The organism is Streptomyces sp. CB02009 (assembly GCF_001905825.1).
GTDB lineage: Bacteria > Actinomycetota > Actinomycetes > Streptomycetales > Streptomycetaceae > Streptomyces.
Genome location: NZ_LIVV01000006.1, coordinates 168,263 through 283,605 on the forward strand (window position 1 = coordinate 168,263; position 115,343 = coordinate 283,605).

The window sequence follows — 115,343 nt, forward strand, 5'->3', positions numbered from 1 at the left end:
GGCCTGCGCCGGGTCCTGGACGCCGCCGGCATCGACCCCCCGCTGCTCCACGGCGACTACCACACGGCCGCCTCCCTCATCGTCCTCGGCGAGGCCGTCGCCCCCTGCCAGCCGACCTCCGTCCCGCGCGAGGACATGGCCGTCCGCCCGCTGCGCGGCGACCCGCTGGCCGTCCGGCTCCTGCTGTACGGGCGTCCCGGGGCGCCCCTGGACACGCTGTACGCGGAACTCGCGGCGGCCTACCGGGAGGTGGCCCTCAGGGCCGCCCCGTACCGCGAGTGGCTGCGGCGGCAGGGGACGGCGGCGGGGCTGTCGGTGGGACCGTGCATGATGACGGCATGAGCGCACACCCGGCACCGGCACAGGTCCGACCCGCACGCCCCGAGGACCTGCCGCGGGTCGTGGAACTCATCGCCGAGCACGCGGCGTACGAGAAGGCGGCGCCCCCGGCCCCCGGCCTCGCGGACCGGCTCGCCGGCCTCCTCTTCGGCACCGAACCGCCCCGCCTGCGCTGCCTGGTCGCGGCCCTCCCCGACGGCACCCTCGCGGGCTACGCGAGCTGCGCCCCGGAGCTCTCCACCTGGGACGGCACGGAGTACCTCCACATGGACTGCCTGTACCTCACGGAGGCCTCCCGGGGCCACGGCCTGGGCCCGCTCCTGATGGCGGCGGTCCGCGCGGAGGCGGGCCGGCTCGGGCTCGCGGAGATCCAGTGGCAGACCCCCGCGTGGAACGAGGGCGCGATCCGCTTCTACGACCGGCTGGGCGCCACCTCGAAGGAGAAGCACCGCTACAGCCTCCGCGCGGAGGCGTAGGCGGTCCGCGGGGCTCGGACCGCAGGGCTCGGCAGGATCGCAGGGCTCGGCAGGTCCGCGGGGCTCGGCAGGATCGCGGGGCTCGGCAGGTCCGCGGGGCTCGGCAGGTCCGCGGGGCTCAGCCGCGGGGCGGCGGCTCCCTAGGCGGCCACGGTCCGGCGAGCAGCCGCTCGGACTCGGCGACGATCGCCGCGACGAGCCGCTCGCGCGTGCCCTCCCGGGCGGCCGCCCAGTCGTAGGAGGCATCCGTCGCGTCGACCAGCGGCCGCAGCGCCGACGGCCGGCCCAGGGCGTGCCAGCCCTCGTACGTGACGAGGTCGCCCCCGGCCCCGGGGGCCAGACTCCCGTTCACGATCAGCCGCAGCCACCAGCGCACCAGCTCCCAGCGGGCGGCCTCCCACGGCAGACCGGAGTCGTCCGGGGGCAGGGTGTCGACGAGGCCCAGCTCGCCGAGGACCCGCTCGAAGAGCTCTTCGGCGCGTTCGTGCTCGTGCCGGGCCAGACCGGCGAGCAGCGGAAGGGACTCCGCCTCGACGTCGAGCAGCAGCGCGCCGAGGCCCGCCTCGATCAGCTGCTCCGGCGAGGGCCGGCGTCCGACGAGCCGCTCGACCGCCAGCATCCGGAGGCACTCGACGGCCTCCCGCGGGGTGTCGGCGTAGGGGGCGTACGGGGTGGGGGCGGTGACGTCGATGCCGGGACCGCCGCTGACGAAGTACGCCCAGAAGTCGGTGGTCGTCCGGGCGGGCGCGCTGCTCGCCCGGCCGGTGAACTCGTGCCGGAGGTAGTCGGCGAGGTCGTTCCCGTAGACGATGATGTCGGTCTGGACGACGGACAGCACGGGGTGCCCCCAGTCGCCCGGTGTGCCGGGCAGGTAGCGGTGGCTGTAGAGGGGGACCAGCGGGGGGACGCTCGCCAGCTCGGCCCGCGCGAGGCGCAGTGCCTCGGCGACCCGGGAGGGCCTGGGGCCCCAGGCGGGATGCCAGAAGCCGTTGTGCTCCACGTCGAAGAGAAGGCCGTCCGCGGGCCGGGCGAGCCGGTCGGCCAGGTCGTCGGGGTCGCCGCCGCGCCAGTCGGGCCAGTGCGGCGACCCGAGGGGCAGCCCTGCGGCGAGGAACACCCGGTGGTCCGCCGCGAACCGGCACCCGAACCGCTCCTCGACCGCGTCGAGTTCCGCCTCGCCGAGACCGGGCGCGATCTCGGCCGGGACCAGGCGCAGGAGGGCCCGGGCGTCCTCGGCGGTCAGCCGCGGGGGCGGGGCGGCCGGAGCGGACGGCGGGCCCGGAGCGGACGCGGAGGACGGCAGGTGGGGCGTGGTCATGCCGGGAAGCCTAGTGACGCACACTCGTCGGGTGATCGAACTGCATCCCGTCCTGGAGATCCTCGGCCCGCGCGACTTCGACCTCTGGCCGGTCGCGGATCCGGGGACGTACGCCTTCCTGCCGCTCAGCGGCCGGCTCCGTACGGAGGAGGTCGGTACGGCGGTGATGCGCGTCGCCGAGTGCAACGACGTCGATCCGGCGGACGAGGACCACCCGCGGCGCCCGGCCGATCCGCTGGGCGGCTTCCTCCACGGACTGCTGACCATGCAGGACCTCTTCGCGCCCGGGGGGCTGCGGGTCACCGACACCGCGACCGGTGTCGCGTTCGTGCCCGGCTGCTGCAACGGGCTGGACGAGCGGCTCGACTGGTTCGAGGTCCTGGACGGGGACGGGTGGGCCGGCTTCGGCCACGGCCCCTCGCCGCTCGCGGAGCGCGTCGGCGACGCGGTGCGGCTGACCGTCGACGTGGACCGGGCCGACAGCCCGGTGATCGAGCTCCCCGCCACCGACCTGCGGCGCCTGCTGGCCGAGGCGGAGCGCGACCTGGCCGACTTCCACAGGCTGGCCACCGGGTGGACGACCCGGTACGTCCCCGGCCACGCGCCCGCGGTGGCCGACGCGCTGGCCAGGGCCCTGGGGCTGCCGGCGACTACGAAGCGGCGTTAGGCCCTACTCCGTGACGTCCTGCGGGTACCAGCGCAGCTCGACCGTGTTGCCGTCCGGGTCCCTGACGTAGACCGACTGGGCCGAACCGCGGGCGCCCCAGCGGGGGACGGGGCCCTCGATGACGTCGAACGTCCCGGCGTCGAGGACCTCCTGCCAGTCGAGCGGGTCCACGACGAGACATATGTGGTCGACGTTGGACTCGCCGCGCGGGCGCGAGAACAGGTCGATGACGGTGCTCTCGTCGATCCGCACGGACGGGAACGACACCTTCCCGGCCCGCCATTCCTCGACCCGCTCGCCCGCGAGCCCGAGGGGCCCGGTGTAGAAAGCGAGGGCCTTGTCGACGTCGGTCACGTTGAGTACCAGGTGGTCGAATGCCTTGACGCGCATGGTGCATCACCCTTCTGTAGGAACGTCGGAATTGCGGCGGAAAAGTCCGAAGGGGTACGACCGCCAGGCGGTCGTACCCCTTCGGAAGGGAAGAAAGAGGGTCAGGCCTTCTTCGTCTCCCAGAAAATGCGGTCGATCTCGGCGATGAGCTCCAGCGCCTTCTCGCCCGTCTTCGGGTCCGTCGACGCCTTGGCGGCCGAAAGGGCCTTCAGGGTGTCGTTGACCAGCTGGTTGAGCTCGGGGTACTTCTCGAAGTGCGGGGCCTTGAAGTAGTCGCTCCAGAGCACCGAGACGTGGTGCTTGGCGAGCTCCGCGCGCTGCTCCTTGATGACCGTGGCGCGGGCGCGGAAGTGCGCGTCCTCGTTCGCCAGGTACTTCTCCTGGACAGCCTTGACAGACTCGGCCTCGATGCGGGCCTGGGCCGGGTCGTACACGCCGCACGGGAGGTCGCAGTGGGCGCTGACCTTCACCTTGGGGGCAAACAGGCGGGAGAGCATTGAGCCGTCCTTCCTCGTGATCGTCTTCTCAGGTGGGACATTACTCGGTGAGAAGGGCGATTTCGCGGGCGCCCCCTGGGGCTTAGGTCAAAAGTCCAGGGTCGGCATGGGACTCGTGTACGAGTGAACGAGCGGATGTGTGGGTCGATGCGGGTGTGGAGCGGCGGGCGGAGCGGGCGGTGTCGATGAGCGGGTCGGGGCGGGAGCGAGGGGCGGAGGCCGGGGCTCCGTTCGGTGTCGCCGAGGTGACGGGGGTGTCCATGGTGCCCACGCTGCTGCACGGCGATCAGCTGCTCGTGCACTACGGCGGCCGTCTGCGGCCGGGGTGCGTGGCCGTGGTGCGGCATCCGCTCCAGCAGGATCTGCTCATCGTGAAGCGGCTGATCGAGCGACGTGACGGCGGCTGGTGGGTGCTCGGCGACAACCCGGACGCCGAGGGCGACAGCCGGGTCTTCGGGGCCGTACCGCCCGAGCTGGTCCTCGGGCGGGTGCGGGCGCGCTACCGGCCGGTGACGCCGGGGCGTCAGCGGTCGCTGGGGGTGACGCTCTCCTGGCTGTTCTCGGCGGTGAGGCCCGTCCGGCCGGGCCGGTCGGCCTCCAGGCGCTTGCGGGCGCGGTAGGCGGCCACGTTGGCGCGGGTCGCGCAGCGGTCGGAGCAGTAGCGCCGGGAGCGGTTGGTGGAGGTGTCCAGGTAGGCGTTGCGGCAGGGCGGTGCCTGGCAGAGGCCGAGCCGGTCGGCGCCGAACTCGGTCAGGTGGAAGGCCAGACCCATCGCGCAGATCGCGGCGTATCCCGTGGTCGCGTTCGAGGAGTGGTCGGCGAGGTGCATGTGCCACCGGGGGCGGCCGTTCTCGTCGAGGATGTCGTGGCCGGAGATCTGGGGGCTGACCGGGAACTCCAGGAGGAGCGAGTTCAGGAGGTCGACGGCCCCCATGTGGTCGCCCTCGTCGGCCAGCGTGAAGACCGCCCGCAGCCGGGTCCGTACCGCGCGGAAGCGGGGCAGGTCCGCCTCCGTGACCCGCCGGGCCATCTGCGAGGCCGGGCCGAAGAGCTCCTTGATCACCTCGACGGAGGCGAGGGAGTCCTTGCCGCGCGCCGGCTCCTCGGTGTTGACCAGACGTACGGCGAAATCCGAGTAATGGGCCAGTTCCACTTGTAGTCCTTACTGCGGCGGGCTAGTGTCTCGGTCGGAAGGGGTAATAACTGTTTACCCTTAGAGGGTATTACAAAGAGGGGCAGGGGTGGCGATGACCGGAACCGACTGGGCGGCCTGGCAGCAGAGCTGGGACCGTCAGCAGGAGTGGTACATGCCGGACCGTGAGGAGCGCTTCCGGGTCATGCTCGACATGGTCGAGGCCTTGGTGGGGCCGAAGCCCCGCGTCCTCGACCTCGCGTGCGGTACGGGAAGTATCACGGATCGGCTCCTCAAGAGGTTCCCGGAAGCGACGAGTACCGGTGTCGATCTCGACCCGGCCCTGCTCGCCATCGCCGAGGGCCACTTCGCCGACGACGACCGCGTCACCTTCGTCACCGCCGACCTCAAGGACCCCGACTGGGCCGCCGGGCTGCCCCACGACTCGTACGACGCCGTCCTCACCGCCACCGCGCTCCACTGGCTCCACAGCGAGCCCCTGGCAGGCCTCTACGGCAGGCTCGCCGGTCTCGTCCGCGACGGCGGCGTCTTCATGAACGCCGACCACATGATCGACACGACCACCCCCCGGATCAACGCCGCCGAGCGCGCCCAGCGCCACGCCGTCATGGACCGCGCGAAGGCCGGCGGCGCCCTGGACTGGGCCGAGTGGTGGGCGCTCGCCGCCGAGGACCCCGTCCTCGCCGGGCCCACGGCCCGCCGCTTCGAGATCTACGGCGAGCACGCCGACGGCGACATGCCCTCCCCGCGCTGGCACGCCGACACCCTGCTCGCCGCCGGATTCGGCGAGGCCAGGGCCGTCTGGGCCTCGCCCTCCGACACCCTGCTCCTCGCCGTGAAGTAGCCCGCGCGGACGCGGAAGGGGCGGTACGGGTGCTCCCGTACCGCCCCTTCCGGTGCCTCTGCCTCAGCTGTCTCCGGCTACAGCACCTTCGACAGGAACGCCTTCGTCCGGTCGTGCTGCGGGTTGCCCAGGACGTCGCGCGGGTTGCCCGACTCGACGACCACGCCGCCGTCCATGAAGACCAGCGAGTCGCCGACCTCGCGGGCGAAGCCCATCTCGTGCGTGACGACGATCATCGTCATGCCCGACTCGGCGAGGTCCCGCATGACGTCGAGGACGTCACCGACCAGCTCCGGGTCGAGCGCGGAGGTCGGCTCGTCGAAGAGCATCAGCTTCGGCTCCATCGCCAGCGCGCGGGCGATGGCGACGCGCTGCTGCTGACCGCCGGAGAGCTGCGAGGGGTAGTTCCCCATCTTGTCCCGCAGGCCCACCCGGTCGAGCAGGCGCTCGGCACGCTCGCGCGCCACCGCCTTGGACTCGCCCTTCACCTGGATGGGGGCCTCCATGACATTGCCCAGGGCCGTCATGTGGGGGAAGAGGTTGAAGCGCTGGAAGACCATGCCGATGTCACGGCGCTGGACCGCGACCTCGCTGTCCTTCAGCTCGTAGAGCTTGCCGTTCTTCTCCCGGTAGCCGACCAGCTGGCCGTCGACCGAGAGCCGGCCGCCGTCGACCCGCTCCAGGTGGTTGATGCACCGGAGGAACGTCGACTTGCCGGAGCCGGAGGGGCCGACCAGGCAGAAGACCTCTCCGTTCTGGACCTCCAGGTCGATGCCCCGGAGGATGTGGGCGGCGCCGTAGGACTTGTGGACGCCCTCCGCCTTGACCATGGGCTGACCGGTCATGCCGATGCCTCCGGGGAACGCTTGAACGTGGTGAGGTTCGTCTTGACCCGCTGCCACGGGGTGGGCGGCAGGTTGCGCGTCGAACCGCGGGCGAAACGGCGCTCCAGGTAGTACTGGCCGACGCTGAACACGCTGGTCAGCGCGAGGTACCAGATGGAGGCGACGAAGAGCATCTCCATCACGGCGCCGGCCGTGCTGCCGATGTTCGACGAGGCCCGCAGGAGTTCTGTGTACTGCACGGCCGAGACGAGTGACGAGGTCTTCAGCATGTTGATGAACTCGTTGCCCGTCGGCGGCACGATGACCCGCATGGCCTGCGGGAGGACGACCCGGCCCATGGTCTTGGTCTGGGACATGCCGAGCGCGTGCGCGGCCTCGGTCTGCCCCTCGTCGACGGACTGGATGCCCGCGCGGACGATCTCCGCCATGTAGGCGCCCTCGTTGAGGCCGAGGCCGAGCAGCGCGACCATGAACGGCGTCATGACGTCGACGGTCTCGTTCTTGTAGATCGGCCCGAGGTTGATGTACTCGAAGATCAGCGACAGGTTGAACCAGACGAGCAGCTGCACGTACACCGGGGTGCCGCGGAAGAACCAGATGTAGAGCCAGGCGACGGCGCCGGTCACGGGGTTCTTGGACAGCCGCATCACCGCGAAGACGACGCCGAGGACGAGGCCGAGGGCCATCGAGGCGACGCTGATGATCACGGTGTTCGCCAGGCCGTCGAGGACCGACGGGTCGAACAGTTTGTCCCACACCGTGTCCCAGATGATGTTGCCCTGGGAGAAGGCGTAGACGAGCCATCCGAGCAGGGCGACGACCACGACGCCGCTGACCCAGCGGCCGTAGTGCCGCACGGGGATGGCCTTGATCGCCTCGTACGGGGAACCCGAGGCGCCGGACCCGGCCGGAGCGGCGGCCGGGTCCTTGGAGATCTTGTCAGTCATGACGACTGCCCTTCAGTGGAGCGGGGAGGTCACTTGCCGGCTTCGGGGCAGGTCACTGGCCGGCGTTGACGGTGGCCGTCTTGACGGCGCTGTCCGAGACGTCCCACTTCTTCAGGGCATCGGCGTACGTGCCGTCCTTGATGGCCGCGTCGAGCGCTTCCTTGATGGCGTCGCGCAGCTGGGTGTTGTCCTTCGAGACGCCGATGCCGAAGAGGCCGACGTCGCTCTGGTTGCCGACGACCTCGAAGTCGTTGCCGCCGCCCGAGGTCTTCGCGATGTACGCGGCCACCGGGTAGTCGTTGAGGTCGGCCACGGCGCCGCCGGCCTTGACGCGGGTCTGCGCCTCGGCGTCGGTGTCGAAGGCCTGGATCGTCAGCTTGTTCGCGCCGCACTTCGTGGCCTGGGCCTTGAAGGTGTCCTCGTAGATCGTGCCGCGCTGGACGGCCACGGTCTTGCCGCAGAGGTCGTCGAGCGAGTTGATGTTCTGCGGGTTGCCCTTCTTGACCAGGAGGGAGACGCCGGAGCTGAAGTAGTCGACGAAGTCGATGCCCTTGCCGATCTTCTTCCCGTTGTCGTCCAGGCCCTCCTGGCGCTTCTTGTTGTCCGTCATCGAGGACATGATCACGTCCTGGCGGCCGGTGTAGATCGAGGTGATCAGACCGTCGAAGGTGCCCGAGGTGAACTTGAACTCGACACCGAGCTGCTTGCTCAGGGCCGCGGCGATGTCGGGGTCGACACCGACGATCTTGCCGCCCTCGGTGAACTCCATCGGGGCGTACGAGGCGTCGGTGCCGACCTTGATGACACCGGCCTTCTGGATGTCCGCGGGGAGCTTCGAGAAGAGCGGGGCGGCGTTGGCGGAGCCGCCGTCCTTCGTCGGGGTGGCCGAGGAGCCGCCCTCGGTCTGGTCGCCACAGGCGGTCAGCAGCACGGAGCCGACGACCGCGGTGGCGGCGACCGCGGCAAGACGGGAGGTGCGGGTCTTGGCGGTCGTACAGCGCGTGGAGCGTGCGGTCATGATCGGGTTCCTCCGGCGTGTGAGGGAGTTGCCAGTGGTCACGTACGTCTCTTCGAGTGTCGTGACCTCGTGTGATTACGGCATCTTGCCATTCGGACCGCCTCAAACCGACGGCCACGGATGTCAAAATCGGATAACGGGTGACCCGCGAATGCCAACAGGCCGGTACATCAGGGCCGGATCTTCTACTGGATGCCTTCCACGCCACCGAAGAATTTCCTGTTGATCTCGCCATTCGGACGACACGAAGGCCGCCAATCGGGTGCTTGAAGCACCTATATGGACATGGGGTGACGTGTCGTCCTCCGTCCGTGTCCGGCTGCGCTCGGTATGAGTCGCGTCACCGAGCGGATATGGACTCGTCTGCGGTGCCGTCCGTCCGGTAAGAAGGATCCTTACACCCCTCATCCGGGGCTCAGGGCGCGTTGTGCGGCGCGCCCGCGCGGCTACCAGACACGGCGGCCGCGGGACCCGCCCACCGCTCCACACCAGGAGCGGCCAACCCTCAATGAAGCAGACTTAAGGGGTCAACCCAATGGCAGCGGAGATCGTCAATCCTCGCAATGACAGTGGTACGGAAGGAGCTCCGGAGGAGCCCTTCGATCCTGTCTTCGCCCTCCACCGGGGCGGCAAGATGGCCATTCAGGCCACCGTTCCCGTCCGTGACCGGGACGACCTGTCCCTCGCGTACACGCCCGGCGTCGCCAAGGTGTGCACCGCGATCGCGGAGCAGCCCGACCTGGTCAACGACTACACCTGGAAGTCCCAGGTCGTCGCGGTCGTGACCGACGGTACGGCGGTGCTCGGCCTCGGTGACATCGGCCCGGAGGCCTCCCTCCCGGTCATGGAGGGGAAGGCCATCCTCTTCAAGCAGTTCGGCGGCGTGGACGCGGTCCCGATCGCCCTCGCCACCACGGACACCGACGAGATCGTCGAGACCGTCGTCCGTCTGGCCCCGTCCTTCGGCGGCGTCAACCTGGAGGACATCTCGGCCCCGCGGTGCTTCGAGATCGAGCGCAAGCTCCAGGAGCGCCTCGACATCCCCGTCTTCCACGACGACCAGCACGGCACAGCCATCGTCACCCTCGCCGCCCTCCGCAACGCGGCGAAGCTGACCGGCCGCACCCTCGGCGAGCTGCGCGCGGTCATCTCCGGCGCCGGCGCGGCCGGTGTCGCCATCGCCAAGTTCCTCCTGGAGGCCGGGCTCGGCGACGTCGCCGTCGCCGACCGCAAGGGCGTCGTCAGCCGCGACCGGGACGACCTCAACCCGGTCAAGCGCGAGATCGCCGACCTCACCAACAAGGCGGGCCTCAGCGGCTCCCTGGAGGCCGCCCTCGCCGGCGCCGACGTCTTCATCGGCGTCTCCGGCGGTACGGTCCCCGAGGCGGCCGTCGCCTCCATGGCCCCGAACGCCTTCGTGTTCGCCATGGCCAACCCGAACCCCGAGGTCCACCCCGACGTCGCGCACAAGTACGCGGCCGTCGTGGCGACCGGGCGTTCGGACTACCCGAACCAGATCAACAACGTCCTCGCGTTCCCCGGCATCTTCGCCGGCGCGCTCCAGGTCCGGGCCTCCCGGATCACCGAGGGCATGAAGATCGCCGCGGCCAACGCGATCGCGGACGTCGTCGGCGACCAGCTCGCCGCCGACTGCGTGATCCCCTCGCCGTTCGACGAGCGGGTCGCCCCGGCCGTCGCGGCCGCGGTCGCCGCCGCCGCCCGCGCGGAGGGCGTCGCCCGCCGCTGACGCGTCGCACCCCGTGAAGGGCCCCGTCCTGCTGTGCAGGCCGGGGCCCTTTCGCGTACGGGAGCCGCCGGGAGGGGCCGCCGGGGCGAAGCGGTCGTGGCAGGCGGGCGAGGGACGCGCGTCACACGGGTCTGCGGTTCCGTGGGTCGGTCGCGGCGGCCTAGGGTCGGGGCCATGTTCGCTGCCTACGCTGCCCGAATCGACCGCGACCAGCCCCTGAACGGCCTCGAATTGGGTGAACGCCCCGAGCCCGAGGTGCGGCCGGGATGGACCACCGTCACCGTCAAGGCCGCCTCGCTCAACCACCACGACCTGTGGTCGCTGCGCGGGGTCGGGCTGCCCGAGGGGAAGCTGCCGATGATCCTCGGCTGCGACGCCGCCGGGATCGACGAGGACGGCAACGAGGTCGTCCTGCACTCCGTGATCGGCCAGACCGGCCACGGCGTCGGACCCGACGAGCCCCGGTCCATCCTCACCGAGCACTACCAGGGCACCTTCGCCGAGCGGGTGACCGTGCCCCGCTGGAACGTGCTGCCCAAGCCGAAGGAGCTCTCCTTCGAGGAGGCCGCCTGTCTGCCCACCGCCTGGCTGACCGCCTACCGCATGCTCTTCACCAACGCCGGTGTACGGCCCGGGGACTCGGTGCTCGTGCAGGGCGCCGGCGGCGGTGTGGCCACCGCGGCCATCGCCCTCGGCAAGGCCGCCGGCCTGCGGGTCTTCGCCACCAGCCGTGACGAGGAGAAGCGCAAGCGGGCCGTCGAGCTCGGCGCCGTCGAGGCGTTCGAGCCGGGCGCGCGGCTCCCGCGGCGGGTCGACGCGGTCATCGAGACCGTCGGCGCCGCCACCTGGTCCCACTCCGTGAAGTCGCTGCGGCCCGGGGGCACGCTCGTCATCTCGGGCGCCACGAGCGGCGACCGGCCCGCGCACGCCGAGCTGACCCGGATCTTCTTCCTCGAACTGAAGGTCGTCGGCTCGACCATGGGCTCCAAGGACGAGCTGGAGGACCTGCTGTCCTTCTGCGCGGCGACCGGGCTCCGGCCGGTCGTGGACGAGGTCCTGCCGCTGGACCGGGCGCGGGAGGGCTTCGAGCGGCTGGCCGCCGGCGATCTCTTCGGAAAGATCGTCCTGAAGACCTCGTGACGACCTCTTGATGACCCGTCGGTAGGACTGATGGGATCTCCGGCACGTGAAACGTGAACAACGCTCACTTCCTCGTGCCGGAGGTCTACCTTGTCGCGAACCACCCACGCGTGGCGAACCACCCTGGTCACGGGCGCCCTCGCCGCCGCCCTGATCGCCCCCGCCGTCCCCGTCGCCGCAGCCCCCGAACGCCCGGGGACCGGCGGGGACACGATCCCCGCCCTCACCGACGAGCACGGCCGCGCCCTCACCCTGCGCGGCTGGAACGTCGGGGACAAGGCGCACGGCGGGGACGCCGCCCTCTCCGGGATCACCGAGAAGCACTTCCGCGACATGCGGGCCAAGGGCTTCAACTTCGCCCGGGTCCTGGTCTTCTGGGACGACCTGGAGCCACGGCCCGGCCAGTACAGCCAGTCCTATCTGCGGAAGGTCGAACGGATCCTGGACTGGGCCGAGAAACACGACGTCAAGGTCCTCATCGACGCCCACCAGGACGTCTTCGGGCCCGCCTTCGGCCACCGGGGCATACCCGCCTGGGCGACCAGGACCGACGGACTGCCGTTCACCCCGCACCCCGACGACTGGTTCGCCGAGTACTTCGAGCCCGCCGTGCAGCGCGCCTTCACCCACCTGTACGAGGACGAGGACCTGCGGCGCGCCCAGGCCCGGATGTGGCGGGTGCTCGCCGACCGCTTCGAGGACCACCCCGCGGTGCTCGGCTACGACCCGATCAACGAGCCGATGGGCGAGCTGCGCGAGGGCGAGGACCTGGCGACCGCCGCCCGCCGCATCGAGCGGGACCAGATCACCCCGATGTACAACCGCGTCGCGGACGCGATCCGCTCGGTCGACCAGGACAACTGGATCTTCGTCGAGCCGACCCCCATCGTGGGCGAGGGCGTGCCCACCGGACTCGGCCGGATCGACGACCCGAAGATCGTCTACGCCCCGCACTTCTACAACGGAGCCATGGAGGCCGGCGGGGACTACGACCCGGGAGCCCGCTGGATCGAGAACTACGAGCAGGCCGTCACCCTGTACCCGAAGGAGTACAAGGTCCCCGTGGTGGTGGGGGAGTGGGGGCCGCTCGACAACGCGCAGCCGAACATGAACCGCTTCTACCGCGAGGCCATGGCCTCGCTCGGCCGCTACAGCTCCGGCTGGGCGGGCTGGGAGTGGTGCTACGGCGGCGGCTACTGCGCCGTGGACGGCACCGGGGCGTTCCGTACGAACAAGGAGCTGACCGCCGAGCCGTACGCGGAGGCGGTCGCGGGCACGGTGCGCTCCGCCGCCTACGACCCGGCGGCCGGGGTCTACCGCCTCTCGTACGACTCCGCGGGGCGCCGCGGCTCCCGGGTCACCGAACTCGCCCTGCCGCCCGGCGACTGGCGGGTGACGGCCCGGGGCGCCGCGCTGGTGCTCCGGCCGGCCCCCGGCCGTGCCCTGGTCCTCGCGCTCCCGGGCACCCGGGTGACGGTGACCGCCACCCGCCGCTGAGGCTTTGCCGGGGGCGCGCGCCCGGGACCGGTCTCCTGGGGCCCGAGTCCAGGGGTCCGGCTCCCCGGGCTCGCCTCCCAGGGCTTCGGCCGTCACGGTCCCGTCGGCCCGGCGGTCATGCCTTCGGGCGGGAGCGCAGCAGGCCGGTGATCCGGACCGCCGCCGTCGACAGCTGGGCGCGGGTCTCGGCCAGCTGCTCCTGGCTCACCCCGTGGTCGCGGGCCGCGTCCCTGATCTCGTCTCGGAAGCGGTCGAGGAGCCGGTCCAGGTCGCGGGCCGGGTCGCCCGAGCCCTCCGTGTCCCGCGCCCACTCCGGCACCTCGTCGGCCGGGGCCGCCGCGAACGGCGGCTCCTGGCCGGCGGCCTTGGGGTGGGTGGTGCCCGCCACCAGGCCGCCGAGCTGGGCCGTGATGTCCGAGAGGCCCTCCCAGACGCCCTTGGGCCAGTCGCCGCGCGAGAAGCGGTCCTGGACCTCCTCCTGCACCTGCTGGGCGATCCGCTGGAACTCCTTCGCCTGGTGGCGCGCGGACTTGGCCTCGGCGCGGGCCTGGCGGGCCTGCTCCTTCCACTCCTGCCCGACCCGGCGCAGCTCCTCCTTGGCCTCGGTGAACGAGGAGGAATCCGCCGCCCGGGTGCGGCCCGCCGCCGCGCGCATCTCGCTGCGCACCCGGCCCGCCGCACCGCGCACGTCGTCCCGGATCTCAGCCGCGAGCTCCGACACCGACTCGCGGATCTCCCGCTCCAGGTCGTCCAGTTCGGCGCCGCGCCCGGCCAGCTCGGCACGGCCGGCGTCGGTGATCGAGTAGACCTTGCGGCCGCCCTCGCTCGCGTGGGTGACGAGGCCCTCGGCCTCCAGCTTGGCCAGGCGCGGGTAGACCGTGCCCGCCGAGGGCGCGTACAGGCCCTGGAAGCGCTCCTCCAGGAGGCGGATCACCTCGTAGCCGTGGCGGGGCGCTTCGTCGAGCAGCTTCAGCAGATAGAGACGCAGGCGGCCGTGCGCGAAGACGGGCGGCATGTCAGAGCACCTTTCCGGTCGCGGAGGGGGTGGGGGAGGAGGTGGCGCCGCCGTCCTCTTCGGACTCGGGGCGGCGGAGCAGCGCGATGGAGCCGGAGACGGTGGTCGCCTTGAGCGTCCCCCGACCCGAACCGAGGGTGCCGGTGACGGACTTGGTGCCCCACTGCCCGGCCACCCGCAGGTCCTCGAAGGCGTTCGACACGGAGCCCGTCGTCGTGTTGGCCTCGACGCGGGCGTCGGCCGGGTGGGGGAGGCGGATGGCGACCTCGCCGGAGAGGCTGGAGAGCCGGATGTCGGCGGGCGGGCCGTCGAGCTCGGCCGGGTCGAGGTCGATGGCCATGTCGCCGCTGACGGTCTCGGCCCGCACGGAGGCGCCCGCGCCCTCGATCACCGTCACGTCGCCGGTCACCGAGTTGATCCGGAGCGCGCCGGTGACCGACTGCGCCTCCAGGCTGCCCGAGACGCTCTCGGCGCGGACCGGGCCGGAGAGCCGGAGGAGGGTGGTGTCGCCGGAGACGCCGCGCACCTCCGTACGTCCCGTGATGCCGGTGACGACGGCCTCGGCACCGACCACGGCCAGCTCGACGTCGACGCCCGCGGGGACGGCGACGGAGACCACGGCCCGGCGGCGGAACTCCTTGCGGTCGAGCCACTTGAGGGCGCTCTTCCACTGGAGGTCCTCGTAGCCCACGGTGAGGGTGGAGCCGTCCTGGGACACGAGCAGCGGCGGTCCCTCGACCTCGGAGACCTCCACGCGGGCGGAACCCTCGTCGGTCCCCACCACGTTCACCGCGCCGTTGACGATGCGGACCCGCAGGCGGGTCACGGGGTCGGCAGGGGCCAGCTTCGTCGGCTCGGTGACGGACCACTCTGTCATGGTGCTGACCTCCCGTATCGGCAACGCAACATATCGTGTTTCTCGATAGACACGATATATCGCGGTGAAGGGAAGTCAACCCTGACTCTCCCCTGACAGGGTGGGGACAAGTGACTCCGCATGCGGACAAATTGGCCTAGCGTAGAGCCCATGAACGCGACATCCGGACCGCATCCCGTCGGGGCGCTGCTCCTCTGCCGTGCCGACCCCGAGACGGTGCGGCCGCCCGCCCAGCTGCTCCGCGAGCACCTGCTGCTCGCCCCCGCGGGCGACGGCTGGAGCGTGCTCGTACCGGAGGGGAAGCCCTGGCTCCACGGCGGGGAGCCGGTCGAACAGGTCGTCACCGGCTGGGACACCGCCCTCGCCGTCTCGGCCGCCGGCTGGCCCGTCGTCGCGTTCTGGTGGGACCGCGACCGGGCCGGTCTCACCCTCGCCGCCGGCTTCCGCCGCACGGTCGGCTACACCTGGCTCGCCGACGGCACCCCCGTCGGCGAGGACGAGGCCATGCGCACCTTCGCCGCCCGGCTCGCCCTCGACCCCGTCCTGGACGTCCAGGCCCTGGAACCGCTCACCGAGCCCGACCCGGACGCCGACGCCGCCACCCGGCTCCTCGGCGTCGTCGCCGTCCTCGGCCGCCTCGGGCTCGCCCTGCCGACCGGACTCCACCCCGGCGGGAGCGCCGACCGGCTCCGCTCAGCGGCCCTGGCCCAGGGCGCCGAACAGCTCGAATGGTCGGGCTGGAGGGAAGCTGTGCGCGCCGAACTCGACGTGGTGGAGGGCGGTCCCCTCGGCCCGTACCTGCGCGGCCCGAAGGCACGCGTCCTGGGCGCGGCGCAGCTCGCCGCGGGAGTGCCGCTGCTGATCTGGGGCCTCGGCCGGCGCAGCGGCGGCTGGGCGACGGCCGGGGCGCTGCTCGTCGCCCACGGCGCGCTCGGCCTCGTCTACGACCGACTGCGGGAGGGGTGACCCCGCGCGCGGAGTCACCCCTTCACCGCTCGGAGCGGCCGTTCCTGCGAGCGGGCCCTACTCGTCCTCGTCGTCCTCGTCGTCGAGACGGGCCAGCCAGGTCGCGAGGCGCTCGACCGGCACCTCGAAGTCGGGATTGAGATCGACGAACGTCCGCAGCTGCTCGGCGAGCCACTCGAAGGTGACCTCCTCCTCGCCGCGCCGCTTCTCCAGTTCCTCGATGCCACGGTCGGTGAAATACATGCGTTCAGGATAGGCCGAACCCCTCGGGTCCCCTGTCGCCCGTCAGTCCCGGCGACTAGCCTTCCTCATCATCGTTTCGGGGAGCGGGGGCGCTGTGACGCACGGGATCGCGCGTATTCGGCTGGACGACGGCACGCCCGTGTGGGCCCGGGTCAGTGACGTGCAGGAACTCGGCAGAGGCGGTGGGTTCCAGGACACCGCCATCAAGGACCGGGTGGTCTCGATGGCCGGCGGGCTCACGGACGTGGTGCGCGGGGTGGTCGGCTCGCTGCGGGCGGGGCTCGACCCGCAGGGCTCCGTGGAGGTCGCCGTCAGCTTCGGCATCGAACTCTCCGCACAGTCCGGCAAGGTGATCGGAGTCCTCGCCGACGGTTCGGGCAAGGCCTCCGTGAACGTCTCCCTGACCTGGACCGAACCGGGCCGGGCCGCCGCTCCCGAAGCAGGCCCCGAAGCAGGTTCCGGAGCAGGCCCCGAAGCAGGCCCCGGGCCGGAGTCCGCCGCGGACCCCGTGGCCGTTCCCGCGCCCCGGCCGCCCGCGCCCGATCCCGCGACACCGGACCCGGCGGCCGACGAGCGCGCATGAGCGCCTTCGACGCTCTCGTGCGCCCCGCGCTCGTACGCATCGCCGCTCCCGACGGCGGGTATGACCCGCACGGCGACCGGTACTGGGGCACCGGCTTCTTCATCGCCCCCGGCTGGGTGCTGACCTGCGCCCATGTCGTGGCCGAGGGGGGAAGCGCGGTGTGGAGGAGCGAGCCCGCCGTCGGCATCACCTGGGAGGACGGCAAGACCTCCCGGGAGACCACCGGCACCGTCGTGCTCGCCCTGCCGCGCCCCGACCGGCCCGACGACCCGCCGGACCGGTGGGCCTTCCCCGACATCGCGCTCGTCCGCGTGCCCGGCGCACTGAAGGCCTCCTGCGTGCGCCTCGGCGAGCGCCCGCCCGTCCCGCCGGCCTCCGTCGGACTCCACGGCTGGTCGCGGGAGACCGGCGAGCTCGGCATCCGGCACGTCCACGGCACCCTGATCGGCACGGACGGCAAGGCGCTCATCACCGACTGGGTCATGCCCGTCGAAGGCTGCTCCGGGGGCCCCGTCGTCGACCACCAGCAGGGCGCCGTCGTCGGCCTCAACAAGGGACGCGGCCGCGACGGCGGCGCCGTCGTGCCCGTCACCGCGCTCCGCCGGCTGCACGACCTCCCCGGCGGCGAGGCGATGGGCGAGGCGCTGCGCGCCCACGACCGCTACCACCTCGCCCGCTACCGCTCCCTGGACGACCGGCCCGACTGGACGCGCACCCAGGGACGACTCGCCGGCGCCGCGGGCGTCGGCCCGGGACTGCGCACCCAGCTGTACGGGCACTTCGCCGAACTGCCCGCGCCCACCGCGCCCGGCGAGATCATGGACCTCGTCGACCAGGTCAAGGCCTGGATCAGGGACGACGAACTGCCGGACGCCCTGGAGGACGACCCCCGCACCTGGAGCGAGGGCGCCGGACTCCTGCGCCGTCTGCGGGCGCCCCGCAGGGACGGCGTCCGCGACCTCGAACTGGACGCGGTGCTCCTGTACGCCGCCCACGTCGCCCGGCACGTGCGCGGGCGGTACGGCGAGCGGATCGACACCGCGGACCTCACCCACTGGATCGTCGACGAGTCGGGCGACGCCGACCGGCACCTCCGGCGCGAGATCGACCGCCTGGTCAGCCCCGGCCGGCCGGCGCCCCTCTCCGTACGCGAACCCCGCGCGCGTGCCGACGTTCTCCTGGAGATCGACCCCCCGGTCTACGACCCCGGACGGTACCCGTGGCGGGTCAAGCTCCTCCTCGACGGGCACACGGTCAGCCCGCTCCACTTCGACGAGCGGGGCGCCACGCGGGCCCAGCTCAGGGAGACCCTGCGCGAACCGCTCGCGGACGCCCTGCGGCGCGGCGACAGCGGACGGCACCTGGCCGCCGTGGAGGCGGTGCTCCCGCGCGAACTCTTCGACGAACCTCTCGACACCTGGCGGCTCGAACCGCCCCGGGGCCCCGACGACGCCTGGCTGCCCACCCTCGGCCAGCGCCGGTTCGTCGTCATCCGCGACGCCCGCCGCAACGACCGGGAGCCGACGCCCGAATGGCGCGAGCGCTGGGCGGCGGCGGAGCACGGGCCGCTCCACGCGACCCCGCTGCGCGCGGAGGTGCCCGGCGCGGGCCGGGACGCCCACACCCCGCGCGTGCGCCGGGAGACCTGGCCGGAGGCGTACGACCGGCTCCGCGAGGCGCCCGGCGGCGCCGTCCCGGTCCACTGCGGCCACGTCGGCGGCGGCGACGGGTTCATGGCGATGAACGCGGCGCTCGAAGCCGGCCATCCGCTCGCCGTCTGGCGGACCGGCGCCCACGACCACACCGACTGCGCGGAGTTCCACGAGCGGGCCGGCCGGCTGCTCTCCGCCGTCCGCGACGCCTGGGACGTGCGCGGCCCCGTCCGGTCGCTGCGCACCCGCGCGGACCGGGCCGCCGGGCCCGAGGCGCCGTACGCGTGGGCCGAGAGCATCGCCCTGCTCCTGGACCCGCCCGACCGGCCCCCGTACGGCGGCAGCCTGGAGCCCCCGCCGCTGCTCGGCGAGGGGGAGCAGTGACCCGAGTGCCCACCGGGACGAAGGCCCCGCGATCCGTCCGATTAAGCCGTCGGCAGGCCCCGCTCCCGGGCGGTACGGTCGACGGACCCGGCAGCGACACCACAGCCAGGAGGAGTCCATCGTGAACGATTGGCGGATCTACCGTGGTGCCGGTCTTCCGCACGACGAGATACAGCGGCTGCCCGCCCCGCCGCCCTGGCGCGACTTCTCCGCGGGCAGCGCCGACGACACCCTGGCGGGCTCCGACCGGCGGCTCGGCGTCAAGCGCAGGCTCGTCCAGAACCACCACCCCAGGCCCGCCGAGACCGATGCCGTCAACGCCGCGCTGTACCTGCGGCGGCCGCTCCTCGTCACCGGCAACCCCGGCACCGGCAAGTCCACCCTCGCCCACGCCGTCGCCCACGAACTGCGCCTCGGCCGGGTGCTCCGGTGGCCGATCGTCAGCCGGACCACCCTCCAGGACGGGCTGTACCGGTACGACGCCATCGGCCGGCTCCAGGACGTCCAGCTGGAGCGCGCCCAGGCAGGATCGCCCGGCTCCGCGGCCGCGGCACCGGCCGGCATCGGCTCGTACATCCGGCTCGGCCCGCTCGGCACCGCGCTGCTCCCCTCCGAGCAGCCCCGGGTGCTGCTCATCGACGAGCTCGACAAGAGCGACCTGGATCTGCCGAACGACCTCCTGAACGCCCTGGAGGAGGGCGAGTTCGCCATTCCCGAGCTGGAGCGGCTCGCCGACCGGGAGCCCGTCGTGGAGGTGCTCAGCGACGACGGCCGCAAGGTGGCGGTGCTCGGCGGCCGGGTCCGCTGCACCACCTTCCCGTTCATCGTGCTCACCTCCAACGGCGAACGGGACTTCCCCGCCGCCCTGTTGCGCCGCTGCATCCGCCTGGAGCTCGAAGCACCCGGCGAGGACCAGCTCCGCGCCATGATCGAGGCGCACCTCGGCGGCGAGGCCGCCGCGGGCGACGGCGAACAGGGCCTCGTCCAGCGCTTCCTCAACCGCGAGCCCGGCGAGGTCATCGCCACCGACCAGCTCCTCAACGCCCTCTATCTGACCCAGCACGCCTCCCGCGCCGAACGGGTCACCAGGGAACGCATCGCCGACATGCTCATGCAACCGCTCGATCAGCCGAGGTGACGATCGGATGCACCGGATGCATCTGGAGGAACTCACCCGCAGACTGCGGGCCGGTGGCCAGGACCCCACCGCGGAGGACGTCGCGGACGCCCTCTGGCTGTCCCAGTGGCTCCCCGGCCCGCCGCCCGGGGACCAGGAGGGGCCGGAGGGCGCGGACGGACCGCCGGGCGGCCCCCGGCGGGAGACGGCCGGGGACGGTTCCTCCGACGGCCGGGACCCGGGCGGCCGCGCGGCCGGCGCCGGGGGCGGGGGAGCGGCCGGGCCCGGCGGCCCCCGTGAGTCCGTCTCCCTCCACATGGCCACGGGCGGCACGGGACCGGCCGGGGGAGCAGGGGGAGTCGGCGTCACGGACGGGGCCGGGACCGTCGACACCCCCGACGCACCGGGCACCACGGGTGCCACAGGCACCACCGGGGGAGACCGGCGTACGGACCGGCGTACGGACCGGGGCGCGACCCTGCCCGTCCGCGCCCCCGGCGCCAACGCCCTCCCCGGACTCCTGGGACTCCAGAAGGCCCTCCGCCCCCTGCGCGCCTACGCCCTCGCACCCCACCGCCCCGGCGAGGGCGTCCTCGACGAGGAGGCCACCGCCGAACGCAGCGCCGCCGCAGGCATCCTCACCCCCGTGATGCGCCCGGCGGCCGGCCGGCGCCCCGACATCCAGCTCCTCATGGACACCGGACCCGCCATGGTCGTCTGGACCCGTATGGTCGAGGAACTCCGCCAGGCCTGCCAGCAGTCCGGCGCCTTCCGGGACGTCCAGGTCCACCGCCTGTACGACACCGGCGACGGCCCCCCGCTCGCCACCACCACCTCCGGCGCCGACGGCCGCCCCCGGCTGCGCCCCGTCGACCAGCTCCACGACCCCACCGGCCGCCGGTTCACGCTGGTCGTCAGCGACTGCGTCGGACCCCTCTGGCAGCGCGGCGCCGCCCAGCGCTTCCTCCGCCAGTGGCCCCGCAACTCCCCGCTCGCCCTCGTCCAGCCGCTGCCCCCGCGCCTCTGGCCCCGCACCGCGCTCCCCGCCGAGCCCGGCACCTTCCAGCGCTCCGCCACCCCCGGCGGCCACACCGCGTTCCGCTCCGACGACGAGCCCTGGGGGCCCGCGGCCCCCGGCCGGCGGGCCGTCCCCGTGCTCACCCCGACCCCCGAGGCCTTCGCCTCCTGGACCCGGCTCCACACCGGCCACGGCGGCAACTCCGTACGCGGCTGGGCCGCCTGGCTCGCCCCCGAGGCCGTGGAGCCGCGCGCACCCAGGACCCCCCGGGCCGCACGGAGCGACGACGACCTCCTGCGGGCCTTCCGGGCCGCCGCCTCACCCGGCGCGCTCCGGCTCGCCGTCCACCTCGCGGCGGCCCCGCTGGCCCTGCCCGTGATGCAGCTCGTGCAGCGCGCCATGCTTCCCGACACCGGCCCCATGGAGCTGGCCGAGGTGCTCCTCAGCGGCCTTCTGCGACGCCTGCCCGGGCCCACCCCGTACCCCTGCTTCAGCTATCCGCCCGGCATCCAGCAGCACTTCCTCGGCTCGCTCGACCCGAGCGCCGCCGCCCTCGTCCTCAAGCACTGCTCCGCCTACGTGGAACGCAATTTCGGCCAGGGCATGCGCAACTTCCCGGCGCTCGCCGCCGCGCGCCTCGCCGGCACCGACCCCGAGGCCGACCCCGGGAGCGGGGACGGCACCGGGACCGGGGACGGCACGCGGTCCCGCCGGACCCGAGGCCGGGTCACCGACCTCGCCGAGGAGTCCGAGGAGGCCGAGGCGACCGACGAGCCCCTGGGGCCCGACGGCCCCGAGACCGAGCTCTTCGCCCGCATCCCCGCGCGCGTACTCCGCTTCTACCACCCCGACCTCGTCACCCCCGACCCCCTCACCGAGGCCCGCCGCCTCCTCGCGCAGGGCCGCGCCCAGTCCGACCCGGCCCTGCTCGCCGGGGCACGCGAGCGCGCCGAGGCGGCGCTCCCGGCCGAACCGGTCGAGGCTCGGATCGTCCTCGCCCGCGCCCTGTACGCCGAGGCCGGCACCGCCGCCGCCCGCCGCACCGGCCGCCGCCCCGAGCTCCTCGGCGACGCCGCCGGCACGCTCGTACGGGCCGGGGAGCTCGCCAGGGACGGCGGGGAGGCATGGGCCGAGGCCCGGCTCGAACTGGCCGTCGTCCACCACGCGTTATGGCGGGACAGCGACGAGACCGGCCATCTCGACGCGGCCCTCACCGCCCTCGCCGAGGACGCCGACCACTGGCCGGAAACCGCCCGCCACACCCTCCATCTGCGGCGCGGCCGGCTGCTCCTCGCGCGCGGTGACGGCGAGGAGGCGGCCACCGAACTCACCGCCGCCCTCACCCTGCACGAGAGCGCCGCCGTCCTCCTCGACCTCGCGGACGCCCTCCACCTCGCCGGGGCCGACCCCGGCCGCATCAAACCCGTGCTCGACCGCGCCGAGCCCCTCCTCGGCGACGCGCGCGCCCTGCGGCTGCGCCTCACCACCGCACGCGCCCGGCTGTACGACACGGAGGGCGACGGCGCCGCCGCCGACGCGGCGTACGAGGAGGCCACCCTGCTGGCCCCCGCCGACAGCGAGCAGCGCGGACCGCTCCTGCTCACCTGGGGCGGATCGCTGCTGCGCCGGGCCGCGGCGGCCACGGGCACGGCACCGGTCGACCGGGCCGAGGGCGTCCTGCGCGAGGCCCTCACCCGCCTGCCCGCCGGAGCACCGGAGCGCGCGCGGGCGCGCGCCCTGATCGGCAGCGTCCTGGCGCTCCGCTTCCACCGGGCGGGGTTCCTCCCGGACCTCTTCGAGAGCCGCCATGTGCTCGAACAGGCGCTCCGCGGCACCGATGACCCGGGGGACCGCGCCGAGGTCTGGCTGCAACTGGGCAGAGTCCGGCTGGAGTTGGCCGAAACGGCGCGGGACGGGGTGATCGGCGACGCCCTCGCCGCGTACCGCAACGCCGGAGAGGACTCCCGCGCCGCCCACGGCGACGAGCCGGGCACCGCCACCGGCGCCCGCGCGCTGCACGCCCAGGGGGCGGTGCTCGTCCTGATGGGCCGCCCCGCACGGGCCAGGACGGTGCTGCTCGCGGCGACGACGCAGTGGCGGCGCCTCACGGGGGAGCTGGTGGAGGTCGACTGGGACGACGTGGAGCGGACCCGGGCGCTGCTCGCGGGGGTGGAGGGCGCCGGCGCGAGGGAGGGGGTACCGCTCACACCCGAGGAGCGCCGTCGTGTCATGCCCCCGTGGTGGTCCTGGACGGCCGGATAACGGGGGCGCACATGGGGGCAGTTGAATCGAATGGGTTTCCGGTCTCCTGGCGTCGGGAAGAACCGCCGCACCGCTACGACCGTGGGGGACAGCGTCGGTGAGGAGGAGCCGAGAGTGTTCGAGCACACGGGGTGGGCGACCGGGGTCGGCCGGGATGCCGTCAGGTCTCCGCAACTGTCCGATCTCGCGGCCGTCGACCTGCGGACCTTGCGGGTCATGGACGACGCCGCCCTCGGGGCGGCGGTGGAGAGAGTGCTGCTCCGCCCCTCGGATCTCGTCGAGTCCTGGCAGGAGGACGAGTTCATCGGCTGACCGGGTGCCCGCGCGGGGCGTCCGTACGGGGCGATCGTTTTCGGCCGTATCGACGCCCGGTGGCCGGTCGCCCCGCGATCGCCCGTCCGGCCCGCCCGGCGGCCGGTCGCGCGTCCGGAGCCGGGGGTGATCGTGGCCCCGCCGGATCCGGTGGTCCTCGCGGGTCTCGCCACCACACGCCCCGGACCGGCCGGGGCGTCCCTGCTGCGCGCCGGGCTGCACGCGCGTCGACTGCTCCTGCTCAAGACCCTCCTGGTACGGGTCCAGCGTCACCGCGAGACGGTGGCGCCCGCGGTGCTGCGCGGCTTCGAGGCGGGCTGGCTGCTGCTCGAACGGGCCGAGCGGGCCCGCCCGGACGTCGTCCGCGCCGTCCTCGACTACCCGACCACCGGCGCCTGGCTCGCCGCCGCGCTCACCGAGCCGCTCGGGCCCGGCCTCGACCGCCACCTCGCCCATCTCGAACTCCTCGCCGTCACCGCGGCCCTGCGCGCCGGGGTCGAGGTGGACCTGGTCGTCGACACTCCCGGCGGAGTGCTCCCGCTCCCCGGCGTCGGCCGGGTCGAGTCGGGCGGCGCGGGCCGGCTCCGCATCGACGCCCGCTCCCGCGCGGTACGGATCGGGGGCGGTGACGGTACGGGCTCCCGCGCCGTGCTCCGCCGTCGCGCGAACGGCCCCGCGAGGACGCTGACGGGCAGCGGCCCCGGCTGGCGCGGGCTGCGCGCCCTGCCCGGCGGCGCGACCCGGCTGGAGGACCTCGATCCGTACCGGCTGCCGCCCGACATGGGCATCCCGGCCCGGGCCGCGGCCGACCACGCCGACACCGACCACGCCGGCTGGGCCGACCGCTGGACCGCCGCGCGCCGCCTGCTGCGCGGCACCGACCGGGAGCGGGCGATCGAGGTGGGCCGCTCGGTGGACGCCGTCGTGCCCCTCGTCCCGCGCGGGACGCGTGCCATCGGGGCCACGCTGAGCGCCGCGCCCGGCGCGGTCCTCATGACGCCCTCGGCCGGTGCCGCGGACATGGCCGAGACGCTGGTCCACGAACTGCACCACAGCAAGCTCGCCACCCTCCACGAGCTGGTCCCGCTCCACCGGCCCCACCCGCCGGGCCGGGCGGCCCCCACCTACCGGGTCGGCTGGCGCACGGACGCCCGCCCGGTCGCCGGCGTCCTCCAGGGGGTCTACGCCCATCTGGCGCTCGCCGATCTGTGGCACAGGGCGGCCCGGGGCAGCCGTGCGCCGGGGTTGCCCGAGCGGTGGCGCGTACGGTCCGCACAACGTTTCGACCATGTCCACGATCAGGTGGTCGAAGCTCTTGCGATACTGCTTGAATCCGATGAACTGACCAATGAGGGAAGGGAGTTCGCCCGGCAAATGAGGAAGCACCTTGCGAGCCTCAGCTCCGGCCGGCGAGCCCTTGCGTAACACTGTGCCCACGGCACATGACACTGCGTTGCGCGTGAGCGGGACGGGAGATGCACACATGGCGGAACAGCGGTCGGGCGGCGCTTCGGCGGACCACGGTGGCAGAGCTGCTCCCGAGCACGTCCTCGTCGTCTTTCCCGGCTACCACCGGCCGTGGGCGGCCTGGATCAACCAGCGCCTCGACACCCACGGTGTCCGCGCCACCCTGCAACGCTGGGACCCGCCCCGCGAGGTCCCCCTGGAGGACTCCCTCGGCGACCTGCTCCTCGCCCGCGGCAGGGTCCTCCTCGTCCTCGACGACTGGTTCTTCGAACTCGGCCCGCGGCCGGCCGGCGAATGGAACGACGTCCTGCGCGGCTTCGTCGCCGGCCAGGCCGACCGCTTCGCCGCCGTCAACCTCACCAACCGCACCCTCCTCCCCTCCACGGCCGTCCTCGAACCGGTCAGCCTCTGGGGCGTCGGCGAAGAGGAGGCGGAGGCCCGGCTGCTCAGCAGGCTCGACATCGAACCGCGCCGTTCCCCCGCCCGCCGGATCGCGCCCGGCGCCCTCGTCCGCTACCCCGAGACCCCGCCGGACATCTGGGGCGAGGTACCTCGCCGCAACCCCCGCTTCACCGGCCGCGACGACCTCCTCACCGAGCTCCAGGAACGGCTCATGGACGCCGAGCGCGGCAACGCCGCGTACACCCTCCTGGGCATGTCGGGCATCGGCAAGACCCAGATCGCCGCGGAGTACGCCCACCGCTTCAGCTCCGACTACGACGTCATCTGGTGGGTCAGCTCCGACGACCGGAACGTCCAGCGCGACCGCCTCGGCGAACTCGCCGTCGCCCTCGAACTCCCCACCGGCAGCGAGCCCGGCGAACGCATCCGCGCCGTCCGCGAAGCCCTCCGCCGCGGCGACCCGCACGGCCGCTGGCTCGTCGTCTTCGACGGCTGGGACGACATCAGGGACGTCGACGTCATGGTCCCGCAGGGACCCGGACACGTCCTCATCACCTCACGCAATCACGGCTGGCGCGAACACACCGACGTGCTCCCGGTCCGCAACTTCGACCGCGCCGAATCCACCGGCTACCTCATGCGCCGGGCCCCGCACATCACCGCCGTCGAGGCCGACGAGGTCGCCGCCGAGTTCGGCGACGTACCCCTGCCCCTCGTCCAGGCGGCCGCCTGGCTCGGCGAGTCGGGCATGGAGGCCTCCGAGTACCTGCGCATGGTCCGCGAAGGACGGCTCTCCACCGTCGACGAGCCGAGCACCGGCGAGGGCATGCCCAACACCTCGCTCACCTCCTGGTCGATACTGATCAACCGGCTCCGACGTGCCCAGCCGCAGGCCATCGACATCCTCAGCCTGTGCGCCTCCTTCGCCCCCGGCCGCATCCCCCTCGGCATCGTCCGCGCCCACCCGCAGGCCTCCCTCCCCGAGGACCTGCGGTGGATGGCCACCGACCTGCCCGCCTGGACCCGCGCCCTCGACACCCTCGTCAACTACTCGGTGCTCACCCGGGAGACCCGTGGTCCCGTCACCAGCGAGGAGGCGGCACCGCAGCAGGAGTCGATCCACATGCACCGGCTGGTGCACGACATCGTCTCCCGGCTCACCGACGGCGAGCACCGCGACGCCCACCGCAAGGCCGTCCGGACCCTGCTCGCCGAGGCCGACCCCGGGAACCCGACGGACAGCCGCAACTGGCCCCGCTACTCCGAGCTCCTGCCCCACCTGGAGCCCTCCGGGGCACTGCGCAGCACCGACCCGCGCATCCAGACCACCGTCCTCAACTGCCTGCGCTACTGCGACCGCAGCGGCGAGTACAAGGCGGGCACCCGCCTCGCCGGACGCATCCGCGGCAACTGGACCGGCTTCATGGACCCGCTCTCCCCGCACATGCAGGAACTCACCACCGTGGAGGGCGACATCCTGCGCCGCAGCGGCGGCTTCCGCGAGGCGTACGAACTCGACCTCGCCCGCCGCACCCTGCTCGCCGCCGCCGAGCACCCCGACGAGCTCGGCGACCTCAAGTCCAAGATCTGCATCGCCCGCGACCTGCGCTTCCTCGGCCAGTACAAGGAGTCCGAACGCCTCCAGCGCGAGGTCCTCGCCGAGGCGCAGAGCCTCCTCGGCGAGACCCAGCAGCTCACCCTCGCCGCCCGTCACAACGTCGGCGTCGTCCTGCGGATGCTCGGCCGCTACCGGGAGGCGTACGAGCAGGACGCCGACACCCTCTCCCGCTGCGAGAACATCCTGCGGCCCCACCACCCCTCCACCCTCAACTCCAACAACGCGGTGGCCCAGGACCTCCGCCTGCTCGGCCGCTACCGCGAGGCGCTCGGCCGCCAGGAGGCCAACGTCCGCCTCCATGTGAAGATCCTCGGCCCCCAGCACCTGCAGACCCTCTACGCGCGCAGCCAGCTCGCCCTCTGCCGGCGCCGCGAAGGCGGCTTCAAGGACGACATCGGCGCCGTCATGGCCGGAGTCCTCGACCACCTCGAACAGGCCCAGGGACGCGGCCACTACCTGACGCTCTCCGCGGTCACCAACTACGCCAACTACCTGCGCGAACACGGCGACCTCGACCGGGCCCGCGAACTCATCAACGAGGCAGAGGCCGGCTACCGCGCCCTCCTCGGCCCCGCCCACCCCGTCTCCACCGGCGTCCTCGCCAACACCGCGCTCGTGATGCAGTCCGCGGGCGAGCGCACCGAGGCCATGACCATGCTGGAGGCGGCGCTCGCCGGACTCACCGCCGCCCTCGGACCCGACCACCCCTGGGTCCTCGGCTGCGCCCTCAACGCCACGGCCGCCCGCAACTTCAACGGGCGCGTGTCCGACGCCGCGGAACTCAGCCGGGACACCCTGCGCCGGGCCCGGCACGTCATGGGCTCCGAGCACCCGCTGACCCTCTCCTGCCAGGTCTCGCTCGCCACCGACCTGCGCGGACTGCGCGAGACCGAGGAGGCATCGAAGCTGGAGGAGGACGCCCTGCTCACCCTCACCAGGACACTCGGCGCCCAGCACCCGCACACCCTGTCGGCCCGCCAGCGCAACCGCCCGTACTGGGACTTCGAGGCCAACCTCTGACGTACGCCGGCCGGAAACGCCGGAGGCCCGGCACCCCCTCAGGGGTGCCGGGCCTCCTCACGCGGTGCGACGATCAGGCGTCGAAGACCTCGTTGACCAGCTGCTGCTGCTCGGCCTGGTGGCGCTTGGCCGAGCCGACCGCCGGGGACGAGGAGTGCGGGCGGGAGATCCGGCGCAGGCGCTCGCCCGCCGGGATGTCCGCGCCGACCGCCAGGTCCAGGTGGTCGATCAGGTTGAGCGCGATGAACGGCCACGCACCCTGGTTCGCCGGCTCCTCCTGCGCCCAGATGTACTTCGCCGCGTTCGGGTACTTGGCGATCTCGGCCTGGAGCTCGGCACCCGGCAGCGGGTACAGGCGCTCGAGGCGGATGAGCGCGGTCTCCGTGTCGCCGCGCTTCTGACGCTCGGCCTCCAGGTCGTAGTAGACCTTGCCGGCGCAGAAGACGACCTTGCGGACGTCGGCCGGGTTCGCCGTCGTGTCGCCGATCACCGGGCGGAAGCCGCCGGTGGTGAACTCCTCCGCCTTGGACGCCGCGGCCTTCAGACGCAGCATCGACTTCGGGGTGAAGACGATGAGCGGCTTGTGGTGCGGGTTGTGGACCTGCCAGCGCAGGAGGTGGAAGTAGTTCGACGGCAGCGTCGGCATGGCGACCGTCATGTTGTCCTGGGCGCACATCTGGAGGAAGCGCTCCGGGCGCGCGGACGAGTGGTCCGGGCCCTGGCCCTCGTAGCCGTGCGGCAGGAGCAGCGTGACGCCGGAGGTCTGGCCCCACTTCTGCTCGGCCGAGGAGATGAACTCGTCGACGACGGTCTGCGCGCCGTTGACGAAGTCACCGAACTGGGCCTCCCAGATGACCAGGGCGTCCGGGCGCTCCAGCGAGTAGCCGTACTCGAAGCCCATCGCCGCGTACTCGCTGAGCAGCGAGTCGTAGACGTTGTAGTGGGCCTGGTCCTCGGCGAGGTAGAGCAGCGGGGTGTAGTCCTCGCCGGTCTCCTGGTCCACCAGGACCGCGTGGCGCTGGCCGAAGGTGCCGCGGCGGGAGTCCTGGCCGGACAGCCGGACCGGGGTGCCCTCCATGAGCAGCGAGCCGATGGCGAGGGTCTCGCCCATGCCCCAGTCGATCGTGCCGTCCTCGACGGAGGCGGCGCGGCGCTGCATCTGCGGCATCAGACGCGGGTGGACCGTGATCCGCTCCGGGACGCTGACCTGCGACTCGGCGATCCGCTTCACGACCTCGGAGGAGACCGCGGTGGTGACGCCGACCGGGAAGGCCGCCTTGGCGTCCGGGACCGTCGCCGACGCCGGGGCGTTGGTGGCCTCGCGGACCTCCGCGAACACCTTCTCCAGCTGGCCCTGGAAGTCCTGGAGCGCCTGCTCCGCCTCTTCCAGGGTGATGTCGCCGCGACCGATGAGCGACTCGGTGTACAGCTTGCGCACCGAACGCTTCTTGTCGATCAGGTTGTACATCTGCGGGTTGGTGAACTGCGGGTTGTCGCCCTCGTTGTGACCGCGGCGGCGGTAGCAGATGAGGTCGATCACGACGTCCTTGTTGAACGTCTGGCGGAACTCGAAGGCGAGCCGCGCGACGCGGACCACGGCCTCCGGGTCGTCGCCGTTCACGTGGAAGATCGGCGCCTCGATCATGCGGGCCACGTCGGTCGCGTACATCGAGGAACGCGAGGACTCCGGGGCGGCGGTGAAGCCGACCTGGTTGTTGATGACGATGTGGACCGTGCCGCCGGTGCGGTAGCCGCGCAGCTGCGACATGTTCAGGGTCTCGGCGACGACGCCCTGGCCGGCGAAGGCCGCGTCACCGTGCAGGGCGACGGGCAGGACGGTGAAGTCCGTGCCGCCCTTGTTGATGACGTCCTGCTTGGCGCGGACGATGCCTTCCAGGACCGGGTCGACCGCCTCCAGGTGCGAGGGGTTGGCGGCCAGGGAGACCTTGATCTCCTCGCCGTCGAGACCGACGAAGGTGCCCTCGGCGCCCAGGTGGTACTTGACGTCGCCGGAGCCGTGCATCGACTTCGGGTCGAGGTTGCCCTCGAACTCGCGGAAGATCTGCGCGTACGACTTGCCGACGATGTTCGCGAGCACGTTCAGCCGGCCGCGGTGGGCCATGCCGATGACGACCTCGTCGAGGCGCGACTCGGCGGCCGAGTCGATGACCGCGTCGAGCAGCGGGATGACGGACTCGCCGCCCTCCAGGGAGAACCGCTTCTGGCCGACGTACTTCGTCTGCAGGAAGGTCTCGAAGGCCTCCGCGGCGTTCAGCCGGCGCAGGATCCGCAGCTGCTCCTCGCGCTCCACGCGGGAGTGCGGGCGCTCGACGCGGTCCTGGATCCACTTGCGCTGCTTCGGGTCCTGGATGTGCATGAACTCGACGCCGGTGGTGCGGCAGTACGAGTCGCGCAGCACGCCGAGGATGTCGCGGAGCTTCATCATCGACTTGCCGGCGAAGCCGCCGACCGCGAACTCCCGCTCCAGGTCCCACAGGGTGAGGCCGTGCTCGGTGATGTCCAGGTCGGGGTGCTTGCGCTGCTTGTACTCCAGCGGGTCGGTGTCGGCCATGACGTGGCCGCGGACCCGGTAGGAGTGGATGAGCTCGAAGACGCGCGCGGCCTTGGTGACGTCGTCGTCGTGCGACGCGTCGATGTCCTTGAGCCAGCGGACCGGCTCGTAGGGGATGCGCAGGGCCTTGAAGATGTCGTCGTAGAAGCCCTGCTCGCCGAGGAGGAAGTTGGCGACGACGCGCAGGAACTCGCCGGAGGCGGCGCCCTGGATGACGCGGTGGTCGTACGTCGAGGTCAGGGTCATGACCTTCGAGATGCCCAGCTTGTTCAGGGTGTCCTGCGACGTGCCCTGGAACTCGGCCGGGTAGTCCATCGAGCCGACGCCCATGATGACCGACTGTCCGGGCATCAGACGCGGGACGGAGTGGACGGTGCCGAGGCCGCCGGGGTTGGTCAGGGAGACCGTGACGCCGGTGAAGTCCTCCATCGTCAGCTTGCCCACGCGGGCCCGCTTGACGATGTCCTCGTACGCCTGCCAGAACTCGAAGAAGTTGAGCGTCTCGGCCTTCTTGATGCCCGCGACGACGAGCTGGCGGTCGCCGTTGGGCTTCACCAGGTCGATCGCGAGACCGAAGTTCACGTGCTCCGGCTTGACCAGGGTCGGCTTGCCGTCCTTCTCCGCGAAGGAGTAGTTCATCGACGGCATGGCCTTGATCGCCTGCACCATCGCGTAGCCGATCAGGTGCGTGAAGGAGATCTTCCCGCCCCGGGCGCGCTTCAGGTGGTTGTTGATCACGATCCGGTTGTCGAAGAGCAGCTTCACCGGGACGGCGCGGACGGACGTGGCCGTCGGCACCTCCAGCGAGGCGTTCATGTTCTTCGCGACCGCGGCGGCGGGGCCGCGCAGCGTGATCAGCTCGGGGCCGGCCGGGGCCTCGGCCGCGGGCTTGGCGGCGGCGGGCGCGGCCTTCGTCGCGGCGGGGGCGGCGGCGGCCGGCTTCGCGGCAGGGGCCGCGGCGGGCTTCGCGGGCGCCGGAGCGGCCGCGGGGGCCGGAGCCGCGACCGGAGCGGGCGCGGGGGCCGGAACGGCCGCGGGAGCGGCAGACGCGGCCTGTGCGGGGCCCGCCTGCTGCGCCGCGGGGGCGCTCGGAGTGGTGGGGGCCGGGGCGGTCGGGGTCTCCGACGCTCCCGGCTTGTAGTCGGCGAAGAAGTCCCACCAGGCACGATCGACCGAATTCGGGTCCTGGAGGTACTGCTGGTAGATCTCGTCGACGAGCCACTCGTTGGCACCGAAGGCGGCTGCGGGGCTCACGCCTCGCCCGTCTTGGTCGGCCGGGGAGCTCGGGGTACTGGGGGACTGAGACGACACGGCGGCAACCGCCCTCTTCCGCTTCGCAAGGTGATGGACAGCGGAAATAAAGGCTACGCCTGTCCGGCCGGGAGGTGCAGGCGGGGAGCGCCAACGTCGCGCAAGTCACACTTGACGGCGTGTTTCGGAGCCGTGAATGGCGGGAAACAAGCGGGGTTCCGGATGTGTGAGGGTACGGGAAATCCCGAGCACGGCCCGCTTCGACCGCACCCCTGACCGCGTCCCGCTCACGTGCGCGGAGGTCTCCCTCACGTACACCCAGGTGAATCGCTCCACCCGAGCCTTCGCCGCAGGACGCGGCTCTTCCGGTTCGAACCCTACGTCAATCTCTTGGAGGAAGGCTGCCCGGAAGAGTGACTCTGATGCGGCACCCACGTGAGGATTCGGCCACTCCGATCCCGCCGCCGTGCAGATCCACCGCCCAGCGGGCGATCGCGAGGCCGAGGCCCGTCCCGCCGTCGCTCTTGGGGCCCTGCCGGTGCGGGGCCGTGCCCCGGTTGAACCGCTCGAAGACCCGGTGCCGCTCCGCCTCCGGGATGCCGGGACCCTCGTCCTCGACCTCCAGCTCCAGGGAGTCCGGGTACGGGCCGCGCCGGGCCCGGACCGTGACGCGGCCGTGCGGCGGCGAGTGCTTCACCGCGTTGTCGATCAGGTTCGCCATCACCTGGTGCAGCCGCTCCGCGTCCGCGTGCGCCACCAGCTCGGGCGGCGACACGTCCAGATGCAGATGCACGTCCGTGCGGTTGTGCAGGCCCGAGGTGGAGGAGAGGCCGCGCTGCGAGGCGGCGAGGTTCGCTTCGCGCAGAACTCCGGAGAGATACGGCCAGACCTCGAAGCGGCTCGCCCTCAGCGCCACGACACCGTTGTCAAGACGTGACAGGTCGAGCAGCGTCTCCACCAGCCGGCCCAGCCGCTCGGTCTGCTTCAGCGCCGACCGCATCGTCTCCGGATCGGCCTCGGAGACCCCGTCCACGACGTTCTCCAGGACGGCCCTGAGCGCGGCGATCGGGGTCCGCAGCTCGTGCGACACATTGGCGACCAGCTCCTTGCGGTGCCGGTCCACCGCCTCCAGGTCGTCCGCCATGCGGTTGATCGTCGACGCCAGGTCGCCCAGCTCGTCGCGCCGGTCCGCCCCCCGCACCCGCCGGGTGAAGTCCCCGCGGGAGATCGTCCCGGCCACCGTGGTCATCTCGTCCAGCGGCGCCGTCAGGGACTGCGCCACGAACTGGGTGATCAGCAGGGTCGCGATCATCGCGAAGATCGTGATGTACCGGAACTCGGTGGACGTGCGGATCGCCACCAGCGCGAGCCCGGAGGTCAGCAGGACCGCCCCGACGACCAGCGTGCCCAGCTTGGTCTTGATCGAGATCGCGATCCGGCGCGGCCGGCGCACCCCGCCGTCCGGCCCCCGCAGCTCCCCCGGCCACCCGGGCCTCCGCCGGCTCACAGCGCCGGGGTCTCCAGCGCGTAGCCGACGCCATGGACCGTGCGGATCCGCTCGGCCCCGATCTTCCGGCGCAGCGCCTTGATGTGGCTGTCCACGGTCCGGGTGCCCGAGGCGTCCGCCCAGTCCCACACCTCGGCGAGCAGCTGCTCGCGGGAGAGGACCGCCCGCGGTGTGCTCGCCAGGCAGACCAGCAGGTCGAACTCGGTCGGGGTCAGGTGCACGTCCTCGGACCGCACCCGGACCCGCCGCTGCGCGTGGTCGATCTCCAGCTCGCCGAGCCGCAGGATGCCGCTGCGCGGGGTCACGGCCGCCAGCGCGGCCCGCTCCACCCGGCGGAGCAGCACGTGCACCCGGGCGGCCAGCTCCCGCATCGAGAACGGCTTCGTCATGTAGTCGTCCGCGCCCACTCCGAGACCGACCAGCATGTCGGTCTCGTCGTCCCGGGCGGTCAGCATGAGGACCGGGACGGGGCGCTGGGCCTGGACCCGGCGGCACACCTCCAGGCCGTCGAAGCCGGGCAGCATCACGTCGAGGACCATCAGGTCCGGCTGCCATGCCTCGGCCGCGTCGACGGCAGCGGGGCCGTCGGTCGCGGTCTGCACGAGAAAGCCCTCGGCGCGCAGCCGAGCGGCGATCGCCTCCACGATCGTGGCGTCGTCCTCGACCACGAGTACCCGGCGCTGGGCACCCGGAGTGGCCGCCGCACCGTGGTGAGTGGTGTGTGTCTGCTCCATTGCCCCGCCTCGCGTCGCCGATGTCGGCTCTGCAGCCTAGAGGTACCGGCGCCGTCCCGGCTATCCAGGACTTACTCGGGACGGATGCCGAGGTGAACCACGTCGGGGACGCCCCGGGCAACGGGGATCTCTTCCGTCCGTACCCCGCTGAATCCGGCATTCCGCAAGGACCCTTCGAAATCGACGGAGGGCCGGGCGGACCAGACGGCGAGCACCCCGCCCGGGTTCAGACGGGCCGCGCAGGCCGCCAAACCCTCGGCCGCGTACAGGGATTCGTTGTCCTCGGTGACCGTCCAGTCCGGCCCGTTGTCGATGTCCAGGCAGAGGGCGTCGTAGGTGTCCGGGGAGGTGCGGAGGTGCTCCACCAGGTCCGTGTGCAGGATCACGGTCCTGGAATCGGCGAGCGCGGCCCCGGAGATCGAGGCGAGCGGCCCCTGGCGGTGCCAGTCGATGATCGCCTCCTCCCGCTCGACGACCGTGATCAGGCCCCAGCGGGGGTCGGCGGCGGCGTGGGCGAGCGAGAAGCCGACGCCGAGACCGCCGACGAGGACGGACGCGCCGGCGCGGGACCGCTCGGGGAGCGCGGCCTGCGCCGCGTCGACGAGCAGCCGCTCGGAGCGCCCGTCGGAGGTGTCCATCAGGAAGGTGCCGTTGACGATGATCTCGTAGTGCTCCTCGCGACGGCGGAGCACGACCTCTCCGTACGGTCCTTCGCGACGGTCGAGGGTGACGGTTCCTGGCATGGTCGGTCGCTCCGCTCTCGGCTCGGCAGTGGGGCCCCGGCCATCCTCGCCGGACGGCGGCGGCGCGGACAAACCCGTTTCGACGGCGGGGAGAGGGGATCGCACGGCCGTGCGAGACGATCCCCGCTCCCCGTCGCGCCGCGCTCAGCGCCGGTCCCCGTCCGTCCAGATGCGGCTGCTGAGGTCCGAGCCGCGGAGCACCTGCACCCGCCACGGTTCGATGCGCAGGGCGTGGTACGCGGGGTCCTCGGGGCCGCCCCGCCAGTACCCGGCGGGGTCGTACCCGACGCCCGCGGGGCTCCTCCTGCGGTAGAGGTCCCACGCGTACTCCCTGCTCTCCCGGTTCTCCGCCCAGGTCGAGACGCTGTCGATGAACACGGCGTTCTGGCGGGGGCTCCAGTACGAGTAGGTGGTGTGCGGGTTGTTGGCCAGATGCGCCGCCTTGACCGGGGTCTTGTAGGCGGCGAGCCAGCCGACCGGCTTTCCGTCGACCACCTCCCAGACGGGCAGCAGCACGCGGGCCCTGGGGCGCGCGGCCTTGTCCACGGTGATCATGGTGGCGTACACGATGTCCTGGATGTAGGCGTTGAAGGCCTCCTCGATCTCCGAGAACGATTCCACCCGGGTTGCCATGTCGATGCCTTTCTCGCGAGTGCGGAATTCGATGCGGATCTCGACGTGAATTGCGGTACGGATTGCGGTGCGGTTGCGGTGCGTCATGTGGTGCGGAGGGCGCTGCGCCATGCGCTTTCAGGAATGCGGCGCGGAATTCCGTACGGGAACTACCGTGCCGCGTCGACGTGCTCGGCCGTACGGGGAAGGTCCGCGGTCACGGGTCCGGCGTCGGCGTCCGTCGACCCCGCCCGGCCGCGGAGACCGAAGGCGCTGACGAGGGCGGCGACGAGGGCGGCGACGAGCGGGACGACCAGGGCGGCCCGGTAGCCGTCGAGCAGCGCCGTCGGCGAGGTGCCGTCCGTGGCCGCGATGTTCACCGCGGCGACGGCGGACAGCCCCAGCGCGGCTCCGAACTGGAAGGACGTGTACAGCAGCCCGCCGGCGACGCCCTGCTCCTCCTCGGCGATGCCGTCGGTGGCGACGATGGTCAGCGGTCCGTAGGCCAGGGAGAAGGCCAGACCCAGGAGGATGAGGCTCGGGAACATCGCCAGGTACGTCCAGTCGGCGCCGACCGGCAGGAACAGCGCGTACGCCAGGGCGGCGAGGACCAGCCCGCCGAAGATCACCCGGGCGTTGCCGAACCTGGCCACCAGCCGCGGCGTGAGGGTGGGGGAGAGGACCGCGTCCACCCCGATGACGATGAGGGCGAAGCTGGTCTGCAGGGTGGACCAGCCGCGCAGTTCCTGCAGGTAGAGCACCGCGATGAACTGGAAGCCGAAGAAGCCCGCGGCGAAGAGCAGTCCGGCCAGGTTGGCGCGGACCAGCGAGGCCTTGCGGAAGATGCCCAGGCGCACCAGCGGCGAGGACGACCTGCGCTCGACGGCGACGAAGACGAGGAACAGCACCAGGCTCGCCGCGACGGTGCCGATCGTCGTGGCCGCGGAGACGTGCGAGGCCCGCTCGACGCCGAAGACGAGCAGCAGGATGCCGCCGGTGACGCTGATCGAGCCCGCCAGGTCGACGCCCTGACCGGTGCGGCCCGGCCGCGGCGACCGGGGGATGAGGGCGATCGCGGCGATCAGGATGACGAGGCTGAGGACGACCGGCGCGAAGAACACCCAGCGCCAGTCGACGGCGGCCAGCAGGCCGCCCACGACGAGGCCGATCGAGAAGCCGCCGGCCGCGGTGCCGGAGTAGACCAGCAGGGCCTTGTTGCGCTGGGGGCCCTCGTCGAAGCTCGTGGTGATGATGGACAGACCCGCCGGAGTCATGAACGCGGCGGCGACACCGGTCACGAAGCGGGCGACGATCAGCATCCAGCCCTCGGTGGCGAACCCGCCGAGGCCGGAGAAGAGCAGGAAGACCACCAGCCAGAGGACGAACATCCGGCGGCGCCCGAACAGGTCGGCGGCCCGGCCGCCCAGCAGCATGAACCCGCCGTAGCCGAGGACGTACGCGCTCATCACCCACTGGAGCGTGCCGGTCGACAGGTCCATGTCCTCGCGGATCGACGGCAGGGCCACGTTGAGCATGGCCACGTCGATGCCCTCGAGGAAGATCGCTCCGCACAGCACGAACAGCACGCCCCAGGCGCGTCCGCTCATACGGTCCGTATTGCTTCTCGGCAGGGATTTCGGAGTGGACACAGCAGTGCTCCTTGAGCGCGAAGGAAAGGTCGTGGGGAACCGGCCGCAATTCCTGCGGCGGGCGCGGCACGCAAGGAGAAAGCCGTGCCGCGGGATTCCCGTTCGTCGATGGGGAAATCCTGCGGCACGGCGGAGAATCGGGGAAGAAGGCACTTCGAAGTCACCCGGTCACTTCAGGGGTACCGACCTCACGTCACGGGTACCGGCCGGACTCCACGGGTACGGACCGGACTCCACGGGTACCGGCCGGCGTGCGGGGGCAGTGGCTCAGGACTCGCCCGTCGTGCGCCGCGCGCCCCGCCACGCGTACAGGCCCGTGCCCGCCGCGAACGCGGTGACCGCCACCGTCCACGCCCCCGCCTGGGGGCCGGGCTGCATCACCCAGGCCCACCACTGCGCCCCGCCGCCCGGGGCGGACGGGGCCGAGAGGTAGACCGCGCCCACGAAGAACGCCGACGGCAGCCAGCTCAGCCGGGCGCCGACGACGACGGCGGCGGCCGCCGTCACCCCCACAAGCCCCAGGGTGTTGCGTACGGCGGCCGGCGCGCCGAACTCCGCCGGGTGCCCCGGCACCGCCAGGGCGAGCAGTGCGAGGGCGAGGACGGCCGGGGCGAGCACGTGGACGAGTCGGCGGGGCCACCACGCGCGTACCGCCGTCCGGTCCAGCTCGTCGCTCGGAGTGTGGAGGCTGGTGCCGATCGCGGCGGCCGAGAGCAGCGGGCCGAGGACGACGACCGGCAGCCGGGCCGTGTGGTCGAAGTCGGGCAGCGACTGCAGCCACCATGCGGCCCAGGCCGCGGCCGCCGCCGTTCCGGCGAGGGCGGCCAGGGCGCCGGGCAGCGCGCGGGAGCGCAGATAGAGCACGGAGGAAGGCCTCACGGAACCGGCACCTCGTCGGGGTGGCAGGTGTTCGCCGCCAGGTAGCGGCCCAGGAAATCGCGCTGTTCGGCCGGGGACTTGGCGCGGAGCCGGTCGATGAACGGCTGGGCGGCGGTCGGATCGGGCCCGTAGCCCGCGGGTGTCGGCGCCAGCCACTCGATGACGGCGAGGTTGACGAGGCTCGCCCGCTCCGCGTCGGGACCCGTGTTGTCCCCCGGCCGGCAGGTGTCCGAGAACAGCCACGACACCGCCGCGTTCAGATACAGGTCCGGGCGCGGGAGCCGGCCGCGCACCGCGTCCGCGGCCGCGTTGGGCAGTTCGACGTCACCGGGGCGGGGCGGGCCGAACGGGCCGCCGACCCAGCGGACCGGGGCGCCGGGCAGCCCCTTGAGGCGGGCGTTGAGCGGGGCGAGCGCCGCCGACACCTCGGGCAGCAGGCGCTCGTCCACCGCCGTGAGGCAGATCTGCGGCGTGCCGTCGTCGCAGAGCGGGCGTGCCAGGGCCGGGTCCGGACGCCAGGGGCCCTCGTCCGTCGGCAGGCGCAGGATCAGTGCGGCGGCGGCGACCGCCACGGCCAGCGGGACCAGGGCGAGCGCCCGCAGCCGCGCTCCGCGAAGCCCGTACGCCAGGAGGGCGGTGAGCGCGAGGCCGGCCGTCCACGCCATCGACACCGGACCGAACCACCACACCGGCCGGTCCCAGAGGAACTGGTGCTCGGCGGCGGGGCCGAGCCAGCGGGACGGGCCCTGGCCGTACGCGCCGACCCCCAGCGCGACGTATCCGGCGATGCCCAGGAGCGGGGCCGTCAACCGCCAGCGGACCGCGCACCCGACGACATGGCCGAACGCGCCGAGGGCGGCGACGGCGACCGCGTCGGCGGCGAGGAGTTCGAGGAACGGGCGGCCGCCGGAGACGTACGGCCAGGTCGCGAGGAGGCAGACCGCGTCGGCGAGGAGCACGCCCCCGGCCGGCCAGAGCGCGGACGGGGCGACCGCGGCGAACAGGCGGCGGAGCGGCGAGCGGGGCACGGACTCCCACAGGTCCAGCGTCCCGCGCCGCCGGTCCCGGCCGCCCTGCCAGCAGCCCGCCGCGAGCGCGAGCGGTCCGGCGAGCAGTCCGGAGGCCACGTGCAGCATATTCGTGGCATCGGCCCAGCGGCCCTGCCAGCCGGGCGCCTTGCCGTACATCGTGAGGAGGACGGTGAGGAGGACGGCGGCACCCGCCCAGGGGCCGATCCCCCGGCGCAGCTCGATGACGACGGGCCTCGGCGCGCGGCCGGCCCGTCCGGCGGTACGGGGCGGGGGAGGGGTGAGTGCGGCGGTCACCGAAGTGCTCCCCTCGCGGTGTCCGAGGGGGCCCGGTGGGCGCGCAGGGCGGCCGTGTAGCCGCGCTCGACCGCGTGCGTCGTGGAGTCGTTCCCGTCTGCGGACTCCCCTCCGAGTGCGGTGAGTTCGGCCGTCGACCCCTGGAAGGCGAGGCGGCCCGACTCGATGAGGGCGACGTCGGTGCAGGCCGCGGCCACGTCCTCCACCAGGTGCGTGGAGACCACCACCGTCGCCTCCGTCCCCAACTCCTTGAGCAGCGCGCGGAAGTCGACCCGCTGCTCCGGATCGAGGCCCGCGGTCGGCTCGTCGAGCAGCAGCAACTCCGGCTCGTTCACGATGGCCTGGGCGATTCCCGCCCGCCTGACCATGCCGCCCGACAGCGTCTTCATCCGCGCGTCGATCCGGTCGCCGAGCCCGACCCGCGCCACCGCGTGCTCCACGGCCGCCGGTACGCGCTCGGCCGGCACCTCCTTCAGCCAGGCGACGTAGGCCACGAACTCCCGCACGGTGAAGGCCGGGTAGAAGCCGAAGTCCTGCGGCAGATAGCCGAGTCGGCGCCGGATGCCGGTGCGTTCGCGGTGGCTGGTCGCGTCCCCGCCGAGCAGCTCCACGCGGCCGGAAGAGGGCGCGGCGACGGTCGCGAGGACCCGGATGAGGGAGGTCTTTCCGGCGCCGTTCGGGCCGAGCAGCCCGTGGACGCCGGGACCGAGGGACAGGTCGAGCCGGTCGAGGGCGACGGTACGGCGGTGGCGGACGGTCAGTCCGCTCACCGCGACGGCGGTCGGGGCGTTCACCGGGACTCCAGGTGGTCGAAGGAACGGCGCCGCAGCGCGAGGAGGGCCGCGCAGGCCACCGCGGCGGCGGCCCACCCGCCTTGGGCGGCGGGGCCGGAGAAGTACGGGGCGAGCGTGGTGGCCGACGCGGCCGTGTCCGCGGGTCCGAGCAGCGGACCCGTGACGGCGAGCAGCCACCCGCCGCCGAGCGTCGCGGCCGCCGCCCGGCAGCCGACGAAGGAACCGAGCGCGAGCGTGGCCAGGGTCAGCGCCAGGCCGGGAAGCAGCCAGGCGGCGGCCCCCGGGAAGCCGGCCACCGGCGGCAGCAGGGCACCGCCCGCGGTCAGCAGCGGTACGCAGACGGCGAGGACGGCCGCGGTACGGGTGAGGAGCAGCCGCAGCCCGCCGGACGGGGTGGCGGTGGTGATCTCGTACATGGGGTCGGCGTGACGTCCGTACGAGACGGCGACGCCGGCGAGCGGAAGGACGGGCGAGAGGGCGAGCAGCAGTCCCCGCGCCTCCTGGACCCCCGCCCCGTGGGCGAGGCCGAAGGCCCCACCGATGACCAGCAGCACGGCCACCACCCAGGATCCGCGGAGGGCGGGCCCGACGGCCCACCAGAGCCGGGCCCACCGGCCGAGGGGGGTGGGGATGCGCGGGACGGCCGCGGCGGAGGCGGTCCGTGTGCCGGGGGAGGGGCGGTGGCCGGCGGTCACGGCGGGCTCGGGGCGGCGCCCGAGCAGGGCGGTGACCGTGGAACGACGGCGACCGGACGCGGCGGAGGCGGCGGGAGCGCCGGCACCGCGGGGTGTGCCGGGACCGCTGGGCGTGCCGGTCGTGCTGGAAGCGGTGAAAGCGGCGGACGTGCCGGACGGGCCGGTCGTGCCGGAAGCGCCGGACGCGGCGGAATCACCGGATCCGCCGTAGGCGCCGGACGCGCCGGATCCGCTGGACGCGCCACGTGCGAACCGCCGTCCGAGGCGCGTGGTGGCGGGTGGGGTCCGCAGCTCGGTGGAGCCCGGGTGCGCGGCCCGGGCGCCCGCAGGCGCCCGACCCGGTCCGAAGGACGCCAGCAGCTCGGCGCGGACGCTCGCGAGGACCGGTCCTGCCGTTCCGGCCCGTACGGCGGCCGAGACGCGGCCGGCGCAGCCCGCGCACGCCTCGACGTGCTTCTCCAGCGACCAGGCGTCGGTCTCGGCGGCCGACCCGTCGGCGTACCGGCGCGCGAGGGCGTCGGAGACGTGCCAGGGGAGCCCGGGGCTCCCGGGTCCGTCCGCAGGGGGGCGTCGGGTCGTCATGCGGTGCCTCCCAAGGCGTGTGGGCCACCGGGGTGGGCCGCCCCGAGGGCGGCGCGCAGTTCGCGGCGGGCGCGCAGTGCCCGGGTCTTGACCGTGCCCTCGGGTATGCCGAGGAGCCGGGCGGTCTCGCGGGTCGTCAGGCCGTCGACGACCGTCGCCCGCAGGACCTCGGCGAGTTCGGGCGAGATCCGGTCGAGGGCCGCGCCGACCTCCCCGTACTCCAGTCCGGCGAGCACCCGGTCCTCGGCGGAGGCCGCGGCGGCGGAGGGCTCCGCGGGCACGGCGGCGTGTTCGGCCGCCCGTTCCGCGACGCGGTCCGCGCGGGCCCTGGCCCGCTGCGCGTCCACCAGGCGCCGGGCCGCGATCACCCAGATCCAGCCGCCGGCCTCGCCCCGGCCCCGGTGGCCGCCCGCCGAGCGCCAGACCGTGACGAAGGTGTCCTGGAGGACCTCCCGTACGGTCTCCTCGTCCGGGCAGCGCCGGGCGAGGCGGGCGTGCAGCCAGCCGGCGTGCCGGTCGTAGAGCACCGCAAGCGCCTCGGAGTCCCCCCGGGCGACCGCGCGCAGCAGCGCCGTGTCGTCGTCCTCGTCGCCCCCGGAGGGGCCTCCCCCTGCGGGGCGCAACAGTCTCACGCCTTCTCTATCGCGCGCGTGCCCCGGTTCGGTTCTCCGTGCCGGTGCCGCCTCGGCGGTGCGGGGGTGCGGCGGTCCGGCTCAGGGGTTCGTCGGCGGGCCGCCCTCGGGGAGGGCGGCGAAGACCCGCTGGAGCGCGGCCGGGCGCTCGCCGTCGCCCGCGACGACGAGGCGGTGGTGGTACGTCACGTAGTACTGGAAGCCGTCGGCGACCGGGTCGCCGGTCGGCCGCTCCGGGACCCGGGCGTACGCGGGGTCCTCCAGGGCGGCCCGGAGCCGGGCGGTCTCGGCGGGGGTCTGCCGCCCGGTGCGGGGCTCCTCGGTGCCGGAGCGGCTGGTCCAGGAGCCGTCGGCGTGGACGACGAGCTTGTTGCTGACACCGGCGAGGCCGCCGTTGACGACGACCTCGACGAGCACCTCGGCGGGGTGGGGGTCGGCGGTGGAGGTGCCGGGGGCCGGGGGAGTGCCGGGAGCCGGGGTGGTGCCCGGCGCCGTCGTGGTGTCCGGGGCTGTGGGCGGCGTGGTGTCCGGGGCCGTGGTCGTCGCGGTGGTGCCCGGCTCGGCCGGTCCGCTCGTCCCGGACGGCGGCCCGCCCGGCTCGGCCGGCGTCTCCGGCCCGCAGCCGCTCGTACCGGCGACCAGGACCCCCGCCAGAAGCAGGGTCCCGCTCCACGTTCCCCGTACGCCTCTCACCATGGACCGAGCATGCCGGGTGGCGGGCACCGCGCGCAGCCGGACCGCGAGGTTCGGCCCCTGTCCGGCCGTCAGCCGGTCACGATCCCGGCCCTGGTCCCGTCAGCGGTCACGATCCCGGTCCCGGTTCCGTCAGCCGGCCGCCGTCGCGCCGCCGTCCCGGACGATGCCGGTCAGCGGCCCCCGGTAGCGCCAGTCGAGCGAGTCGTACAGCGCCAGGCCGTCCGTGGTCGCCGCCAGCACCCCGGTCTCGGCGCCGGCCTGCGCGGCGGCGGCCTCCAGGGTCCGCATGACGTTGGCGCCGAGCCCGCGCCGCCGGTGCGCGGGGTCCGTCTCGATCTGGTCGGCGACGGCCGTGGAGCCGGTCGGCGCGATCTGGCCGCGGGCGGCGAGGGTGCCGTCGGGCGCCAGGACCCGGACCCGGATGACGCCGTCCCGGACCTCGGTGGTCCGTGCGTATCCCTCGGGCGGGGCCGGCCGGGCGCCGGGGTCCAGTGGCTTGACCATCATGAAGCCGGGGTCGTCGGGGACGGTCCAGCCCTCCGTGATCCACGCCTGCGCGTCCTCGGGCCCGGCCATGATCTTGAGCCAGCTGTACGGGGTGGTCAGCCGGGCGCAGAGCGCGGCGACCGTGGCGGCGTCGGGGGCGGGCAGCACGTGCCGTACGACGTGCCGGGGCAGCCCCACCTCGATCCGGTGGCCCCAGGGCTCGTGGACCGCGGCCGGGGTCCCCCGGGAGACGGTCCAGCCCGCCACCCACGCCGATGTAAGAGCTGCAATATCCATGCAGTCATTACATCGGCCGAACGCGGCCCGGGCGAGAGTGATCGCTCAGAGCGAACAGGCGTCCGGGAACATTCATGGGCTCACATGCATTGAGTCGACATAGCTCAACTTGACTGCCGAAGGGGAGATCATGGCTTCTGACTCCAAGCCGTCCGTGCCGCTCACTCTGCCCGTGCTGCCGCTTGACGACGAGGTCGTGCTGCCCGGAATGGTGGTGCCGCTCGACCTGTCCGACAACGACGTCCGCGCCGCGGTGGAGGCCGCCCAGGCCGCCGCGCGGCCCGGTGGGGGCAAGCCGCGGGTGCTGCTCGTTCCCCGCGTCGACGGGACCTACGCCGGGACCGGTGTCCTGGGCACCGTCGAGCAGGTCGGACGGCTGTCCGACGGCGACCCCGGCGCCCTGATCCGCGGCCTCGGCCGGGTACGCATCGGCGCCGGCACGACCGGCCCCGGCGCGGCCCTGTGGGTCGAGGGCGGCACCGTCGAGGAGACCCTGCCCGAACCGCTGCCCGGTCAGGTCACCGACCTGATCAAGGAGTACAAGGCGCTCGCCACCAGCTGGCTGAAGAAGCGCGGCGCCTGGCAGGTCGTCGACCGCGTCCAGCAGATCGACGGCGTCGGCGCCCTCGCCGACAACTCCGGCTACTCGCCCTTCCTCACCGTCGAGCAGAAGGTCGCGCTCCTGGAGACCGCCGACCCGGTCGCCCGCCTCAAGCTGGCCACCGCCCAGCTCCGCGAGCACCTCGCCGAGCAGGACGTCGCCGAGACCATCGCCAAGGACGTCCAGGAGGGCGTCGACAAGCAGCAGCGCGAGTTCCTGCTCCGGCGCCAGCTCGAAGCGGTCCGCAAGGAGCTCCGCGACCTCAACGGCGAGGCCGAGGGGGACGAGTCCGACGACTACCGCGCCCGCGTGGAGGCCGCCGACCTTCCCGAGAAGGTCCGCGAGGCCGCCCTCAAGGAGGTCGAGAAGCTGGAGCGGTCCAGCGACCAGTCCCCCGAGGGCTCCTGGATCCGCACCTGGCTGGACACCGTCCTCGAACTGCCCTGGAACGAGCGGACGGAGGACCGGTACGACATCCGCGGCGCCCGCGCCGTCCTCGACGCCGAGCACGCCGGCCTGGACGACGTGAAGGAGCGGATCACCGAGTACCTCGCGGTGCGCAAGCGCCGTGCCGAGCGCGGCCTCGGCGTGGTCGGAGGCCGCCGCGGCGGAGCCGTCCTCGCCCTCGTCGGCCCGCCCGGCGTCGGCAAGACCTCGCTCGGCGAGTCCGTCGCGCACGCGATGGGACGCGAGTTCGTCCGGGTCGCCCTCGGCGGCGTCCGGGACGAGGCGGAGATCCGCGGCCACCGCAGGACCTACGTCGGCGCCCTGCCCGGCCGGATCGTCCGTGCCGTCAAGGAGGCCGGGTCCATGAACCCGGTGGTCCTGCTCGACGAGATCGACAAGGTCGGCTCCGACTTCCGCGGCGACCCCGCGGCGGCCCTCCTCGAAGTCCTCGACCCGGCGCAGAACCACACCTTCCGCGACCACTACCTGGAGGTCGAACTCGACCTCTCCGACGTCGTGTTCCTGGCGACGGCCAACGTCCTCGAAGCCATCCCCGAGGCCCTCCTCGACCGCATGGAGCTGGTCAGGCTCGACGGCTACACGGAGGACGAGAAGGTCGTCATCGCCCGTGACCACCTGCTGCCCCGGCAGCTGGAGCGCGCGGGTCTGGAGCCCGGCGAGGTCGTCCTGGAGGACGCGAGCCTGCGCAGGCTGGCCGGCGAGTACACCCGCGAGGCGGGCGTACGCACCCTGGAGCGCGCCCTCTCCCGGCTGCTCCGCAAGGTGGCGGCCCAGCACGAACTGGGCGACCGGGAACTGCCGTTCACGGTCGGCCCGGACGACCTGCGCGAGCTCATCGGACGGCCGCACCACGTGCCGGAGTCGGCCCAGGACCCGGCGGAGCGCCGTACGGCCGTGCCGGGTGTCGCCACCGGGCTCGCCGTGACCGGCGCGGGCGGCGACGTGCTCTTCGTCGAAGCGTCCCTGGCCGACCCGGAGACCGGCGCCGCCGGGCTGACCCTCACCGGCCAGCTGGGCGACGTGATGAAGGAGTCGGCGCAGATCGCGCTCTCCTTCCTCCGCTCGCACGGCGCGGAACTGGAACTGCCCGTCACCGGTCTGAAGGACCGCGGCGTGCACATCCACTTCCCCGCGGGCGCGGTCCCCAAGGACGGCCCGAGCGCGGGCGTCACCATGACGACCGCCCTCGCCTCCCTGCTGAGCGGGCGCCTCGTCCGCACGGACGTGGCCATGACCGGCGAGGTCTCCCTCACCGGCCGGGTCCTTCCGATCGGCGGCGTGAAGCAGAAGCTCCTCGCCGCGCACCGGGCGGGCATCACCACGGTCGTGATCCCCAAGCGGAACGAGGCCGACCTGGACGACGTCCCGGCCGAGATCCTGGAGAAGCTGGAGGTCCACCCGGTGACGGACGTCCGCCAGGTCCTGGAGATCGCCCTGGCGCCGGCGGCCGTGCCGGTGGGAGCGGCGGCGGCGTAACTCCCGTACGACTCCGTACGGCTGCCTCAAGGATCCGTACGGCTGCCGTACGACTCCCGTACGGCGCCCGCGGGAAGGCGCGGCGGAGCGGGGTGTCCTCGACAGGGGGCACCCCGCTCCGCCGTGCCGTGCCCGCGTGCACGTCGTCGCAGGTAAAACGTCACCCGGATGTCAGCCGGGGGTGTCATGCTCGTACGCATGAACGAAGACGCCTTCTGGGCTCTCATCGACGAGTTGAGCCGCCGCACCGAGGACCTGGAGGAGCGCACGGAGTGGCTGCGCGCCGAGCTGCTCCGGCGTCCGGCCGCCGAGAGCGTGGAGTTCCAGGTGCGCCTCGACGACGCGTGCGAGGTCGCCGGCACGCGCGCGCTGTGGCGGGCGGCGGACCGGATCGAGAGCGGAGCCTGCTCCGACGACGGCTTCCACTACTTCACCCTCTGGCTGGTCGGGCAGGGGCGGAAGGTGTACGACGCGGTCGTCGCCGACCCCGACGCGCTGGCCGACGTGCCGGGCGTACGGGCCCTGGTGGGCCGCCACAGGAACGAGTGGGACGACGACGAGTGGCCCGAGTGGGAGGGGCTGGACTACGTGGCGCAGGACGCGTACGACGAGCTGACCGGCCAGGAGGACGACCTCGGCGAGGAGTTCGACGACGCCGTGGACGAGCGTGCCGAGGAGCTCGCGGACGAGCTCCAGGGCGATTTCGAGGGGGAGTGGGAAGAGGGCGGCGGACCGCGGGGGTCTCGTCCGGAGGGGGTGGCGATACCCCGGCTCACCGCCCTCTTCCCACTCGGTGCGTCCGGCTCCTAGGGCTCCCGCGACGGAGCCCCCGGAGCCGGACGGTTCCGGAGCCCTAGGAGGCCGACGCGTTCCTGCGTCGGCCCAGGAGCAGGCTGCCCGCGCCGAAGACGGCGAGGGCGCCCGCGCCCGCGAGGGCCATGGGCAGCGGCGAGGCGGGGGTCTCGGCCGTCTCCGCGGAGAGGGCCGGGGCCTGCTCGTCGCCGCCGTGGCCCGCGTGGCTCACGGTGGAGAGGGACGCGCCCGCCGCGATCTTCGCCTCGCTCGGAGCCTGGGCCTTCGCCGCGGCCGGCTGCGCCGCCGCGCCGCCGAAGGTGACGTCCGAGCAGCTGTAGAAGGCCTCGGGGCTGTCGTTGCGCTGCCACACCTTGTAGACGATGTGGCGGCCGGTGCGGGCGGGGAGGTTGCCCGTGAAGTTGTAGTAGCCGTCGGTGGCGGTGCGGGTGGTGTTGTAGACGGCGACGGGGGTCGCGTCCAGGTCCGACCACTTCAGCGGCTGCGTGGGGTCGAAGCCCGGCTTGGTGATGTAGACGGTCATGGTGCCGGAGTGGGCGGCCGTCACCCGGACCTTGAAGGCGAAGCTGCCCGCCGCGACCGCCGTCGCCGGCCAGTCGGTGCGCGCCCAGTCGAGCGCCCGGTACTTCGCGCGGTTCGCCGAGCAGAGCTTGCCGTCCGGGATGAGGGCCTGGTGCTGACCGGCGGCGTTGGCGATGTTGACCTCGTTCCAGTCGTAGAGCGGCTGGGTGCCGGAGTCGGCGACGAGGTCCTTGCACACCTGCGACTTGGGGGTCTCGGGTCCCTCCGCGTAACAGGCGGCGACGCGGCTCACGGGGTTGAAGACGGCTCCGTGGGCGCTGGCGGTGGTGGGGGTGAGGGTGACGAGTGCTGCGGCGGCGGACAGGGCGGCGACACCGGCGGCGGTGCGTCGGGTGGACTGCATGCGGGGGCTCTCTCTCGTGCGTGGGGGAGGACGGACGAGCAACGCGCGCTGAGCGCACGGAAGTTGAATCCCGGGCGATCGCCGTAGAGCCTCGCATTGGTCCATACCAATAGGCAAGGGGGAGAGCCGGAAAAGCCGAAGCGGCCCCCGGGGCGCCGCACACCCGGGGGCCGCCTCGCGCTGGGGGCGTCAGCCGTTGGCGAGCGCCTGTACCCGTGAGAGGTCGCCGTTGAAGTGGTTGTGGTCGCCGACCGTCGGGCCGGAGGAGGTGTACTGCCACATCGTGTAGTACTGCCAGCCGGCCGGGAGTTCGCCCACGGCCGCGGCGTACCGCGCGATCCACAGCGGGTTGGTCGCGGAGAAGGCGGAGGAGTTGCCGGTGCACTGGGTCCACCAGCTGGTCGCCGTGTAGATGACGGCGTCCCGGCCGGTCCTGGCCTTGTACCGGTTCACGAAGTCGCGGATCCAGGCCACCATCCCGGCCTGGGTCTTGCCGTAGCAGGTCGCGCCGTAGGGGTTCCACTCGATGTCGAGCACGCCCGGCAGCGTCCTGCCGTCCTTCGACCAGCCGCCGCCGTTGTCGACGAAGTAGTCGGCCTGGGCCGCGCCGGTCGTCGTGTCGGGGGTCGCGAAGTGGTACGTGCCCCGGATCATGCCGACGTTGTACGAGCCGGTGTACTGCTGGTTGAAGTACGTGTTCTTGTAGTAGGTCCCCTCCGTCGCCTTGACGTAGGCCCACTTGACGCCGCTGTTCCACAGGGTGGACCAGGCGACGTTGCCCTGGTGGCTGGAGACGTCCACGCCTTCGGTCTGGACGGCCTGGGCGGAGGCGCCGCCGGGGGCGCCGCCCTGTCCGTCGTGCGCGAGGACGCCCATGCCCATGCTGGCGGAGCCGCGCGGCGGAGTCTGGCGGACGCCCGGGTCCGGGGCGGCTCCGGCGGACGCGGCGAGGGGGAGGAGGAGGGCCAGGGCCGTGAGTGCGGCGCCGGCGAGGGTCGTTCCGGATCTGTGCACACGCATTGCGTGCCTCCGAAAGGATCGGTGGGGGGAGCGGGGTCGGCGGTCCTGGACGCCCGTCCGCCAGTCATGGTGTGGACATGTCAGCCAGAGCGCCGTGGACGACGCTACGCACGTAGACCCGGCCCATGGAAGGGGTCCCGGATACCGCCGTTGGTCTACGCCTGCGAAATACTGGAAGAGCTGCGGCGATGGCCTCGGCCGAAAGAAACTTTCAGCGGCCGGAAAGCCGGCGGCGGGTCGCCGGAGAACGCGTGAGAGGTGCTGACGTGCACGGAAGCGGTACGGGAAGTGAAGGCGCGGTCCCGCCGGTCCTCGGCGGCGAGCCCCCTGCCCCGTCCGGCGGGGTCGACCCGGTGTTCCTCGCACTCGAACGCGAACTCGCGGTCTTCCTGCGCCGCGCCCGCGCCCAGTCCGGCGAGATGGCCCGCGAGGTCCACCCCGAACTGGAGCCCGCCGCCTACGGCCTGTTCGTACGGCTCGACGACGCCGGCCCCCAGCGGGCCACCGAACTCGCCGGCTACTTCGGGGTCGGCAAGGCGACCATGAGCCGTCAGCTCCGGGCCCTCGAAGACCTCGGGCTCGTCGCCCGCGACCCCGACCCCGCCGACGGGCGCGCCTCGCTGGTCCGGCTCACCGAGGAGGGCCGGGACCGCTTCCGGCACGTCAGGGACGCGCGGCGGGAGCGGTACGTCCGCAAGCTCGCCGACTGGGACCGCGCCGAGGTCTCCGAACTCGCCCGCCTCCTGAACCACTTCAACGTCCGCTCCGAGGGCTGAGCGGGCCCGTGGGGCCACGGCCGCCCGGTCGGTCCGGCCCCACCGGGCCGCCGCCGCTCGGTCGGTCCAGCCCCACCCGGGGCCGCCGCCGCTCGGTCGGCTCCGGCTTCTCCACCGGCCCCGCCGCCGCTCAGCCCGCCCCCAGCTCCACCAGGGCCGCCGTCGCGTCGTCGTGCAGCTTCCAGCGGCGCGTCCCGCCGGCCGACTCGTCCGCCGCCTCCAGGGCCCGCACACGGTGGAGCAGCCCGAGCGTGCCCTCCGCACGGAGCACGCCGAAGCAGTCCGCCCAGTCGCCCGCGCCGAACAGCTCCACCCAGCGGCCCGCCCCGTCCGTGAGCGCCGCCAGGGCCCGTACCTCCGCGCGCGGGCTCGTCCCCGTCACCGCCCGCGCGGCGACCGCCGGGTCGGCCGCCGCGGTGAAGAACCCGCCCTCCCGGTTCCGCAGCCGGTCCGTCGCCGCCAGGGACCGCAGGACCTCGTCGGGGACGTGGTCGAGCCGGTCGTCCAGCACGGCCCGTACGGCACCGCCCGGCGACTCCAGGAGGAGCACCGAGTCGGAGAGGACGAGGTGTTCGACCGAGGTCTCGTCCCAGCGGACGAGCACGACGGTCGCCTGCGGCGTACGTACGTGAGAAAGGTCACAGGTGCCCCGATGGGCGTCCGCGGTGCGCCGGATTGCCAGCGACAGGATCTCGGCCAGGGACATGTCCCGGCAGGAAGCGGACAGTTCGGTCAGAGAACCGCCGAGACGCGCGGTGAACCACGGCACCGTGTGCACACAACCGTCATCACCCGCCGGCGGTGTGACGCCGTCGAGGAGGACGACCGTTCCTCCGCGCCCCGAGGCGGGCAGGGCGGCGGCCACCCAGTCCTCGTTGGGGCGTTCGGGGCTGCCGGGGAGGGTGGCGACATCGCTGCGCATGACGACCAGTGTGCCCGGAGCGGCGTACGTTCCCGGTGCGCGTCTTCACCGGACCTGCAAACGAGCGGAAATGGCCTGTACCAACCGGGTGGAGGTCCCTGGGCGGCCGGAGCCGCGGGCTCCGGGAAGCTGCGGGCGGGCATCCTGCCAAAGCGCGGGCGGAAGATCCAACCGAAGCCGTTCCTGGCCCTCCCCGGCCGTGCCGGAGAAGTTGTTCGCCAACTCAGGAGTGTTGTTCACTCGTTCGGGTGGCGGAGCGGCCGATGCGCGCCCCCTTCCCAAAAGCGCTGGAATGGTCGGAAGCCGTACCAGGGGTGGGGGCGCTCCATGTGACCGGCCGTCACCTCTGCTTTGTGGGCGGACGAATCAAGAATGCGAGCACCGGTGCAGATGAAGCGGCCTCGGAGCAAGAACGGCACGCGGAGCCAGACCCCCGGTGCGGTGCCGACCCCGGACGGCGCCACGGCGCCCACCGGCAGCGTCCCCGAAGGCAGCACCTTCGCCGGCAGCGCCCCCACCGGCCGCCCCAAGCGCGTCCGCAACCGCCTCGTCGCCGGCGTCGCCCTCGTCGGCATCACCGTCCTCGTCGCCGGCGCGCCCGCGGTCCTCGCCGCCTCCACCGAGCTCAACGACTCCCAGAGCCTGGTCACCCTCGCCGAACTCGACCGGCAGGCCGTCACCCTGGCCCACTCGCTCGCCGACGAGCGCGACGAGGTCGTCGCGTACATCGCCGCGGGCCGTGACAACCAGGCCGGCGACGCCAAGGACAAGCGCCAGGTCACCTCGACCCGCTCCACCCGCGTCGACCGCCAGATCGACGAGATCCGGCCCGCCGCCTCCGTCGAGCTCCGCCGCGACCTCGCCGGCGTCCCCTCCGTCCGCCGGTCCGCCCTCACCGGCAAGGGCACGGCCCTGGAGGCCCACCGGGCGTACTCGGAGATCATCACCAAGCTCCAGGCCCTCGCCGACGAGCTGGCCGACCGGACCCCGGCCCGCGCCTCCGACACGGCGCTCACCGAGGCCACCCGCGCCCCCGCCGCCCTCAGCCGCGCCGTCGAACAGGCCTCCGTCACCCGCGGCCTGCTCCTCGCCGCGCTCTCCGTGCCGCAGCCCGAGCCCACCGGCGAGGTCCACTACGACGCGGAGACCGGCACCTACGTCCCCGACGTACCCGAGGGCGCCGCAGAGGCCGACCGCGCCCGCGACAGCCTCACCGCGGCCGCCCAGCAGGCCCGGGTCCGCGAGCTCGCCGCCCTCGGCGACTTCGACCAGGCCGCCGGCACCGCCGCCCGCGACGCGATCGCCACGACCGTCGCCGGCCCCGACGTCAAGAGCGCCGAGCGCTCCCTCGCCACCCTCACCGACCAGCCCCGGCTGACGGAGACCGAGCGCGAGACCGACCCGGCCGGCCTGGAGGCCGCGCTGTCCGCCCGCATCGAGCAGATGCGCGGCGTCGAGTCCCGCCTCGCCGCCGAGCGGGTCGAGCACTTCGCCGCCCTCCGCGACGACGACGTCACCGCCCTCGAACTGCGCATCGCCTTCCTCGGCGGCTGCCTGATCGTCGCGATCGGCATCTCCACGTACGTCGCCCGCACCCTCACCCGGCCGCTCGCCGTCCTCCGGCTCGGCGCCGCCCGGCTCGCCGCCGCCCCCGAGCCCGGTGCCGAGGAACTGGTCCGCTTCACCGGCCGCAACGACGAGTTCGCGCAGGTGGTCCGGTCCCTCAACACCCTGCACGGCAAGCTCGCCGGCCTCGCCGCGCACACCGAGCGGCTCACCGACGACCGGACCGACCTGGCCGCCGCCAAGGAGGCCCTCGGCGCCCAGCTCGCCGCCCAGCGCGCCGAACTCCAGGGGCAGGTCGCGCTCCTCACCGCCGACCTCGAACGGTTCAGGAGCACGGTCCACCACACCTTCGTCAACCTCTCGCTGCGCAGCCTCGGGCTCGTCGAGCGGCAGCTCGGCGTCATCGAGAAGCTGGAGGAGCGCGAGCAGGACCCGGACCGCCTCGCGACCCTCTTCAAGCTCGACCACATGGCGACCGTCATGCGCCGCCACAGCGAGAACCTCCTCGTCCTCGCCGGGCACGAGCACGTCCACGGCCACGCCGGACCCGTCCCGCTGGTCGACGTCCTGCGCGCCGCCGTCAGCGAGATCGAGCGGTACGAGCGGGTCACCATCCAGTCCCTGCCGCCGCACGCCCAGATCGCCGGCTTCGCCGCGGACGACCTGAGCCACCTCATCGCCGAACTCCTGGAGAACGCCACCTCCTTCTCGCCGCCCGACGCCGAGGTCCAGCTCTCCGGCTGGCTCCTGGAGTCCGGCGAGGTGATGCTCTCCGTGCAGGACGCGGGCATCGGGATGAGCCCCGCCCGGCTCGCCGAGCTCAACGCGCGCCTGGCCGAGGCCGACCCCGGCGCCTTCGACGGCGAGGGCCTGGGCATGCGGGTCATCGCCCTGCTCGCCGCGCGCCACGGCGTCCGCGTCGAGCTGCGCGAGCAGCAGCCGGGCGGCACGGCGGCCGTCGTGGTCCTGCCGCAGCCCCTGCTCCCCACCGCCCTGCCGACCACCGTGACGGAGCCCGTACGGATGGCGGGCGCGGCACCCACGCTCCACCTGCCCGGCTCGGCCGCGGAGGCCAACTCCAACACGCTGCCGTCCCGGAACCGCGACCCCCTCGTCGAGGCGGCGGAGCGGGCGTTCCTGGAGGCCGGGGAGACCTCGGCGAGGGAGCAGCGGGACCAGCAGCCGGAGCGGGAGCCCGAGGCTCCGTACGCGCCCGAGGCGCCGAACGAGGCGGAGGCTTCGTACGAGGCGGAGGCCCGGGCACCGCACGCACCGGAGCCCCCGCACGCACCGGAGCCGCAGGAGCTCGCGTACGAGCCCGAGGCCGGCCACCACGAGCCCGCGCCGCTCCCGTACGAGCCCGAGCCCGGCCACCACGAGCCCTCGCCCCTCGGCCAGAGCGTCTCCGAGACCACGCTCCAGGTCCGGCTGCCCGACCCGCCGCCGGAGCCGGACGCCCACGAGCGCGCGGTGGACACCACCGCTCCCGCCCACCACGAGGAGCCGCAGACTCCCGCCGCCCCCGAGCCGGTCACCGACCAGCCGGTTCCCGGGCCGCGTACCCCGCAGGGGGAGCGCCTCACCGACAAGGGTCTGCCCAAGCGCACCCCGCAGGTGGTCCGCCCCGCCGGCTCCGGCACCACGGCCCCCCGTCAGGGCGGCGTGGACGCGGAGGCCCTGCGCCGCCGGCTCGGCGGCTTCCACCAGGGCGCCAAGGCCGGGCGCCGCGACGTGGAGGCGGAGATGGAGACGGGGCGGATAGAGGACGTAAAGACTGCACGTACAGAGGAGATGACGGGGGACACAGTCGAGGAGGCACGCAGTTGACTGCGACGGGAACGTTCGGACTGAGCACGGAAGCCCGCAACCTGCAATGGCTGCTGGGGAATCTGGTGGAGGAGGTGCCCGGGGTCCACTCGGTCGCCGTCGTCTCCTCCGACGGCCTGATGCTGCTCTCGTCCGACCCGGCCGCCCAGCAGAGCACGACGGTCGCCGCCGAAGCCGGCCGTCCGAACGGGCCGCGCGGCTCCAGCGCCGACCTGGCCACCATCGTCTCCGGCATCGGCAGCCTGACCATCGGCGCCGCCCGCCTGATGGACGGCGGCGGGGTCAAGCAGACCATGGTGGCGATGGAGCAGGGCAGCGTGTTCGTGATGTCGATCAGCGACGGCTCGCTGCTCGGCGTGCACGCCACGCCCGACTGCGACATGAGCGTGGTGGCCTACCACATGGCGCTCTTCGTGGGCCGCGCCGGTCACGTACTCACCCCCGAAGTCCGCAGCGAGCTGCGCAAATCGATGGAGAGCACCCAGTGACGTCACTTTCGTCGGGGTTCCACGCCCACCGGCTGCCGGTACGAGGAGACGGACGCCGCCCCGCGCGCGTACGCCCGTACTCGCTGACCGGCGGGCGCACCCGCTTCGGCCACGTCCTGCTCGTCGAGACCTTCGTGGCGGCGCTCGAAGCGCCCGCCGTGCGCAAGGTCCTGACGGACGGCGGGCCGGGCGCACGCGGTCTGATGCCGGAGATGCGGGCCATCGTCGAGATCTGCCGCCGGATGCGGACGGTCGCCGAGATCTCGGCACTTCTGAAGATGCCGTTGGGGGTCGTCCGGGTGCTCCTGAGTGACCTGGCCGACCAGGGAAAGATCCGTGTGTACGGGACCGGTCACGGCACCGGGCAGCCCGACCGCGCGCTCCTCGAAAGGGTGCTGAGTGGACTCCGTCGTCTCTGACGCCTCCGCCGTCTCCGATGCCGACACCGGATCGGTGACGGGCATTCCCGCGCAGCCCCAGGCCCCCGCGGCCGACCTGTTCCGGCGAGATACGGCCTCGGCGGCCGCGCAGCCCGATGCCGAGGACGGCGCGCAGGACTGGCAGCTCGACCACACCCGCGCCCCGATAGCGACGAAGATCGTCGTCGCGGGCGGCTTCGGCGTCGGCAAGACCACCTTCGTGCGCGCGGTCTCGGAGATCACCCCGCTCCAGACCGAGGCGCTGATGACCCGGGCGAGCGAGGCGACCGACGACCTCACCGCCACGCCGGACAAGCTCACCACCACGGTGGCGATGGACTTCGGCCGGATCACCCTCGACAACGACCTGGTGCTCTACGTCTTCGGGACGCCGGGGCAGCAGCGCTTCTGGTTCATGTGGGACGACCTGGTGCGCGGGGCGATCGGCGCGATCGTGCTGGCCGACACGCGGCGGCTCACGGACTGCTTCCCGGCCCTCGACTACTTCGAGAGCTGCGGGCTGCCGTACATCGTGGCCGTCAACCACTTCGAGGGAACCGAGCTGTTCGAGGCGGACGACGTCAGGGAGGCGCTGACCGTTCCCGCGCACGTCCCCGTGGTGATCATGGACGCGCGCAAGCGGTACAGCGTCGTCGAGAGCCTGCTCGCGATGGTCGCCCACGCGCTGGAACACACCCCCGAATAGATCGCCCCGCTCTCCCCGTCACGCCAGGAGCACCACCCATGCGGAAGATACTCATAGTCGGCGCCGGCCAGTCCGGCCTGCAGCTCGCCCTCGGACTCCAGTCGTCGGGGTACGAGGTCACCCTCATGTCGAACCGGACGGCGGACGAGATCCGGGCCGGCCGGGTCATGTCCACCCAGTGCATGTTCGACACCGCGCTCCAGCACGAGCGGGACCTCGGCCTCAACTTCTGGGAGTCCCAGGCACCGCGCATCGAGGGCCTCGGCGTCTCGGTCGCCGCCCCCGACTCGTCCCGCGCGATCGACTGGGTCGGCAGGCTCGACGGGTACGCGCAGTCCGTCGACCAGCGGGTGAAGATGGCCGGCTGGATGGAGACCTTCGCCCAGCGCGGCGGCCAGCTGGTGATACACGGCGCGGCCGTCGGCGACCTGGACTACTTCTCGCGCAGCTACGACCTGGTGCTCGTCGCGGCGGGCAAGGGCGAGCTGGTCTCGATGTTCGGCCGGGACGCGTCCCGTTCGCCGTACAGCGAGCCGCAGCGCGCGCTGGCCGTCGCGTACGTCCACGGCCTGGGCCCGCGCCCGGAGCACCCGGACTTCGACGCCGTGCGGTGCAACGTGGTCCCGGGTGTCGGCGAACTGTTCGTCATGCCGACGCTGACGACCGGCGGCCGCGCGGACATCCTCTTCTGGGAGGGCGTCCCCGGCGGCCCGCTCGACGCCTTCAAGGGCGTCAAGGACCCGGCGGAGCACCTGTCGCTGACCCTGGAGCTGATGGAGAAGTTCACGCCCTGGGAGTACGCGCGGGCCACCAAGGTCGAACTGACCGACGCCGGCGGCACCCTCGCCGGCCGGTACGCGCCGACGGTCCGCAACCCGATCGGCCGGCTGCCCGGCGGCGGCCTGGTCCTCGGTGTGGCCGACGTGGTCGTGGCCAACGACCCGATCACCGGCCAGGGCTCGAACTCGGCGTCGAAGTGCGCGGCCGCGTACCTGGCCGCGATCGTCGAGCAGGGCGACAAGCCCTTCGACGAGGAGTGGATGCAGTCCGCCTTCGACCGCTACTGGCAGACCGCCCAGCACGTCACCAAGTGGACGAACGCGATGCTGGCGCCCCCGCCGGAGCACGTCCTGAACCTCCTGGGCGCCGCGGGCCAGCTCCAGCCGGTCGCCGACCGGTTCGCGAACGGCTTCAACGACCCGTCGGACTTCGAGAACTTCTTCTACGAGCCCGAGAAGACGTCCGCGTACCTGGGTGAGGTCGCGGGCGGCTGATCCGCGCGCGGCGTCCTCCGACGGCCGGCACCCGGGGCCCGTGGCCCGGGGGAGCCGGCCGTCGTCCGTCACCGTCCGCCCGGCGGCCTCCGCGCCCGGCGGCCCGCCCACGGCCCGGGTACGGGCCCGCCCGCGGTGCCGGCAGACCGGTCGGGCCGAGGAGAGCGGTGCTCCGGGCGGGAGTCGGCACTCAGCCGTGGTCGTACCCCTCGTCCCCGCCGTCCCGTGCCCCCGCCGGCAGCGCCGGCGGGGTGAAGGCGGCCAGGGGCTCCCCGTCCGGATCCGGGCGCACCGCCCCGATCAGCGGGTTCGCCGCGATCGGCGAGACCTTCACCTTCCCGCCGGGCCGCGGCGCCTGCACCACCAGGCCCTCGCCGAGATAGACCGCCACATGGGTCGCGCCGGGGAAGTACACCACCAGGTCCCCCGGGCGGAGCTCCGCGAGCGGCACCCGGGGCAGCGTCGCCCACTGCTCCTGGCTCGTCCGCGGCACCTCCAGGCCCGCCGCCGCCCACGCCTGCTGGGTGAGCCCCGAGCAGTCGTACGTCTCCGGGCCCTCCGCCCCCCACTCGTACGGCTTGCCGATCTGCCCCACCGCGAACCGCAGCGCCCGCGCGCCCGCCCCCGACGGGGTGCGCCGGCCGTCCAGGACACCCGAGTCGAGCAGCTCGCGCTGCGCGCCCGCCGTCTGGACGCGTTCCAGCTCGGTGAGCCGGGCCAGCTGCTCGGGAGAGAGCGCGGCGAGCAGCTTCTCGACCTCCGCGAGCCGGGCCCGGACCTCGTCACGCCGGGTGCGCTGCGTGGCGGCGAGGGTCTGCTGCCGGTCGAGCGCCTTGCGGGAGGCGCTCGCCAGGCCGCCCGCCTGGCGCTCGGCCTTCTCCAGCCGCGGTACGGCGGACGCCCGGGCCCGGGAGTCCCGCGCCAGCAGATGTCCCTGGTCGAGTGCCGACTGGGGATCCGGCGCGAGCAGCAGCCGCAGGTAGGAGGAGAACTCGGACCCGCCCCGGTACTGGTCCCTGGCGATCCGTCCGGCCTCGGCCCGCCCCCGGGCGAGCGCGGTTCGGGCGGCGGTGAGCCGTGCGGTGACCCGCCGGGTGTCGGCGGTCTGGAGCTTCAGGGCCTCCTCGGCGGCGTTGAACCGCTCGGTCGCCTCCTCCGCCTGCCGGTAGAGCGTCCGCAGCCGCGTGAGCAGCGCGGTGACGGAGTCGCCGCCGGGGGGAGGGAGCGCGGAGGCGTCGTCGTCGGTGGCGGAGGACGCGGGATCGCTCGGGCCGGTGGGGGTGACGGGAGTGTCGGATGCGTCGGCTGTGACGGGAGCGTCGGGGTCGACGGGGGCGGCGGAGGTGACGGGAGCGTCGGGGGTGTCGGCTTCGGCAGGGTCCGGCGTCTCGGAGGTCGTCGCCTCGGCCGTGGGAGGTACGGGTGCCCCCGACGACGCGGACACCTCGGGTGCCTCGGGCGCCGCGGTCGCGTCCGGGTCGACCGGTCCCACCGGTTCGGCGGCGGGATCCGCCCAGGCGATCGGCGCCTCCACCGGGGGATCGGAAGGCGGGTCGGGAGCGGCGGCGCCCGCGGGGAGGACCCCGGTGAGGGCGGTCGCGGCGGCCAGCGCCCCCGTGCAGACCGTACGCAGCAGCCTTCGCGACACGTCACCACCTCCACGGGGATGATGACGTGTCAATTCATGTGATCAACGGACGAACGGGGGTGAGTCCGGCGTCCTCACTCCTTCGGCGCAGCGCCGTCCCGGGGCGGGTTCGCGCCGGTGCCCGGCTTCGACCACGGCCACTTCAGCTCGCGACGCTCGCGGCCCTCGGGGGCGTACGCGTAGACCCAGCCGCGCTGGAGGCCCAGTCGCTTCGTGTAGCCCGCGGGTTCGCGGCGGTAGGTGTGGAGGGTCGGGGGGTTCCCGTCGTGGGCCGGGACCGGGATCTCGTACCACTTCGGCGGGTGGCCGGTCGGGCCGAGCAGGATCGGCAGGACCCGGCCGTCGAGGGGACCGCCACGGAAGGAGGTGTTCTGGCTTCTCACCCCTCCAGTGTCCCCTCCGGCCTCCGGTTCCTGCTCAGAGGAGGCGGGCCGCCTCGCCGACCACCGGGATGACCCGGCGGGCCAGCCGGGCCACGGGCCCCTCGGGCGTCTCCTGGGCGAGGAGGCGTCCGACGACGCGCGCGGTCTCCTCGTCGCCGGCCGCGCTCGCGGCGAGCAGGGCGATGAGATGGTCCACGAGCCACTCCCGCAGTTCACGGGCCGGGGGCCGCTTGTCCTCGTCGAGCCAGATGAGGGAGGCGGCTTCCACGGCGGCGATCCAGGTGCGGACCAGCATGTTGAGGCGCGGGCCGGGGCGGTCCACGCCGAGGTGGACCAGGATCTGCTCGGCGGCCGCGCGGCGGACCTCGTCGACGATCGCGGTGGTGCGGGAGGTCTCGGCGACGCTCCCGCCGCGGAGGAGGGCGCTGAAACCGGCGTCGTGCTCGTCGACGAAGGCCAGATAGCGGTCGAGCACCCGGCCGAGCCGCTCGGTGGGCGGCCCTGCCGGCGGCTCGGTGAAGCAGTGGTTCAGGGCGTCGGCCGAGGAGCGGAGGGCGGCCTCGTAGAGCTGCTGCTTGCCGCCGGGGAAGTAGCGGTAGACGAGCGGCCGGGAGACGCCGGCCGCCTCGGCGACGTCGTCCAGGGAGACGTCCTCGGGGGTGCGGTGGGCGAAGAGCTCCTGGGCGGCTTCGAGGAGCTGGCCGCGGCGTGCCTCGACGCTGAGCCTGCGGTACGCGGGGGTGGCGGCGGCAGTCATGCTCCGCAGCGTAGCCGGACGCTGTCGCGCCCCATCGGGCCTGCCCGTCCGCCCCCCACCCGTCAGGCCAGCAGGCCCGAGGACCGCCACAGCCGGCGCCCCACTCCCCGCAGCACCCCGATGTCGTCCAGGAAGTCCGTCAGGCGCCGCGCGCCGGACTGCATCACCTCGCGGCGGTGCCCGCTCGCCCGCACCTGCGCGACCGCCTCCCGCCGGTCCAGGCCCACCGCCTCGTACACCTGCGGGTTCACGAAGCACGTGGAGAAGACCCGCGCCGCCTCCCCGCAGCTCACCCGTGTGAACTCCTGCTCCCAGCGCGGCGCGGTCACCATCTGGCGGCGCAGTTCCTCGCGGGCGTACCGCACGTGCCGCGCCTCCTCGACCACATGGATGCGGGTCACCCCGCGCACCAGGTTCTGGACCCGCTCGTCCGGGAACGTCAGCCGCTGCATCCAGTCGAGGATCTCCTCGCCGAGCAGCGTCGAGGCGAACGAGCCCGGGGTCGTGGACACGGTCTTCAGCACGCGCGCGAGGTTGTGGTAGATCCTCGGCACCGGGTACGCCGGTGTCCCGCCCCGCTGGATCATCCGCGCGAACATCATCGAGTGCCGGCACTCGTCCGCGATCTCGGTCAGCGCGTAGCGGACGTGATGGCTGGTCAGGGACTTGTCGTAGATGTGCCGGACCAGCAGCTGCATCAGGATGATCTCGAACCAGACGCCGAGCGACGCGAGCGACGCCGCCTCGTGGCGCGAGAGCGCGATCCGCTGCTCCTCGGACATCGTGCGCCAGAGCGGGGTGTCGTACAGGGAGAGCAGCTCGGGCGGCCAGAACCACTTGCCGTCCTCGAACGGCGTCTCCCAGTCGAGTTCGACGTCCGGGTCGTAGGAGTGCTTGCGGGAGGACTCGAGGAGCCGTTCGGCGACCTGCTCACGGTCGCGCAGCGGCCCCAGGGCGTCCCTGAGGAGGCTGAAGTCCGGTTCCGCGGACGGGGAGTTCGTGGTCGCCGGGGACCCGGAGAAGGGGGTCATGGGTGCGCACCTCGCTGTGCTCGTCGCGACGGCGTGACGTTACCGATGGTCACCACTTATCAGACTGCCCGTCAGTAGTGCCGTCAATCCCTTGTGCGCGACTTGTTGACGATCCGTCTACCAACGTGTGAGCCTGGCCGGGCCACAGGACTCGCACCACGGGAAAGGCCCGACTCCCCAAGGAGGCGTCAGTGTCGACGCGCGACCTCTACACCACGGCCCCGTCCACCCCGAGCTGGCAGGTCCCCGCCACCAGCGCCGCCCGCTTCAGCTGGGAATACGACATGGAGGACGCCGGCCGCGAGCGCCTCCTCGCCCTCTACCAGAAGGGCAAGGACAAGCAGTGGGACGGCGCCACCCGCATCGACTGGGACCTGGAGGTCGACCCGTACGACCCCCTGGGCACCCCCGACGAGGTCCTGACCCTCCACGGCACCCGCCACTGGGCGAAGATGACCGAGAAGGACAAGGGCGAGCTGCGCCGGCACTACTCCTCCTGGCAGTTCAGCCAGTTCCTCCACGGCGAGCAGGGCGCCATGGTCTGCGCCGCCCGGATCGTCGAGTCCGTACCCGACCTGGACGCCAAGTTCTACTCGGCCACCCAGACCATGGACGAGGCCCGGCACGCCGAGATCTACGGCCGCTTCCTCCACGACAAGATCGGCATGCTCTACCCGATCAACGACAACCTGCAGAGCCTCCTCGGCGACACCCTGCGCGACTCCCGCTGGGACATGCCGTACCTCGGCATGCAGGTCCTCATCGAGGGCCTCGCCCTCGCCGCCTTCGGCATGATCCGCGACACCACCGACAAGCCCCTGCCCAAGCAGATCCTCGCGTACGTGATGCAGGACGAGGCCCGGCACGTCGCCTTCGGCCGGATGGCCCTGCGCGACTACTACAAGCAGCTGTCCGACGCCGAACTCCGCGAACGCGAGGAGTTCGTCATCGAGGGCTGCTACCTGATGCGCGACCGGCTGCGCGGCGTCGAGGTGCTGGACAACTTCGGCATCCCGCGGAAGGAGGCGGAGGAGCTGACCGAGCAGAGCGAGTTCCTGCACCTCTTCCGCAAACTGCTCTTCAGCCGGATCGTCCCCTGCGTGAAGGACATCGGCCTCTGGGGCGAGCGCCTCCAGAAGGCCTACCTCGACATGGGGGTCTTCGACCTCGGCGACTCCAACCTCGACCTCCTCATGACCCAGGACGAGGAGATCGCGGAACAGCTCGACGCGGAGCGCTTCGCCAAGGAGGAGCAGGCCCGGGTGGCCGAGGTCGCGGACGCGATCGCGGACGGGGCGGCGCAGGGCTGACTCCCCGGAAGAACGGGTTGTCGTACGGGTGACGTAGCGTGCTCGCCATGAGCATGCCGCCACCGCCGAACCAGCCGCCCAACCCGTACGGCGGGCCGGTGCCGAACCAGCCGCCCAACCCGTACGGCGGTCCGGTGCCGCCGCAGCAGCCCGGTCCGTACGGTCCCCCGCAGGGCTTCCCGCCGCCGGGCCAGCCCCCGCAGGCGTATCCCCGGCACGGTGTTCCGCCGCAGTACCCGGCGGGCCCGGGGCCCGGCGGCTGGGGGCAGCCGCCCATGGGCCCGCCCCCGAAGAAGAAGCTGTCGGCCGGTGCGATCGTCGCCATCGTCGTCGGCTCCCTCGTCCTGGTCGGCGGCATCGGCTACGGGGTGAAGGCCGGGCTCGACAGCGCCACGGGCCCCTTCCCCGCGGCGACGCACAAGCTGGTCGTCCCGCAGACCCTCCTCGGCGGTGAGTTCACCCTCGTCTCCGACCTCTCCGACACGCAGGGCAAGGAGATCGAGGACACCCCCGACTTCACGGTGAAGGACGCGACGGCGGCCGTCGGGCAGTACAGCGGCGAGAACGGGTCCGACGGGTCCGTCCTCGTCCTCTCCGGGCTGTACGGGCAGATCAAGAGCCCCGGCTCCACGCGGTCGTCGATCCTCAGGGGCGCCGCCACGGACAAGGGCTCCAAGCTCGTCGTGAAGCCCAGGGACTTCACCCCCGCCGGGTACGGCGTGACCGTCAGCTGCCAGGTCACCACGTCGAGGGACGGACTCAGCACGACGACGCTGCCCATGTGCGCCTGGGGCGACGAGAACACCGCGGCCGCCGTCGCCCTCGTCGGCGCCGGGGAGGCCACGGCCGACCCGCAGGACATCGACCTGGCCGACCTCGCCGAGAAGACGGCCAAGATCCGCGGGGAGATCCGCAAGCCGATCGGCGGCGCGGGCACCTGACGCGGATGCCCTCGGCGGGCGGCTGAGTCGGGCGGCCGATGCGGTCGGCTGAGGCGGTCGGCTCACGCGGGCGGCTCACGCGGGCAGTGGGGCGGAGAGCGCGGGGGGAGTAGAGCGCTGGGGGTGTCCGAGGCCGCCCCCAGGCCCCACCCCCGCCGCGTCCCCACCCCTTGCCGCGGCCCCTCCTACCCCCGCGCCTCCGCCTCCAGCCGCAGCGCCTCCTCCATCACCGCCCGCGCGATCGGCGCGGCGCTGCCGCCCCCGCTGATGTCCGTGCGGGACGCCTCCGCGTCCTCGACGACCACCGCCACCGCCACCGCCGGCTGGGCCGCGTCCTCCGCCTGCGCCCAGGCGATGAACCAGGCGTACGGGGTACCGGTGTTGCCGAAGCCGTGCTGGGCCGTGCCGGTCTTGCCGCCGACCCGCGCCCCGGGGATCGCCGCGTTCGTCCCCGTCCCCTCCGTCACCGCCTTCACCATCAGCCGCTGGAGCTGCATCGCCGTCGCGGGGTTCATCGCCTGCCGGTAACTCCGGCGGCCCGTCCGGTCGACCGTCGTCCCGCCCGAGGTCGTCGTGCGGTCGACGAGGTACGGCTGCGCGATCTCGCCGTTGTTGGCGACCGCCGACGCGACCATCGCCATCTGCAGCGGCGTCGCCGTCGTGTCGAACTGCCCGATCGACGACAGCGCGAGCTGGTCCGGGCTCATCTGCCGGTCGAAGTTGGACTTGGCCACCCAGGACGGCACCCGCAGCCCCGTGTCGTTGAAGCCGAAGTTCCCCACCGCGTCGACCATTCCCTCCAGGCCCACCTCCACCCCCAGGCCGGCCATCACCGTGTTGCACGACCACTGGATCGCGTACGCGAGCGACGCGTCGCCGCAGCCCTCGGCCTCGTTCGGCAGCACCTGCCGGGTGCCGGGCAGGATGAACGGGTCCGGGGTGTCCGTCGGCGCGTCCACGTCCCGTACCACCCCCGCGTCGAGCGCCGCCGCGGCCGTCACGATCTTGAACGTCGACCCCGGCGGGTACGTCTGCCGCAGCGCCCGGTTCAGCATCGGCTGGTTCGGCGAGGTGGTGAGCCGCCGCCAGGTGTCCTTGACCGCCTGGCCGGTGCCGGAGAGGACGCCGGGGTCGTACGAGGGCGAGCTGACCAGCGCCAGGATGCGGCCGCTGTGCGGTTCGACCGCGACGACCGCGCCCCGCTTCCCGGCGAGCCCCCGGAAGGCCGCCTCCTGCATCGGCGCGCGGAGCGTCGTCACGACGTCGCCGCCGGGCTGCCGGCCCCGGGTCAGGTCGTTCCAGAGCGGCAGCGGGGCCAGCATCGGATCGGTGCCGGCCAGGATCGCGTCCTCGGCGTGCTCGACGAGGGTCGTGCCGTACGTCTGCGAGGAGTAGCCGGTGAGCGGGGCGTACAACGGGCCCTGGCGGTAGGTCCGTTCCCAGCGCAGCTGCTGGCCGCTGTCCCGGGAGCCGGTGACCGGCTTCCCGTCCACGACGATCTCGCCGCGCGGCTGCGCGTAGCGGTTGATCGCGATGCGCCGGTTGGCCGGGTTGTCGTCGAGCGACTCGGCCTCGAAGACCATCACGCGCGCGGAGTTGACGAGGAGCGCCACGAGCAGGACGAGGCAGAGCGCGGCGGCCCGCCGGGCGTAGCGGATCACGCGGTTCCCCCCGGCGCGTGCGGTCCGCTCATGCGGCCTCCTCCTTCACCGGGGCGAGCGTCCCTGTGTCGGCGTCGTCCGGCTGGGGTGCGCGCGCCGAGTCGCTGACCCGGATGAGGAGCGCCACGATCACCCAGTTCGTGACCACCGACGACCCGCCCTGCGCCAGGAACGGCATCGCCATTCCGGTCAGCGGGATCAGGCCCATCACCCCGCCGGCGATCACGAACACCTGGAGCGCGACGATCGAGGCGAGTCCGATCGCCAGGAGCCGCCCGAAGGGGTCCCGCAGGGAGAGGCCGGCGCGGTAGCCGCGGGCGACGAGCAGCGCGTACAGCAGGAAGAGTGCCGTCAGGCCGACGAGGCCCAGCTCCTCGCCGGCCGTGGCGAGGATGAAGTCGGACTTGGTGGCGAAGCCGATGAGGACGGAATGACCGAGACCGAGCCCCGTGCCGAGCATCCCGCCGGCCGCGAACGAGAAGAGCGACTGGGCGAGCTGGCCGGGCCCGTCCCCGGCCCGGATCGAGGCGAACGGGTCGAGCCAGTCCTGCACCCGGCTGTGCACGTGCGGTTCGAGCGAGCCGACGAGGAAGGCCCCGGCGGCGGCGAGGACGAGCCCGACCGCGATCCAGCCGGTCCGGCCGGTCGCCACGTACAGCATGATCACGAAGAGGCCGAAGAAGAGCAGCGAGGTGCCCAGGTCCCGTTCGAGGACGAGGACGCCGACGCTCAGCAGCCAGATCGCCACGATCGGCCCCAGCACCCGTCCGGTCGGGAACTGGAACTTCCAGATCCGGCGGCCGGTGTACGCGAGGGCGTTGCGGTTGGCGGCGAGGTACGCGGCGAAGAACACCGCGAGCAGGATCTTCGCGAACTCGCCCGGCTGGAAGGAGAGGCCGCCGAGCCGGATCCAGATCTTGGCGCCGTTCACCGCCGGGAAGAAGATCGGCAGGATCATCAGGGCGAGCGCGGCGGCCACCGACACGTACGCGTACCCCTGGAGCGAGCGGTGGTCGCGGAGCACCAGCACGACCACGATGAACAGCGCGACCCCGAGCGTCGACCAGACCAGCTGCGTCGCCGCCGCCTGGTCCTTCGGCGTCTCCAGGTCGAGCCGGTAGATCAGCACCAGGCCGAGTCCGTTGAGGAGGACCGCGATCGGCAGGAGCAGCGGATCGGCGTAGGGGGCGCGGAACCGGACCGCGAGATGGGCGACGAGCGAGAGCAGCCCGAGCCCGGCGCCGTAGCGCGCGGCGTCCGGCGGTACGGCCCCGCTGCGGGCGAGGCCGACCTCGGCGTACCCGTAGACGCAGATGAGGACGGCGCAGACGAGGAGGGAGAGTTCCACGCCGCGGCGCTTCGGCAGGCGTACCCCGGGCGGGGGAGCGTCCGTGCGCGGTGCGGTCATGGCCGCAACGTAGCAAGCGGTGTGCTCTATGTCCCTTTTGTGTGACGGTGCGCCGTGTGGCGGTGTGCCGCGCGACGCGGTTCTGTCCGGCGTGGTCCGGGCCGCCCGCGAGCTGTCGGTCCTCCGGCGCGGTCCGAGCCGTCAGTCCTACGGCGCCGGACCGCGAACCGTCAGTCCTCCGGCGTCCGGCCGCGAGCCGTCAGTCCTCCGGTATCGGACCGCGAGCCGTCAGTCCTCCGGCGCCGGGTCCGCGAGGGTCACGTACTCCGGCAGCCGCAGCCTGGCCTCGGCGCCCTCGCCGTCGGCCGCGCGGGCGAAGACGAGCTCGGCGCCGATCACCTCCGCCTGCCCCACCGCGATCGTCAGGCCGAGGCCGTGGCCCTTGCCCCCGCTCTCGGTGCGGAACCGCTGCGGCCCCGACTCCAGGAGGTACGCCGGATAGCCGGGCCCGTGGTCCCGTACGGACACCACCGGACCGTCCACCGTCAGGACCACCGGCGGGGCCCCGTGCTTGTGCGCGTTGGCGATCAGATTGCCCAGCACCCGCTCCAGCCGCCGCCGGTCCGTCTCCACCGTCGCGTCCCGCACGACCCGCACCTCCGTCGCGGTGCCCGAGGCGCGCACCACCCGCTCCGCGAGCGGACCGAGCTCGTGGACGGCCAGGTCGACGGTCTCGTTGCGGGCGTCGAGCCGGGAGATCTCCAGGAGGTCCTCGGTGAGCCCGCGCATCGCCCGCACCCTGTCCCGCACGAGCTCCGAAGGCCGCCCCTCCGGCAGCAGCTCGGCCGCCGCCGAGAGCCCGGTGAGCGGGGTGCGCAGCTCGTGCGCCACGTCGGCGGTGAACCGCTGCTCGCTCTGCAGCTTCCGCTGGAGCGAGGAGGCCATCGTGTCGAGCGCCCCGGACACCGTGGCCACCTCGTCCTGGGGGCGGGAGGCGTCTTTCGTGCGGGGGTCGTCGACGCGCGCGTCGAGATCGCCGGCGCTGATCCGGCGGGCCACCTGCGCGGTGAGGTGCAGCCGCCGGGTGACCCGGGTGACGGCGAACGCGCCGACGGCCAGCGTCGCCCCGATCGCGAGGACGGAGGAGCCGAGGATCGAGCGGTCGAGCGCGTCGATCGTCTCGGCGCTCTGGGTGTAGTCGAGGCGTACGGCGAGGGCGCGGCCGTCCGCCGGGCCCGCCGCCCACATCGTCGGCCGGCCCCGGTCGTCGGCGACCACGGTGCCGCGCTCGCCCCGGACGGCGAGCGCGTGGAGGGAGGGCGGGAGCCCCGGCGGGTCGACCCCGGCGAACCGGGGGAGCGGCTCGCCCGCCTCGTAGAGCCGGGTGACGTCGGTGAGCCGCGCGAGGGCCTTCTCCCGCGAGTCGTTCACGGTCTGGCCGGTCACCGACACATGGACGAGGATGCCGAGCAGCGCGGCCAGGGCGCAGCACATCACCGCGATGAAGACGGCGGCCTTCCAGGTCAGGGTCGCGGTCCAGGCGGGCAGCCGGGGCGCCCTCACGGGCTCGGCTCGGCGGGAACGGCCACGTCCGGCGGGAGCGGGAGCGGCGTCGAGGCCGTCCCCGGGGCCGGTGTCGGGCTGACCAGGCGGGGCGCGGGAACGGTCGGCGGCGCGGTGCGGCCGGGCTTCACCCGGACGATCTCGTCGCGGGTGGGCAGCATGCTGTGCTGCTGCTCGTCCCAGGACCAGGCGGTGCGGTACTCGTACCCGGGGATGCCCGCCGAACTGACCCGCATGATCAGGTCCCGGCCGGCCAGCTCCACGCTGATGACCTGGTCGACGGTGGCCATGACACGGGTGAGCCCGCCGTTCTCGGCGAGGTAGACGCGCACGCCGACCTGCTGGTCCGGCATCCGGATGCCGACGATCAGCTCGTCCCGGCCGTTGCCGGTGAGGTCGCGGTAGTAGGGGCGCATGATCGGACAGGCGGCCGGCGCGGTGCCGCAGGCCTTGATCGCGCGGGCGGTCTCCGCGTAGAGCCCGTCGGCGCCGCTGTACGTGTCGGGGTGCGCGCGCACCTCGGCCTCGACCACCGCGCGGGCGTCGACGGCGTGCACGTCGTTGTCGGGGACCTTGATGCCGGGGACGCGCTCGGTGTCGGTCTCGCCGTAGTCGATCGGCGGGTCCGTGGCGGGCGGCAGATCGGGCCAGAGGCGTACGGGCCCGGCGGCCGGAGGCGTGGACCCGGCGCTCTCGAGCCCGCCCTCGGCGCGTCCGCAGCCGGCCGCGCCGCCCAGGACGAGGGCACACAGGACACCGGCGGCGAGCTGCACTCCGCGCGGTCTCACACTGCTCCTCGTACGGGTCGATCGGTGGGTGGCGGCCGGGTGGCCGGGCCGCCAGGGTGGCTGGGGTGGACGGGGTGGGGGGCCGCCGGTCGGCGGAACCTGGGCGGGCCCGCCTCCAGTAGACCTTATTCGGAGGGAAGTCCTTTTTGTCTACTCGTGGGCCCGGTCCGCTCGACAGCGGGCCCGGCGGGTGGGGCCGCGGGAGCGGTGGGTGCGGCGGGGGGTGGGGCCGCGGGACCGGTCGGTTCGGCAGGGGCCACCCTCCCGGCGCCCGGGACCGATCGCCGCACCGGGTGCGGGCTTCGGGGACCCGCCGATCGCGCACCAGGGCCCTGCCAGCGGCGGTCACCAGAACCCGGCGACGGCCGCGCCGCCTAGAAGGCGCCCCGCTCCATCCGCGCGAGGGCCGCCCGGCACACCGTGAGCAACTTCTCGTCGAGGTGGATGTCATGGCTGCCCGAAGCGCCCTCGCGCGCGTTGTGCCTGCGCCGGCGGGTCAGCTCGGTGAGGATCACCAGCTGTGCCCCCGAGGCCGCCGGTCCCATCTCCGCCAGGCACTCGGCCACGTCCACGCGCGCGTGCCGGTTCTCCTCCCACGCCGCGAGCAGCACCGGCAGCGCCGCCGCCGCGTCCCCGGACACCCGCCACAGGGCCGCGGCGCTGCGAACCCGCACCCACAGGTCCCGCGAGGCCAGACCCGGGCCGAGGGCGGGGGCCGCCGAGGCGGCGGCCGGGCCGATCTCACCGAGGGCCTGGGCGGCGGAGCACCAGTCCGCGCCCGAGGCGCCCGGCCGGAGCCACCGCTCCAGAGCGGTCAGCACCTCGCCCAGGTCGCCCTCGGCCGCCCACAGGGCGCGCGCCGCCGCCGTCGCGACGGTGGCCGACTCGGCGGCGAGGAGCCCACGCATGTCCGGTACGGCCTCCTGGGCCGCGGGCCCGAACGCCGCCAGGGTCCGCAGCGCGGACTCGCGCACCCAGTCGCGCCGGTTCGCGGGCGCGCCCCGCAGGACGCGCAGGACCTCGGGCACGGCCTGGGAGCCCCGTACCGCCGCGAGGGCGTAGAGCAGGGGCGCCGCCCGGTCGTACAGCCGCTCGTCGAGCTCGACCTCGGCGAGCCGGCGCCGCAGCAGCGGAGCCAGCATGGCGGCGGAGGGCCCGAGGCCGTCCATCGCGTACAGCAGCTCGCGCCGCACCTCGCTCTCCTCCAGGGCACGGGCGAGCAGCGGTACGGCGCGGGTGTCCCCGGCGCGGGCGAGGGCGAGGAGCGCGCCGTCGCGCCCGGACCGCCCGACGAAACCGTTCTGAGGGCTGCCGCCCAGGCCGCTGCCGCCGCGCGGGCCGCCGCCCCCGACCCCGCCGGGCACGGTCCCGGCGCCCGGGCCCGAGCCCACGGCGAGGCGGGCGGCGAGCGCGTCGGCGGCGGGCGCGCCCAGCTCGAAGAGCCGCTCCAGGAACGAGGTCGCGGCCTCCCGCAGCCGCGGCTCGGGGTCGTTGAGCTGGGCGCCGACGAGCCGGACGACCTCCTCGTACCGCCCCCGCCAGATCCGTATCAACCCGCCGCACAACCAGATCGCGTCCGAACGCTGCCCCCAGTCCGGGCTGCGCAACTGCGCCAGGATGAGCGCGATGCGGTCGTCGACCCGGTCGTCGAGCGCCGCGTGCAGGGTTCTGAGCAGCTCCTCCGTCCAGGGGGCGGGGCGGCCGGCGGCGTGCTCCTCCAGGAGTTCGCGGACCTGCCCGATGAGAGTCGGGGTCGCGGCACGCTCGGCGCCGGGTGCGGTCGGCCCCGGCGCCGAGGTTCTGATCTCCTCCAGGAGCCCCGTGACCCACGGCACGATGTCGTCGGGGATGTCGCCGGGCGCGCAGCGCGCCCGCTGGGCGAGAGCCGCGAGCCGCAGGCCCGGGTCCTGGGCGGCGCGGGCGAGCCAGCCCAGCCAGTCGACGGTCTCGGTGCGCAGCGCCGCGTGGCGCAGGGCGATCCGGCCGACGGCGGCGACCAGGGCGAGCCGTACCTCGGTGTCCCGCTCGACGGTGAGCCGCTCCCGCAGCAGGGTCAGCACCCGCGCGGGCTCGGGGTGCAGCGAGGCGAGCGCGCAGGGCGCGGCGAGCCGCACCTCGGGGTCGGGGTCGGAGACGAGCCCCAGGAACACGTCGGCGCCGGCGGCGATCGCGGCGGCGGCCATCGCGTAGTTGGCGGCGGGGATGAACTCCTCGTCGTCCGGGTCGAGTTCGTCCAGTTCCTCGTCGTCGTCGAGTTCGATCCCGCCGATGCTGGTGAGCAGCTCGACGATGCAGCCGCGGTCCTGGACGGCGGGGTCGGCGACGAGTTCGAGGAGGAAGGGGATGCAGGCGAGGGTGGAGTCGTAGACGTCGCCCTGGTGGTGGACGGCCCCGTACATGCCGTCGAGGGCGGTCTCCCGCTCGGCGGGATCGGCGGAGGCGAGTCCGCGGAGCAGCTCCGGCACGTCGTCCGCGGGGCCGTACGCGTGCCCCAGCGAGGCCCAGTCGACCTCCTCGATCCCCGTCAGCATTTGCCAGGCCGCCTTCCCCGTGAGCCCTGTACCAGGCAGCAAGTGTGCACCACGGGACGGATAGCAAGGCCTTACTGGCGACACCGGGCGCGCGTAGACCCCCAGTTGCGGTCTCTTTGCGCCATGTGCGGTACGCAGTGGGGCAGTTGCACTCAGTGCCGACCCGGTAAGGGGGTCGGCAGGACGGCGCCTGTCTCCCCGTCCCCCTGCCCCTCCACCGCCCCGTCCCTCCATCCCTCCCCCATCGCCCCACCCCTCCACCCCTCCACCGCCCCGTCCCTCCATCCCTCCTCCATCGCCCCACCCCTCCATCCCTCCATCCCTCTATCCCTCGGACCGCACGCGGACGAAGGTCGCGTTCTCCTGCCGCTGCCGCACGGCGAGCTGCCGCAGTTCGACGGGGAGCGGCGGGTCGACCCACCGGACCGGCCCGTGTTCGGGGTCCTGGGTGAGCGGCCCCGCGCGGTCCTCGGCCAGGGCGCCGACCTCGCGCGCCTGCGCCGGGGTGAGCCGGGGCGAGGTGGAGACCGTACGGCCGTCCGCGAGGCGTACGACCAGGGCCCGGGGCCGGTCGGGCGGGCCGACGACCCCGAGCAGCACGCCGTCGCTCGTCTCCATGTGCCGGATCTTCCGCCAGGCCCAGGTGGAGCCGGCCCGATAGGGCGAGGCCAGGGACTTGGCGACGATCCCCTCGACTCCCGCGTCCCGCAGATCGCGGAACCAGCCGCGCGCGGTCTCCTCGTCCTGGGTGGCGAGCACCCGCTGGAGCGGAGGCTCGGCGTCGAGCAGGGCCGTGCCGAGCAGCTCCCACCGGTCGCGCAGGGGCAGCGCCCTCACGTCGCGCCCCGGGACGGCGAGCAGGTCGAACGCGATGTACGAGACGGGAACGCCGGCCCGCGCCCGGTCGGCGGGGGAGCGCAGCAGGTCGGTGAAGCTCAGCCGTCCGTCCCGGTAGGCGCACAGCTCGCCGTCGAGGACGATCCCGGGCGGCAGCTGCTCACGCAGGTGCGCGGCGATCCCGGGGAACTCGGGCGCGAGATCGCGACGGGAACGCGACTGGAGGACGACCTTCCCGTCACCGAGGACGAAGGCGAGGGCGCGGAATCCGTCGAGCTTGAGCGAGTACTGAAGCTCCCGGGGCGGCTTTCCCTGCGCGGGGATCTCGTCGGCGGAGCGGGGCCGCATGACGTCGACGGGCGGAAGGAGCGCGAGGCCGTCGGGGGCCGGGCCGGAACCGGAAACGGAGCCCGAACCGGGGGTTCGGGTGCGGGGCGCGAGGCCCTCGTGGCCCGGAGTGCCACCGGCCGCGGACGCACCCGGTCCACGGGCCCCGCCCGGAGCCCCGCCGGACCTGCCGGACCCACCGGGCGCGCCGCCGGGCGGCCCGCCACCGGGGCTCGCGGCGTCACCACCCGCGCCCCGGGCGTGCGCCCCGTACCGGTTCATGACGGTTCTCCGTCCTGCTTCACCACGGCTCTCCGCCCCGGTTCATGGCGGGTCCCCGTGCCGGTTCATGACGGGTCCCCGGCCCGGTTCACGGCACGTCCCCCGCCCGCTCGGGCGCGAAAAGTGGCGCAAGGAGATCCCCGTACCGCTCAAGACGTGGCGCGATGTCATCCATGAGGAGGACGAGGGACTCGGGGTCCGCGGCGGCCCCGGCGCCCTCCTCGACCTCCTCCCACGTGACGGGCGCGGAGGCCATGGGGAGGGGCCGTGCCCGCAGCGTGTAGGGCGTGGCGGTGGTCTTCGCGGCGGCGTTCTGGCTGTGGTCGACGAAGACCTTCCCGGGCCGCAGCGCCCGGGCCATCCGGTGCACGACGAGCCGTGGCAGCGCGGCCTCCGCCTCGACGGCGAGCCGGCGCGCGTACGCCGAGACGAGCGGGGACGGTGTGGGCACCACCGGGACGAGCAGGTGCAGCCCCTTGGAGCCGGAGGTCTTGGCGAAGGCGTCGAGACCGTCGGCGGCGAGCCGTTCGCGCAGGTGGAGGGCGACGCGGCAGCACTCGACGACCGTCGCGGGCGGCCCGGGGTCGAGGTCGAACACGAGCCGGTCCGCGACGGCGGGGGAGGAGGCCCGCCACTGGGGCGTGTGGAACTCCACGACGAGGTTCGCGGCCCACATCAGCGAGGCGAGGTCCTCGACGACCACCTGCCGGGCCCGGGGGTCCTCGGAGCGGGGCACCGGGGCGGTCCTCACCCAGGAGGGTGTGCCGGGCGGCGGATTCTTCGTGAAGAAGAGCTGCCCGTCGGGACCGTCCGGATAGCGCAGGAAGGACACCGGGCGATCGCGCAGATGCGGCAGGATCGCGGCCCCGACGGTCGCGTAGTAGTGGAGCAGCTCGCCCTTGGTGGTGCCGGTGACCGGGTGGAGCACCTTGTCCAGGTTGCTGAGCGCCAGGCGCCGCCCCTCCACCTCTGTGAGAGGCGTCATACGATGAGAATCCCACGATTCCAGACAAATCGGGGATGACGAAACGTCCTGATCCGACCCGAAGGGAACACCTGTGCGATCCATCTGGAACGGCGCCATATCCTTCGGCCTGGTCAGCATCCCGATCAAGCTGGTGAACGCCACCGAGAGCCGGTCCGTCTCCTTCCGGCAGATCCACACCGAGGACGGCGGCCGCGTCCGCTACAAGAAGGTGTGCGAGCTGGACGGCGAGGAGGTCCCGCAGGCGGAGATCGGGAAGGCGTACGAGGACGCCGACGGCACCATGATCCCGATCACCGAGGAGGACCTGGCCTCGCTGCCGCTCCCCACGGCGAAGACGATCGAGATCGTCGCCTTCGTGCCGGCCGGTGACATCGACCCGTTGCAGATGGACGCCGCGTACTACCTCTCGGCGAACGGCGTCCCGGCGGCCAAGCCGTACACCCTGCTCCGCGAGGCACTGAAGCGCAGCGAGAAGGTGGCCGTGGCGAAGTACGCCCTCCGTGGCCGCGAACGTCTGGGGATGCTCCGCGTGGTGGACGACGTCATCGCCATGCACGGCCTGCTCTGGCCGGACGAGATCCGCGCGCCGGAGGGCGTGGCCCCGGAGAACCCGGTGAGCGTACGGGACGCCGAACTCGACCTGGCGGACGCCCTGATGGCCACCCTGGGCGAGGTCGACATGAGCACCCTGCACGACGACTACCGCACGGCGGTCGAGGAGATGATCGCGGCGAAGGCGGAGGGCGGCGAGGGCGTCGTGCCCCCGGCCACGGGCGAGGAGTCCGGCGGCGGCCAGGTGATCGACCTGATGGCGGCCCTGGAGAACAGCGTGAGGGCGGCGAAGCAGGCCAGGGGCGAAGAGGACGGGGACGGGGAAGAGGAAGGGAAGGGCGAGGGGAAGGGGCGGGCTGCGGTCACACCGCTGAAGCCGAGGGCGTCGCGTGCGCCGAAGGCGACGGACGCGAAGAAGTCCGCCTCGAAGGCGGCGGCGAAGAAGACGGCGGCACCGGCACGCAAGTCGACGTCGAAGGCGGCGGCGAAGAAGGCGACGACGAAGAGCACGGCGACGACGAAATCGACGGCGGCGAAGAAGGCGACGGCGACGAAGAAGACGACGGCCAAGAAGGCGACTCCGCGCAAGCGCACGGCGTAAGGACACGGCGCAAGGCGCTCACGGTCCAAGCGCAAGGCGCTAAGCACAAGGCACAAGGCACAAGGAACAAGGAACAAGGCACAAGGCGCCAGGCATCCATGGCCTGTCACCGCGCAGGCGGACCGCCGGCCGAACGCAGCTCCTCGTACGCCGTGTTGATGTCGGCGACGCGCACGGTGGTGAGGTCGTCCCGGCTCGGGGTGGCGTTCCCGCCGTGGGTGTCGTACAGGCGCAGGTCGCGGGAGGAGGCGGCCTTGCGGCAGAGCTCACGGGCGAGCCGCCCGTTGCCCAGCTGGTCGACGAGCCCGTCGCGTACGACGCTCCGGAAGTGGGAGTGGAGGACGGCGGCGGCGTCCTCGTCCACGACGTCGCCCTGGGTCTCCAGAACACCGTGGGCGATGTCGAGGAGTTCCGCCGCCGAGTACGAGGGGAAGTCGATCCGCGTACTGAAGCGGGAGGTGAGGCCGGGGTTCGTACTGAGCAGTTCGGCCATCTCGTCCGGGTATCCGGCCAGGATGACGACGAGTCGGTCGCGGTCGTCCTCGGCCCGCTTGAGCAGCACCTGAAGGGCTTCCTTGCCGAAGGCGTCGCCGCCGGAGTACCCGGTGTTGTGGAGCGCGTAGGCCTCGTCGACGAAGAGGACACCGCCGAGCGCGGAGTCGATGACGGCCTTCGTCTTCATGGCGGAGGAGCCGAGGTGTTCGCCCACGAGGTCGACCCGGGAGGTCTCGACGAGCGTCCCCGTCTCCAGCATGCCGAGCCCGGCGAAGATGTCGCCGATGACGCGGGCCACGGTCGTCTTGCCGGTGCCAGGGGGCCCGGTGAAGACGAAGTGCTGAGGTCCTGCGGTCGTCGGCAGGCCCTGCTCCCTGCGGACCGTGGCCATCCGCAGCTGGGCGACGAGGGTCCGCACCTGACGCTTGACCGGTTCGAGCCCGATCATCCGGTCGAGCCGCGCGAGCGCCTCGTCGAGCCGCGGGTCGCCGGCGGTGCCGCTCGCCTCGCCGGATCCGGCGGGGACCGCGGCCGCCCCCTCCGAAGCGGGAACGGGAGCCCGGACGGCGGCGGCGGGAACGTGGACCTGCGCGCGCTGGGCGACGTCGGCGAGACCGGGGAAGCACCGGAAGGCGTACTGGAACTGGCGCAGCGCCTCCCGGCCGTCCCCGACGCCCTCGTGCGCGAGCCCGCGCAGGTAGGCGACCTCGCCGTCGAACCTCCCGCCCCGGCCCAGCACCCGGGGGAGGGGCGCCACGGTGTTGAGGACCTCGTGGAAGACGCGCTGGCGGGCGAGCGCGTACCCGACGTACAACTGGGCCTCGTCGCGCAGGAAGGGAGCCGCGATGCCCCGGGAGTACTCCAGGACCAGCGGCCAGTTCTGCTTGAGGTAGGCGTAGCGGGTGCAGAGGAAGCGCGTCTCGTCGCAGTCGAGGACGGCGGTGAGGAGCGCGGGCTCGGCCTCGTCGACCCGCCCCGCGGAGAGCTGCCGCGCCATGCCGGCGAGCCAGAGATCGCGCGAGGTCTCCAGCCGGAAGGTGACGTAGACGCCGAGGTCGAACCGGGAACGCACGGTCAGCGCGCACCTGTTCCGCAGCGCGCCGAAGGAGTCCCGGTACCGCCCCATGGCGTCGACGGCCTCGGCCTGCGACCGGCCCGTGGCGTGCAGTCCCAACCAGGCGTCGGCGGCCGTGGGGTCGTACTCCAGCACCTCGGTGAACCGCACGGCGGCGGCGTCGAACTGCCCCAGCCGAAGCAGCGCGACACCCTCGCGCCACACCCGCTCGACCTTCTTGGCGGTACGCCTGGACACGGAATCTCCCGCCACAGTTCCCCCCGACCTAGCGACGAGTCACAGGGTAGTACCGCCCGACGGGAGCCGAGCGGCGACGCTACGAACGGCTGCCGCTGTGCAACTCGACCTTGGCGGCACGCACGAAGCGCGCCTCCGCCTCACCGAACCGGGTCACGGAGTCGAGGTAGGCACGACTGGAGGCCGGAGGACGGGACGACCACCCCTCCAGCAGCGCCCGGAACTCGTCGTCGTCCAGAGCACCGGCAGGCAGCGCGCCCCAAGCGACCCGACAGGCCCGCTCACCGTCCCCGCTCTCCTCCCCGTCCTCCTCCGCCGCACGACGGCCGGCGCGGAGCCGCCCCAGCGCGTCGACGAGCGCGGAAGCACCCTGGCTGCCCCCGGCAAGCCGCCCGAGCTTCCCCCAGGCCCGCTCGTAGACAGCCTGCGCGCCGAGGAAATGGCTCATCAGCTGAGCGGCATCGGTCATGGCGGCGGCCGGGGCGGCCACCTCGTCGGGCCCCTCCAGCTCGACGATCGTCTGAGCCGCCTTGAGTGCCGCGAGAGCATCGTCGAGCCCGGCCCTCCCGGCCCTGACGCCCTCGGCCGAGAGGTCCTGCTCACTCTCGACGACGAACCGCTCGCCCACGTCCCGCACGCGGTGCGCGGCCAGCAGGAACGCCGCGTACGCCTCGCGCTGAACGCCCCGATGCCACTGCCGGTGACCGGCGTTCGCCTGCGCGCGCACGGCGTCCAACGCCGCCCGATACGCGGCCTCGGCCTGAGCCAACCCCGCCTGACCGGTCGCCTCAGCCGCCCGCAACGCGGCGCGCATCTGCCACCGCCCGACCAGAACGCTCGCAAGCACCCCGAAGACCGCCACACCGGCTGCGGTCAACGCGGCTATCCCCTCAAGATCCATACGGGTCATGCTGTCGGACCCGCCCCCTAAGCTCCGCTCACCCAAGAACAGCAGAGAGAGGGGGACGAGCATGGGCGGCAACGCATGGACGCAGACGGGCCCGTATCAGCCCGACCTGAAGGCCGCGTTCCGGCAGACCAGGGAGGAGACGTTCGCGCGCGACAACCACGGCTTCGAGGGCCGATCCGTCGAGGAGCTGTGGCGGGACCCGGCCTGGCACGAGTACGTCTTCACCGGCGGTACGGCCACGGTGTTGGACTTCCCCTCGATGATCGACGCCACGGACAGCAGCGACGGCCCGTTCATGCGCCCCCTGACCGACGAAGAGGTACGCGCCTGGTCCCCCGTCGGCCGCCCCACGCACGAGGAATGGAACGAGGCCCTGGCCTCGGGCCGACTGGACTACCCGGACGTCCAGGGCAACTGCACCGTGCTCTACGAGAACGGCGAGCCCGCCGGGATCGGCTACTGGGGAGTGACGACCGACTAACGCCCGACACCGCCTCCCGGGCGCGCCCCGTCTCCACCACGTCTCGAGAGTCACTGCACCCGCACATACAACAAGACCCCGCGCTCAGCGTTTGGCTGAGCGCGGGGCCTGTATGGCACTTCTGCGCAGCGCCACCGGCAGGATCCGAACCTGCACACACGGCTCCGGAGGACGCGTGATCTTCAAGCGTTTGTGCAGCTCAGATGACTGATGGCGTGCCACGCAGTCGCTTGCGTCCACGGATAGGCCGCGCCGTGGGACTTGCCGGCCGACGGGCCCTGAGCTGCGGGGTATGGCAGCTGCAGACCCGCAGGATCGGCTGTCGCGAATGGCAGGCCGGTGCGGGCCGGGCTGGCAACCGCTTTGCAAGTTCGATCGTGGGTTCCTGTCCGCAGGCGGGCGACTGCATACCGCTGCTGCGGACAGTCGGGTACAGCCGCCACCATCCACCGTCGTTGATGTCAGCCGTGGATGTCAGACCGCCCTGACATCCTGCGCCCGTGAGAATGACATGGGTCGACTTCTGGGCGCTGATAGCCACCCTGGACGGCGTAGCAACCGAAGAGAGCTGCCGGCGCCTCGCCGAGCAGCTGAGCCGCCGCTCCGTCCCCGACATCATCGGCTTCGCGGAGCGCCAGGCCGAAGCTCTCTATCGCCTGGACCAGGAAAAGTTCGGCACCCTTCCGGTGGTCGACCTGGCGGCCCGGTACGACAGCCCCTTCCCGCAGTCGGCCGACGTGTTCCTGTACACACGTTGCGCTGTGGTGGCCGCGGGGCAGGCCGTGTGGGAGAGCGTCTTCTTCGACGTCGACAAGTTCGCTCCGTACACCTCAAGCGAGTGCGACGGCGAGTGGCTGCTGTACGTGCCGGACAAGGCGTACAAGCTGACCACTTGCAAGGAGTGGGACCACTCGACCCGGTACTGCTTCGAGAGCTACTCCAACCGGGACGGCTGGCCAGACCTGCGGGATTGAGGCCAGCTACCTGGTGATCGGGCTCTCGTAGACGGTCTGGGGCCCTTCCGCGATCCCAGTCTGTCTGAGGCAGCAATCCCCGGGAAGGCCACATCCTGGCGCTGCTGCCTTCACCGAACCAAGCCTAATTTCGTGTGCAGCCCAGACATGCAGGCCGTGTTCGAGCTAGCCTCTGCCCATGACTAGGCCTCGACTGCGCCTTGCACTGAAGACCCTTGACACTGGGGACTGGCGCACCTTTGAAGAATTTGCCGCCGATTTTCTAGCGGTCGAATATCCGAGCCTCAGGACTATGGCCGCAACCCAGGGAGACAAGGGAAGAGATGGCCAACTCTTCATCCCTAGCGAACAGCCGACAGACATGGTCCAATATTCGGTTACCCAAGACTGGAAATCAAAGATCAACCAGACTTTGAGGCGACTCGATGATAACTTCACGGAGGTAAAGCGACTAATTTACGCCACTAACCAGGAAATCGGGCCGGCGGCTGACGAGCTCGTAAGCTCAGTCATGAAGAAGCGCGGAGTGATTATCGACATTAGAGACATCAACTGGTTTCTGGAGAGGAGAGAAACCCACCCTCAGCGAGTGCAGGCCAGCGAGGCCCTGTGTGAAAAGATCGTTGACCCTCTGCTGCGGAGAGAAAGGATCTCGTCACAGGTCGGACTTACCCTGAATGCAGAGGAGGCCCGCTTGGGACTCCTCCACCTCACGTTGCAGAATCAGGATAAGGCGACAGAGAAAGGACTCGCTAGGGAGTCGTTCGAATCGCTGACTCTTTCCGCCCTCCATGACACTTCCCCTGAGAACCTCCTCTCCAGGAGGGAAATCCACGCGCGCGTAACCTCTTTTCTGCCCGCTGGGCACGAACAGCAGATCGACGCGCAAGTCGACGGCGCCCTGGTTCGACTCTCCGGGAAGAGGGGGCGAATTAAGCATTACAGTATTGAAGATAACTTCTGCCTGGCTCGCGATGAGCGAAATAGGTTGAGTGAACGAACAGCAGAGTTCGTTCAAGGAGAGCAACTTCTCGAGAAACAACTCGTGGAAGCCGTCGGATTCTATGGTGGCATCATCCCAGAGGAGAGCCGTCCTGCCGTAGGGGCGGAATTGCGAGCCAGTCTAGAGTGGCTCCTACTCAAGAGAGGCGAGTCTTTCGCAGAGGCCGTCCGCACGGGGGAAATGAACCACGCAGACAAGGAAGGCGTGGAGCTGCTCCTGCGAGATGAGCCTGAAAAGAAGAGCCACAGCCTGCATACAAAAGCCGTAGCTGACGCCCTCGTCTTCGTCCTCGACAGGCCCAACGAAGAAGTGAGGGGGCACCTGAGGAGGCTGGCTGATGGCTACACCCTTTTCTCGTTCCTACGCCAGACCCCTGACGTGCAGAAAGTAATAGTTAATCTTTTCTCAGAGGGAGACTTCTGGATAGACACGTCAGTGATCCTCCCACTCATCGCTGAAACGTTGGTCGAGGATCCATCGCACCGTCATTACACGACCGTATTCAAGGCGGCCTCGGACGCCGGTATCCGACTTTTCGTAACGGATGGCATCATTGAGGAAGTGGAGCGCCATCTAAATCGATGCCTCCAGTTTAGTCGCACTGAAGTGCGGCAATGGAACGGCTCCGTTCCGTTCCTGTATGCGGCGCACACGCTCAGCGGCCGCGCTCGATCTAGTTTTGTCGAGTGGCTAGAGAATTTTCGCGGCGCGGCCCGCCCGGTGGAGGATGTGCGCATCTATTTGGAAGAGGACCTTTCTATCCACAGAAAGAACCTCAAGGAGGAGGCGGAATCAGCAAGCATCGATTTGAGGGCGGCTGTCCAAGAGGTTTGGAATGAAGCCCATGAGAAGCGGCGCAATCCGAGAGATTCTGACATCGATCCCGCTGTGACGCAGCGACTCGTAGCGCACGATGTAGAAACGACTGTCGGCATCATAGAGATGCGAAGTCGAAGCGCAGCTTCTCCAATGGGCCACAAGCACTGGCTAGTCACTCTCGACAAGGTGGCTTTTCGCCTTAAGTGGGAACTATCCCAAAGGCTTCACGAGGCGCCGTCATCACCCGTTCTCAGTCCAGACTTCCTGTCTCAATTCCTGAGGCTAGGCCCGATGCGCACCGCGGTCGAGACGGAGCAGCGTATTAACCTGCCGCTACTTGTCGACGTCTCGAAATACGATTACCTGCCTAAGAGCCTTGTGGAGCTGGCAGACAGCCTGCGAGATCAACTGGCTGGAAGGAATGAGCGCCTCATTCGGCGAGGAATTAGAGACTCCCTTGACAAGATGCGTACAGAGGAGGGAGTTGAAGCCGCAGGCGGCTTGAAGGCAGCCGAAGAGAGAATTATGAAGCTGCTTCAGCGTGAACCATAGTCCATTCGAATCTAGTTAGGCCGGTGGAGCGGGGTTTTCCCGTGGCCTGCCCGGGATAGGGTCGAGCATGCCCAGGGAACTCCTACCCTTGTTGCCAACTCGGTCAGGATTTGGACCTGGCCATTGGATCGAGTGGCTTCCTGGTCTTGCTCGACGCGGGTCCCCATACAGCGAGCCATTCTGCTCGCCCACCACCTCCCAGTCCCGTCCCGTCCGCCGTCGACCCACACGCTTGTGGAGCAGGCCCGGTGCCTTGTCTGCTCGGCTCTGCCTGGGTCGACGGCAGACGGGATGGAAAGTCCCCACCTCAACAGCCCACGGGCCGGCACTCGCCCACGGAGCCCCCTCCATCCCGGAGTTTGAGCGCCCCCGCCGGAGGCAGCGTTTTAAGCCGCACTCATGTACCGCCTCGGCCGCATCATGGTTCGTCACCCATCAGCCCAAGCTGTCAGGCGTGCGGACGGCGGCCGGGCTGGAGCGGGGCGGAGATAGGAGCGCAGGCCCGGGCGACGGGCCGTGCGCGCCGCGCCGTGCGCGGCGGGTGCCTTGATGAGGTAGAGAAACCTGTAACAGCTCCCTTGTGTCCCCTGCGCTACTCGGTGGTGAGTGCGTCGGTGATGGCCTGCATGTCCTCGGTGATGACGTCTGCCTGGGTCTCGGTGAACTGGTCCACCTTGTGGGCCTTGTTGGCGTAGCCGATGACCGTCGCGCCTGATGCGTGTGTGCGAGTCGCCGATCAGGGTGTAGCTCGCGACTTCGATGTGCACCTGCTCGGCTGCCGTGATGAGTGGGAAGGGGTTCGGCTGCTCGGAGGGGTGACCCACGATCTTCGTGACGTTACTCCTCCAGGCCGTGGAGCTCTAGGAAGACCCGTACGCATTCTGTGGAGTTGTTGCTCACCATGGCTATGCCTCGACCGGCCGCGTGCGCTGCCGGGAGTGCGGCGGCCGTTCCTGGGGTTTGCTGGGCTGCCTCGGCAACGGCTCGGATCTCAGCGGTGGTGAGACCTGCTCGATCTTTTGGCCCAGTTCGGTGTCGGCCTCGTGCGCGACGCGCAGGACCTCGATGGAGTCGTCTGTCTGGGAAGCCTTCGTGCCCGCGGCTTCGTCCTGAGTAGCGTGGAGGTCCTGCTGACCCGCTACGCGAAGTGCCTCGACGGATGCCAGGATGTCGCCAACCGGCGTATTGAGGATCTTCTTCGCGAGTACGAGTGTGGCACCGTGCACCACCCCATTGAGGCTCCGGGCATCTTGTCCGGGGCCTCACTCGTTTTCAGCCCTACCCGCTGCGATGCTGCGAGCTGGGAGCGGACGAGGGGGGGGCTCGTGGAGCTGAAGGTCACGCGCTGGAAGCGGTACGGACATGATCGCCTGTACGCGAATCTGCCCGATGGCACCGAGGTCGGTTGGGCGGACGTGACGACGGGAGACGTCACCGTTCTCGTTGCCGAGTATCGCGATGACGTGATTGCCGTGCTGACGCGCCACTTACGGGAGATCTCCGCACCGGTCTCGCCACAGGAGCTGGCATCGAGGGTTGAAGCCCGTCCAGTGCTGCCGCCTCTGATGCCGGCCGACGACCTGTCCGCCAACCGCCCCGGTGAAGCCATTCGTCACCTGCTCGACAAGTCCGGCCCGGGTCTCCTGGAACGCGTCGTCTCACGGCTCCTGCGGCGCCCCAGCAAGTGGGACTCGTGGCGGAAAGGACTGGCGGGGGAGAAGCGTGTGGGAGGCGAGCTGAATCGCTTGGAGCGGCACGGCTGGCGAGTCCTGCACTCGATTCCCCTGAGTGAGCGCGTGGACGTCGATCACTTGCTGATCGGTCCTGGAGGCGTGTTCAGCATCAACACGAAGCACCACCACGACAAGGCCGTATGGGTCGGCGACGATGCGGTGAAGGTCAATCACGGCAAGCCGGCGCCCTACGTCCGCAAGAGTCGAGCCGAAGCCAAGCGTGTGGTCCGGGTGCTGGAGCAGTACTGCGGTTTCCCTGTACCGGTTGAACCAGTCCTCGTCTTTGTTGGCGTCACCGATCTCAAGGTGGTCGCCACGCAGCTCAGCGTTCGGGTGTACCAGGAGCGCCAAGTAGCGGCTCTGGCGCCGCTCTCGGGGGTGCTGACGGCCGAGCAGGTAGAGCAGATCTACAGCGTTGCTCGCCATCGCCAGGCGTGGAGCAAGGCTTGAGCCGTGCTTCCGTGGGCGTTGGACGTGTCCGGGAGCACCCCGGCAGGCTTGGCGGCCCGGCCGGCTAGTCGGGCACTTCACCTGCGGCGACGCCCCAAGATCCCGTCCACGCCTCGTCCACAGACCCCGACATACGGCGGCTCAGGGCGGCATACACCTGCACATACAACAAGACCCCGTTCTCAGCGTTTCCGCTGATCACGGGGTCTGTGTGGCACTTCCTGCGAAGTGCCCCCGGCAGGATTCGAACCTGCGCACACGGCTCCGGAGGCCGTTGCTCTATCCCCTGAGCTACGGGGGCGTCCGCCGCGTTCGGCGGCGACGGGTAGAACCCTACCAGCTCCGCGGGAGTGGCTGTGAACAGGTATTTCCGGGGTGTCACCAGGGGCTGGGTCCCCCGCACGGGTCAGAAGTGGGCAAAACCCGGACGCGGCCGTTCGGGGCGGCCTACTCTCGTTCGTGTGTCAGGCGTGTCCGGTCGGGTGCTCGTTGTCGACGACAACAAGGTGATCCGGCAGTTGATCAGGGTCAATCTCGAACTCGAGGGGTTCGAGGTCGTGACCGCGGCCGATGGTGCCGAGTGTCTGGATGTCGTACATCGGGTCTGCCCTGATGTCGTCACCCTGGACGTCGTCATGCCCCGCTTGGACGGGATCAAGACGGCCGAGCGGCTGCGGGCCGATCCCCGGACCAGACACCTCCCCGTCGCGATCATCAGTGCCTGCGGCGAGCACGAGGTGTCCAGCGGGGTCGCCTCCGGCGTCGACGCCTTCCTCGCCAAGCCCTTCGAGCCCGCCGAGCTCGTCCGCGTCGTCCGTCAGCTGATGCACCGCGAGCGGCGCGAGCGTCCCGAGGGGGCCGGGCCCGACGGGGGAGAGGACCCGGCCGCAGTCGACGGCTGCCCGGATTCCCGACGCGCCGGAAGCACCCACCGCCCCCACTGAGCACGCTCGGCCGTTCGGCCACCCCGCCCGTCCCCGTCCCGGGTGACCGCATGGCGAAACCGGTTCGCGTTCCGCCCCCCCTCCTCCCCTACGCTTGTCCCGTGACCCCCGCGGACCTCTCCCTCACCGTGCTGCACGCCGTGCGCCGTGCGGTCGACGACGGTGCGCTGCGGGTCGACGTACCCCCGACGGTCAAGGTCGAGCGGGCTCGGCCCGGTGGCGTCGGCGAGTACGCGAGCAACGTCGCCCTCACCCTCGCCCGGTCCGCCGGACGCACCGCCCTCGACATCGCCGGGATCCTGGAAGAGCGCCTCCGTGACACCCCCGGGCTGCAGGCCGTCGACGTCACCGGGCCCGGCTTCCTCAACTTCACCCTTCGGCCCGACGCCGGCGGCGAGCTCGTACGGGCCGTCCGCGAGGCCGGGGACGCGTACGGGAGCGGCACCGCGCTCGCCGGGGTCACCGTCCGCTTCGCCGACCTGACAGAGTCGCGCGCGCTGCTCGTCACCGAGACCGTCGTCCGACTCCTCCGCAGCCAGGGCGCCGACGCCGGGTTCGGCCAGGACCAGCCCGCACAGGACCAGCCCGCCCTGGACGAGCCCACCCATGCGCCGCCCCGCGCTGAGACCCGGGCGGAAACCCACACCCCCGCCCCCGACGCCACCCCCCAGCGGATCCACGTCCACCCCGGCCCCTACGAGCCCCGTTCCCTCGGTGTCGACGCCGCCCGTTGGGCGCTTCTCCGGGCCGCGCCCCAGGACCGGCCCCTCGACGGGCCTCCCCTTCTCGTCCAGCACGAGCGCAACCCCCTCTTCCGCGTGCGGTACGCCCACTCCCGCGTCCGGCGGCTGCTCGACAACGCCGCTCAGCTCGGCTTCGGGCCCGCCTACGAGATCCCCGTCCACGCACCCGAACTTCTCGGCGTCCTCGGCGACCACCCCGTCGTCCTCCTCACCGCCGCCCGCCACCGCGCCCCCGACCGGGTCGCCCGGCATCTGGAAGCCACCGCCGACGCGCTGCTCGCGTTCCAGCACACCGTTCTGCCGCTCGGCGACGAGAAACCCTCGGCCGCCCATCGCTCCCGGCTCGCGCTCGCCGAAGCCGCCGGGACGGTGCTCGCCGGTGGCCTCTCCGTGCTCGGCATCAGCGCACCCGAACGGATTTGAAAGAGTTCAGACATGAGTCGTTCCGCCCATCCCGCAGGCCCTCGCCACGCCGACGTCCTTCCCGAGGGGCACTACACCGCGCCCCCCGCCGACCTCAACGTCCTCGACCCCAAGGTGTGGTCCCGGACCGTCGAGCGGGACGAGCGCGGTGTCGCCACCGTCGGCGGGCTGAGCGTCACCGACCTCGCCGAGGAGTTCGGGACCCCCGCCTACTTCCTCGACGAGAGCGACTTCCGCGCCCGCTGCCGCGCCTGGGCCGAGGCCTTCGGCAAGGACGCCGACGTCTTCTACGCCGGGAAGGCCTTCCTCTCCCGGGCTGTCGTGCGATGGCTCCAGGAGGAGGGGCTGAACCTCGACGTGTGCTCCGGCGGTGAGCTCACCACCGCCCTCTCCGCCGGGATGCCCGCCGAGCGCATCGCGTTCCACGGCAACAACAAGAGCGAGAGCGAGATCCGCACGGCCGTCGAGGCGGGCGTGGGCCGGATCGTGCTCGACTCCTTCCAGGAGATCGTGCGCGTCGCGCACATCGCGCAGTCCCTCGGGAAGCGCCAGCGCGTGCAGATCCGCGTGACCGTCGGCGTCGAGGCCCACACCCACGAGTTCATCGCCACCGCGCACGAGGACCAGAAGTTCGGCATCGCGCTCGCCGGCGGGCAGGCCGCAGAGGCCGTGCGCCGCGCGCTGAAGCTGGACGGGCTCGAGCTCATCGGCATCCACTCGCACATCGGCTCGCAGATCTTCGACATGGCCGGCTTCGAGGTCTCCGCGCGGCGGGTCGTCCAGCTGCTCGCCGAGGTGCGGGACGAGCACGGTGTCGAGCTGCCCGAGATCGACCTCGGCGGCGGCCTCGGCATCGCGTACACCAGCGAGGACGACCCGCGCGAGCCGCACGAGATCGCCAAGGCCCTGAACGAGATCGTGGCGCGGGAGTGCGAGGCCGCGGGGCTCCGTACGCCCCGGATCTCCGTCGAGCCCGGCCGCGCCATCGTCGGGCCCACCGCCTTCACGCTGTACGAGGTCGGCACCGTCAAGCCGCTCGAAGGGCTGCGGACGTACGTGAGCGTCGACGGCGGCATGTCGGACAACATCCGCACCGCGCTGTACGACGCCGAGTACAGCGTCAGCCTCGTCTCGCGGACCAGCGACGCCGCGCCCATGCTCACCCGGGTCGTCGGCAAGCACTGCGAGAGCGGCGACATCGTCGTACGGGACGCCTTCCTGCCCTCGGACCTGGCGCCCGGCGACCTCATCGCCGTGCCGGCCACCGGCGCGTACTGCCGCTCCATGGCCAGCAACTACAACCACGCGCTCCGGCCGCCCGTCGTCGCCGTCCGGGACGGCGAGGCGCGGGTCATCGTGCGGCGCGAGACGGAGGAAGATCTCCTGCGTCTCGACGTCGGATGATGAAATAGTCGAGTGATGAAATAGATGTCTCAGGATCCGGACGAGGGGCGGAAACCCCCGTCCGGTGAGTGAGACTGGTTCCACCGTCGAGAACCCCAGAGACTCGAACGTAGAGATACGAAGTAGGACGAGAAAGAGGTCGGATGATGCGTACGCGTCCGCTGAAGGTGGCGCTGCTGGGCTGTGGAGTGGTCGGCTCAGAGGTGGCGCGCATCATGACGACGCACGCCGACGACCTCGCCGCGCGCATCGGCGCCCCGGTCGAGCTCGCCGGTGTGGCGGTCCGCCGCCCGGACAAGGTCCGCGAGGGCATCCCCGCGGAGCTGATCACCACCGATGCCACCGCCCTCGTGAAACGGGGGGACATCGACGTCGTCGTCGAGGTCATCGGCGGGGTCGAGCCGGCCCGCACCCTCATCACCACCGCCTTCGCTCACAGCGCCTCCGTCGTCTCGGCGAACAAGGCGCTGCTCGCCCAGGACGGCGCGAGCCTCTACGCCGCCGCCCAGGAGCACGGCCAGGACCTCTACTACGAGGCCGCCGTCGCCGGCGCCATCCCGCTCATCCGCCCGCTGCGCGAGTCCCTCGCCGGCGACAAGATCAACCGCGTGATGGGCATCGTCAACGGCACGACCAACTTCATCCTCGACAAGATGGACACGTCCGGCGCCGGCTACTCCGAGGCGCTCGACGAGGCCACCGCCCTCGGATACGCCGAGGCCGACCCGACCGCCGACGTCGAGGGCTTCGACGCCGCCGCCAAGGCCGCCATCCTCGCCGGGATCGCCTTCCACACCCGCGTGCGCCTCGACGACGTCTACCGCGAGGGCATGACCGAGGTCACCGCCGCCGACTTCGCCTCCGCCAAGCAGATGGGCTGCACCATCAAGCTGCTCGCCATCTGCGAGCGCGCCGCGGACGGCGAGTCCGTCACCGCGCGCGTGCACCCGGCGATGATCCCGCTCAGCCACCCGCTGGCGTCCGTCCGCGAGGCCTACAACGCGGTCTTCGTCGAGGCCGACGCCGCCGGGCAGCTCATGTTCTACGGCCCCGGGGCGGGCGGCTCGCCGACCGCCTCGGCCGTACTCGGCGACATCGTCGCCGTCTGCCGCAACCGTCTCAACGAGGCGACGGGCCCCGGCGAGTCCGCGTACACCCAGCTGCCCGTGAGCTCCATGGGCGAGGTCGTCACGCGGTACCACATCAGTCTCGACGTGGCCGACAAGCCGGGCGTCCTCGCCCAGGTCGCGACGGTCTTCGCCGAGCACGGCGTATCCATCGATACGGTGCGCCAGAAGGGCAAGGACGGCGAGGCCTCCCTCGTCGTCGTCACCCACCGCGCGCCCGACGCCGCCCTTTCGGGGACCGTCGAGGCGCTGCGCAAGCTCGACACCGTGCGCGGTGTCGCCAGCATCATGCGTGTTGAAGGGGAGTAAGGACCCATGACCCACAAGGGCACCCACCAGTGGCGCGGCATCATCGAGGAGTACCGGGACCGCCTTCCGGTCACGGACACGACGCCGGTCGTCACGCTCCGTGAGGGCGGCACGCCGCTCGTACCCGCTCAGGTCCTCTCCGAGCGCACGGGCTGCGAGGTGCACCTCAAGGTCGAGGGCGCCAACCCCACCGGCTCCTTCAAGGACCGGGGCATGACCATGGCCATCACCAGGGCCAAGGAGGAGGGCGCGAAGGCCGTCATCTGCGCCTCCACCGGCAACACCTCCGCCTCGGCCGCGGCCTACGCGGTGCGCGCCGGCATGGTGTCGGCGGTCCTCGTGCCGCAGGGCAAGATCGCGCTCGGCAAGATGGGCCAGGCCCTCGTGCACGGCGCGAAGATCCTCCAGGTCGACGGCAACTTCGACGACTGCCTGACCCTGGCCCGCAGCCTCTCCGAGAACTACCCGGTGGCGCTGGTCAATTCGGTCAACCCGGTGCGCATCGAGGGCCAGAAGACCGCCGCCTTCGAGATCGTGGACATGCTGGGCGACGCGCCCGACATCCACGTCCTGCCCGTGGGCAACGCCGGCAACATCACGGCGTACTGGAAGGGGTACCGCGAGTACGCCGCGGACGGCCTCGCGACGCACCGCCCCCGCATGTGGGGCTTCCAGGCCTCCGGTTCGGCCCCGCTGGTCCGCGGCGAGGTCGTCAAGGACCCGTCGACGATCGCCACCGCGATCCGCATCGGCAACCCGGCCTCGTGGGACTACGCGATCGCCGCGCGCGACGAGTCGGGTGGCTTCATCGACGAGGTGACGGACCGTGAGATCCTGCAGGCCTACCGCCTGTTGGCCGCGCAGGAGGGCGTCTTCGTCGAGCCCGCCTCGGCCGCTTCGGTCGCCGGTCTGCTGAAGGCCGCCGCCCAGGGCAAGGTCGACCCGGGTCAGCGGATCGTCTGCACGGTGACCGGAAACGGACTCAAGGACCCCGACTGGGCCGTCGCCGGCGCGCCGCAGCCGGTCACCGTTCCGGTCGACGCGGTCGCCGCCGCCGAGCGCCTCGGTCTGGCCTGATCCTCACCCCTCCGCGCGGAGAAACGTGCTGATCGAAACCCGATCAGGAACGTACATAGGCGCACAGGTTGGCTCGCGACACGCATCGTGCGCCTCCTGTGCGCCCTATGTCGCGGCAGAACCTTCCTTCGATAGGCTGTACCGAACCCGCCCCGACGCATATGCGCGGTGTTGTTGCCGTTGTCGCCTCCGTGGCTGAAACGGCCCCCGGGTTCCCCGTGGTTCTCTTGAAACACCCGCCGTAACACCCTCTGAAACACCCGCTGTTCCAGAACAACCCGTTGTCGCAATCAAGGAGATCATCGAGCGATGGCCGGTCCAGCGTTCCGCGCCGCCGCCGTACGGGTGCGCGTCCCCGCCACCAGCGCCAATCTCGGTCCGGGCTTCGACGCCTTCGGCCTGTCGCTGGGCCTCTACGACGACGTCGTCGTCCGTGTCGCCGACTCCGGACTGCACGTCGACATCGCCGGCGAGGGCGCCGAGACGCTCCCGCGCGACGAGAGCCACCTGCTCGTACGCTCCCTGCGCACCGCCTTCGACCTGCTCGGCGGGCAGCCGCGCGGCCTCGAGGTCGTCTGCGCCAACCGCATCCCGCACGGCCGCGGCCTCGGCTCCTCCTCCGCCGCCATCTGCGCCGGCATCGTCGCCGCCCGCGCCGTGACCATAGGCGGGGACGCCAAGCTCGACGAGGCCGCCCTCCTGGAGCTGGCCACCGAGATCGAGGGCCACCCCGACAACGTCGCCGCCTGTCTGCTCGGCGGATTCACGCTCGCCTGGACCGAGTCCGGTGCCGCGCGGGCGATCAGGATGGATCCCTCGGATTCCATCGTTCCGGTGGTTTTCGTCCCCGGAAAGCCGGTGCTGACCGAGACCGCGCGCGGACTTCTGCCGCGCACCGTCCCGCACGTGGACGCCGCGGCCAACGCCGGGCGCGCCGCCCTCCTCGTCGAGGCCCTGACCCGCCGCCCCGAGCTGCTGCTCGCGGCCACCGAGGACCGGCTGCACCAGGAGTACCGGGCTCCCGCGATGCCCGACAGCATCGCCCTGGTGAACCGGCTGCGGGCGGACGGCGTCCCCGCGGTCATCTCCGGCGCGGGCCCCACGGTCCTCGCGCTGGCCGAACACGGAACGGCAGACAAGGTCGCGCTCCTCGCGGGCGAGGGCTGGGCCGCGAACCGGCTCGACCTCGACGCGTCCGGAGCCAGCGTCCTTCCGCTGGCGCCCTAGGCGCGCGGCGGCCGGACGCCGGGCAGCGTCCGGACAGGAGATTGCCGGTGAGGGAGAGGGGGAATGTTTGTCGGAGCCGGTAGTGTTAACCTCAAGTCAGCACCCGGCGCCTTTGTGGCGCGGTGCTGAGTGTCCCCATCAGGGACCACCGATTCTTCCGGGAGCCTCCCCAACTGCCTGAGCAGCCTGCCTGAGCAGTTTCGAGCACGCTCCGGAACCGGCACGACACCCCTCGCTCTTCTTTCTCGCGAGGGCCGAGCAGGGGGCGCTCGGGCCGGACCCCAGCACGTTTTCTCTCCGCCGTACCCGGCGGGACCACCGCCCCGGACACGGTCCACCCAACACGGGACCGCTGCCGGACAGCACAACCGGTCGCCGAGCCAGATGGCCGACGTCCGCTCCAGGGAAGGACCCTTCGTGAGCGACACCACCGATCTGATGGGCGTGACTGCCGACAGCAGTGTCGACGCCGCCGCGCCCGCCGCAGGTGCTGCCACCGGCGGCACCGCACGGCGCCGCCGCTCCGGCACCGGCCTCGAGGGCATGGTCCTGGCCGAGCTGCAGCAGGTCGCGTCCGGCCTCGGCATCAGGGGCACCGCGCGCATGCGCAAGAGCCAGCTGATCGAGGTCATCAAGGAGGCGCAGGCCGGTGGCGGCTCCGCCGCCCCCGCCAAGGCCGCCGACGCCGCCGAGACCAAGCCGAAGCGCCGCGCCACCGCCAAGACCCGTACGGGTGAGACCGCTGCCGAGGCCGCCGAGCCCAAGGCGGAGAAGGCCGAGAAGGCCGTCGCCCAGCAGCAGATCGACATCCCGGGTCAGCCGGCCTCCGACGACCAGCCCGCGGGCGAGCGTCGTCGCCGCCGCGCCACGGCCCCCGCCGGTTCGCCGGAGGGCGAGACCAAGGCCGAGGCCGCGCAGGCCGTCAAGACCGAGGCCCGTACCGAGGCCAAGGCCGACGCGGGCACCGATGCCAAGGCCGAGGCCGCCGTCGACGGCGCCGAGGGCCGTGGCCGTCGTGACCGCGGCGAGCGCGGCGAGCGCGGGGAGCGTGGCGAGCGCCGCGACCGCCGTGACCGCCAGCGCGACCGCGGCAAGGGCGACGAGCAGCAGGGCGGCGGCCAGGGCGGCCAGCGCCAGCGCCAGGGCGGCCAGGGCGGCCAGGGCCAGGGTCAGGGCCAGCAGGTCCAGGGCCAGGGTCAGCAGGGCGGCCAGCAGGCCGGCCCGCAGGACGACTACGACGACGAGGCCGGCGGTCGCCGCGGGCGTCGCGGCCGCTACCGCGACCGCCGCGGGCGTCGTGGCCGTGACGACTTCCAGGCCGGCGAGCCGCAGGTCGCCGACGACGACGTCCTGATCCCCGTCGCGGGCATCCTCGACATCCTCGACAACTACGCGTTCATCCGGACCTCCGGCTACCTGCCCGGTCCGAACGACGTGTACGTCTCGCTCGCCCAGGTCCGCAAGAACGGCCTGCGCAAGGGTGACCACGTCACCGGTGCCGTGCGCCAGCCGAAGGAGGGCGAGCGCCGCGAGAAGTTCAACGCGCTGGTCCGCCTGGACTCGGCGAACGGCATGGCCGCCGACTCCGGCCGCGGCCGCCCCGAGTTCAACAAGCTGACCCCGCTCTACCCGCAGGACCGGCTCCGTCTGGAGACCGACCCGGGCGTGCTGACCACGCGGATCATCGACCTCGTGTCGCCGATCGGCAAGGGCCAGCGCGGTCTGATCGTGGCCCCGCCGAAGACCGGCAAGACCATGATCATGCAGGCGATCGCCAACGCGATCACGCACAACAACCCCGAGTGCCACCTGATGGTCGTCCTGGTCGACGAGCGTCCGGAAGAGGTCACCGACATGCAGCGGTCGGTCAAGGGCGAGGTCATCTCCTCGACCTTCGACCGTCCGGCCGAGGACCACACCACCGTCGCCGAGCTGGCCATCGAGCGCGCCAAGCGCCTCGTGGAGCTGGGTCACGACGTGGTCGTCCTGCTCGACTCGATCACCCGCCTGGGCCGTGCGTACAACCTCGCGGCGCCGGCCTCCGGCCGCATCCTGTCCGGTGGTGTCGACTCGACCGCGCTCTACCCGCCGAAGCGCTTCTTCGGTGCGGCGCGCAACATCGAGGACGGCGGCTCGCTGACCATCCTGGCCACCGCGCTGGTCGACACCGGCTCGCGCATGGACGAGGTGATCTTCGAGGAGTTCAAGGGCACCGGCAACATGGAGCTCAAGCTCGACCGGAAGCTCGCCGACAAGCGCATCTTCCCGGCCGTCGACGTCGACGCCTCGGGTACGCGCAAGGAGGAGATCCTGCTCGGCAGCGACGAGCTCGCCGTCACCTGGAAGCTGCGCCGCGTGCTGCACGCGCTCGACCAGCAGCAGGCGATCGAGCTGCTGCTCGACAAGATGAAGCAGACGAAGTCGAACGGCGAGTTCCTGCTCCAGATCCAGAAGACGACGCCGGGCGGCAAGAACGACGACTGAGGTGCCTGAGTCGACTGGGGTGTGACCTGCGTCACACTCCGGTCGGACGGCCCGAACGGGGCCTCGGCCTCGTAACCCGGTCGTGACCTGCGTGAACCACTGCGCCCACCGTGCCCCGCACGGTGGGCGCAGTGCTGTGCCGGCCCCGTGCTCATCCAAACCTCACAGGCCCGTATGCAACCCTTTTGGGCGCTTCACCGTCACATGTGGTGAACCTAGGGCCCGAGGGATGGCGATGACCGAGCAGAGCAAGAGCGGCCGAATACCCGGCGCCGGAAACGGCCGCCGGCGCAAGCAGCGCGCCAGGCGCAGCCGCAAGGCGGCCGTGCTCGTCTCCGGCGCCCTCGCGGTCCTCGTCCTCGGCGGCACCGGCCTCGGGTACGTGTACTTCAAGCTCGACGGCAACCTCGAGACCGTCGACATCAACGCGCAGCTGGGCACCGACCGCCCCGACGACGTCGACAACGGCTCCATGGACATCCTCGTCCTCGGCTCCGACTCCCGCTCCGGCGACAACGGCGCCTACGGCAAGGACGAGGGCGGCGCCCGCTCCGACACCGCGATGGTCGTCCACGTCTACGAGGGCCACAAGAAGGCCAGCGTGGTCTCCATCCCCCGCGACACCCTCATCGACCGGCCGAAGTGCACCGACACGCAGGGCGCCCCCGTCGCCGCCGAGCGGCGGGCCATGTTCAACACGGCGTACGAGGTCGGCGGCCCCGCCTGCGCCGTCAAGACCGTCGAGTCGATGTCCGGCATCCGCATGGACCACTACATCGAGGTCGACTTCACCGGCTTCAAGAAGCTCATCGACAAGCTCGGCGGCGTGGAGATCACCACCACCAGCGCCATCAAGGACGGCAAGAGCCACCTCGACCTCGCGCCGGGCACCCACACCCTCGACGGCGAGCAGTCCCTCGGCCTGGTCCGGACCCGCAAGAGCGTCGGCGACGGCAGCGACCTCGGCCGCATCCAGCTCCAGCAGGCCTTCATGAAGGCCTTCATGAACCAGGTGAAGGACGTCGGCGTCCTCACCAACCCGAAGAAGCTCCTCGACCTCGCCGACGCCGCCACCAAGGCCATCACCCCCGACAGTGAGCTCGACTCGGTCCAGGAACTGATGGGCTTCGCCAAGGGGCTCTCCGGCATCGGCGCCCAGAACGTCCACATGGTCACCCTGCCCGTCGAGTACGACCCCCGGGACCCCAACCGCGTCGTCCCCCTGGAAGCCCAGTCGCGGCAGGTCTGGACGGCTCTGAAGAAGGACCTGCCGATCCCCGCGTCGGCGACGAAGGACGCGGCCACCGGCCAGGCCGACGGCATCGTGAAGTAGCGCCCGGGCCGCCGTCGGAACCACGGCGGCCCGCCGTCCGCGGCCGGTCAGGAATACTTTCGCCGCCACCCCGGTTTGGGGAGATGCGGCCAGTCCTGGCAGACTGGTACGTCGGCCCCGGTTCACGCTTGCCGCGACCTGCGGAAGCGACCCGGAGCCCTCCCGAAACTAGGAGACACCTTGAAGCGCGAGATTCACCCCGAGTACGTCGAGACCCAGGTCAGCTGCACCTGTGGCGCGTCGTTCACCACCCGGAGCACCCTGACCGACGGCACCATCCGTGCCGAGGTCTGCTCCGAGTGCCACCCGTTCTACACGGGCAAGCAGAAGATCCTCGACACCGGCGGCCGCGTCGCCCGCTTCGAGGCCCGCTTCGGCAAGGCCGGCTCCGCCAAGTAGCGAGCCCCTGCGCCGGTCCACGGTCGCCCCGCGCGGGTGGCCGGGACCGGCGCTTTGCCGTCCCGTAGCAACTGACGAAAAACCCAGGAGCCCCCGATGTTCGAGGCGGTCGAGGAACTGGTCGGCGAGCACGCCGGCCTCGAGACGAAGCTCGCAGACCCTTCGGTCCACGCCGACCAGGCGAACGCGCGCAAGCTGAACAAGCGCTACGCCGAGCTGACCCCGATCGTCGCCACCTACCGGGCCTGGAAGCAGACCGGTGACGACATCGAGACCGCCCGCGAGCTGGCACACGACGACCCCGACTTCGCCGCCGAGGTCAAGCAGCTGGAGAAGGACCGGGAGGAGCTCACCGAGAAGCTCCGTCTGCTCCTCGTCCCGCGCGACCCGAGCGACGACAAGGACGTCATCCTGGAGATCAAGGCGGGCGCCGGCGGCGACGAGTCCGCCCTCTTCGCCGGCGACCTGCTCCGCATGTACCTGCGGTACGCCGAGCGCGTCGGCTGGAAGACCGAGATCATCGACGCCACCGAGTCCGAGCTGGGCGGCTACAAGGACGTCCAGGTCGCCGTGAAGACCAAGGGCGGCAACGGCGCCACCGAGCCCGGCCAGGGCGTCTGGGCGCGGCTGAAGTACGAGGGCGGGGTGCACCGCGTGCAGCGCGTGCCCGCGACCGAGTCCGCCGGCCGCATCCACACCTCCGCCGCCGGCGTCCTCGTCACGCCCGAGGCCGAGGAGGTCGAGGTCGAGGTCCACGCCAACGACCTGCGCATCGACGTCTACCGCTCGTCGGGCCCCGGCGGCCAGTCGGTCAACACCACCGACTCCGCCGTCCGCATCACCCACCTGCCGACCGGCATCGTCGCCTCCTGCCAGAACGAGAAGAGCCAGCTCCAGAACAAGGAGCAGGCCATGCGCATCCTGCGCTCCCGGCTCCTCGCGGCCGCCCAGGAGAAGGCCGAGGCGGAGGCCGCCGACGCCCGCCGCAGCCAGGTCCGCACCGTCGACCGGTCCGAGAAGATCCGTACGTACAACTTCCCGGAGAACCGGATCTCGGACCACCGCGTCGGCTTCAAGGCGTACAACCTCGACCAGGTGCTCGACGGCGACCTGGACACGATGATCCAGGCGTGCGTCGACGCCGACTCGGCCGCCAAGCTCGCCGCGGCGTAAGTGGCGCCAGTTCCGTAAGCCCCACCCCGCACCACGGAGGACCAGCGTGAACCTGCTGCTTGCCGAGGTGGCCCAGGCCACCCAGCGGCTGGCCGACGCCGGCGTTCCCTCACCGCGTTTCGACGCGGAGGAGCTCGCCGCGTTCGTGCACGGCGTCAAGCGGGGGGAGCTGCACAACGTCAAGGACGCGGACTTCGACGCCCGCTACTGGGAGACGGTCGCCCGCCGCGAGGCCCGCGAACCGCTCCAGCACATCACGGGGCGGGCGTTCTTCCGCTACCTGGAGCTCCAGGTCGGGCCCGGGGTCTTCGTGCCGCGCCCGGAGACCGAGTCGGTCGTCGGCTGGGCCATAGACGCCGTGCGCGCGATGGACGTCGTCGAACCCCTCATCGTCGACCTCTGCACCGGCTCCGGCGCCATCGCCCTCGCGATGGCCCAGGAGGTGCCGCGCTCGCGCGTGCACGCGGTCGAGCTCTCCGACGACGCGCTCGTGTGGACGCGCAAGAACGCCGAGGGCTCGCGCGTCACCGTCCACCAGGGCGACGCGCTCCGCGCGCTGCCCGAGCTGGACGGCCAGGTCGACCTGGTCATCTCCAACCCGCCGTACATCCCGCTCACCGAGTGGGAGTACGTGGCGCCCGAGGCCCGTGACCACGATCCGGAGATGGCCCTCTTCTCCGGCGAGGACGGCCTCGACACCATCCGCGGCATCGAGCGCACCGCCCACCGGCTGCTCCGTCCCGGCGGCCTCGTCGTCATCGAGCACGCGGACACCCAGGGCGGGCAGGTGCCGTGGATCTTCAACGAAGAGGCCGGCTGGGCCGACGCCGCCGACCACCCGGACCTGAACAACCGGCCGCGCTTCGCGACCGCCCGCAAGGCCATGCCATGACCGGCATGACCGCCATGACGAACCACGCGTACGAGGAGGCCGGGAACTGATGGCACGGCGATACGACTGCAACGAGGCGACCGACCGCGTGACCGGTCTGCGCGAGGCCGCGTCCGCCGTCCGCCGGGGCGAGCTGGTCGTGCTGCCCACCGACACCGTGTACGGGATCGGGGCGGACGCCTTCAGCAGCGAGGCCGTCGCGGACCTGCTCGCCGCCAAGGGCCGGGGCCGCAACATGCCCACGCCCGTGCTCATCGGCTCCCCGAACACCCTCCACGGCCTCGTCACGGACTTCTCCGAGCAGGCGTGGGAGCTCGTCGACGCCTTCTGGCCCGGCGCCCTCACGCTCGTCGCCAAGCACCAGCCGTCCCTGCAGTGGGACCTGGGCGACACCCGGGGCACCGTCGCCATCCGCATGCCGCTGCACCCGGTCGCCATCGAGCTGCTCACCGAGGTCGGCCCGATGGCCGTCTCGTCGGCGAACCTCACGGGGCACCCGTCCCCTGAGGACTGCGACGCGGCCCAGCAGATGCTCGGCGACTCCGTCTCCGTCTACCTGGACGGCGGCCCGACGCCCGGCATCGTCCCGTCCTCCATCGTCGACGTCACGGGCAAGGTGCCGGTGCTGCTGCGCGAGGGCGCGCTCTCGCCGGAGGAGCTCCGGAAGGTCGTACCCGACCTCGAGGTGGCGAATTGACCGCCCCTGAGGGGCGTGGCATAGCGGGGTTCGACGACAGCACCACCTTCCGCATCCTCCACGTCAGCACCGGCAACGTCTGCCGCTCGCCGATCACCGAGCGGCTGACCCGGCATGCCCTGAGCGACCGCCTCGGCGACCCGCTCGGCGGCGGCCTGATCGTGGAGAGCGCGGGCACCTGGGGCCACGAGGGCGCTCCGATGGAGGCCAACGCGGAACTGGTCCTCGCCGACTTCGGCGCGGACTACAGCGGCTTCGTGGGGCGCGAGCTCCTCGACGAGCACGTCATCCGCGCGGACCTCGTCCTGACGGCGACCCGCGACCACCGTGCCCAGGTCATCTCGATGGGCCACTCGGCCGGCCTGCGCACCTTCACCCTGAAGGAGTTCACCCGCCTGGTCCGCGCGATCGACCCGGCGACGCTCCCGGACGCCCGCGACGAGGGCATGGTGGAACGCGCGCGTGCCCTGGTCCGCGCGGCAGCGGCTCTACGCGGGTGGCTCCTCGCCCCCTCGGTGGACGCGGACGAGGTCAACGACCCGTACGGGGCCCCGATCACCTTCTTCCGCTCGATCGGCGACGAGATCAACCAGGCGCTGGACCCGGTGGTCACGGCACTGACGGGCGTACGGGCGCGCGACTGAACCGGCCGCCGCGCGGTCGGTGTTCGTGTGGGGGTTGCCCGGCGTTCACCGGGCGCGTGGGGGCCGGCCTGCCTACATTGGTGCTGACATCCCTCCACGCCCGGAGTCAGCCATGCCGGTCACCGCTCCCCCCGATGAGGCTCTCGACGTCCTGCGCCGGCAGGACCCGGAGGTCGCCGACGTGCTGCTCGGCGAGGTACGGCGGCAGGCCGACAGCCTGCAGTTGATCGCCGCGGAGAACTTCACCTCGCCCGCCGTCCTCGCCGCCCTCGGTTCCCCGCTCGCCAACAAGTACGCCGAGGGGTATCCCGGCGCGCGTCACCACGGCGGCTGCGAGTACGCCGACGCCGCCGAGCGGATCGCCGTGGAACGGGCCACCGCGCTGTTCGGAGCCGACCACGCGAACGTCCAGGCGCACTCGGGCTCCTCGGCCGTCCTGGCGGCGTACGCGGCCCTTCTGAGGCCCGGTGACACGGTGCTCGCCATGGGCCTCGACCACGGAGGGCACCTGACCCACGGTTCGCCCGCCAACTTCTCCGGGCGCTGGTTCGACTTCGTCCCCTACGGCGTCGACGCCGAGACCGGACTCGTCGACTACGAGCAGGTCGCCGCGCTCGCCCGCCACCACCGCCCCAAGGCGATCGTGTGCGGCTCCATCTCGTACCCCCGGCACCTCGACTACGCGCTGTTCCGCGAGATCGCCGACGAGGTCGGCGCGTACCTCATCGCCGACGCCGCCCACCCCATCGGCCTGGTCGCCGGGGGAGCGGCCCCCAGCCCCGTCCCGTACGCCGATGTCGTCTGCGCGACCACCCACAAGGTGCTGCGGGGGCCGCGCGGCGGGATGGTGCTCTGCGGGGAGGAGCTCGCGGGTCGGATCGACCGGGCCGTCTTCCCCTTCACCCAGGGCGGCGCCCAGATGCACACGATCGCGGCGAAGGCGGTGGCCTTCGGCGAGGCGTCCACCCCGGCGTTCACCGCGTACGCCCACCAGGTGGTCGAGCACGCGCGCGTGCTCGCGGCCGCGCTCGCCGCCGAGGGCTTCGCGCTGACGACCGGCGGCACCGACACCCACCTCATCACCGCCGACCCGGCGCCCCTCGGCGTCGACGGCCGCACCGCGCGCGCCCGGCTCGCCGCCGCCGGCATGGTCCTCGACACCTGTGCGCTGCCGTACGGGGAGGGGCGCGGGATCCGGCTCGGCACCGCGGCCGTCACCACGCAGGGCATGGGCGCCCCTGAGATGGCGAGGATCGCCGCCCTGTTCACCGCGGCTCTGCGTGACGATCCCGCGGAGACGGCCCGGGTCCGGGCGGAGGTAAGGGGCCTGACCGGGCGATTTCCCCCGTATGGGGGCTGAGGAGAGGTCACGGAAAGTCGCTGTGCAACCGTTCGCGGGGTCCAGGTGTCTCCAAGCACATGGACGGCCCGGCTAGGGTGTGGGGCTGAGATGGCCAGCGAAACCTGTGGGGCAGCCCGTGCGTGATTACCTGCTGACGCTCTGTGTCACGGCCGCGGTGACCTATCTGCTCACCGGTCCGGTGCGGAAGTTCGCCATCGCGACCGGGGCGATGCCGGAGATCCGCGCCCGAGACGTACACCGAGAACCGACTCCGCGGCTCGGTGGCATCGCCATGTTCTTCGGGCTGTGCGCGGGACTCCTCGTCGCCGACCACCTGCAGAACCTGAACAGCGTCTTCGAGCTCTCCAACGAGCCGCGCGCGCTGCTCTCCGGTGCCGCCCTGATCTGGCTGATCGGCGTCCTGGACGACAAGTTCGAGCTGGACGCCCTGATCAAGCTGGGCGCGCAGATGATCTCGGCGGGCGTCATGGTGGCGCAGGGTCTGACGATCCTGTGGCTGCCGATCCCGGGTGTCGGCGTCGTCTCCCTGACCCCGTGGCAGGGCACGCTCCTGACCGTCGCCCTGGTCGTCCTCACCATCAACGCGGTCAACTTCGTCGACGGCCTCGACGGTCTCGCGGCCGGCATGGTGTGCATCGCCGCCGCCGCGTTCTTCCTGTACGCGTACCGCCTCTGGTACGGCTACACGATCGAGGCCGCCGCCCCGGCGACGCTGTTCACCGTGATCCTCATGGGCATGTGCCTGGGCTTCCTGCCGCACAACATGCATCCGGCGCGGATCTTCATGGGCGACTCCGGCTCGATGCTGATCGGCCTGATCCTGGCGGCCTCGGCCATCTCGATCACCGGCCAGGTCGACCCGGACGCGCTGAAGATCTTCGAGGGCTCGACCCGTCAGGCCACGCACGCCGCCCTGCCGGTCTTCATCCCGCTGGTGCTGCCGCTGACGATCATCGCGATCCCCATGGCGGACCTGGTCCTCGCGATCGTGCGCCGCACCTGGAAGGGGCAGTCGCCGTTCGCGGCCGACCGCGGGCACCTGCACCACCGGCTCCTGGAGATCGGGCACTCGCACAGCCGCGCGGTCCTGATCATGTACTTCTGGTCGGCGCTCATCGCCTTCGGGACGCTGGCGTACTCGGTCCACTCGGCGTCGATGTGGATCGTCCTCTGCGTCGTCGCGCTCAGCGCGATCGGTCTGGTGCTGCTCCTGCTGCCGCGCTTCACCCCGCGCGCGCCCCGCTGGGCCGAGTCGGTCGTACCGCCCCGCTACCGGCGCCGCAAGAGGGTTCCCGTCGCGGAGGCCGTCCCGGAGCCGGTCGTGGTCGAGGAGGAGCGCATTCCGGTGCCCGCCGGCATCAACGGCGCCACCGCCATCGGCAACCGCGGGCGCTTCACCGACAGGCGGAAGGCCGGAACGCCAAGTTGACGAAGGCCGCATTCGCGGCCATTAGCAGACAAGGCGCCGCCCTGTCGTGCACACACGCGCGGGGTAACTCTCATGTGTGACGGTTGGCACACCTTATGGGTAAAGACCTATTCAAATAGTTTGTGATACCGTTCACGAGACCCGGCGACAGTGCCGAAAGACCGTAGTGCGACGGTCTGTTGGCCCCGAGACCCACCTCGGACCGGGCTTACGCTCGTCCTTGACGACACCATCGCCCCCTCCAGCAAGCGGAGACACCGCCATGCCGTCCAACGACGCACGCATCCTCCTGCACACCGTCATCCCCACCGCTGCCGTCGGCGCGATCGCCACGGTCATCAGCGCTGTGGTCGCCGGTGGCAAGGGCGCGCTCGGCGCCGTCGTCGGCACCCTGGTCGTGCTCCTCTTCATGGGAATCGGGCAGGTCGTCCTGCAGCGGACGGCGAAGTCGCTCCCGCATCTGTTCCAGGCCATGGGGCTCATGCTCTACACGGCCCAGTTGCTGGTGCTCTTCATCTTCCTGGCTTTGCTCAAGAACACCACGCTGTTCAACTTCAAGGCCTTCGCTTTCACGCTGCTCGCGACGACCGTGGTGTGGGTCGCCGCACAGGCCCGTGCCTACATGAAGGCCAAGATCACGTACATCGACCCCGGAAACACGGGGTCGAAGTCGTGAAGGGTAGGGCCGGGATAAAGCCGCGTTCGGCTTCCTGCTATCGTCCGGTGCCAACTGCGGCACTGCGGGCGCGGGCATCCGAGACGCCTGTCCCAGCGCGAGGCTCGATGCCGAACCGCCGCCCCCTTATCCGTAAGACCAGTCCAGTGCCGACCCGCGGCTGCGTGCCGCGCCGACACAACGAGGTTGCCGTACCTATGCGCCACGCTGAAGGAGCCCGCGGTGAGTGCTGACCAGACGCTTGCCTTCGACCCGGATTGCCACATCTTCAGTGGATGTGGCTTCCCGGCGCCGGGCCTGCACACGTTCATGTACGAGCCCATCGCGACGGTGGGAGGCATCGAGCTCACCAAGCCGATGCTGCTCGCCCTCCTGGGCTCCATCGTGGTCGTCGGGTTCTTCTGGGCCGCGTTCCGCAAGCCCAAGCTGGTCCCCGGCAAGCTGCAGATGGTTGGCGAGGCCGGTTACGACTTCGTGCGCCGCGGCATCGTCTACGAGATCATCGGCAAGAAGGACGGCGAGAAGTACGTCCCCTTCATGGTGTCGTTGTTCTTCTTCGTCTGGATCATGAACCTCTGGTCGATCATTCCGCTCGCCCAGTTCCCGGTCACCTCGCTGATCGCCTTCCCGGCCGGTCTCGCGCTGATCGTCTACGTCATGTGGATCTCGCTGACGTTCAAGAAGCACGGCTTCGTCGGCGGCTGGAAGAACATCGTCGGCTACGACAAGTCGCTCGGCGCGATCCTTCCGATGGTCGTCGTCCTCGAGTTCTTCTCGAACCTGCTGATCCGGCCCTTCACGCACGCGGTGCGACTGTTCGCGAACATGTTCGCCGGTCACCTGCTGATCGTGATGTTCTCGCTGGCCACCTGGTACCTCATGAACGGCCTGGGCTTCGTCTACGCCGGCGCCTCGTTCGTGATGGTCCTCGTGATGACCGCCTTCGAGCTCTTCATCCAGGCTGTCCAGGCGTACGTCTTCGTCCTCCTGGCCTGCAGCTACATCCAGGGCGCGCTCTCCGAGCACCACTGAGCCGATCCGGCCCCGTAGCTCCACCCCCCAATCCAACAGTCGTCCGGTGGCCAACCCCCACCGGGTCATTGAAAGAGAAGGAAGTAACGGCATGTCCGCTGCTCTCGACATGATCAACCTTGCCGCCGAAGGTGGCAGCGCCAAGACCAACGTCGTCGGCAACGTCGCCTCGATCGGTTACGGCCTCGCCGCGATCGGCCCCGGCGTCGGCGTCGGCATCATCTTCGGTAACGGTACGCAGGCGCTCGCCCGTCAGCCCGAAGCTGCCGGCCTGATCCGCACCAACCAGATCATGGGCTTCGCGTTCTGTGAGGCGCTCGCCCTCATCGGCATCGTCATGGGCTTCGTCTACCAGTAAGCCGGACCGACTGCCCGATTCTTTTTACGGAAGGCACTGATGTGAACGCTCTGCTTCTTGCGGCGGCGGAGGAGCCCCAGCCTCCTCTGATCCCGCATCTCGACGAGCTCGTCATCGGCCTGATCGCCTTCGTCATCGTCTTCGGTTTCCTCGCCAAGAAGCTCCTCCCGAACATCAACAAGGTTCTGGAGCAGCGTCGCGAGGCCATCGAGGGTGGCATCGAGAAGGCCGAGTCGGCCCAGATCGAGGCTCAGAGCGTGCTGGAGCAGTACAAGGCCCAGCTCGCCGAGGCCCGCCACGAGGCCGCGCGTCTTCGCCAGGAGGCCACGGAGCAGGGCACCGCGATCATCCAGGAGATGAAGGCGGAAGGCCAGCGCCAGCGCGAGGAGATCATCGCGGCCGGCCACACGCAGATCGCGGCCGACCGCAAGGCCGCCTCTGCCTCGCTGCGTCAGGACGTGGGCAAGCTCGCCACCGACCTGGCCGGCAAGCTGGTCGGCGAGTCCCTCGAGGACTCCGCGCGCCAGAGCCGGACGATCGACCGCTTCCTCGACGAGCTCGAGGAGAAGGCGGAGGCCGTCCGATGAACGGAGCGAGCCGTGAGGCACTGGCCGCCGGACGTGAGTCCCTCGACGCGCTGACCGACAACACGTCGGCCGACGCGACGAAGCTCGCGGACGAGCTGGCCGCAGTCACCACGCTGCTCGACCGCGAGGTGTCGCTGCGTCGGGTCCTGACCGACCCCGCGCAGTCGGGCGAGGCCAAGGCCGAGCTCGCGCAGCGACTCCTGAGCGGTCAGGTGGGCGGCGAGACCGTCGACCTGGTGTCCGGCATGGTGCGTTCCCGCTGGTCGCGTTCGCGTGACCTGGTCGACGCGACCGAGGAACTGGCGAACACCGCCGACCTCACCGCGGCGCAGAAGGCGGGCGCCCTCGACGGTGTCGAGGACGAGCTGTTCCGCTTCGGCCGGATCGTGTCCTCCAGCCCCGAGCTCCGCTCGGCGCTGACGGACAAGGCCGCCACGGCCACCGCCAAGGGCGAGCTGCTCCGCAGCCTGCTCGGCGGCAAGGCCAACGTCACCACCGAGCGTCTGGTCGTCCGTCTGGTGACCCAGCCCCGGGGACGTAGCCTGGAAGCGGGACTCGAGTCCCTCTCCAAGCTCGCCGCGGCGCGCCGGGACCGGATGGTCGCCGTCGTCACCTCGGCGGTGCCGCTGTCGGACCGGCAGAAGCAGCGCCTCGGAGCCGTACTCGCCAAGCTGTACGGCCGCGAGATGCACCTCAACCTGGACGTGGACCCCGCGGTCCTCGGCGGGATCACGGTGCAGGTCGGCGACGAGGTCATCAACGGATCGATCGCGGAGCGCCTCGACGAGGCGACCCGTCGACTGGCCGGCTGACGACCGTCACCAGCACAAGGCATCACAGCTACACAGCATCACCAGCGGCCCGGTTGGGCCGTGCAGAGATTGCAGAAGATTCCTGGGGGTCGGCCCCCAGACCCCTTAAGAAACTTCGGGCCCAACAAGGAGAGCAGGGAACCCAGATGGCGGAGCTCACGATCCGGCCGGAGGAGATCCGGGACGCACTGGAGAACTTTGTCCAGTCGTACCAGCCGGACGCGGCCTCGCGCGAGGAGGTCGGCACGGTCAGCCTGGCCGGTGACGGTATCGCGAAGGTCGAGGGTCTTCCCTCGGCCATGGCGAACGAGCTGCTGAAGTTCGAGGACGGGACCCTCGGTCTCGCGCTGAACCTCGAAGAGCGCGAGATCGGTGCGATCGTCCTCGGCGAGTTCAGCGGCATCGAGGAGGGTCAGTCGGTGCAGCGCACCGGCGAGGTCCTCTCCGTCGGTGTCGGTGAGGGTTACCTGGGTCGCGTCGTCGACCCGCTCGGCAACCCGATCGACGGTCTCGGCGAGATCGCGACCGAGGGCCGCCGCGCCCTCGAGCTGCAGGCCCCGGGCGTGATGGCCCGTAAGTCGGTGCACGAGCCGATGGAGACCGGCTACAAGGCCGTCGACGCCATGACGCCGGTCGGCCGTGGTCAGCGTCAGCTGATCATCGGTGACCGTCAGACCGGCAAGACCGCTCTGTGTGTCGACACGATCATCAACCAGCGCGACAACTGGCGCTCGGGCGACGTGAACAAGCAGGTCCGCTGCATCTACGTCGCCGTCGGCCAGAAGGGCTCGACCATCGCGTCCGTGCGCGGCGCCCTGGAAGAGGCCGGTGCGCTCGAGTACACGACGATCGTCGCCGCCCCGGCGTCCGACCCGGCCGGCTTCAAGTACCTGGCGCCGTACACCGGCTCCGCCATCGGCCAGCACTGGATGTACCAGGGCAAGCACGTCCTGATCGTCTTCGACGACCTGTCGAAGCAGGCCGACGCCTACCGCGCCGTGTCGCTGCTGCTGCGCCGCCCGCCGGGCCGTGAGGCCTACCCGGGTGACGTCTTCTACCTGCACTCGCGTCTGCTCGAGCGCTGCGCGAAGCTCTCGGACGAGCTGGGTGCCGGTTCGATGACCGGTCTTCCGATCGTCGAGACCAAGGCGAACGACGTGTCGGCGTTCATCCCGACCAACGTCATCTCCATCACCGACGGCCAGTGCTTCCTGGAGTCCGACCTGTTCAACGCCGGCCAGCGTCCGGCCCTGAACGTCGGTATCTCGGTCTCGCGTGTCGGTGGCTCCGCCCAGCACAAGGCGATGAAGCAGATCTCCGGTCGCCTCCGTGTGGACCTGGCCCAGTTCCGTGAGCTCGAGGCGTTCGCCGCCTTCGGTTCCGACCTGGACGCCGCCTCCAAGGCGCAGCTGGAGCGTGGACAGCGCATGGTCGAGCTGCTCAAGCAGGCTCAGTACCAGCCGATGCCCACCGAGAACCAGGTCGTCTCCGTCTGGGCCGGCACCACCGGCAAGATGGACGACGTCCCGGTCGCCGACATCCGCCGCTTCGAGGCCGAGCTCCTGGCGTACCTCCGCCAGAACCACTCGGGCCTCATGACCTCCATCCGTGAGGGCGGCAAGATGTCCGACGACACCCTGCAGGCCGTGGGCGACGCCATCGCGGAGTTCAAGAAGCAGTTCGAGACCTCTGACGGCAAGCTGCTGGGCGAGGACGCTCCTGCCGCCGTCAACGTCTCGAAGTGACGACGGAAGGGACCTGACTCATGGGAGCGCAGCTCCGGGTCTACAAGCGTCGCATCAAATCCGTCACCGCGACGAAGAAGATCACCAAGGCGATGGAGATGATCGCCGCCTCGCGTGTCGTCAAGGCGCAGCGCAAGGTGCAGGCGTCGACTCCGTACGCGACCGAGCTGACGCGCGCGGTCACGGCGGTGGCCACGGGTGCGAACGACAAGCACCCGCTGACCACCGAGGCGGAGAACCCGATCCGCGCCGCGGTCCTGCTCCTCTCGAGCGACCGCGGTCTGGCCGGTGCCTTCAACTCCAACGCCATCAAGGCGGCGGAGAAGCTGACGGCGAAGCTGGAGGGCGAGGGTCGCGAGGTCACCATCTACGTGGTGGGCCGTCGTGGCATCGCGCACTACAGCTTCCGTGAGCGGAAGCTGGCCGGCTCGTGGACCGGGTTCACGGACCAGCCGTCGTACGGCGACGCCAAGACGATCGCGGCTCCGCTGATCGAGGCGATCGAGAAGGACACGGCCGAGGGTGGTGTGGACGAGCTCCACATCGTCTACACCGAGTTCGTCTCGATGATGACGCAGACCGCGGTCGAGGCCCGGCTGCTGCCCCTCAGCCTCGACGAGGTGGCGAAGGAGGCGGGCGACTCGGACACGCTTCGTCCGCTGTACGACTTCGAGCCGTCGGCGGAGGACGTCCTCGACGCCCTGCTGCCCCGGTACGTCGAGAGCCGGATCTACAACGCGCTGCTCCAGTCGGCTGCTTCCAAGCACGCTGCCACGCGCCGCGCGATGAAGTCGGCGACCGACAACGCGGGAGACTTGATCAACAACCTCTCCCGACTTGCCAACGCGGCCCGCCAGGCCGAAATCACCCAGGAAATCAGCGAGATCGTCGGTGGCACCGCAGCCCTGGCCGACGCGACCGCGGGGAGTGACAAGTAATGACGACCACTGTTGAGACGGCCGCCGCCACGGGCCGCGTCGCCCGGGTCATCGGCCCGGTCGTCGACGTGGAGTTCCCCGTCGACGCGATGCCGGAGATCTACAACGCGCTGAACGTCCAGGTTCCGGACCCGGCCGAGGAGGGCGCGACCAAGACGCTGACCCTCGAGGTCGCCCAGCACCTCGGTGACGGCGTTGTCCGCACCATCTCGATGCAGCCCACCGACGGCCTGGTCCGCCAGGCCCCGGTGACCGACACCGGCACGGGCATCACGGTGCCCGTCGGCGACGTCACCAAGGGCCGCGTGTTCAACACGCTGGGTCAGGTGCTGAACGCGGACGAGTCCACCGTGGCCGACGCGCCGCGCTGGACGATCCACCGCAAGGCCCCGGCCTTCGACCAGCTCGAGTCCAAGACCGAGATGTTCGAGACCGGCCTGAAGGTCGTCGACCTTCTCACCCCGTACGTCAAGGGTGGAAAGATCGGTCTGTTCGGTGGTGCCGGTGTCGGCAAGACCGTTCTGATCCAGGAAATGATCGTCCGTGTGGCCAAGCTGCACGACGGTGTGTCGGTCTTCGCGGGCGTCGGCGAGCGCACCCGTGAGGGCAACGACCTCATGGTGGAGATGGAGGAGGCCGGCGTTCTGGACAAGACCGCGCTGGTCTTCGGCCAGATGGACGAGCCCCCGGGCACCCGTCTCCGCGTGGCCCTCGCCGGTCTGACCATGGCGGAGTACTTCCGCGATGTGCAGAAGCAGGACGTGCTGTTCTTCATCGACAACATCTTCCGCTTCACCCAGGCCGGTTCCGAGGTGTCGACCCTGCTCGGCCGTATGCCCTCCGCGGTGGGTTACCAGCCGAACCTGGCCGACGAGATGGGTCTCCTCCAGGAGCGCATCACCTCGACCCGTGGTCACTCGATCACCTCGATGCAGGCGATCTACGTCCCCGCGGACGACCTGACCGACCCGGCTCCGGCCACCACCTTCGCCCACCTCGACGCGACGACGGTTCTCTCCCGTCCGATCTCCGAGAAGGGCATCTACCCGGCCGTGGACCCGCTGGACTCCACGTCCCGGATCCTGGACCCGCGTTACATCGCGCAGGACCACTACGACGCCGCCACGCGCGTCAAGGGAATCCTGCAGAAGTACAAGGACCTCCAGGACATCATCGCGATCCTCGGTATCGACGAGCTGAGCGAGGAGGACAAGCTCGTTGTCCACCGCGCCCGCCGTGTCGAGCGCTTCCTGTCCCAGAACACCCACGCGGCGAAGCAGTTCACCGGTGTGGACGGTTCGGACGTTCCGCTCGACGAGTCGATCGCCGCGTTCAACGCGATCTGCGACGGTGAGTACGACCACTTCCCCGAGCAGGCGTTCTTCATGTGCGGTGGCATCGAGGACCTCAAGGCCAACGCCAAGGAGCTCGGCGTCTCCTGAGCCCCGTGCTCTCCCGAGGGGGGCGGGATCCGGTCCCGCCCCCCTCACCACGCCCCTTAGAATTGACCCCAACACCCGGCACGACCGCCGGGTGGTGACCCGAGGAGCCACCCTTGGCTGCTGAGCTGCACGTCGAGCTGGTCGCCGCGGACCGGAGTGTCTGGTCCGGCGAGGCCACCCTGGTCATCGCGCGTACCACCTCCGGCGACATCGGCGTCATGCCCGGCCACCAGCCGCTGCTCGGTGTGCTGGAGTCGGGCCCGGTGACCATCCGTACCAGTGAGGGCGCGACCGTCGTCGCCGCCGTCCACGGTGGATTCATCTCGTTCGCCGACGACAAGCTGTCTCTGCTCGCGGAGATCTGCGAGCTGGCGGACGAGATCGACGCCCAGCGCGCCGAGCGCGCGCTGGAGCGTGCGAAGTCGGATTCCGACGCGGCCGCCGAGCGGCGCGCCGATGTCCGGCTGCGCGCGGTAGCGGTCCGCTGACGGTCCGCGCAGAGTAGTGCCCTCAGCCGCGGCACGGCTGGAATTTTCCAGACCGTGCCGCGGCTGAGGCGATGCAGATGCAGGTTGTATTCGGTTCTGCCGGCGGTGCCGGCTACGGGACGCAGCGAGGAGGTCGGTGAAGATGTTCCTCGCTCTGCTCGTGTGCGGCCTGGTCGTCGCACTGGTGGTGATCGGGCTCTTCGTCTTCGGCTTGCGCCGGAGGCTGATCCAGCGTGCCGGCGGCACCTTCGACTGCTCCCTGCACTGGAACGTCCCGGACGAGCCGGATCCGAGCGGCAAGGGCTGGGTGTACGGCGTCGCCCGCTACAGCGGTGACGAGATCGCCTGGTTCCGGGTCTTCTCGTACGCGCCCCGCCCGCGCCGGACCCTGGAGCGTTCGTCCATCGTGGCCCTGGAGCGCCGGATGCCGGAGGGCGAGGAGGAGCTCGCCCTGCTCTCCGACATGGTGATCCAGCCCTGTATGTACGAGGGCGTCCGCCTGGAGCTCGCGATGAGCGAGGACGCCCGGACGGGTTTCATGGCCTGGCTGGAGGCGGCGCCTCCCGGGCAGAGGGTGAATGTCGCGTGAGGCGTCTCGCGGAGACGTGAGGAAGCGGGGGTCGGCGTGCTGCGCCGGCCCCCGCTTCTTCGTGACCCCGTGGGGGGTTAGTTCAGACCGGTGTTGATGGCGCCGACGAGCTCGCCGTTGCTGGTGTCACCGCTGAACTCCCAGAAGAACGCTCCGCCGAGGCCCTGGTTCTTGGCCCAGCTCATCTTCGAGTTCACGGTGGCGGGGGTGTCGTAGCTCCACCAGTTGCTGCCGCACTTGGCGTACGCCGTGCCCGCGATGGTGCCGGTGGCCGGGCAGGAGGTCTTGAGGACCTTGTAGTCCTCGATGCCCTGCTCGTAGGTGCCCGCGGCCGGTCCGGTCGCCGTGCCGCCGGGGGCGGCCTGGGTGACGCCGGTCCAGCCGCGGCCGTAGAAGCCGATGCCGAGCAGCAGCTTGGAGGCCGGGACGCCCTTCGCCTTGAACTTGGCGATCGCCTCGGCGGAGTTGAAGCCCGCCTGCGGGATGCCGGCGTACGAGGTGAGCGGGGAGTGCGGGGCCGTCGGGCCCTGCGCCGCCCAGGCGCCGAAGAAGTCGTACGTCATGACGTTGAACCAGTTCATGTACGGCGCGGCGCCCGCGTAGTCGGCGGCGTCGATCTTGCCGCCCGCGGAGGCGTCGGCCGTGACGGCCGCGGTGACCAGGTAGTTCGCGCCGAACTTGGCCCGCATGGCCTGCATCATGTTCTTGAAGGAGGCGGCGCCGCTGGTGTCGCAGGAGAGGCCGCAGGCGTTGGGGTACTCCCAGTCCAGGTCGATGCCGTCGAAGACGTCGGCCCAGCGCGGGTCCTCGACCAGGTCGTAGCAGGACTGCGCGAAGGCGGCGGGGTTCTGCACGGCCTGGCCGAAGCCGCCGGACCAGGTCCAGCCGCCGAAGGACCACAGGATCTTGATGTTCGGGTAGGCCTTCTTCAGCTTGCGCAGCTGGTTGAAGTTGCCGCGCAGCGGCTGGTCCCAGGTGTCGGCGACGCCGTCGACGGACTGGTCGGCGGTGTAGGCCTTGTCGTAGTCGGCGTAGGCGTCGCCGATGGTGCACTTGCCGCCCGTGACGTTGCCGAAGGCGTAGTTGATGTGGGTGATCTTGGACGCGGAGCCCGAGGTCACGATGTTCTTCACGTGGTAGTTGCGCCCGTAGACGCCCCAGTTGGTGAAGTAGCCCATCTTCACGGCGTTGGGGAGCGGCTGGCCGCCACCGCCGCCGGTGGTGCGGACGGGAGTCGCGCCGGAGTCCGGGCCCGTCTGGTCGACGGTGTCGCGGGCGACGACCGTGTAGCTGTAGTCGGTGCCGGCGGTCAGGCCCGTGTTGGTGTAGGTGAGGCCGGTGACGGTGGCGACGGTGGTGCCGTCGCGCTTGACGTCGTAGTTCTTGATGCCCTTGTCGTCGGTGGCCGCGGTCCAGGTGAGCTTCACCGAGGTGTCGGTGATGTCAGAGGCGACGGGGGTGCCGGGGGCGGAGGGGGCGTTGTCGCCGGGCTGGCTGGTGCCGTCGCAGGCGGCGCCGTTGATCTTACAGCCGCTGGGGGCGCCGGGTCCGGCACCGTTGTAGCCGAAGGAGACGGAGGCGCCGGGGGCGAGGGTCCCGTTCCATCCGACGTTCTTGGCGGTCCAGTGGTTGCCGGAGCTGGTGACGGTGGCGTCCCAGGCGGAGGTCACGGAGGTGCCGGCGGGGTAGTCCCACTCGACGGTCCAGGAGTTGATGGTGGTGGTGCCGGTGTTCTTGACGGTCCAGCTGGCACCGAATCCGGTGCCCCAGTCCTGGGTCTTGGTGTACGTGGCCGTGGCCGAGGTGGCCGCTTCGGCGGGAGTGGCGAGGCCGACCATGGCGGCGAGGGGCAGGATCAGGGCGGTGAGGCCGGCGGCGGCTCGGTGTCTGAACCCTGTTCTGCGCGTCGGTGCTTGAGTGCTCAACGGTGCTCCTCAAGTTGCGGACGGACATGGGTGGGGGTGGTCCGGTGGTCCGTGAAGATGCGCGCGCCCCGCGAGCGTAGGAAGGTCTGGACCAATCGTCAAGAGGTCCAGACCAACGTCGCCGATGTTCCCTAGACCCCCAACTCCTGTGCCAGGACGGCTGCTTGGACCCTGCTTCGCAGCGCCAGCTTCCCGAGCACCTTGCTGACGTGGGTCTTCACCGTCGCCTCCGCCATGTCGAGCCGTACCGCGATCTCCGCGTTCGACAGCCCCTGGCCGAGCGTCGACAGGACCTGCCGCTCCCTCGGCGTCAGGACGTCGAGCACGGAGGGGTCCGTCTTCGGCGTCTGACGCGTCGGAACGCCGCCGGCCGCGAACTCCGCGATCAGCCGCCGGGTCACCGCGGGGGCGATCATCCCCTCGCCGCGCGCCACCGTCCGCACCGCCTCGATCAGCTCCCGCGCCTCCGCGTTCTTCAGCAGGAAGCCCGACGCCCCCGCCCGCAGCGCCCCGAAGACGTACGCGTCGAGATCGAAGGTCGTCAGGACCAGCACATCGGCGAGCCCCTCCGACACGACGATCCCGGTCGCCGTCACCCCGTCCATCCGGGGCATCTGCACATCCATCAGGACCAGATCGGGGCGGAGTTCGCGGGCGAGCTCCACCGCACGCTCGCCGTCCGCCGCCTCGCCGACGACCTCGATGTCCGGTGCGCTGCCCAGGATGAGCACCAGCCCCGCCCGTACCGCGGACTGGTCCTCGGCGACCACCACCCGCACTGTCATGCCCGCTCCTCGTCCTTCACGTCCATGGGCAGTTCCGCCCTGACCTGCCACCGCTCGCGTCCGTCGCCGTCCGCCACCGGACCCGCCTCGAAGCCGCCGCCGAGCAGGTCCACCCGCTCCCGCATCCCCACCAGGCCGGCGCCCGAACCGGGTGCGGTCGGGCCGGGGCGCAGCCCGAGCGGACTCGTGACCTCGACCGTAAGGGCTGTGTGTCCGCCGGTGAGCACCACCCGGACCTCGCCCGGCGCCGCGTGCTTGAGCGCGTTCGTCAGGGACTCCTGGACGATCCGGTACGCGGCCAGCTCCACCGGCGCCGGAACCCCCGCCGTCGACTCCCGGCTGTCCGCCAGGACGAGGACGAGACCGCTCGGCCGCGCGTTGGCCCGCGCCTGGTCGACCAGGGCGTCCAGCCCGGCGAGCGTGGGCGCGGCGGCCGGCTCCGAGTCCCCGCCGCTGTCCCGGAGCAGGCCGATGAGCCGCCGCATCTCCGAGAGGCCGGCCACGCTGTTCTCCCGGATCACGGTCAGCGCCTGCCGGGTGGTGGCCGGTTCGTCGATCGACATCGCCGCGGTGGAGTGGATCGCGATGGCGGAGAGGTGGTTCGCGACCATGTCGTGCAGTTCGCGCGCCATCCGGGCCCGCTCGGCCACGACGGCCTGGGTGCGGTCCATCTCGGCGAGCAGCGCGGTCTGCTCCGCGCGCAGGAGCGCGGCGTCGGCGGCCTGGCGGTGGTTGCGCACGACCGCTCCGGTCAGCGCGGGCAGGAACGACACCATGCCGGTGATCAGGCCGACCACCAGGGCGATCGCGTTCTGGAACCAGACGAGGAAGCCGATCGTCACGCCGATCGTGATGAGCCCGGTCAGGTACGGGATGCGCCGGGCGGCGGCCGGCGTCCCGTAGACCACGGCCGCGTAGACCAGATCCGTGAACATCAGCGCGGTCACGAGCGTGCCGTAGGTGAACTGGTCCGCGACGAGGGCGACCGTACCGACGTGCAGGGCGGTCAGCGGCCTCGTCCGGCGCAGCGCCACCATCGAGGCCATCACGAAGAGCGGGATCAGGGTCGCCCAGCGCGCGCTGATCAGCCGGCCGGTCTGGGTGTGCAGTCCGAAGGACCACATCAGCAGACCGATGGCGAGTCCGCCGACGGCCATGAGCAGGTCGACGCGGTGCGGTCGGGGGAGTGTCACGTCCCCATCCAACACGGCCCGCGGGCCCCGGGCCTCGCCGTCCGGGCCGATCCGCTCCTCCGTCGAAGGATGTAGGCGCACTTCGTCATCGGCGACGACGATCCGGGCGGTCCGCCGGGAGACGCTGAGGGGGCACCGAAAGGGGAACTCTCGTGATCGTCACGCTGATCGTCGTCTGCGAGGTCGGCTTCTGGGTCCTGCTGGCCGCCGGCCTCGCCGCCCGCTATCTCCTGAAGATGCCCCGGACGGGTATCGCGCTGCTGCTCTGCGAGCCGCTCCTGGAGGTCCTCCTCCTCGTCGTCACCGCGATCGATCTCAAGAACGGTGCCGATCCCAGCTGGAAGCACGGCCTCGCCGCCCTCTACATCGGCTACACCGTCGGCCACGGCCACCGCACCGTGAAGTGGCTCGACGGCCACGCCGCCCACCGCTTCGGCGGCGCGCCCCGGCCCCCGAAGCCCCCGCAGTACGGGATGGCCCGCGCCCGCCACGAGGGCAGGGTCTGGCTGGGCTCGGTGACGGCGGCGGCCGTGGCCTCGGGGCTGCTGCTCCTGGCCGCGCTGTACGTCGGCGACGACGGGAACACCGACAGCCTCTACGGCTGGATCTTCGTCGCCTGGCGGACGGCGGGCATCCACGGCCTGATCGCGCTCAGCTACGCGATCTGGCCGCGGAAGGCCCCGGAGGGAGCGGCCTCAGCGGTCCCCGCCCGGGACCCAGAGCACGTCCCCGACCTCCTTGTTCGCCGTCCGAGCAAGGATGAAGAGCAGGTCTGAGAGGCGGTTGAGGTACGTCGCGGTCAGGGCGTTCATCGTCTCGCCGTGCACCTCCAGGGCCGCCCAGGTGGAGCGCTCCGCCCGCCGGACCACCGTGCACGCCTGGTGCAGCAGCGCTGCCCCGGGCGTGCCGCCCGGCAGGATGAAGGAGCGCAGCTTCTCGAGCTGCTCGAGGAAGAGGTCGCAGTCGGCCTCCAGCTTGTCGACGTACGACTGCTCGACCCGCAGCGGCGGGTACTTCGGGTCCTCGACCACCGGGGTGCAGAGGTCCGCGCCCACGTCGAACAGGTCGTTCTGCACCCGGACGAGGACCTTCACGACCTCCGCGTCGAGCTGTCCGAGGGCGATCGCCGTACCGATGGCGGCGTTGGCCTCGTTGGCGTCGGCGTAGGCGGAGATCCGCAGATCCGTCTTGGCGGTCCTGCTCATGTCGCCGAGGGCCGTGGTGCCCTGGTCGCCGGTACGGGTGTAGATGCGCGTCAGATTGACCATGCGGCCAGCCTAGTTAGGCGACGGCCCGCTGGAAGGTCCGTGTGCCGACCGTCACGGCGAGCGCGGCGGTGCCGAGGGCGACGAGCACCCCGTACAGCAGCGTGGGTGTCGTGTAGTGCCCGATGTACGCCTCCCGGACCGCGTCCACCAGATGGCGGAACGGCATCAGGCGCGAGAGGACGTCCAGCCAGCCGGGGGCGAGGGTCATCGGCAGCATCAGGCCCGACAGCAGCATCGCCGGCATCGCGAGCGTGTTGATCGCGGGGCCGAACTCCTGCGGGGTGCGCAGCTTCAGGGCCAGCGCGTACGAGAGCGAGGCCAGCGCCACCGAGAGCAGCGCCACGAAGCCGAAGCCGATGAGGATGCCGGGCAGCGGCGCCCTGAGGCCCATGGGGAGGGCGGCCAGGACGAGCAGCACCGCCTGGAAGACGAAGAGCGCGGCGTCCCGCAGGACCCGGCCGAGCAGCAGGGCGAGCCGGCTCACCGGGGTGACCCGCATCCGGTCGAAGACGCCCCAGTGTTCTTCTCCATGGTGATCGAGAAGCCGGCGAACGAGGCTCCGAAGAGGCCGAGTTGGAGCAGGAGTCCGGGGACGAGGATCTGCCAGGAGTCGCCCTCGGCGCCGAGCGGCAGCCCGGTGAGCAGCGGCCCGAAGAGCAGCAGGTAGAGCAGCGGCATCAGGGCGCCGAAGAAGATCTGGAACGGGGAGCGCAGGGTCTGGCGGGCGTAGCGCCCGAAGAGGAGCGCGGTGTCGTGGAGAAGCATCGGATGTCCTGAGGACGTGAGGGGACCGGGAGGTCCCGGGCGGCTACGGGGGCTAGACGGCTACGGGGGTCGTGTCGGCGGGGGCCGGGCCGCGTCCGGTGACGGCGAGGAACGCGTCCTGGAGGGTGGCGGCGCCGTGGGCGGCCTTGAGGCCGGCGGGGGAGTCCTCGGCGACGACCGTTCCCCCGTCGACGACGACCAGCCGGTCGGCGAGGGAGTCGGCCTCGTCCAGGTAGTGGGTGGTGA

At 71.8% G+C, this 115,343-nt stretch carries 102 protein-coding genes, 1 tRNA gene and 1 pseudogene (2 of these 104 running past the window's edge); 57 read left to right on the forward strand and 47 right to left on the reverse strand.

Annotation, left to right across the window (positions count from 1 at the left end; all coding sequences use genetic code 11):
* Together AMK27_RS24600 and AMK27_RS24605 are read left to right on the forward strand one after the other, a co-directional pair.
* On the forward strand, positions 1 to 342 hold the end of the coding sequence (locus tag AMK27_RS24600; protein WP_198955936.1) for a LysR family transcriptional regulator. The gene continues 627 nt to the left of window position 1, outside the view; the window shows 342 of its 969 coding nt (coding positions 628-969); its start codon lies beyond the left edge, outside the window; it ends in the stop codon at positions 340 to 342.
* Positions 339 to 815: a GNAT family N-acetyltransferase gene (locus AMK27_RS24605; RefSeq protein ID WP_073912277.1), complete on the forward strand. Its 477-nt coding sequence runs from the start codon at positions 339 to 341 to the stop codon at positions 813 to 815. Before AMK27_RS24600 ends, AMK27_RS24605 begins: the two co-directional genes overlap by 4 nt.
* A 118-nt stretch (positions 816 to 933) precedes the next feature.
* Here the strand turns inward: AMK27_RS24605 and AMK27_RS24610 are convergent, their stop codons facing one another.
* Positions 934 to 2,133, reverse strand: a complete 1,200-nt coding sequence (locus tag AMK27_RS24610) for a hypothetical protein (protein ID WP_241847593.1) — start codon at positions 2,131 to 2,133, stop codon at positions 934 to 936.
* A gap of 31 nt (positions 2,134 to 2,164) precedes the next feature.
* Between AMK27_RS24610 and AMK27_RS24615 the strand changes: the two genes are divergently transcribed.
* The gene (locus AMK27_RS24615) at positions 2,165 to 2,800 is read left to right on the forward strand and encodes a hypothetical protein (protein WP_073912279.1); all 636 of its coding nucleotides are present in this window, start codon (positions 2,165 to 2,167) and stop codon (positions 2,798 to 2,800) included.
* 3 nt (positions 2,801 to 2,803) lie between these two features.
* Here AMK27_RS24615 and AMK27_RS24620 read toward each other — a convergent pair whose 3' ends face one another.
* Together AMK27_RS24620 and sodN are read right to left on the reverse strand one after the other, a co-directional pair.
* Positions 2,804 to 3,190 carry a VOC family protein gene (locus AMK27_RS24620; protein WP_073912281.1) on the reverse strand — a complete coding sequence of 129 codons (387 nt, stop codon included), beginning with the start codon at positions 3,188 to 3,190 and terminating at the stop codon, positions 2,804 to 2,806.
* Positions 3,191 to 3,291: 101 nt separating this feature from the next.
* On the reverse strand, positions 3,292 to 3,687 hold the full coding sequence (sodN, locus tag AMK27_RS24625; protein ID WP_015036129.1) for a superoxide dismutase, Ni: 396 nt from the start codon (positions 3,685 to 3,687) through the stop codon (positions 3,292 to 3,294).
* Between the two features lie 155 nt (positions 3,688 to 3,842).
* Here sodN and sodX point away from each other — a divergent pair, with 155 nt between their 5' ends.
* Entirely contained in the window at positions 3,843 to 4,307 is a 465-nt protein-coding gene (sodX, locus tag AMK27_RS24630) for a nickel-type superoxide dismutase maturation protease (RefSeq protein WP_274535749.1), read from the forward strand.
* Here sodX and AMK27_RS24635 read toward each other — a convergent pair.
* Positions 4,211 to 4,840 (reverse strand): CGNR zinc finger domain-containing protein, encoded by a 630-nt coding sequence (locus AMK27_RS24635; RefSeq protein WP_073912284.1) that lies wholly within the window; start codon positions 4,838 to 4,840, stop codon positions 4,211 to 4,213. The genes sodX and AMK27_RS24635 overlap by 97 nt on opposite strands.
* Positions 4,841 to 4,934: 94 nt before the next feature.
* Between AMK27_RS24635 and AMK27_RS24640 the strand changes: the two genes are divergently transcribed.
* A complete protein-coding gene (locus tag AMK27_RS24640; RefSeq protein ID WP_073913183.1) occupies positions 4,935 to 5,684 on the forward strand; it encodes a class I SAM-dependent methyltransferase in 750 nt (249 codons plus the stop codon).
* A 77-nt stretch (positions 5,685 to 5,761) separates the two neighbouring features.
* Here AMK27_RS24640 and AMK27_RS24645 read toward each other — a convergent pair whose 3' ends face one another.
* From AMK27_RS24645 to AMK27_RS24655, 3 genes are read right to left on the reverse strand one after another with little or no spacing between them, the layout of a single operon-like run.
* On the reverse strand, positions 5,762 to 6,529 hold the full coding sequence (locus AMK27_RS24645; RefSeq protein WP_079188582.1) for an amino acid ABC transporter ATP-binding protein: 768 nt from the start codon (positions 6,527 to 6,529) through the stop codon (positions 5,762 to 5,764).
* On the reverse strand, positions 6,526 to 7,476 hold the full coding sequence (locus AMK27_RS24650; RefSeq protein ID WP_073912286.1) for an amino acid ABC transporter permease: 951 nt from the start codon (positions 7,474 to 7,476) through the stop codon (positions 6,526 to 6,528). The genes AMK27_RS24645 and AMK27_RS24650 overlap by 4 nt, the downstream gene beginning before the upstream one ends.
* Before the next feature lie 52 nt (positions 7,477 to 7,528).
* On the reverse strand, positions 7,529 to 8,494 hold the full coding sequence (locus AMK27_RS24655) for an ABC transporter substrate-binding protein (protein ID WP_073912288.1): 966 nt from the start codon (positions 8,492 to 8,494) through the stop codon (positions 7,529 to 7,531).
* 535 nt (positions 8,495 to 9,029) lie between these two features.
* Between AMK27_RS24655 and AMK27_RS24660 the strand changes: the two genes are divergently transcribed.
* From AMK27_RS24660 to AMK27_RS24670, 3 genes are all read left to right on the forward strand, one after another.
* A complete protein-coding gene (locus AMK27_RS24660) occupies positions 9,030 to 10,241 on the forward strand; it encodes an NAD(P)-dependent malic enzyme (RefSeq protein ID WP_073912290.1) in 1,212 nt (403 codons plus the stop codon).
* A 174-nt stretch (positions 10,242 to 10,415) separates the two neighbouring features.
* Entirely contained in the window at positions 10,416 to 11,381 is a 966-nt protein-coding gene (locus AMK27_RS24665; protein WP_073912292.1) for a zinc-binding dehydrogenase, read from the forward strand.
* 90 nt (positions 11,382 to 11,471) lie between these two features.
* Positions 11,472 to 12,878, forward strand: a complete 1,407-nt coding sequence (locus AMK27_RS24670; RefSeq protein WP_445194871.1) for a cellulase family glycosylhydrolase — start codon at positions 11,472 to 11,474, stop codon at positions 12,876 to 12,878.
* 115 nt (positions 12,879 to 12,993) lie between these two features.
* On the opposite strand, the gene AMK27_RS24675 is transcribed toward AMK27_RS24670, so the two are convergent.
* Positions 12,994 to 13,893, reverse strand: coding sequence for a PadR family transcriptional regulator (locus AMK27_RS24675; protein WP_073912294.1), 900 nt, complete (start codon positions 13,891 to 13,893; stop codon positions 12,994 to 12,996).
* Position 13,894: 1 nt separating this feature from the next.
* Positions 13,895 to 14,770, reverse strand: a complete 876-nt coding sequence (locus AMK27_RS24680) for a DUF4097 family beta strand repeat-containing protein (protein ID WP_073912296.1) — start codon at positions 14,768 to 14,770, stop codon at positions 13,895 to 13,897.
* Positions 14,771 to 14,920: 150 nt separating this feature from the next.
* Here AMK27_RS24680 and AMK27_RS24685 point away from each other — a divergent pair, with 150 nt between their 5' ends.
* Positions 14,921 to 15,736: a hypothetical protein gene (locus AMK27_RS24685; RefSeq protein WP_073912299.1), complete on the forward strand. Its 816-nt coding sequence runs from the start codon at positions 14,921 to 14,923 to the stop codon at positions 15,734 to 15,736.
* A gap of 57 nt (positions 15,737 to 15,793) precedes the next feature.
* Here the strand turns inward: AMK27_RS24685 and AMK27_RS24690 are convergent, their stop codons facing one another.
* The gene (locus AMK27_RS24690; RefSeq protein ID WP_010061466.1) at positions 15,794 to 15,979 is read right to left on the reverse strand and encodes a DUF6104 family protein; all 186 of its coding nucleotides are present in this window, start codon (positions 15,977 to 15,979) and stop codon (positions 15,794 to 15,796) included.
* 94 nt (positions 15,980 to 16,073) lie between these two features.
* Between AMK27_RS24690 and AMK27_RS24695 the strand changes: the two genes are divergently transcribed.
* The 7 genes from AMK27_RS24695 (at position 16,074) to fxsT (ending at position 27,814) form a co-directional block, all read left to right on the forward strand.
* A complete protein-coding gene (locus AMK27_RS24695; protein WP_073912300.1) occupies positions 16,074 to 16,562 on the forward strand; it encodes a CU044_2847 family protein in 489 nt (162 codons plus the stop codon).
* Entirely contained in the window at positions 16,559 to 18,598 is a 2,040-nt protein-coding gene (locus AMK27_RS24700; protein ID WP_073912303.1) for a VMAP-C domain-containing protein, read from the forward strand. Before AMK27_RS24695 ends, AMK27_RS24700 begins: the two co-directional genes overlap by 4 nt.
* A gap of 121 nt (positions 18,599 to 18,719) precedes the next feature.
* The gene (locus AMK27_RS24705; RefSeq protein WP_073912305.1) at positions 18,720 to 19,736 is read left to right on the forward strand and encodes an AAA family ATPase; all 1,017 of its coding nucleotides are present in this window, start codon (positions 18,720 to 18,722) and stop codon (positions 19,734 to 19,736) included.
* Positions 19,737 to 19,743: 7 nt separating this feature from the next.
* Positions 19,744 to 22,995: an SAV_2336 N-terminal domain-related protein gene (locus AMK27_RS42750; RefSeq protein ID WP_073912307.1), complete on the forward strand. Its 3,252-nt coding sequence runs from the start codon at positions 19,744 to 19,746 to the stop codon at positions 22,993 to 22,995.
* A gap of 114 nt (positions 22,996 to 23,109) precedes the next feature.
* Complete coding sequence (locus AMK27_RS24715) at positions 23,110 to 23,307, forward strand: hypothetical protein (protein ID WP_143204875.1); 198 nt, start codon at positions 23,110 to 23,112, stop codon at positions 23,305 to 23,307.
* Between the two features lie 126 nt (positions 23,308 to 23,433).
* Positions 23,434 to 24,732: an aKG-HExxH-type peptide beta-hydroxylase gene (locus AMK27_RS24720; RefSeq protein ID WP_241847594.1), complete on the forward strand. Its 1,299-nt coding sequence runs from the start codon at positions 23,434 to 23,436 to the stop codon at positions 24,730 to 24,732.
* A 58-nt stretch (positions 24,733 to 24,790) separates the two neighbouring features.
* Positions 24,791 to 27,814 (forward strand): FxSxx-COOH system tetratricopeptide repeat protein, encoded by a 3,024-nt coding sequence (gene fxsT, locus AMK27_RS24725; protein ID WP_073912314.1) that lies wholly within the window; start codon positions 24,791 to 24,793, stop codon positions 27,812 to 27,814.
* Positions 27,815 to 27,887: 73 nt separating this feature from the next.
* Here fxsT and AMK27_RS24730 read toward each other — a convergent pair whose 3' ends face one another.
* The 13 genes from AMK27_RS24730 to AMK27_RS24790 form a co-directional block, all read right to left on the reverse strand.
* Positions 27,888 to 31,697: a multifunctional oxoglutarate decarboxylase/oxoglutarate dehydrogenase thiamine pyrophosphate-binding subunit/dihydrolipoyllysine-residue succinyltransferase subunit gene (locus AMK27_RS24730; RefSeq protein WP_073912316.1), complete on the reverse strand. Its 3,810-nt coding sequence runs from the start codon at positions 31,695 to 31,697 to the stop codon at positions 27,888 to 27,890.
* Positions 31,698 to 32,019: 322 nt separating this feature from the next.
* Positions 32,020 to 33,111, reverse strand: coding sequence for a HAMP domain-containing sensor histidine kinase (locus tag AMK27_RS24735; RefSeq protein WP_376573256.1), 1,092 nt, complete (start codon positions 33,109 to 33,111; stop codon positions 32,020 to 32,022).
* 29 nt (positions 33,112 to 33,140) lie between these two features.
* A complete protein-coding gene (locus tag AMK27_RS24740) occupies positions 33,141 to 33,878 on the reverse strand; it encodes a response regulator transcription factor (protein ID WP_073912321.1) in 738 nt (245 codons plus the stop codon).
* A 71-nt stretch (positions 33,879 to 33,949) separates the two neighbouring features.
* Entirely contained in the window at positions 33,950 to 34,621 is a 672-nt protein-coding gene (locus tag AMK27_RS24745; RefSeq protein ID WP_073912323.1) for a spermidine synthase, read from the reverse strand.
* A gap of 144 nt (positions 34,622 to 34,765) precedes the next feature.
* Positions 34,766 to 35,254, reverse strand: a complete 489-nt coding sequence (locus AMK27_RS24750; RefSeq protein ID WP_073913187.1) for a pyridoxamine 5'-phosphate oxidase family protein — start codon at positions 35,252 to 35,254, stop codon at positions 34,766 to 34,768.
* Between the two features lie 149 nt (positions 35,255 to 35,403).
* The gene (locus AMK27_RS24755; RefSeq protein WP_073912326.1) at positions 35,404 to 36,840 is read right to left on the reverse strand and encodes an MFS transporter; all 1,437 of its coding nucleotides are present in this window, start codon (positions 36,838 to 36,840) and stop codon (positions 35,404 to 35,406) included.
* 309 nt (positions 36,841 to 37,149) lie between these two features.
* Positions 37,150 to 37,761 carry a hypothetical protein gene (locus AMK27_RS24760; protein WP_073912328.1) on the reverse strand — a complete coding sequence of 204 codons (612 nt, stop codon included), beginning with the start codon at positions 37,759 to 37,761 and terminating at the stop codon, positions 37,150 to 37,152.
* A complete protein-coding gene (locus AMK27_RS24765; RefSeq protein WP_073912330.1) occupies positions 37,758 to 39,086 on the reverse strand; it encodes a hypothetical protein in 1,329 nt (442 codons plus the stop codon). Before AMK27_RS24765 ends, AMK27_RS24760 begins: the two co-directional genes overlap by 4 nt.
* The gene (locus AMK27_RS24770; RefSeq protein ID WP_198955938.1) at positions 39,083 to 39,880 is read right to left on the reverse strand and encodes an ABC transporter ATP-binding protein; all 798 of its coding nucleotides are present in this window, start codon (positions 39,878 to 39,880) and stop codon (positions 39,083 to 39,085) included. Before AMK27_RS24770 ends, AMK27_RS24765 begins: the two co-directional genes overlap by 4 nt.
* Positions 39,877 to 41,157 (reverse strand): zf-HC2 domain-containing protein, encoded by a 1,281-nt coding sequence (locus tag AMK27_RS44370; RefSeq protein WP_338014327.1) that lies wholly within the window; start codon positions 41,155 to 41,157, stop codon positions 39,877 to 39,879. Before AMK27_RS44370 ends, AMK27_RS24770 begins: the two co-directional genes overlap by 4 nt.
* Positions 41,154 to 41,789 carry an RNA polymerase sigma factor gene (locus tag AMK27_RS24780; protein ID WP_073912333.1) on the reverse strand — a complete coding sequence of 212 codons (636 nt, stop codon included), beginning with the start codon at positions 41,787 to 41,789 and terminating at the stop codon, positions 41,154 to 41,156. The genes AMK27_RS44370 and AMK27_RS24780 overlap by 4 nt, the downstream gene beginning before the upstream one ends.
* A gap of 81 nt (positions 41,790 to 41,870) precedes the next feature.
* Positions 41,871 to 42,485, reverse strand: a complete 615-nt coding sequence (locus AMK27_RS24785; protein ID WP_073912335.1) for a hypothetical protein — start codon at positions 42,483 to 42,485, stop codon at positions 41,871 to 41,873.
* Positions 42,486 to 42,614: 129 nt separating this feature from the next.
* Positions 42,615 to 43,268, reverse strand: a complete 654-nt coding sequence (locus AMK27_RS24790; RefSeq protein ID WP_073912338.1) for a GNAT family N-acetyltransferase — start codon at positions 43,266 to 43,268, stop codon at positions 42,615 to 42,617.
* Between the two features lie 130 nt (positions 43,269 to 43,398).
* Here AMK27_RS24790 and lon point away from each other — a divergent pair, with 130 nt between their 5' ends.
* Positions 43,399 to 45,813, forward strand: a complete 2,415-nt coding sequence (lon, locus tag AMK27_RS24795; RefSeq protein WP_073912341.1) for an endopeptidase La — start codon at positions 43,399 to 43,401, stop codon at positions 45,811 to 45,813.
* A gap of 198 nt (positions 45,814 to 46,011) precedes the next feature.
* Positions 46,012 to 46,623: a DUF4240 domain-containing protein gene (locus AMK27_RS24800; protein ID WP_073913193.1), complete on the forward strand. Its 612-nt coding sequence runs from the start codon at positions 46,012 to 46,014 to the stop codon at positions 46,621 to 46,623.
* 43 nt (positions 46,624 to 46,666) lie between these two features.
* Here AMK27_RS24800 and AMK27_RS24805 read toward each other — a convergent pair whose 3' ends face one another.
* Both AMK27_RS24805 and AMK27_RS24810 read right to left on the reverse strand, forming a co-directional pair.
* Entirely contained in the window at positions 46,667 to 47,551 is an 885-nt protein-coding gene (locus AMK27_RS24805) for a lytic polysaccharide monooxygenase auxiliary activity family 9 protein (protein WP_073912343.1), read from the reverse strand.
* Positions 47,552 to 47,740: 189 nt separating this feature from the next.
* Entirely contained in the window at positions 47,741 to 48,571 is an 831-nt protein-coding gene (locus tag AMK27_RS24810; protein WP_073912345.1) for a lysozyme, read from the reverse strand.
* Positions 48,572 to 48,837: 266 nt separating this feature from the next.
* Here AMK27_RS24810 and AMK27_RS24815 point away from each other — a divergent pair, with 266 nt between their 5' ends.
* A complete protein-coding gene (locus AMK27_RS24815) occupies positions 48,838 to 49,347 on the forward strand; it encodes a MarR family winged helix-turn-helix transcriptional regulator (protein WP_073912348.1) in 510 nt (169 codons plus the stop codon).
* Between the two features lie 130 nt (positions 49,348 to 49,477).
* Here AMK27_RS24815 and AMK27_RS24820 read toward each other — a convergent pair whose 3' ends face one another.
* Positions 49,478 to 50,269 (reverse strand): hypothetical protein, encoded by a 792-nt coding sequence (locus tag AMK27_RS24820; protein ID WP_073912351.1) that lies wholly within the window; start codon positions 50,267 to 50,269, stop codon positions 49,478 to 49,480.
* 372 nt (positions 50,270 to 50,641) lie between these two features.
* On the opposite strand from AMK27_RS24820, the gene AMK27_RS24825 reads away from it, so the two are divergent.
* From AMK27_RS24825 to AMK27_RS24845, 5 genes are all read left to right on the forward strand, one after another.
* Entirely contained in the window at positions 50,642 to 53,662 is a 3,021-nt protein-coding gene (locus AMK27_RS24825; RefSeq protein ID WP_241847595.1) for a sensor histidine kinase, read from the forward strand.
* Entirely contained in the window at positions 53,659 to 54,150 is a 492-nt protein-coding gene (locus AMK27_RS24830; RefSeq protein WP_073912357.1) for a roadblock/LC7 domain-containing protein, read from the forward strand. The genes AMK27_RS24825 and AMK27_RS24830 overlap by 4 nt, the downstream gene beginning before the upstream one ends.
* The gene (locus AMK27_RS24835) at positions 54,147 to 54,569 is read left to right on the forward strand and encodes a DUF742 domain-containing protein (protein ID WP_073912360.1); all 423 of its coding nucleotides are present in this window, start codon (positions 54,147 to 54,149) and stop codon (positions 54,567 to 54,569) included. The genes AMK27_RS24830 and AMK27_RS24835 overlap by 4 nt, the downstream gene beginning before the upstream one ends.
* A gap of 76 nt (positions 54,570 to 54,645) precedes the next feature.
* Positions 54,646 to 55,275, forward strand: coding sequence for a GTP-binding protein (locus AMK27_RS24840; protein ID WP_073913195.1), 630 nt, complete (start codon positions 54,646 to 54,648; stop codon positions 55,273 to 55,275).
* Between the two features lie 38 nt (positions 55,276 to 55,313).
* A complete protein-coding gene (locus AMK27_RS24845; RefSeq protein ID WP_073912362.1) occupies positions 55,314 to 56,549 on the forward strand; it encodes a styrene monooxygenase/indole monooxygenase family protein in 1,236 nt (411 codons plus the stop codon).
* A gap of 190 nt (positions 56,550 to 56,739) precedes the next feature.
* Here the strand turns inward: AMK27_RS24845 and AMK27_RS24850 are convergent, their stop codons facing one another.
* From AMK27_RS24850 to AMK27_RS24865, 4 genes are all read right to left on the reverse strand, one after another.
* Positions 56,740 to 58,197 carry a C40 family peptidase gene (locus tag AMK27_RS24850; protein WP_073912365.1) on the reverse strand — a complete coding sequence of 486 codons (1,458 nt, stop codon included), beginning with the start codon at positions 58,195 to 58,197 and terminating at the stop codon, positions 56,740 to 56,742.
* A gap of 74 nt (positions 58,198 to 58,271) precedes the next feature.
* Positions 58,272 to 58,580, reverse strand: coding sequence for a hypothetical protein (locus AMK27_RS24855; protein WP_073912367.1), 309 nt, complete (start codon positions 58,578 to 58,580; stop codon positions 58,272 to 58,274).
* Positions 58,581 to 58,614: 34 nt separating this feature from the next.
* Entirely contained in the window at positions 58,615 to 59,337 is a 723-nt protein-coding gene (locus AMK27_RS24860) for a TetR/AcrR family transcriptional regulator (protein ID WP_073912369.1), read from the reverse strand.
* Between the two features lie 62 nt (positions 59,338 to 59,399).
* The gene (locus AMK27_RS24865; RefSeq protein WP_073912371.1) at positions 59,400 to 60,368 is read right to left on the reverse strand and encodes an AurF N-oxygenase family protein; all 969 of its coding nucleotides are present in this window, start codon (positions 60,366 to 60,368) and stop codon (positions 59,400 to 59,402) included.
* Positions 60,369 to 60,559: 191 nt separating this feature from the next.
* Between AMK27_RS24865 and AMK27_RS24870 the strand changes: the two genes are divergently transcribed.
* Together AMK27_RS24870 and AMK27_RS24875 are read left to right on the forward strand one after the other, a co-directional pair.
* A complete protein-coding gene (locus AMK27_RS24870; RefSeq protein ID WP_073912374.1) occupies positions 60,560 to 61,678 on the forward strand; it encodes a ferritin-like domain-containing protein in 1,119 nt (372 codons plus the stop codon).
* A gap of 47 nt (positions 61,679 to 61,725) precedes the next feature.
* A complete protein-coding gene (locus tag AMK27_RS24875) occupies positions 61,726 to 62,619 on the forward strand; it encodes a hypothetical protein (RefSeq protein WP_079188603.1) in 894 nt (297 codons plus the stop codon).
* Between the two features lie 185 nt (positions 62,620 to 62,804).
* On the opposite strand, the gene AMK27_RS24880 is transcribed toward AMK27_RS24875, so the two are convergent.
* The 7 genes from AMK27_RS24880 to ligD form a co-directional block, all read right to left on the reverse strand.
* The gene (locus AMK27_RS24880; RefSeq protein ID WP_073912377.1) at positions 62,805 to 64,280 is read right to left on the reverse strand and encodes a penicillin-binding transpeptidase domain-containing protein; all 1,476 of its coding nucleotides are present in this window, start codon (positions 64,278 to 64,280) and stop codon (positions 62,805 to 62,807) included.
* A 28-nt stretch (positions 64,281 to 64,308) separates the two neighbouring features.
* A complete protein-coding gene (locus AMK27_RS24885; protein ID WP_073912380.1) occupies positions 64,309 to 65,688 on the reverse strand; it encodes an FtsW/RodA/SpoVE family cell cycle protein in 1,380 nt (459 codons plus the stop codon).
* A gap of 228 nt (positions 65,689 to 65,916) precedes the next feature.
* Positions 65,917 to 67,191, reverse strand: a complete 1,275-nt coding sequence (locus AMK27_RS24890) for a sensor histidine kinase (protein WP_073912382.1) — start codon at positions 67,189 to 67,191, stop codon at positions 65,917 to 65,919.
* Entirely contained in the window at positions 67,188 to 67,979 is a 792-nt protein-coding gene (locus AMK27_RS24895) for a hypothetical protein (protein ID WP_073912384.1), read from the reverse strand. The genes AMK27_RS24890 and AMK27_RS24895 overlap by 4 nt, the downstream gene beginning before the upstream one ends.
* A 374-nt stretch (positions 67,980 to 68,353) precedes the next feature.
* Positions 68,354 to 70,510 carry a PBS lyase gene (locus tag AMK27_RS24900; RefSeq protein ID WP_073912386.1) on the reverse strand — a complete coding sequence of 719 codons (2,157 nt, stop codon included), beginning with the start codon at positions 70,508 to 70,510 and terminating at the stop codon, positions 68,354 to 68,356.
* Positions 70,511 to 70,834: 324 nt separating this feature from the next.
* Positions 70,835 to 71,956 (reverse strand): ATP-dependent DNA ligase, encoded by a 1,122-nt coding sequence (locus AMK27_RS24905; RefSeq protein WP_079188583.1) that lies wholly within the window; start codon positions 71,954 to 71,956, stop codon positions 70,835 to 70,837.
* 88 nt (positions 71,957 to 72,044) lie between these two features.
* Positions 72,045 to 72,941 (reverse strand): non-homologous end-joining DNA ligase, encoded by an 897-nt coding sequence (gene ligD, locus AMK27_RS24910; RefSeq protein ID WP_073912388.1) that lies wholly within the window; start codon positions 72,939 to 72,941, stop codon positions 72,045 to 72,047.
* Between the two features lie 73 nt (positions 72,942 to 73,014).
* Between ligD and ku the strand changes: the two genes are divergently transcribed.
* Positions 73,015 to 74,097, forward strand: coding sequence for a non-homologous end joining protein Ku (gene ku / locus AMK27_RS24915; protein ID WP_073912390.1), 1,083 nt, complete (start codon positions 73,015 to 73,017; stop codon positions 74,095 to 74,097).
* A gap of 106 nt (positions 74,098 to 74,203) precedes the next feature.
* Here the strand turns inward: ku and AMK27_RS24920 are convergent, their stop codons facing one another.
* Both AMK27_RS24920 and AMK27_RS24925 read right to left on the reverse strand, forming a co-directional pair.
* Positions 74,204 to 75,904: an AAA family ATPase gene (locus tag AMK27_RS24920; protein ID WP_241847596.1), complete on the reverse strand. Its 1,701-nt coding sequence runs from the start codon at positions 75,902 to 75,904 to the stop codon at positions 74,204 to 74,206.
* Positions 75,905 to 75,983: 79 nt separating this feature from the next.
* Complete coding sequence (locus tag AMK27_RS24925; RefSeq protein WP_143204877.1) at positions 75,984 to 76,805, reverse strand: hypothetical protein; 822 nt, start codon at positions 76,803 to 76,805, stop codon at positions 75,984 to 75,986.
* A 70-nt stretch (positions 76,806 to 76,875) separates the two neighbouring features.
* On the opposite strand from AMK27_RS24925, the gene AMK27_RS24930 reads away from it, so the two are divergent.
* From AMK27_RS24930 to AMK27_RS42405, 3 genes are all read left to right on the forward strand, one after another.
* On the forward strand, positions 76,876 to 77,295 hold the full coding sequence (locus AMK27_RS24930) for a hypothetical protein (protein ID WP_073912396.1): 420 nt from the start codon (positions 76,876 to 76,878) through the stop codon (positions 77,293 to 77,295).
* A 506-nt stretch (positions 77,296 to 77,801) separates the two neighbouring features.
* Positions 77,802 to 78,269, forward strand: coding sequence for a DUF4240 domain-containing protein (locus tag AMK27_RS24935; protein WP_073912399.1), 468 nt, complete (start codon positions 77,802 to 77,804; stop codon positions 78,267 to 78,269).
* 178 nt (positions 78,270 to 78,447) lie between these two features.
* Positions 78,448 to 80,643: a hypothetical protein gene (locus tag AMK27_RS42405; protein ID WP_143204878.1), complete on the forward strand. Its 2,196-nt coding sequence runs from the start codon at positions 78,448 to 78,450 to the stop codon at positions 80,641 to 80,643.
* A gap of 905 nt (positions 80,644 to 81,548) precedes the next feature.
* Here the strand turns inward: AMK27_RS42405 and AMK27_RS42410 are convergent.
* The gene (locus AMK27_RS42410; protein WP_143204879.1) at positions 81,549 to 81,872 is read right to left on the reverse strand and encodes a hypothetical protein; all 324 of its coding nucleotides are present in this window, start codon (positions 81,870 to 81,872) and stop codon (positions 81,549 to 81,551) included.
* A gap of 96 nt (positions 81,873 to 81,968) precedes the next feature.
* On the opposite strand from AMK27_RS42410, the gene AMK27_RS24945 reads away from it, so the two are divergent.
* Positions 81,969 to 82,826 (forward strand): nuclease-related domain-containing protein, encoded by an 858-nt coding sequence (locus tag AMK27_RS24945; protein WP_073913203.1) that lies wholly within the window; start codon positions 81,969 to 81,971, stop codon positions 82,824 to 82,826.
* A gap of 229 nt (positions 82,827 to 83,055) precedes the next feature.
* Here AMK27_RS24945 and AMK27_RS24950 read toward each other — a convergent pair.
* Positions 83,056 to 83,127 (reverse strand) — tRNA-Arg (locus AMK27_RS24950).
* A 160-nt stretch (positions 83,128 to 83,287) separates the two neighbouring features.
* Between AMK27_RS24950 and AMK27_RS24955 the strand changes: the two genes are divergently transcribed.
* The 25 genes from AMK27_RS24955 to AMK27_RS25075 all read left to right on the forward strand — a co-directional run bounded on the left by AMK27_RS24955 (position 83,288) and on the right by AMK27_RS25075 (position 109,161).
* Complete coding sequence (locus tag AMK27_RS24955) at positions 83,288 to 83,770, forward strand: response regulator (RefSeq protein WP_073912405.1); 483 nt, start codon at positions 83,288 to 83,290, stop codon at positions 83,768 to 83,770.
* A 101-nt stretch (positions 83,771 to 83,871) separates the two neighbouring features.
* Positions 83,872 to 84,936 (forward strand): ArgS-related anticodon-binding protein NrtL, encoded by a 1,065-nt coding sequence (gene nrtL / locus AMK27_RS24960; protein WP_073912408.1) that lies wholly within the window; start codon positions 83,872 to 83,874, stop codon positions 84,934 to 84,936.
* A gap of 12 nt (positions 84,937 to 84,948) precedes the next feature.
* On the forward strand, positions 84,949 to 86,340 hold the full coding sequence (gene lysA / locus AMK27_RS24965; protein WP_073912410.1) for a diaminopimelate decarboxylase: 1,392 nt from the start codon (positions 84,949 to 84,951) through the stop codon (positions 86,338 to 86,340).
* Between the two features lie 143 nt (positions 86,341 to 86,483).
* Positions 86,484 to 87,776, forward strand: a complete 1,293-nt coding sequence (locus AMK27_RS24970) for a homoserine dehydrogenase (RefSeq protein ID WP_073912412.1) — start codon at positions 86,484 to 86,486, stop codon at positions 87,774 to 87,776.
* Positions 87,777 to 87,782: 6 nt separating this feature from the next.
* The gene (gene thrC, locus AMK27_RS24975) at positions 87,783 to 88,853 is read left to right on the forward strand and encodes a threonine synthase (protein ID WP_073912414.1); all 1,071 of its coding nucleotides are present in this window, start codon (positions 87,783 to 87,785) and stop codon (positions 88,851 to 88,853) included.
* A gap of 309 nt (positions 88,854 to 89,162) precedes the next feature.
* Positions 89,163 to 90,080 carry a homoserine kinase gene (gene thrB / locus AMK27_RS24980; protein ID WP_073912417.1) on the forward strand — a complete coding sequence of 306 codons (918 nt, stop codon included), beginning with the start codon at positions 89,163 to 89,165 and terminating at the stop codon, positions 90,078 to 90,080.
* 417 nt (positions 90,081 to 90,497) lie between these two features.
* A complete protein-coding gene (gene rho / locus AMK27_RS24985; protein ID WP_073913204.1) occupies positions 90,498 to 92,564 on the forward strand; it encodes a transcription termination factor Rho in 2,067 nt (688 codons plus the stop codon).
* A 235-nt stretch (positions 92,565 to 92,799) separates the two neighbouring features.
* Entirely contained in the window at positions 92,800 to 93,897 is a 1,098-nt protein-coding gene (locus AMK27_RS24990; RefSeq protein WP_073912419.1) for an LCP family protein, read from the forward strand.
* A gap of 180 nt (positions 93,898 to 94,077) precedes the next feature.
* Entirely contained in the window at positions 94,078 to 94,296 is a 219-nt protein-coding gene (rpmE, locus tag AMK27_RS24995; RefSeq protein WP_055599288.1) for a 50S ribosomal protein L31, read from the forward strand.
* 96 nt (positions 94,297 to 94,392) lie between these two features.
* Positions 94,393 to 95,469, forward strand: a complete 1,077-nt coding sequence (gene prfA, locus AMK27_RS25000) for a peptide chain release factor 1 (protein ID WP_073912422.1) — start codon at positions 94,393 to 94,395, stop codon at positions 95,467 to 95,469.
* 46 nt (positions 95,470 to 95,515) lie between these two features.
* Entirely contained in the window at positions 95,516 to 96,361 is an 846-nt protein-coding gene (gene prmC / locus AMK27_RS25005; RefSeq protein ID WP_073912424.1) for a peptide chain release factor N(5)-glutamine methyltransferase, read from the forward strand.
* Positions 96,362 to 96,410: 49 nt separating this feature from the next.
* On the forward strand, positions 96,411 to 97,058 hold the full coding sequence (locus AMK27_RS25010) for an L-threonylcarbamoyladenylate synthase (protein WP_030321077.1): 648 nt from the start codon (positions 96,411 to 96,413) through the stop codon (positions 97,056 to 97,058).
* The gene (locus AMK27_RS25015) at positions 97,055 to 97,702 is read left to right on the forward strand and encodes an arsenate reductase/protein-tyrosine-phosphatase family protein (protein ID WP_073912426.1); all 648 of its coding nucleotides are present in this window, start codon (positions 97,055 to 97,057) and stop codon (positions 97,700 to 97,702) included. Before AMK27_RS25010 ends, AMK27_RS25015 begins: the two co-directional genes overlap by 4 nt.
* A 112-nt stretch (positions 97,703 to 97,814) precedes the next feature.
* Entirely contained in the window at positions 97,815 to 99,062 is a 1,248-nt protein-coding gene (gene glyA / locus AMK27_RS25020) for a serine hydroxymethyltransferase (RefSeq protein ID WP_073912428.1), read from the forward strand.
* A 118-nt stretch (positions 99,063 to 99,180) separates the two neighbouring features.
* Positions 99,181 to 100,494, forward strand: a complete 1,314-nt coding sequence (locus tag AMK27_RS25025) for an MraY family glycosyltransferase (RefSeq protein WP_073912430.1) — start codon at positions 99,181 to 99,183, stop codon at positions 100,492 to 100,494.
* A gap of 262 nt (positions 100,495 to 100,756) precedes the next feature.
* Positions 100,757 to 101,170, forward strand: coding sequence for a hypothetical protein (locus tag AMK27_RS25030; protein WP_073912432.1), 414 nt, complete (start codon positions 100,757 to 100,759; stop codon positions 101,168 to 101,170).
* Positions 101,171 to 101,392: 222 nt separating this feature from the next.
* Positions 101,393 to 102,202 carry a F0F1 ATP synthase subunit A gene (gene atpB, locus AMK27_RS25035; protein ID WP_073912434.1) on the forward strand — a complete coding sequence of 270 codons (810 nt, stop codon included), beginning with the start codon at positions 101,393 to 101,395 and terminating at the stop codon, positions 102,200 to 102,202.
* Between the two features lie 91 nt (positions 102,203 to 102,293).
* The gene (gene atpE, locus AMK27_RS25040) at positions 102,294 to 102,560 is read left to right on the forward strand and encodes an ATP synthase F0 subunit C (protein WP_024761915.1); all 267 of its coding nucleotides are present in this window, start codon (positions 102,294 to 102,296) and stop codon (positions 102,558 to 102,560) included.
* Positions 102,561 to 102,601: 41 nt separating this feature from the next.
* Positions 102,602 to 103,147 (forward strand): F0F1 ATP synthase subunit B, encoded by a 546-nt coding sequence (locus AMK27_RS25045; protein ID WP_073912436.1) that lies wholly within the window; start codon positions 102,602 to 102,604, stop codon positions 103,145 to 103,147.
* Positions 103,144 to 103,959, forward strand: coding sequence for a F0F1 ATP synthase subunit delta (locus tag AMK27_RS25050; protein WP_073912438.1), 816 nt, complete (start codon positions 103,144 to 103,146; stop codon positions 103,957 to 103,959). The genes AMK27_RS25045 and AMK27_RS25050 overlap by 4 nt, the downstream gene beginning before the upstream one ends.
* Before the next feature lie 146 nt (positions 103,960 to 104,105).
* Positions 104,106 to 105,704 (forward strand): F0F1 ATP synthase subunit alpha, encoded by a 1,599-nt coding sequence (atpA, locus tag AMK27_RS25055; protein WP_030321094.1) that lies wholly within the window; start codon positions 104,106 to 104,108, stop codon positions 105,702 to 105,704.
* 20 nt (positions 105,705 to 105,724) lie between these two features.
* A complete protein-coding gene (locus tag AMK27_RS25060) occupies positions 105,725 to 106,642 on the forward strand; it encodes a F0F1 ATP synthase subunit gamma (protein WP_073912440.1) in 918 nt (305 codons plus the stop codon).
* Complete coding sequence (atpD, locus tag AMK27_RS25065; RefSeq protein ID WP_030321098.1) at positions 106,642 to 108,084, forward strand: F0F1 ATP synthase subunit beta; 1,443 nt, start codon at positions 106,642 to 106,644, stop codon at positions 108,082 to 108,084. The genes AMK27_RS25060 and atpD overlap by 1 nt, the downstream gene beginning before the upstream one ends.
* A 113-nt stretch (positions 108,085 to 108,197) precedes the next feature.
* Positions 108,198 to 108,572, forward strand: coding sequence for a F0F1 ATP synthase subunit epsilon (locus AMK27_RS25070; RefSeq protein ID WP_024761909.1), 375 nt, complete (start codon positions 108,198 to 108,200; stop codon positions 108,570 to 108,572).
* A gap of 142 nt (positions 108,573 to 108,714) precedes the next feature.
* Positions 108,715 to 109,161: a DUF2550 domain-containing protein gene (locus tag AMK27_RS25075; RefSeq protein ID WP_073913206.1), complete on the forward strand. Its 447-nt coding sequence runs from the start codon at positions 108,715 to 108,717 to the stop codon at positions 109,159 to 109,161.
* A gap of 77 nt (positions 109,162 to 109,238) precedes the next feature.
* On the opposite strand, the gene AMK27_RS25080 is transcribed toward AMK27_RS25075, so the two are convergent.
* The 3 genes from AMK27_RS25080 to AMK27_RS25090 form a co-directional block, all read right to left on the reverse strand.
* Positions 109,239 to 111,086, reverse strand: a complete 1,848-nt coding sequence (locus AMK27_RS25080; RefSeq protein WP_376317032.1) for a glycosyl hydrolase family 18 protein — start codon at positions 111,084 to 111,086, stop codon at positions 109,239 to 109,241.
* 131 nt (positions 111,087 to 111,217) lie between these two features.
* A complete protein-coding gene (locus AMK27_RS25085; protein ID WP_073912444.1) occupies positions 111,218 to 111,871 on the reverse strand; it encodes a response regulator in 654 nt (217 codons plus the stop codon).
* Positions 111,868 to 113,064: a sensor histidine kinase gene (locus AMK27_RS25090; protein WP_241847597.1), complete on the reverse strand. Its 1,197-nt coding sequence runs from the start codon at positions 113,062 to 113,064 to the stop codon at positions 111,868 to 111,870. Before AMK27_RS25090 ends, AMK27_RS25085 begins: the two co-directional genes overlap by 4 nt.
* Before the next feature lie 152 nt (positions 113,065 to 113,216).
* Here AMK27_RS25090 and AMK27_RS25095 point away from each other — a divergent pair, with 152 nt between their 5' ends.
* Positions 113,217 to 113,840 carry a hypothetical protein gene (locus tag AMK27_RS25095; protein ID WP_073912446.1) on the forward strand — a complete coding sequence of 208 codons (624 nt, stop codon included), beginning with the start codon at positions 113,217 to 113,219 and terminating at the stop codon, positions 113,838 to 113,840.
* Here AMK27_RS25095 and AMK27_RS25100 read toward each other — a convergent pair.
* From AMK27_RS25100 to AMK27_RS25110, 3 genes and pseudogenes are all read right to left on the reverse strand, one after another.
* Entirely contained in the window at positions 113,760 to 114,332 is a 573-nt protein-coding gene (locus AMK27_RS25100; RefSeq protein WP_073912448.1) for a cob(I)yrinic acid a,c-diamide adenosyltransferase, read from the reverse strand. The two genes, AMK27_RS25095 and AMK27_RS25100, sit on opposite strands and share 81 nt — an antisense overlap.
* Before the next feature lie 13 nt (positions 114,333 to 114,345).
* A pseudogene (locus AMK27_RS25105) lies at positions 114,346 to 115,097 on the reverse strand (ABC transporter permease).
* Between the two features lie 52 nt (positions 115,098 to 115,149).
* Positions 115,150 to 115,343 carry the 3' portion of an ABC transporter ATP-binding protein gene (locus AMK27_RS25110; RefSeq protein WP_073912450.1) on the reverse strand. 541 nt of this gene lie beyond the right edge of the window, so the window shows 194 of its 735 coding nt (coding positions 542-735); its start codon lies off the right edge, out of view; the stop codon is at positions 115,150 to 115,152.

Bases quoted from the DNA above. Each gene is read 5' to 3' on its own strand.
- AMK27_RS24750 (WP_073913187.1), bottom strand. From the start codon at position 35,254: ATGGCAACCCGGGTGGAATCGTTCTCGGAGATCGAGGAGGCCTTCAAC.
- AMK27_RS24660 (WP_073912290.1), top strand. From the start codon at position 9,030: ATGGCAGCGGAGATCGTCAATCCTCGCAATGACAGTGGTACGGAAGGA.
- AMK27_RS24875 (WP_079188603.1), top strand. From the start codon at position 61,726: ATGAGCATGCCGCCACCGCCGAACCAGCCGCCCAACCCGTACGGCGGG.
- AMK27_RS24745 (WP_073912323.1), bottom strand. From the start codon at position 34,621: ATGCCAGGAACCGTCACCCTCGACCGTCGCGAAGGACCGTACGGAGAG.
- AMK27_RS24990 (WP_073912419.1), top strand. From the start codon at position 92,800: ATGACCGAGCAGAGCAAGAGCGGCCGAATACCCGGCGCCGGAAACGGC.
- AMK27_RS24860 (WP_073912369.1), bottom strand. From the start codon at position 59,337: ATGACTGCCGCCGCCACCCCCGCGTACCGCAGGCTCAGCGTCGAGGCA.
- thrC (WP_073912414.1), top strand. From the start codon at position 87,783: ATGACCCACAAGGGCACCCACCAGTGGCGCGGCATCATCGAGGAGTAC.
- AMK27_RS24790 (WP_073912338.1), bottom strand. From the start codon at position 43,268: ATGGATATTGCAGCTCTTACATCGGCGTGGGTGGCGGGCTGGACCGTC.
- thrB (WP_073912417.1), top strand. From the start codon at position 89,163: ATGGCCGGTCCAGCGTTCCGCGCCGCCGCCGTACGGGTGCGCGTCCCC.
- AMK27_RS24680 (WP_073912296.1), bottom strand. From the start codon at position 14,770: ATGACAGAGTGGTCCGTCACCGAGCCGACGAAGCTGGCCCCTGCCGAC.
- AMK27_RS24805 (WP_073912343.1), bottom strand. From the start codon at position 47,551: ATGCAGTCCACCCGACGCACCGCCGCCGGTGTCGCCGCCCTGTCCGCC.
- ligD (WP_073912388.1), bottom strand. From the start codon at position 72,941: ATGACGCCTCTCACAGAGGTGGAGGGGCGGCGCCTGGCGCTCAGCAAC.
- prfA (WP_073912422.1), top strand. From the start codon at position 94,393: ATGTTCGAGGCGGTCGAGGAACTGGTCGGCGAGCACGCCGGCCTCGAG.
- AMK27_RS25075 (WP_073913206.1), top strand. From the start codon at position 108,715: ATGTTCCTCGCTCTGCTCGTGTGCGGCCTGGTCGTCGCACTGGTGGTG.
- AMK27_RS24930 (WP_073912396.1), top strand. From the start codon at position 76,876: ATGGGCGGCAACGCATGGACGCAGACGGGCCCGTATCAGCCCGACCTG.
- AMK27_RS24685 (WP_073912299.1), top strand. From the start codon at position 14,921: ATGAACGCGACATCCGGACCGCATCCCGTCGGGGCGCTGCTCCTCTGC.
- AMK27_RS24665 (WP_073912292.1), top strand. From the start codon at position 10,416: ATGTTCGCTGCCTACGCTGCCCGAATCGACCGCGACCAGCCCCTGAAC.
- AMK27_RS24900 (WP_073912386.1), bottom strand. From the start codon at position 70,510: ATGCTGACGGGGATCGAGGAGGTCGACTGGGCCTCGCTGGGGCACGCG.
- AMK27_RS25085 (WP_073912444.1), bottom strand. From the start codon at position 111,871: ATGACAGTGCGGGTGGTGGTCGCCGAGGACCAGTCCGCGGTACGGGCG.
- AMK27_RS24785 (WP_073912335.1), bottom strand. From the start codon at position 42,485: ATGGTGAGAGGCGTACGGGGAACGTGGAGCGGGACCCTGCTTCTGGCG.
- AMK27_RS44370 (WP_338014327.1), bottom strand. From the start codon at position 41,157: ATGACGACCCGACGCCCCCCTGCGGACGGACCCGGGAGCCCCGGGCTC.
- AMK27_RS24740 (WP_073912321.1), bottom strand. From the start codon at position 33,878: ATGGAGCAGACACACACCACTCACCACGGTGCGGCGGCCACTCCGGGT.
- sodN (WP_015036129.1), bottom strand. From the start codon at position 3,687: ATGCTCTCCCGCCTGTTTGCCCCCAAGGTGAAGGTCAGCGCCCACTGC.
- atpA (WP_030321094.1), top strand. From the start codon at position 104,106: ATGGCGGAGCTCACGATCCGGCCGGAGGAGATCCGGGACGCACTGGAG.
- AMK27_RS24845 (WP_073912362.1), top strand. From the start codon at position 55,314: ATGCGGAAGATACTCATAGTCGGCGCCGGCCAGTCCGGCCTGCAGCTC.
- atpE (WP_024761915.1), top strand. From the start codon at position 102,294: ATGTCCGCTGCTCTCGACATGATCAACCTTGCCGCCGAAGGTGGCAGC.
- AMK27_RS24690 (WP_010061466.1), bottom strand. From the start codon at position 15,979: ATGTATTTCACCGACCGTGGCATCGAGGAACTGGAGAAGCGGCGCGGC.
- AMK27_RS25030 (WP_073912432.1), top strand. From the start codon at position 100,757: ATGCCGTCCAACGACGCACGCATCCTCCTGCACACCGTCATCCCCACC.
- AMK27_RS24905 (WP_079188583.1), bottom strand. From the start codon at position 71,956: ATGAACCGGTACGGGGCGCACGCCCGGGGCGCGGGTGGTGACGCCGCG.
- AMK27_RS24970 (WP_073912412.1), top strand. From the start codon at position 86,484: ATGATGCGTACGCGTCCGCTGAAGGTGGCGCTGCTGGGCTGTGGAGTG.
- AMK27_RS42405 (WP_143204878.1), top strand. From the start codon at position 78,448: ATGACTAGGCCTCGACTGCGCCTTGCACTGAAGACCCTTGACACTGGG.
- AMK27_RS25100 (WP_073912448.1), bottom strand. From the start codon at position 114,332: ATGGTCAATCTGACGCGCATCTACACCCGTACCGGCGACCAGGGCACC.
- glyA (WP_073912428.1), top strand. From the start codon at position 97,815: ATGCCGGTCACCGCTCCCCCCGATGAGGCTCTCGACGTCCTGCGCCGG.
- AMK27_RS42750 (WP_073912307.1), top strand. From the start codon at position 19,744: ATGCACCGGATGCATCTGGAGGAACTCACCCGCAGACTGCGGGCCGGT.
- AMK27_RS24810 (WP_073912345.1), bottom strand. From the start codon at position 48,571: ATGCGTGTGCACAGATCCGGAACGACCCTCGCCGGCGCCGCACTCACG.
- AMK27_RS24885 (WP_073912380.1), bottom strand. From the start codon at position 65,688: ATGACCGCACCGCGCACGGACGCTCCCCCGCCCGGGGTACGCCTGCCG.
- AMK27_RS24640 (WP_073913183.1), top strand. From the start codon at position 4,935: ATGACCGGAACCGACTGGGCGGCCTGGCAGCAGAGCTGGGACCGTCAG.
- AMK27_RS24655 (WP_073912288.1), bottom strand. From the start codon at position 8,494: ATGACCGCACGCTCCACGCGCTGTACGACCGCCAAGACCCGCACCTCC.
- AMK27_RS24605 (WP_073912277.1), top strand. From the start codon at position 339: ATGAGCGCACACCCGGCACCGGCACAGGTCCGACCCGCACGCCCCGAG.
- atpD (WP_030321098.1), top strand. From the start codon at position 106,642: ATGACGACCACTGTTGAGACGGCCGCCGCCACGGGCCGCGTCGCCCGG.
- AMK27_RS24650 (WP_073912286.1), bottom strand. From the start codon at position 7,476: ATGACTGACAAGATCTCCAAGGACCCGGCCGCCGCTCCGGCCGGGTCC.
- AMK27_RS24675 (WP_073912294.1), bottom strand. From the start codon at position 13,893: ATGCCGCCCGTCTTCGCGCACGGCCGCCTGCGTCTCTATCTGCTGAAG.
- lon (WP_073912341.1), top strand. From the start codon at position 43,399: ATGGCTTCTGACTCCAAGCCGTCCGTGCCGCTCACTCTGCCCGTGCTG.
- AMK27_RS24800 (WP_073913193.1), top strand. From the start codon at position 46,012: ATGAACGAAGACGCCTTCTGGGCTCTCATCGACGAGTTGAGCCGCCGC.
- AMK27_RS25060 (WP_073912440.1), top strand. From the start codon at position 105,725: ATGGGAGCGCAGCTCCGGGTCTACAAGCGTCGCATCAAATCCGTCACC.
- AMK27_RS25010 (WP_030321077.1), top strand. From the start codon at position 96,411: ATGGCACGGCGATACGACTGCAACGAGGCGACCGACCGCGTGACCGGT.
- AMK27_RS24825 (WP_241847595.1), top strand. From the start codon at position 50,642: ATGCGAGCACCGGTGCAGATGAAGCGGCCTCGGAGCAAGAACGGCACG.
- AMK27_RS25050 (WP_073912438.1), top strand. From the start codon at position 103,144: ATGAACGGAGCGAGCCGTGAGGCACTGGCCGCCGGACGTGAGTCCCTC.
- AMK27_RS24865 (WP_073912371.1), bottom strand. From the start codon at position 60,368: ATGACCCCCTTCTCCGGGTCCCCGGCGACCACGAACTCCCCGTCCGCG.
- AMK27_RS24755 (WP_073912326.1), bottom strand. From the start codon at position 36,840: ATGAGCGGACGCGCCTGGGGCGTGCTGTTCGTGCTGTGCGGAGCGATC.
- AMK27_RS24645 (WP_079188582.1), bottom strand. From the start codon at position 6,529: ATGACCGGTCAGCCCATGGTCAAGGCGGAGGGCGTCCACAAGTCCTAC.
- AMK27_RS24610 (WP_241847593.1), bottom strand. From the start codon at position 2,133: ATGACCACGCCCCACCTGCCGTCCTCCGCGTCCGCTCCGGGCCCGCCG.
- AMK27_RS24925 (WP_143204877.1), bottom strand. From the start codon at position 76,805: ATGGATCTTGAGGGGATAGCCGCGTTGACCGCAGCCGGTGTGGCGGTC.
- lysA (WP_073912410.1), top strand. From the start codon at position 84,949: ATGAGTCGTTCCGCCCATCCCGCAGGCCCTCGCCACGCCGACGTCCTT.
- AMK27_RS24935 (WP_073912399.1), top strand. From the start codon at position 77,802: ATGACATGGGTCGACTTCTGGGCGCTGATAGCCACCCTGGACGGCGTA.
- AMK27_RS24700 (WP_073912303.1), top strand. From the start codon at position 16,559: ATGAGCGCCTTCGACGCTCTCGTGCGCCCCGCGCTCGTACGCATCGCC.
- AMK27_RS24620 (WP_073912281.1), bottom strand. From the start codon at position 3,190: ATGCGCGTCAAGGCATTCGACCACCTGGTACTCAACGTGACCGACGTC.
- fxsT (WP_073912314.1), top strand. From the start codon at position 24,791: ATGGCGGAACAGCGGTCGGGCGGCGCTTCGGCGGACCACGGTGGCAGA.
- AMK27_RS24820 (WP_073912351.1), bottom strand. From the start codon at position 50,269: ATGCGCAGCGATGTCGCCACCCTCCCCGGCAGCCCCGAACGCCCCAAC.